At 39.8% G+C, this 115,343-nt stretch carries 97 protein-coding genes, 1 tRNA gene and 1 other annotated feature (2 of these 99 cut by a window edge); of the genes, 86 read left to right on the top strand and 12 right to left on the bottom strand.

What is annotated here, in order from left to right:
* On the top strand, nucleotides 1–1,872 hold the end of the coding sequence (gene cydD, locus EO127_RS03585) for a thiol reductant ABC exporter subunit CydD (protein WP_127448038.1). It extends 1,908 nt beyond the left edge of the window; only the last 1,872 of its 3,780 coding nucleotides appear in the window; its start codon lies off the left edge, out of view; its stop codon occupies nucleotides 1,870–1,872.
* Between the two features lie 243 nt (nucleotides 1,873–2,115).
* Nucleotides 2,116–3,273 carry a hypothetical protein gene (locus tag EO127_RS03580; RefSeq protein ID WP_127448037.1) on the top strand — a complete coding sequence of 386 codons (1,158 nt, stop codon included), beginning with the start codon at nucleotides 2,116–2,118 and terminating at the stop codon, nucleotides 3,271–3,273.
* A gap of 293 nt (nucleotides 3,274–3,566) precedes the next feature.
* On the opposite strand, the gene EO127_RS03575 is transcribed toward EO127_RS03580, so the two are convergent.
* Together EO127_RS03575 and EO127_RS03570 are read right to left on the bottom strand one after the other, a co-directional pair.
* Entirely contained in the window at nucleotides 3,567–3,977 is a 411-nt protein-coding gene (locus EO127_RS03575) for a hypothetical protein (protein ID WP_164742270.1), read from the bottom strand.
* The gene (locus tag EO127_RS03570; RefSeq protein WP_127068584.1) at nucleotides 3,958–4,890 is read right to left on the bottom strand and encodes a LysR family transcriptional regulator; all 933 of its coding nucleotides are present in this window, start codon (nucleotides 4,888–4,890) and stop codon (nucleotides 3,958–3,960) included. The genes EO127_RS03575 and EO127_RS03570 overlap by 20 nt, the downstream gene beginning before the upstream one ends.
* A gap of 424 nt (nucleotides 4,891–5,314) precedes the next feature.
* Here EO127_RS03570 and nifJ point away from each other — a divergent pair, with 424 nt between their 5' ends.
* The 4 genes from nifJ to rplT all read left to right on the top strand — a co-directional run bounded on the left by nifJ (nucleotide 5,315) and on the right by rplT (nucleotide 10,297).
* Nucleotides 5,315–8,863 carry a pyruvate:ferredoxin (flavodoxin) oxidoreductase gene (gene nifJ / locus EO127_RS03565; protein WP_127448035.1) on the top strand — a complete coding sequence of 1,183 codons (3,549 nt, stop codon included), beginning with the start codon at nucleotides 5,315–5,317 and terminating at the stop codon, nucleotides 8,861–8,863.
* Between the two features lie 187 nt (nucleotides 8,864–9,050).
* Nucleotides 9,051–9,160 (top strand) — a sequence feature (ribosomal protein L20 leader region).
* Nucleotides 9,161–9,165: 5 nt separating this feature from the next.
* Complete coding sequence (gene infC, locus EO127_RS03560) at nucleotides 9,166–9,690, top strand: translation initiation factor IF-3 (protein WP_009354125.1); 525 nt, start codon at nucleotides 9,166–9,168, stop codon at nucleotides 9,688–9,690.
* An 11-nt stretch (nucleotides 9,691–9,701) separates the two neighbouring features.
* On the top strand, nucleotides 9,702–9,899 hold the full coding sequence (gene rpmI / locus EO127_RS03555) for a 50S ribosomal protein L35 (RefSeq protein ID WP_009354135.1): 198 nt from the start codon (nucleotides 9,702–9,704) through the stop codon (nucleotides 9,897–9,899).
* Nucleotides 9,900–9,946: 47 nt separating this feature from the next.
* Nucleotides 9,947–10,297, top strand: coding sequence for a 50S ribosomal protein L20 (rplT, locus tag EO127_RS03550; protein ID WP_126939044.1), 351 nt, complete (start codon nucleotides 9,947–9,949; stop codon nucleotides 10,295–10,297).
* 245 nt (nucleotides 10,298–10,542) lie between these two features.
* On the opposite strand, the gene EO127_RS03545 is transcribed toward rplT, so the two are convergent.
* Nucleotides 10,543–12,099, bottom strand: coding sequence for a polysaccharide biosynthesis protein (locus EO127_RS03545; RefSeq protein WP_127448034.1), 1,557 nt, complete (start codon nucleotides 12,097–12,099; stop codon nucleotides 10,543–10,545).
* 199 nt (nucleotides 12,100–12,298) lie between these two features.
* Between EO127_RS03545 and fba the strand changes: the two genes are divergently transcribed.
* A complete protein-coding gene (fba, locus tag EO127_RS03540) occupies nucleotides 12,299–13,228 on the top strand; it encodes a class II fructose-1,6-bisphosphate aldolase (protein ID WP_127448033.1) in 930 nt (309 codons plus the stop codon).
* A 267-nt stretch (nucleotides 13,229–13,495) separates the two neighbouring features.
* Here fba and EO127_RS03535 read toward each other — a convergent pair whose 3' ends face one another.
* Nucleotides 13,496–14,359, bottom strand: coding sequence for an RluA family pseudouridine synthase (locus EO127_RS03535; protein WP_127448032.1), 864 nt, complete (start codon nucleotides 14,357–14,359; stop codon nucleotides 13,496–13,498).
* A gap of 237 nt (nucleotides 14,360–14,596) precedes the next feature.
* Between EO127_RS03535 and EO127_RS03530 the strand changes: the two genes are divergently transcribed.
* From EO127_RS03530 to hydA, 8 genes are all read left to right on the top strand, one after another.
* A complete protein-coding gene (locus EO127_RS03530; RefSeq protein WP_127448031.1) occupies nucleotides 14,597–18,046 on the top strand; it encodes a pyruvate carboxylase in 3,450 nt (1,149 codons plus the stop codon).
* Nucleotides 18,047–18,370: 324 nt separating this feature from the next.
* Nucleotides 18,371–19,564 carry a PLP-dependent aminotransferase family protein gene (locus EO127_RS03525; RefSeq protein ID WP_127448030.1) on the top strand — a complete coding sequence of 398 codons (1,194 nt, stop codon included), beginning with the start codon at nucleotides 18,371–18,373 and terminating at the stop codon, nucleotides 19,562–19,564.
* A 254-nt stretch (nucleotides 19,565–19,818) separates the two neighbouring features.
* Nucleotides 19,819–20,643, top strand: a complete 825-nt coding sequence (locus tag EO127_RS03520; RefSeq protein WP_127448029.1) for an Mrp/NBP35 family ATP-binding protein — start codon at nucleotides 19,819–19,821, stop codon at nucleotides 20,641–20,643.
* Between the two features lie 56 nt (nucleotides 20,644–20,699).
* Nucleotides 20,700–22,013 carry a M18 family aminopeptidase gene (locus EO127_RS03515; protein ID WP_127448028.1) on the top strand — a complete coding sequence of 438 codons (1,314 nt, stop codon included), beginning with the start codon at nucleotides 20,700–20,702 and terminating at the stop codon, nucleotides 22,011–22,013.
* Between the two features lies 1 nt (nucleotide 22,014).
* On the top strand, nucleotides 22,015–22,572 hold the full coding sequence (locus tag EO127_RS03510) for a hypothetical protein (RefSeq protein WP_127448027.1): 558 nt from the start codon (nucleotides 22,015–22,017) through the stop codon (nucleotides 22,570–22,572).
* Nucleotides 22,573–22,696: 124 nt separating this feature from the next.
* Nucleotides 22,697–25,606, top strand: a complete 2,910-nt coding sequence (locus tag EO127_RS03505) for an insulinase family protein (RefSeq protein ID WP_127448026.1) — start codon at nucleotides 22,697–22,699, stop codon at nucleotides 25,604–25,606.
* 370 nt (nucleotides 25,607–25,976) lie between these two features.
* A complete protein-coding gene (locus EO127_RS03500; RefSeq protein WP_127448025.1) occupies nucleotides 25,977–27,434 on the top strand; it encodes an NCS1 family nucleobase:cation symporter-1 in 1,458 nt (485 codons plus the stop codon).
* A gap of 58 nt (nucleotides 27,435–27,492) precedes the next feature.
* Nucleotides 27,493–28,875, top strand: coding sequence for a dihydropyrimidinase (hydA, locus tag EO127_RS03495; protein WP_127448024.1), 1,383 nt, complete (start codon nucleotides 27,493–27,495; stop codon nucleotides 28,873–28,875).
* Nucleotides 28,876–29,392: 517 nt separating this feature from the next.
* Here the strand turns inward: hydA and EO127_RS08705 are convergent.
* The 4 genes from EO127_RS08705 to EO127_RS03475 form a co-directional block, all read right to left on the bottom strand.
* On the bottom strand, nucleotides 29,393–29,563 hold the full coding sequence (locus EO127_RS08705; protein WP_164742269.1) for a hypothetical protein: 171 nt from the start codon (nucleotides 29,561–29,563) through the stop codon (nucleotides 29,393–29,395).
* A 107-nt stretch (nucleotides 29,564–29,670) separates the two neighbouring features.
* Nucleotides 29,671–30,429 carry a TIGR03943 family protein gene (locus tag EO127_RS03485; RefSeq protein ID WP_127448023.1) on the bottom strand — a complete coding sequence of 253 codons (759 nt, stop codon included), beginning with the start codon at nucleotides 30,427–30,429 and terminating at the stop codon, nucleotides 29,671–29,673.
* Entirely contained in the window at nucleotides 30,426–31,913 is a 1,488-nt protein-coding gene (locus EO127_RS03480) for a permease (protein WP_127448022.1), read from the bottom strand. Before EO127_RS03480 ends, EO127_RS03485 begins: the two co-directional genes overlap by 4 nt.
* A 5-nt stretch (nucleotides 31,914–31,918) precedes the next feature.
* The gene (locus tag EO127_RS03475; protein WP_127448021.1) at nucleotides 31,919–32,959 is read right to left on the bottom strand and encodes a GTP-binding protein; all 1,041 of its coding nucleotides are present in this window, start codon (nucleotides 32,957–32,959) and stop codon (nucleotides 31,919–31,921) included.
* 277 nt (nucleotides 32,960–33,236) lie between these two features.
* Here EO127_RS03475 and EO127_RS03470 point away from each other — a divergent pair, with 277 nt between their 5' ends.
* The 15 genes from EO127_RS03470 to eno all read left to right on the top strand — a co-directional run bounded on the left by EO127_RS03470 (nucleotide 33,237) and on the right by eno (nucleotide 49,217).
* Complete coding sequence (locus EO127_RS03470; RefSeq protein ID WP_009372173.1) at nucleotides 33,237–33,722, top strand: ferritin; 486 nt, start codon at nucleotides 33,237–33,239, stop codon at nucleotides 33,720–33,722.
* Nucleotides 33,723–34,237: 515 nt separating this feature from the next.
* Complete coding sequence (locus EO127_RS03465; RefSeq protein ID WP_127448020.1) at nucleotides 34,238–34,714, top strand: CtsR family transcriptional regulator; 477 nt, start codon at nucleotides 34,238–34,240, stop codon at nucleotides 34,712–34,714.
* A gap of 3 nt (nucleotides 34,715–34,717) precedes the next feature.
* Nucleotides 34,718–35,236 carry a UvrB/UvrC motif-containing protein gene (locus EO127_RS03460; RefSeq protein ID WP_127448019.1) on the top strand — a complete coding sequence of 173 codons (519 nt, stop codon included), beginning with the start codon at nucleotides 34,718–34,720 and terminating at the stop codon, nucleotides 35,234–35,236.
* A gap of 9 nt (nucleotides 35,237–35,245) precedes the next feature.
* The gene (locus EO127_RS03455; protein WP_127448018.1) at nucleotides 35,246–36,319 is read left to right on the top strand and encodes a protein arginine kinase; all 1,074 of its coding nucleotides are present in this window, start codon (nucleotides 35,246–35,248) and stop codon (nucleotides 36,317–36,319) included.
* Entirely contained in the window at nucleotides 36,316–38,736 is a 2,421-nt protein-coding gene (locus tag EO127_RS03450; RefSeq protein WP_127448017.1) for an ATP-dependent Clp protease ATP-binding subunit, read from the top strand. The genes EO127_RS03455 and EO127_RS03450 overlap by 4 nt, the downstream gene beginning before the upstream one ends.
* A 142-nt stretch (nucleotides 38,737–38,878) precedes the next feature.
* Nucleotides 38,879–39,703, top strand: a complete 825-nt coding sequence (locus tag EO127_RS03445) for a sirohydrochlorin cobaltochelatase (protein WP_127448016.1) — start codon at nucleotides 38,879–38,881, stop codon at nucleotides 39,701–39,703.
* Nucleotides 39,704–39,868: 165 nt separating this feature from the next.
* Nucleotides 39,869–40,576, top strand: coding sequence for a precorrin-2 C(20)-methyltransferase (gene cobI / locus EO127_RS03440; RefSeq protein ID WP_127448015.1), 708 nt, complete (start codon nucleotides 39,869–39,871; stop codon nucleotides 40,574–40,576).
* Between the two features lie 10 nt (nucleotides 40,577–40,586).
* On the top strand, nucleotides 40,587–41,966 hold the full coding sequence (locus tag EO127_RS03435; protein WP_127448014.1) for a cobyrinate a,c-diamide synthase: 1,380 nt from the start codon (nucleotides 40,587–40,589) through the stop codon (nucleotides 41,964–41,966).
* A 116-nt stretch (nucleotides 41,967–42,082) separates the two neighbouring features.
* Nucleotides 42,083–42,166 (top strand) — tRNA-Leu (locus EO127_RS03430).
* A 411-nt stretch (nucleotides 42,167–42,577) separates the two neighbouring features.
* A complete protein-coding gene (locus tag EO127_RS03425) occupies nucleotides 42,578–43,015 on the top strand; it encodes a hypothetical protein (RefSeq protein WP_127448013.1) in 438 nt (145 codons plus the stop codon).
* 349 nt (nucleotides 43,016–43,364) lie between these two features.
* Nucleotides 43,365–44,372, top strand: a complete 1,008-nt coding sequence (gap, locus tag EO127_RS03420; RefSeq protein ID WP_127448012.1) for a type I glyceraldehyde-3-phosphate dehydrogenase — start codon at nucleotides 43,365–43,367, stop codon at nucleotides 44,370–44,372.
* A gap of 62 nt (nucleotides 44,373–44,434) precedes the next feature.
* Nucleotides 44,435–45,613, top strand: a complete 1,179-nt coding sequence (gene pgk / locus EO127_RS03415; protein WP_127448011.1) for a phosphoglycerate kinase — start codon at nucleotides 44,435–44,437, stop codon at nucleotides 45,611–45,613.
* A 6-nt stretch (nucleotides 45,614–45,619) separates the two neighbouring features.
* Nucleotides 45,620–46,372, top strand: coding sequence for a triose-phosphate isomerase (tpiA, locus tag EO127_RS03410; protein WP_371412852.1), 753 nt, complete (start codon nucleotides 45,620–45,622; stop codon nucleotides 46,370–46,372).
* Between the two features lie 19 nt (nucleotides 46,373–46,391).
* Complete coding sequence (gene gpmI, locus EO127_RS03405) at nucleotides 46,392–47,918, top strand: 2,3-bisphosphoglycerate-independent phosphoglycerate mutase (protein WP_127448009.1); 1,527 nt, start codon at nucleotides 46,392–46,394, stop codon at nucleotides 47,916–47,918.
* Between the two features lie 12 nt (nucleotides 47,919–47,930).
* Entirely contained in the window at nucleotides 47,931–49,217 is a 1,287-nt protein-coding gene (gene eno / locus EO127_RS03400; protein WP_127448008.1) for a phosphopyruvate hydratase, read from the top strand.
* Between the two features lie 81 nt (nucleotides 49,218–49,298).
* Here the strand turns inward: eno and EO127_RS08700 are convergent, their stop codons facing one another.
* Nucleotides 49,299–49,472 (bottom strand): hypothetical protein, encoded by a 174-nt coding sequence (locus EO127_RS08700; RefSeq protein ID WP_164742268.1) that lies wholly within the window; start codon nucleotides 49,470–49,472, stop codon nucleotides 49,299–49,301.
* Between the two features lie 398 nt (nucleotides 49,473–49,870).
* Here EO127_RS08700 and putP point away from each other — a divergent pair, with 398 nt between their 5' ends.
* From putP to EO127_RS03335, 13 genes are all read left to right on the top strand, one after another.
* Complete coding sequence (gene putP / locus EO127_RS03395; RefSeq protein WP_240645991.1) at nucleotides 49,871–51,301, top strand: sodium/proline symporter PutP; 1,431 nt, start codon at nucleotides 49,871–49,873, stop codon at nucleotides 51,299–51,301.
* A gap of 485 nt (nucleotides 51,302–51,786) precedes the next feature.
* Nucleotides 51,787–53,610 (top strand): DNA helicase RecQ, encoded by a 1,824-nt coding sequence (recQ, locus tag EO127_RS03390; protein ID WP_127448006.1) that lies wholly within the window; start codon nucleotides 51,787–51,789, stop codon nucleotides 53,608–53,610.
* A gap of 102 nt (nucleotides 53,611–53,712) precedes the next feature.
* On the top strand, nucleotides 53,713–54,504 hold the full coding sequence (locus tag EO127_RS03385) for a thymidylate synthase (protein WP_127448005.1): 792 nt from the start codon (nucleotides 53,713–53,715) through the stop codon (nucleotides 54,502–54,504).
* A gap of 10 nt (nucleotides 54,505–54,514) precedes the next feature.
* Nucleotides 54,515–55,000: a dihydrofolate reductase gene (locus EO127_RS03380; protein WP_127448004.1), complete on the top strand. Its 486-nt coding sequence runs from the start codon at nucleotides 54,515–54,517 to the stop codon at nucleotides 54,998–55,000.
* A gap of 1 nt (nucleotide 55,001) precedes the next feature.
* Complete coding sequence (locus tag EO127_RS03375) at nucleotides 55,002–57,392, top strand: Tex family protein (protein ID WP_127448003.1); 2,391 nt, start codon at nucleotides 55,002–55,004, stop codon at nucleotides 57,390–57,392.
* Complete coding sequence (lspA, locus tag EO127_RS03370; RefSeq protein ID WP_127448002.1) at nucleotides 57,389–57,829, top strand: signal peptidase II; 441 nt, start codon at nucleotides 57,389–57,391, stop codon at nucleotides 57,827–57,829. Before EO127_RS03375 ends, lspA begins: the two co-directional genes overlap by 4 nt.
* 8 nt (nucleotides 57,830–57,837) lie before the next feature.
* Complete coding sequence (locus EO127_RS03365) at nucleotides 57,838–58,755, top strand: RluA family pseudouridine synthase (RefSeq protein WP_127448001.1); 918 nt, start codon at nucleotides 57,838–57,840, stop codon at nucleotides 58,753–58,755.
* Nucleotides 58,756–58,766: 11 nt separating this feature from the next.
* A complete protein-coding gene (gene pyrR, locus EO127_RS03360) occupies nucleotides 58,767–59,282 on the top strand; it encodes a bifunctional pyr operon transcriptional regulator/uracil phosphoribosyltransferase PyrR (RefSeq protein ID WP_127068619.1) in 516 nt (171 codons plus the stop codon).
* An 18-nt stretch (nucleotides 59,283–59,300) separates the two neighbouring features.
* Nucleotides 59,301–60,026: a DUF554 domain-containing protein gene (locus tag EO127_RS03355; RefSeq protein ID WP_127068620.1), complete on the top strand. Its 726-nt coding sequence runs from the start codon at nucleotides 59,301–59,303 to the stop codon at nucleotides 60,024–60,026.
* Between the two features lie 348 nt (nucleotides 60,027–60,374).
* On the top strand, nucleotides 60,375–60,722 hold the full coding sequence (locus EO127_RS03350; protein WP_256359601.1) for a nitrous oxide-stimulated promoter family protein: 348 nt from the start codon (nucleotides 60,375–60,377) through the stop codon (nucleotides 60,720–60,722).
* A gap of 200 nt (nucleotides 60,723–60,922) precedes the next feature.
* Nucleotides 60,923–61,921: an iron ABC transporter permease gene (locus tag EO127_RS03345; RefSeq protein WP_127447999.1), complete on the top strand. Its 999-nt coding sequence runs from the start codon at nucleotides 60,923–60,925 to the stop codon at nucleotides 61,919–61,921.
* A 15-nt stretch (nucleotides 61,922–61,936) separates the two neighbouring features.
* On the top strand, nucleotides 61,937–62,680 hold the full coding sequence (locus tag EO127_RS03340) for an ABC transporter ATP-binding protein (RefSeq protein WP_127447998.1): 744 nt from the start codon (nucleotides 61,937–61,939) through the stop codon (nucleotides 62,678–62,680).
* Nucleotides 62,681–62,702: 22 nt separating this feature from the next.
* Nucleotides 62,703–63,701 carry an ABC transporter substrate-binding protein gene (locus tag EO127_RS03335; RefSeq protein ID WP_127447997.1) on the top strand — a complete coding sequence of 333 codons (999 nt, stop codon included), beginning with the start codon at nucleotides 62,703–62,705 and terminating at the stop codon, nucleotides 63,699–63,701.
* Between the two features lie 68 nt (nucleotides 63,702–63,769).
* Here EO127_RS03335 and EO127_RS03330 read toward each other — a convergent pair whose 3' ends face one another.
* From EO127_RS03330 to EO127_RS03320, 3 genes are read right to left on the bottom strand one after another with little or no spacing between them, the layout of a single operon-like run.
* Entirely contained in the window at nucleotides 63,770–64,342 is a 573-nt protein-coding gene (locus EO127_RS03330) for a DUF4125 family protein (RefSeq protein WP_127447996.1), read from the bottom strand.
* Nucleotides 64,343–64,352: 10 nt separating this feature from the next.
* Nucleotides 64,353–66,059, bottom strand: a complete 1,707-nt coding sequence (locus EO127_RS03325) for a DUF4037 domain-containing protein (RefSeq protein ID WP_127447995.1) — start codon at nucleotides 66,057–66,059, stop codon at nucleotides 64,353–64,355.
* Nucleotides 66,060–66,067: 8 nt separating this feature from the next.
* On the bottom strand, nucleotides 66,068–66,604 hold the full coding sequence (locus EO127_RS03320; RefSeq protein ID WP_127447994.1) for a hypothetical protein: 537 nt from the start codon (nucleotides 66,602–66,604) through the stop codon (nucleotides 66,068–66,070).
* A 346-nt stretch (nucleotides 66,605–66,950) separates the two neighbouring features.
* Between EO127_RS03320 and EO127_RS03315 the strand changes: the two genes are divergently transcribed.
* From EO127_RS03315 to carB, 43 genes are all read left to right on the top strand, one after another.
* A complete protein-coding gene (locus EO127_RS03315) occupies nucleotides 66,951–69,506 on the top strand; it encodes a glycyl radical protein (protein ID WP_127447993.1) in 2,556 nt (851 codons plus the stop codon).
* Nucleotides 69,507–69,532: 26 nt separating this feature from the next.
* Nucleotides 69,533–70,453, top strand: a complete 921-nt coding sequence (locus EO127_RS03310; RefSeq protein WP_127447992.1) for a glycyl-radical enzyme activating protein — start codon at nucleotides 69,533–69,535, stop codon at nucleotides 70,451–70,453.
* An 8-nt stretch (nucleotides 70,454–70,461) separates the two neighbouring features.
* A complete protein-coding gene (gene pduB / locus EO127_RS03305; RefSeq protein ID WP_127447991.1) occupies nucleotides 70,462–71,232 on the top strand; it encodes a propanediol utilization microcompartment protein PduB in 771 nt (256 codons plus the stop codon).
* A 30-nt stretch (nucleotides 71,233–71,262) separates the two neighbouring features.
* The gene (locus tag EO127_RS03300) at nucleotides 71,263–71,544 is read left to right on the top strand and encodes a BMC domain-containing protein (RefSeq protein WP_009353643.1); all 282 of its coding nucleotides are present in this window, start codon (nucleotides 71,263–71,265) and stop codon (nucleotides 71,542–71,544) included.
* 56 nt (nucleotides 71,545–71,600) lie between these two features.
* On the top strand, nucleotides 71,601–72,134 hold the full coding sequence (locus EO127_RS03295) for a hypothetical protein (RefSeq protein ID WP_127447990.1): 534 nt from the start codon (nucleotides 71,601–71,603) through the stop codon (nucleotides 72,132–72,134).
* Between the two features lie 22 nt (nucleotides 72,135–72,156).
* Nucleotides 72,157–72,420, top strand: coding sequence for a EutN/CcmL family microcompartment protein (locus tag EO127_RS03290; protein WP_126937825.1), 264 nt, complete (start codon nucleotides 72,157–72,159; stop codon nucleotides 72,418–72,420).
* A 13-nt stretch (nucleotides 72,421–72,433) separates the two neighbouring features.
* Nucleotides 72,434–73,756 carry an aldehyde dehydrogenase gene (locus tag EO127_RS03285; protein WP_127447989.1) on the top strand — a complete coding sequence of 441 codons (1,323 nt, stop codon included), beginning with the start codon at nucleotides 72,434–72,436 and terminating at the stop codon, nucleotides 73,754–73,756.
* 118 nt (nucleotides 73,757–73,874) lie between these two features.
* Nucleotides 73,875–75,176: a PocR ligand-binding domain-containing protein gene (locus tag EO127_RS03280; protein WP_127447988.1), complete on the top strand. Its 1,302-nt coding sequence runs from the start codon at nucleotides 73,875–73,877 to the stop codon at nucleotides 75,174–75,176.
* Between the two features lie 19 nt (nucleotides 75,177–75,195).
* Nucleotides 75,196–76,230 (top strand): AraC family transcriptional regulator, encoded by a 1,035-nt coding sequence (locus EO127_RS03275; RefSeq protein WP_240645988.1) that lies wholly within the window; start codon nucleotides 75,196–75,198, stop codon nucleotides 76,228–76,230.
* Nucleotides 76,217–76,852 carry a phosphate propanoyltransferase gene (locus EO127_RS03270; protein ID WP_127447986.1) on the top strand — a complete coding sequence of 212 codons (636 nt, stop codon included), beginning with the start codon at nucleotides 76,217–76,219 and terminating at the stop codon, nucleotides 76,850–76,852. The genes EO127_RS03275 and EO127_RS03270 overlap by 14 nt, the downstream gene beginning before the upstream one ends.
* A gap of 11 nt (nucleotides 76,853–76,863) precedes the next feature.
* Nucleotides 76,864–78,267, top strand: a complete 1,404-nt coding sequence (locus EO127_RS03265; protein WP_127447985.1) for an aldehyde dehydrogenase family protein — start codon at nucleotides 76,864–76,866, stop codon at nucleotides 78,265–78,267.
* 11 nt (nucleotides 78,268–78,278) lie between these two features.
* Nucleotides 78,279–78,878 (top strand): BMC domain-containing protein, encoded by a 600-nt coding sequence (locus EO127_RS08885; RefSeq protein WP_127447984.1) that lies wholly within the window; start codon nucleotides 78,279–78,281, stop codon nucleotides 78,876–78,878.
* A gap of 8 nt (nucleotides 78,879–78,886) precedes the next feature.
* On the top strand, nucleotides 78,887–79,159 hold the full coding sequence (locus tag EO127_RS03255) for a BMC domain-containing protein (RefSeq protein WP_303733696.1): 273 nt from the start codon (nucleotides 78,887–78,889) through the stop codon (nucleotides 79,157–79,159).
* Nucleotides 79,160–79,188: 29 nt separating this feature from the next.
* The gene (locus tag EO127_RS03250; protein WP_127447983.1) at nucleotides 79,189–79,722 is read left to right on the top strand and encodes a heme-binding protein; all 534 of its coding nucleotides are present in this window, start codon (nucleotides 79,189–79,191) and stop codon (nucleotides 79,720–79,722) included.
* Between the two features lie 2 nt (nucleotides 79,723–79,724).
* Nucleotides 79,725–80,873, top strand: a complete 1,149-nt coding sequence (locus EO127_RS03245) for a 1-propanol dehydrogenase PduQ (protein WP_127447982.1) — start codon at nucleotides 79,725–79,727, stop codon at nucleotides 80,871–80,873.
* A 10-nt stretch (nucleotides 80,874–80,883) separates the two neighbouring features.
* Nucleotides 80,884–81,618 carry an MIP/aquaporin family protein gene (locus tag EO127_RS03240; RefSeq protein WP_127447981.1) on the top strand — a complete coding sequence of 245 codons (735 nt, stop codon included), beginning with the start codon at nucleotides 80,884–80,886 and terminating at the stop codon, nucleotides 81,616–81,618.
* A gap of 21 nt (nucleotides 81,619–81,639) precedes the next feature.
* Complete coding sequence (eutS, locus tag EO127_RS03235) at nucleotides 81,640–81,984, top strand: ethanolamine utilization microcompartment protein EutS (RefSeq protein WP_009353658.1); 345 nt, start codon at nucleotides 81,640–81,642, stop codon at nucleotides 81,982–81,984.
* Between the two features lie 2 nt (nucleotides 81,985–81,986).
* Nucleotides 81,987–82,475, top strand: coding sequence for a EutP/PduV family microcompartment system protein (locus EO127_RS03230; RefSeq protein ID WP_127447980.1), 489 nt, complete (start codon nucleotides 81,987–81,989; stop codon nucleotides 82,473–82,475).
* A gap of 357 nt (nucleotides 82,476–82,832) precedes the next feature.
* Nucleotides 82,833–84,803 (top strand): TonB-dependent siderophore receptor, encoded by a 1,971-nt coding sequence (locus EO127_RS03225; protein ID WP_127447979.1) that lies wholly within the window; start codon nucleotides 82,833–82,835, stop codon nucleotides 84,801–84,803.
* A gap of 10 nt (nucleotides 84,804–84,813) precedes the next feature.
* Nucleotides 84,814–88,350: a cobaltochelatase subunit CobN gene (locus EO127_RS03220; protein WP_127447978.1), complete on the top strand. Its 3,537-nt coding sequence runs from the start codon at nucleotides 84,814–84,816 to the stop codon at nucleotides 88,348–88,350.
* Nucleotides 88,337–89,311: an ABC transporter substrate-binding protein gene (locus tag EO127_RS03215; protein ID WP_127447977.1), complete on the top strand. Its 975-nt coding sequence runs from the start codon at nucleotides 88,337–88,339 to the stop codon at nucleotides 89,309–89,311. The genes EO127_RS03220 and EO127_RS03215 overlap by 14 nt, the downstream gene beginning before the upstream one ends.
* A complete protein-coding gene (locus EO127_RS03210) occupies nucleotides 89,304–90,290 on the top strand; it encodes an iron ABC transporter permease (RefSeq protein WP_127447976.1) in 987 nt (328 codons plus the stop codon). The genes EO127_RS03215 and EO127_RS03210 overlap by 8 nt, the downstream gene beginning before the upstream one ends.
* On the top strand, nucleotides 90,287–91,087 hold the full coding sequence (locus tag EO127_RS03205; protein ID WP_127447975.1) for an ABC transporter ATP-binding protein: 801 nt from the start codon (nucleotides 90,287–90,289) through the stop codon (nucleotides 91,085–91,087). Before EO127_RS03210 ends, EO127_RS03205 begins: the two co-directional genes overlap by 4 nt.
* 1 nt (nucleotide 91,088) lies before the next feature.
* Nucleotides 91,089–92,027 (top strand): ATP-binding protein, encoded by a 939-nt coding sequence (locus tag EO127_RS03200; RefSeq protein WP_127447974.1) that lies wholly within the window; start codon nucleotides 91,089–91,091, stop codon nucleotides 92,025–92,027.
* A 38-nt stretch (nucleotides 92,028–92,065) separates the two neighbouring features.
* Complete coding sequence (locus EO127_RS03195; protein WP_127447973.1) at nucleotides 92,066–93,955, top strand: VWA domain-containing protein; 1,890 nt, start codon at nucleotides 92,066–92,068, stop codon at nucleotides 93,953–93,955.
* 92 nt (nucleotides 93,956–94,047) lie between these two features.
* The gene (hemE, locus tag EO127_RS03190) at nucleotides 94,048–95,076 is read left to right on the top strand and encodes a uroporphyrinogen decarboxylase (RefSeq protein ID WP_127447972.1); all 1,029 of its coding nucleotides are present in this window, start codon (nucleotides 94,048–94,050) and stop codon (nucleotides 95,074–95,076) included.
* Nucleotides 95,063–95,983 (top strand): ferrochelatase, encoded by a 921-nt coding sequence (gene hemH, locus EO127_RS03185; protein WP_164742267.1) that lies wholly within the window; start codon nucleotides 95,063–95,065, stop codon nucleotides 95,981–95,983. The genes hemE and hemH overlap by 14 nt, the downstream gene beginning before the upstream one ends.
* A gap of 1 nt (nucleotide 95,984) precedes the next feature.
* A complete protein-coding gene (gene hemG, locus EO127_RS08800; protein ID WP_240645982.1) occupies nucleotides 95,985–98,225 on the top strand; it encodes a protoporphyrinogen oxidase in 2,241 nt (746 codons plus the stop codon).
* A gap of 256 nt (nucleotides 98,226–98,481) precedes the next feature.
* A complete protein-coding gene (locus tag EO127_RS03170) occupies nucleotides 98,482–99,273 on the top strand; it encodes a Cof-type HAD-IIB family hydrolase (protein WP_127447970.1) in 792 nt (263 codons plus the stop codon).
* 19 nt (nucleotides 99,274–99,292) lie between these two features.
* A complete protein-coding gene (gene rapZ, locus EO127_RS03165; protein WP_127447969.1) occupies nucleotides 99,293–100,207 on the top strand; it encodes an RNase adapter RapZ in 915 nt (304 codons plus the stop codon).
* Between the two features lie 37 nt (nucleotides 100,208–100,244).
* Complete coding sequence (yvcK, locus tag EO127_RS03160) at nucleotides 100,245–101,594, top strand: gluconeogenesis factor YvcK family protein (protein ID WP_164742266.1); 1,350 nt, start codon at nucleotides 100,245–100,247, stop codon at nucleotides 101,592–101,594.
* Nucleotides 101,595–101,653: 59 nt separating this feature from the next.
* Complete coding sequence (gene whiA, locus EO127_RS03155) at nucleotides 101,654–102,607, top strand: DNA-binding protein WhiA (protein ID WP_127447968.1); 954 nt, start codon at nucleotides 101,654–101,656, stop codon at nucleotides 102,605–102,607.
* A gap of 7 nt (nucleotides 102,608–102,614) precedes the next feature.
* The gene (locus tag EO127_RS03150; protein WP_127447967.1) at nucleotides 102,615–103,952 is read left to right on the top strand and encodes a hypothetical protein; all 1,338 of its coding nucleotides are present in this window, start codon (nucleotides 102,615–102,617) and stop codon (nucleotides 103,950–103,952) included.
* Nucleotides 103,953–104,242: 290 nt separating this feature from the next.
* On the top strand, nucleotides 104,243–105,244 hold the full coding sequence (locus EO127_RS03145; protein ID WP_127447966.1) for an AraC family transcriptional regulator: 1,002 nt from the start codon (nucleotides 104,243–104,245) through the stop codon (nucleotides 105,242–105,244).
* 90 nt (nucleotides 105,245–105,334) lie between these two features.
* The gene (locus EO127_RS03140; protein WP_127447965.1) at nucleotides 105,335–105,970 is read left to right on the top strand and encodes a MotA/TolQ/ExbB proton channel family protein; all 636 of its coding nucleotides are present in this window, start codon (nucleotides 105,335–105,337) and stop codon (nucleotides 105,968–105,970) included.
* Nucleotides 105,957–106,352 carry a biopolymer transporter ExbD gene (locus EO127_RS03135; RefSeq protein WP_127447964.1) on the top strand — a complete coding sequence of 132 codons (396 nt, stop codon included), beginning with the start codon at nucleotides 105,957–105,959 and terminating at the stop codon, nucleotides 106,350–106,352. Before EO127_RS03140 ends, EO127_RS03135 begins: the two co-directional genes overlap by 14 nt.
* A gap of 12 nt (nucleotides 106,353–106,364) precedes the next feature.
* Complete coding sequence (locus tag EO127_RS03130) at nucleotides 106,365–107,138, top strand: energy transducer TonB (protein ID WP_127447963.1); 774 nt, start codon at nucleotides 106,365–106,367, stop codon at nucleotides 107,136–107,138.
* A 33-nt stretch (nucleotides 107,139–107,171) separates the two neighbouring features.
* A complete protein-coding gene (gene hutW, locus EO127_RS03125; protein ID WP_127447962.1) occupies nucleotides 107,172–108,836 on the top strand; it encodes a heme anaerobic degradation radical SAM methyltransferase ChuW/HutW in 1,665 nt (554 codons plus the stop codon).
* A 317-nt stretch (nucleotides 108,837–109,153) separates the two neighbouring features.
* Complete coding sequence (locus EO127_RS03120) at nucleotides 109,154–109,666, top strand: flavodoxin family protein (RefSeq protein ID WP_127447961.1); 513 nt, start codon at nucleotides 109,154–109,156, stop codon at nucleotides 109,664–109,666.
* A gap of 372 nt (nucleotides 109,667–110,038) precedes the next feature.
* Complete coding sequence (locus tag EO127_RS03115; RefSeq protein WP_127448071.1) at nucleotides 110,039–110,989, top strand: aspartate carbamoyltransferase catalytic subunit; 951 nt, start codon at nucleotides 110,039–110,041, stop codon at nucleotides 110,987–110,989.
* Nucleotides 110,973–112,262, top strand: coding sequence for a dihydroorotase (locus EO127_RS03110; protein WP_127447960.1), 1,290 nt, complete (start codon nucleotides 110,973–110,975; stop codon nucleotides 112,260–112,262). Before EO127_RS03115 ends, EO127_RS03110 begins: the two co-directional genes overlap by 17 nt.
* Nucleotides 112,259–113,326 (top strand): glutamine-hydrolyzing carbamoyl-phosphate synthase small subunit, encoded by a 1,068-nt coding sequence (gene carA / locus EO127_RS03105; protein ID WP_127447959.1) that lies wholly within the window; start codon nucleotides 112,259–112,261, stop codon nucleotides 113,324–113,326. Before EO127_RS03110 ends, carA begins: the two co-directional genes overlap by 4 nt.
* Before the next feature lie 2 nt (nucleotides 113,327–113,328).
* Nucleotides 113,329–115,343 carry the 5' portion of a carbamoyl-phosphate synthase large subunit gene (gene carB / locus EO127_RS03100; protein WP_371412851.1) on the top strand. 1,183 nt of this gene lie beyond the right edge of the window, so only the first 2,015 of its 3,198 coding nucleotides appear in the window; the start codon lies at nucleotides 113,329–113,331; its stop codon lies off the right edge, out of view.

The raw sequence follows: 115,343 nt of genomic DNA, 5'->3' as shown, positions 1-115,343 counted from the left end.
CAAATGAAGTATGGCAATGAGGCTCATAGAGCCATGAAATCGAGCACTCCAAAAGGTGAGGCACTACGAGGTGAAGCGACAGGTTCTGTGATACAACAGGATATACGCCGTGGGCTAGTATCGTTATGGAACTTGCTATCTCAACATAGAGTATTGTTAGTGGGTAGTGTTATGTTTGCCATGGGAACGGTGCTCATGAACATAGGACTTCTGACTACGTCCACATGGCTTATAACGAAAGCTTCTGAGCATCCTATATTGGTAGTTCTTAGTTTGGCTATCGTAGGAGTACGTTTCTTTGGGATTGGCCGTGCCATCTGTCGCTATGGGGAACGATATGTGTCGCATTCGATGGCTTTTCAAGGTTTGTATGAATTACGTATTGCCTTCTTTAAGCGGTTAGAACCATTGGTGCCACGCATCTTTCAATCGATGAAAATGGGTGACCTATTAGGTCGTATTATGGCGGATATTGAGACATTACAGTTCTTTTATTTGCGTACCTTAGTCCCTAGCCTTTCGTTCATCGGTGTTACAGTATTAGGTTGCATGATTGGCTACCAATTGTATCCTATAGTTGCGATAGTGATTGCACTGTACAGTATCATTGTAGGTGTGGTATTGCCAATCATCATTACCTATGCCTTACGACAAGTTCCACCTATGAAGCTCCACACAAGAGGACGGATGAAAGAGGAACTAATTGAATCGATTCATGGTGTAGTGGATATCATTATGAGCCATCAAGAAACAAGATTTGTACAGTCTATGAAAGCATCGTTTAGTGCCTATGATGGTTGGCAAAGTCTATGGAGTCGTGGCGTTCGCTGGAACCAGACTATCCTACTAGGACTAGCTCAATCAGCATTACTAGTGGGGGTGGTCGTTGGAGTGTGGGTCATCAATGAAACTGCCTATGGACCACTATGGGTGGCTGTTATCGCTATTGGATTGCAGGCCTACTTTGAAGTGTTGCAACCTATGACAGAAGCCTCCTTGCATGGATATGAAAGTGCCCTAGCCATGGACCGATTAGAAGGTCTAGCAGGTCAAGAAAGCCAACAGATACAATCAGTAGATTGTGTAAGTAATGATAGTAGTAGAGGCTTGAGTGAATACGTTGATAATGACAGTTCGCATGATGTATCTCCTATGATTCGTGTACAATCACTATCCTTTGCCTACGATGTTCTACCTATTTATGATGGGTTAGACTTGTCGATTCAAAAAGGTGAGAAAGTAGCGATTGTAGGCCCTAGTGGGTCTGGCAAAAGTACCTTATTTGCACTGTTGCAAGGATGGTATACCTACAGTGGTACTATCTCTATTAATGGAGTTGATATAAAGACACTTTCAGAAGAACAATTGCAATCCTATATGGCATATGCTACCCAAGATATCTATGTATTCCATGCGACTATAGGAGATAATATTCGATTGGCTAAGCCGAGTGCAACAGATGAAGACATTTGGCAAGCTTTGGAGGCGGTGCAATTGTCAGACTGGGTACGTAGTCTACCGAAAGGATTGCGTACCATGGTCGGGCAAGGAGGAATGGGACTCAGTGGTGGACAACGGCAACGTCTTGGTATGGCGCGATTATATCTACGCGATGCAGAGATTTTGCTCTTGGATGAGCCACTAGAAGGATTAGATCAAGTCACACGGCACTTGGTGCAAGATCAGCTACATACCTTGTTCCAAGGAAAAACTGTGTTATATATTACACACCATATTGAACAATTACATGAAATGGACCGTATCTTGTTCTTAGAACAGGGCCACATTGTAGAAAGTGGAACTTATGAAAGTTTATTAGCTTTACAAGGACGATTCTATGAATATCATCGATTGAGTATGGAACGAATTTAAGAGATAGACTGAAATTGTATGTACTAGTGGCGTAGATACTATATTGGTGTAGCTCATGCAAATATGTATATATCAGTAGGAGTAAGATATAAGTCCTTGTAGGACCAACGAAGAGCCCTACCTATAGTGAATATACTATAGATAGGGCTTTTCTTTCATTTGTAGGGGGACTATGATATAATTGTGGTAAATTATGAAAGTGTATCACTTAGATTCGAATAACCTACTAGATAGGAGATATATATGGGACAATTAGTTACGAAGCTATTGAAGTTAGCCAATGCTGTAACTACACAAACACATATAGAAGGCCCACGCTTACCTGAGTCATTAGAAGATGGAAATACATTGTACGATCATCGTATGCTATCCATTGAGGAAGAAGCGGTGAACCGCAAGATGCGATCTGTGGTGCGTAATCATTGGTTTTTTCATTCTATTATCTTTGAATTTGAACCCAATAATAAGGTATTTATGAATGTTATTACGAAATTGGGGAATGTCATCAATGTGGAGTTTGATATTGATGATATTTGGTTTGATGATTATACCTCTACAATTCAGCTCAAAGTAGATATGGCTAATGTGGATATGGGTGGTTTATTCTTAAATATAATTACCCACATTTTGGGAAACTGGAGTTTGCATGTATTGGGGATGTTCTTTAATCCTTTCAGTATCGGTAATGATACATCATCTATGCGTTTAGAAAAGAAAGGCATTATTCGATTTGACTTGTCACCGAATAGCCCAGTACGTGAGTTCATTCCTTGGCCGCAACGACCAAAAGAAAGTGTGGGGCCAGTGCTATTAACAGCCATCAAATCAGGACAATCTGTATTGCAAGTAGAGTACTATGCATTCCATCAGAAGTTAGAAACTTATTCAGCTCCGGAAATGCCGGGAAAAACGAACTGGGTTCGGTCCATAGATATGGCAGCAGCGTTGTTAATGCCGATAGGGGTTTGGGTGAGCTTTATTATCTTGAACCACTACTTACCACACGAAGAATTACAGGATTTTTCTTTTTCTACGTATTTCTTTATTTCTTTAAGCATTTTACTATTCAGTTTTGTCGTCATGAATATTCCTCGGTATATTTATATGTATTTTGAAACGAGGAAAAAATGGCAATCTGTATTTGTAAGCAATAATGTTAAGATCCAGATGCGACGACTACAACGACGCATTGCTATGCAAAAGCAGGCTCTAGAGAATGATAAAAATGTTGTGAAACGACAAGAACATATCGTGGAAATGTTGATGCAAATACGGGATAAACGATTCTTAGCACATCGGTTGAAAGTGGCTGATGAAGATCGGGATAGGAAACAGAAAGTGAAGTTTATTATTGCGTATGTGCTGTGTACATTCCTTGAATGGATGCTCCTTATACACTGAGCACTTATACTTGAAAGGGGGAGGGATATGGGAGACATAAAAACATGCTGCCGCAAATTGTTTTTATGTCTCCCATATCCCTCCTTTTCAAATGTAGTAAGTTCTGAGGTAGGCGTCGCATGGAGAAGGGCTAGACAAGAAAATATTGAGTAAACAAAAGGACTGCTTTTTGTACTAGGTACAAGTGGCAGTCCTTTGTGTATTGTTTATTAAGCAAAAAATAGCACTAGCTATTTAGATAGCTAGTGCTAGAAGTTTTTATATAAGTATCCACTATATTTGATTAGAAAGTTTTATTTTTTAACGTCCGGGACGTTGGTTGGATTTGCTTTGAATGGGACTTTGACTGGTGTGGATTTACTTGGTTCTGGAGCCTCGATGTCGGGGTGTTCCCATTCGAGTTGCATGATGCGGAACTGGTGTTGGTTGGCAAAGCGTTTGAGTTGCCAATTGTCTCGCTCTAGTTCTTTCAGTCGATCTCCGTGAGAGTTGCTGATATTTTCTAGGTTAGTTAAGCGATAGTGAAAGGTATCACTATGTTCCATGGTGTGCTCTGTGTCAATGCGTTCTTTCAGCGCATCGATTTCTAGTTGTTGAGACACCATCCAATAGGTTGTGCTTAGCACGTAGAGGATAATCCAGAATAGGGGCTTCCGTAGGAGAGTGCCTACTTTCAAAAGTAGATTACTCAGCTGTTTCATCATGGGTGTCGCCAGGGATCAAAGGCAAGCGCGCCATCACAAAGTCTAACCATAGGCGGGAAGCATGAGATAGGTAATGTCCTTTTTTCCAAATCACGTGTAAAGTATGCATAATTTCAGGGTTTACTAAAGGACGTACTACCACGCTAGATCCTACTTTTGTATTTTCATCTTCTGTAGGGCATAGACGGCTAGGTAATAGTGCGATTGCTAAGTGAGCAGCTACAGTTTGCAACATTAAATCGCGCTGGCTAGTTTCAAACACGATATGCGGTTGGAAGCCAACAGATTTACAAGATTTTACGATTTCATCATGTAAGTTAAAGTCATCTTTGTGCAATACGAAAGATTGGTCGGCCAATTGATCAAGAGAGATAGAGTCTTCTTCTGCTAATGGATTGTCTTTCGGCAAGATAACACTTAGAGGGTCACTTGTTAAGTAGAAGGAATCGAATTCTTTCGCATTAGGTTTAGTACAAATAATCCCCACGTCGATAAGACCTTCTTGGACAGAGATTTCTATTTTTTTAGAACCATGTTCATATAATTCTAATTCGATTTGAGGGTAGGTTTGTTTGAACTCTCCTAATAATTGCGCAAAGATAGGGGCATCTGTCACTGGCGGTAATCCAATTAATACAGAGCCTTGTTCTAGGCGGAATTCGTTTTCGAAATCGATTTTTAAATGCTCAAACATGAATACAACCCGTTTAGCATGCGTTAAAAAGATGGTGCCACCGTCAGTCATTTCAACGGATTTTGCATTACGAATGAATAACACAACACCTAGCTCATCTTCAAGAGCTTTTATAGTACGGCTGATAGCAGATTGTGAAATGTGAAGATTTCTTGCGGCCTTGCTGAAACTTTTTTGATCCGCCACTTCTACGAAGTATTTTAAGTGATGAAAGTCCATAATGCACCTCTTAAATATGGTAATAACAAAAGTCCTCTTTTTTAGTATGCTATTTGAGCAACAATGCATGTATAAATGTAAATTGATAATCGCATAATTAGCAATGCATGATAGTCCATATGGTATTGCGAAGTTATCGTTCTCAATGTATAATGAAACCATAAGGCTATATCAATTTGTTCACGAAGTAGATTAGCTACTTCACGAATTTGCAAAGAGGTACTATATAACTTATATATTATTACATTTTTGCAACATATGCAATCTTTTTAGAAATAAATGATTCATATTTCAAAAAACAATTTGATACTCAAGAGGGGAAGACTTATCCGGCGAGTGCTTGGATATGAGTCTATATACATCCCCTATTTTGTATGTAACTACAAGTGTTAATTTTTATTTGCTTTAAGGAGGCTATTTTAACATGCGTAAAATGAAAACTATGGACGGCAACCAAGCTGCAGCTCACGTAGCGTATGGTTTTTCTGAAGTGGCAGCGATTTATCCAATCACTCCATCTTCTCCAATGCCAGAACATGTGGATGAATGGGCAGGACAAGGTCGTAAAAACTTGTTCGGTCACACTGTACAGGTTGTTGAAATGCAATCCGAAGCCGGCGCTGCAGCAGCAGTTCACGGTTCTTTACAAGCGGGCGCATTGACAACTACTTTCACATCTTCTCAAGGTCTATTATTGATGTTACCTAACTTGTACAAAGTGTCTGGTGAGTTACTTCCAGGTGTATTCCACGTAGCAGCTCGTGCTATCGCAGCGCAAGCATTGTCTATCTTTGGTGACCATCAAGACGTTATGGCAGCTCGTGCTGCTGGTTGTGCTATGTTAGCAGAATCCTCTGTACAAGAAGTTATGGATCTTGCTCCAGTTGCGCATTTAACAGCGTTAAAAACTCGCGTTCCTTTCATCAACTTCTTCGACGGTTTCCGTACTTCTCACGAAATCCAAAAAATCGAAGTATTAGAATATGATGAATTAAAACCTTTAGTAGACCAAGACGCTCTAGAAGCATTCCGTCAACGTGCGTTGAATCCAGATGCTCCTGTAACTCGCGGTACTGCTGAAAACCCTGATATCTACTTCCAACATCGTGAAGCTTCTAACCCATTCTATTTACAAGTTCCTGATGTAGTAGAACATTACATGCATGAAATCAACAAAATCACTGGTCGTGATTACCAATTGTTCAATTACTATGGTGCAGCTGATGCAACTGACGTAATCGTAACAATGGGTTCTTCTGCACAAGTAGCTACTGAAACTGTAGATTACTTAAATGCACAAGGCCGTAAAGTTGGTTTCGTACAAGTACACTTATTCCGTCCATTTGCGACAGATCGTTTTGTAGCGGCTCTTCCTAAAACTGTAGAACGCGTTGCAGTATTAGACCGTACAAAAGAACCAGGTGCTTTAGCTGAACCTTTATTCTTAGATGTTCAAGCAGCACTTGTTCAACACAATATCAATGCTAAAGTATTCGGCGGTCGTTATGGTCTTTCTTCTAAAGACGTAATCCCAGCTGACCTTGTAGCAGTATTCGATAACATGTTAGCAGAAGCTGGCAAACGTTTCTTCACATTGGGTATCAATGACGATGTAACTAACTTGTCCTTGAACCGTGCTGAAGGTGTATCCGTGAAAACTGAAGGTTTAACTGGATGTAAATTCTGGGGCTTCGGTTCTGACGGAACTGTAGGTGCTAACAAATCTGCTATCAAAATCATCGGTGACCATACAGATATGTATGCACAAGCATACTTCGACTATGACTCCAAAAAATCTGGTGGTGTGACAATGTCTCACTTACGTTTTGGTAAAAACCCAATCAACAAACCATACTTGGTAACTGAACCAGAATTCATTGCTTGTCATCGTCAATCTTATGTACATGAATATGATCTTCTTCGTGGTATCAAACATGGCGGTACATTCTTATTGAACTGTACTTGGGGTCCAGAAGAATTGGCAGAAAAATTACCAGCAAAACTTCGCCGTACAATTGCTGAAAAAGAATTGAACTTCTACATCATCAATGCAGCGAAAATTGCAGCTGAAATTGGTTTGGGTGGCCGTATCAACATGGTTACACAAGCTGCATTCTTCAAATTGACTGAAGATACAATTATTCCTATCGATAAAGCAGTAGAGTACTTAAAAGACTCTATCGAAAAAACATATGGTAAAAAAGGTGCAGACGTTGTTGCAATGAACAACCAAGCTGTTGACCAAGGTGTTGGTGCTCTTGTAAAAGTAGACGTTCCAGCAGCATGGAAAGATGCAAAAGATTCTGAAGATACTTTTGAAAAATCTTCTTGCACAACTTGCCCAAGCTATGTGGCTAACATTGCTAAACCTGTTAATGCACAAGCTGGTTACGATTTACCAGTATCTGCTTTCACAGGCTATGAAGATGGTACATTACCTTCTGGTACAGCTGCATTCGAAAAACGTGGTGCCGCTTTATTTGTTCCTCACTGGATCAAAGAAAACTGTATCCAATGTAACCAATGTTCCTTCGTATGTCCGCATGCGACTATCCGTCCTGTATTAGCGACAGCAGAAGAAGCAGCAGCAGGTCCAGAAAACTTTGAAACAATTCCAGAAATGATGACTAAAGGCGAATTGCAATTCCGTATTGCAGTATCTCCATTAGACTGCTTAGGTTGCGGTAACTGCGTAAACATCTGTCCAGCTCCTAAAGGAAAAGCAATCGAAATGCGTCCTATCGATGGCGAATTAGAATTTGCTCCAGCTTGGGATTATGGTGTAGCATTGCCAACTAAATCTCACCCAATGAAACAAGAAACTGTAAAAGGTTCCCAATTCAAAACTCCATTGCTTGAGTTCTCCGGCGCTTGCGCAGGTTGTGGTGAAACTCCATATGCTAAATTGATTACTCAATTGTTCGGTGACCGTATGATGATCGCCAATGCAACAGGTTGTTCCTCCATCTGGGGTGCATCTATGCCAGCATCTCCATACACTAAAAACCAACAAGGCCAAGGTCCTGCATGGGCTAACTCCTTATTCGAGGACAACGCTGAGTTCGGTTATGGTATGTTCATCGGTACTGAAAAAATCCGTACACAATTAGCTGAAACTGTAGCTTCCATCGCTGAAACTGCTGATGAAACAACTAAACAAGTTCTTGACTTGTGGTTAGAAAAACGTCTTCAAGGCGAAGGTACTCGTGACCGCGCTAAAGCAGTAATCGACGCTCTTTCCAAAGTAGAACAAACAGAAGCTGTAAAAGAAGTGTTGGCTAAAAAACAATACCTTGTTAAACGTTCCCAATGGATCTTCGGTGGTGACGGTTGGGCATACGATATCGGTTTCGGTGGTCTTGACCATGTATTGGCTTCCGGCGAAGACGTTAACGTATTCGTATTCGATACAGAAGTATACTCCAACACTGGCGGTCAAGCATCTAAATCTACTCGTGTAGGTGCGGTTGCTCAATTCGCTGCGCAAGGTAAACGTACAAACAAAAAAGACCTTGGCATGATCGCTATGACATATGGCAACATCTATGTGGCTCAAGTTGGTATGGGTGCTGACATGAACCAATTGATGAAAGCATTGGCAGAAGCTGAAGCATATCCAGGTCCATCCCTAATCATCGCTTATGCTCCATGTATCAACCATGGTATCAAAGGTGGTATGGGTAATGCACAAGCTGAAACTAAACAAGCTGTTGCATCTGGTTACTGGGATCTATACCGTTACAACCCAGCATTAAAAGCACAAGGCAAAAATCCATTCAGCCTTGACTCCAAAGAACCTGATTATGAATTATTTGATTCCTTCTTAGGAAAAGAAGTTCGTTATACATCTTTGGGCAAAGCAGTTCCTGCAATGAGCAAAGAATTGTTAGAAATTAACAAACAATTAGCTAAAGAACGCCGTCAATCCTATGTTCGCCTACAAAAAGGTTTTGAAGAAGAATTGCAAGGCTAATCAGTAGCTAAAGTAATACAAAAAGGCTCTCCCTAGGGAGGGCCTTTTTATCAGAGTTGTATACTAGTGTTTTTACTTTATAACATATTAGTAATTCATACAAAGTATATTACTGTAAAGTAATAATACATAAAGTTAAGAGGAGAATCCTTGACAAATAAGGCTTAATAGCGTATACTAATTGAGTATTAACAAGTAGAAGCCATCCGCTTCTCACCTAATGTCATGAAATGTTGGGTACAGATAGTTACAAACTATGCTCGGATGGCCTTGTGCCATCCGATTTTTTTATCCCTTTGGAGGTGACTAGTATTAGCAAAGATACACCGCGTATTAATGAAGAGATCCGTGCTCGCGAAGTTCGTGTCGTAAGTGCAGATAATGATCAGTTAGGTATTATGTCTGTTCGTGATGCTCTAGCTATGGCAGAAGAACAACATTTAGATCTAGTAGAAGTAGCCCCTAATGGTAAACCACCGGTTTGTCGTATTATGAACTATGGTAAATACCGTTATGAGCAACAAAAACGCGAAAAAGAAGCAAAGAAGAAGCAAAAAACTTTTACATTGAAAGAAGTTAAGCTTCGTCCTCACATCGAAGATCATGATTTTTATGTAAAACTTAAAAATGCAGCTAAATTCTTAGGTGATGGTAATAAAGTTAAGGTAACGATCATGTTCCGCGGTCGTGAATTGAGCCACCCAGAATTGGGGCTTAATGTGCTGACTCGTTTTGCTGGTGAATTAACTGACCAAGCGGTTGTTGAAAAAGAAGCGAAACTAGAAGGCCGAAACATGACAATGATTTTAGCTAAAAAAGGTAATTAGGAGGAAGAATAATGCCAAAGATTAAAACTCGTCGCGCAGCGGCTAAACGTTTCCAAGTAACAGGTAGTGGTGAATTCAAACGTGCAAAAGCTTTCAAAAGCCATATCTTAGAGAAAAAATCTCCAGCACGTAAACGTAATCTTCGCAAAGCTACATTGGTTAGCAAATCCGACTACAAACGCGTAGTAAAATGCTTACCATACGCATAAGATTCAAACATTTTAGTAACATATAACGATATTGGAGGAATACAATAATGGCAAGAGTAAAAACAGGCGTAACAGCGCATGCACGTCATAAAAAAATCTTAAAATTAGCTAAAGGTTACCGTGGTACACGTTCTCGCTTATTCAAAAAAGCAAACGAATCCGTAATGAAAGCATTATACTATGCTCGTCGTGACCGTCGTGCTAAAAAACGTGAGTTCCGTAAATTATGGATCGCTCGTATCAATGCAGCAAGCCGTATCAATGGTTTATCCTACAGCCGTTTCATCGCTGGTTTAACAAAAGCTGGTGTGGAAATCAACCGTAAAATGTTGGCTGACTTGGCAGTACATGATGCAGCTGCATTTGCGAAATTAGTTGAAATTGCTAAAAACGCGTAAGACAGATATATACTAACCTATATGATAGGTTGTGCGTAGAAGAACAGTCCTTTGGGGCTGTTCTTTTTTGTTACACTAAAATTGTATCATTATGGCTATAGGACAAAATGAGTTGTTTTTACTATCCATAAAAAATACCCTTGAAAGCTATGTTTCAAGGGTATTCATATGGAATTCTCTAAGAACTATTCTACTAATGGAGATATACAATTATCCCAAAGCTGCCGGTAATAGATAATACTTAATTATCTAAAGAACCGTCCCACCACAGGCAATCGAGCGCCGTCGTTTTTGTTAAGTCCCTTCAATACAATCATGATTGCTACATAGATGAAAGCACCAATGATGGCAGTGATCATAATGTTAAAGAAGGTAGGGATACTTCCTTGCAAGATTGGGTAGAAATAATACATAGCTACGCCCATGATGGAGGCGGAGATAATATTTTTACCCAATAAGATAAGGTCGATAAAGTAGCCTGTATGACGATGAATCCAGATAAGATTTAAGAGCGCTGCAAAGCCAATATCAGCCACAGTGGCATAGGCAGCACCGCCGATGCCTAAAGCGGGGATAGCTGTTAATTGCCAGTTTAAGATGACTTTCACAATGGCAGCAATCCCCATGTTGATCACGGGAATGCGCGGTTTGCCGAGCCCTTGTAGGATCCCTGTTGTTACTTGGTGTAGCCCTAAAAAGAAGATGGCCCACGCTAAGATTTGTGTGGCTTCTGCTGCACGTGGTGCGTTATAAATGGTGGATACAACAGGTTCCGCCAAAATGTATAGCATCACTGTAAAAGGAATGGTAGCCACAAAGGTTAATCGCATGGAACCTGCCGTACGATAGTAGACTTGTTTGATATCCTTAATAGATACGGCGTTGGAAATAGCGGGTACAATACTGGTCGCAATGGCTGCAGTAATGATAGTCGCTAAGTTAATAAGAGGTACCGCCATACCCGATAGATAACCGTACAGTTCGGTAGCTTCGTGTAGTGGATAGCCGATGTCGATTAATCGTCTTGGAATGATTGCTACGTCTAGCATAGCTACGATAGGTAACATCATGCTGGCTAACGCGATGGGAATGGACAAGTTGATTAAACGACGAATGATAGACTTGGAACTTTCAGGTGGTTCTGTAGTTGTCATCGGTTCGTCTAATCGTTTTGGTAGACGATAGTAGTAGTACATAAGCACGACTAACGCACCGACTGCACCGATACCAGCGCCTAGGCTAGCACCACCAGCAGCTACATCTAAACCATAAGGAAGTAAGATGTATGCCGCTCCCAGCATGACTACAACACGTAGTAATTGCTCCACGATTTGGCTGATGGCTGTAGGTGTCATCATTTGCCATCCTTGTAAGTAGCCACGATAACAAGAAATGAGGGTTACAAAGAACACCGCTGGCGATAGGGCGATTAAGGAATAGTACGCCCTTGGGTCTGTAATGAAATTAATATCAATAAGCCATTGGGCAGAACCGTAGACGGCAATACTGAACAATAGGCCGAGGATAAATAGCATTTTAAAGGAAATAGAGAATACTTTTTTAGCTCCTAATAAATCATATTTTGCTAATTTTTCCGCGGTCATAATGGAAATGGCAATAGGGATTCCTGCGCTGGATAGCTGCAACGCTAATAAGTACGCTGGAAATGCCATTTGGTAGATACCGATACCTTCACCACTGAGGACTCGAGATAAGAAAATCCAGTTCAAGCTACCAATAGCTTTCACTACAAATCCCGCAATCGTCAAGATGAGCGTACCCTGTAAAAATCGATTAACCATGATATCTCCTATACTGAAAGATTCGATTGAATCTATGAAAGACTTACTTTTAATTGTACCATAGAATAGGCGTGTTCTCAATCATATTGACAAGCTTTGAGAATATAGATTTTTCTTGAATCGCTCTAGTAGATACGGTATAATAACAATATATAGTCATTAATAATGTATTTAATTATATACTACAAGGAGGCCCATTATGCCATTAGTATCTACGAAAGAGATGTTTGAGAAAGCCTATGCTGGCGGCTATGCCATTGGTGCGTTCAATGTCAACGACATGGAAATTATCCAAGGTATTGTGGATGCGGCGAAAGTGGAGCAAGCTCCATTGATCTTGCAAGTATCTGCAGGGGCTCGTAAATATGCTAAACCTGTGTATTTAACAAAATTGGTAGAAGCAGCTTTAATCGATACAGATCTTCCTATCGCTTTGCATTTGGACCATGGTGATGATTTTGAAATTTGTAAAGACTGCATCGACAGTGGGTTTACTTCCGTTATGATTGATGGTTCTAAACATCCATTTGAAAAAAATGTGGAACTTACAGCTCGTGTAGTGGAATATGCTCATAAACATGGCGTGGTAGTAGAAGGCGAGTTAGGTCGTCTAGCAGGTGTGGAAGATGATGTAAACGTTAGTGAAAAAGATGCTTTGTTCACAGATCCAGAAGAAGCCGCTGAGTTTGTTCGTTTAACTGGGGTTGATTCCTTGGCCATTGCTATTGGTACAAGTCATGGGGCTTATAAATTTAAAGGGACTCCATACTTAGACTTTGACCGTTTACAACGAGTAGGAGAATTGTTACCGAACTTCCCAATCGTATTGCATGGTGCATCTTCTGTACCACAAGCATTCGTAGAAAAATGTAATTCCTTCGGTGGTGCTATCCCTGGTGCACAAGGGGTACCAGAAGAAATGCTTCGTAAAGCAGCTACTATGGCAGTGTGCAAAATTAATATCGATACAGATTTGCGCTTAGCGATGACTGCAAGCATTCGTGAAGTATTAGCAAATAATCCTGCTGAATTTGACCCTCGTAAATACTTGGGACCTGGCCGTGAGGCTATCCAAGCTATGGTGCAACATAAAATTAAAAACGTTTTAGGTTGCAGCAACAAAATTTAATTTGATTTGAGAAAAGCTGGCATGCCCTTAGGGTGTGTCAGTTTTTTTGCACACGAAATGGAAAATATTTGTTTTGTCTTATAGCCTTAATATATAGTATACGAAAAGGACTGTACCACATGCCTAGGCATGTGATACAGTCCTTTAGTTGCGTTAGTTGTATATCGTCGGTGGGAATCACCGCTCTCGTAAGCTTCTCGCTTTTCGATATACCGTGATAATAAGATACTACTGTACATAGTATTTTTCAATAAGGAAAAGGGTGTTTTAAGGGATTTGCTTAAAATACTCTGGTAATGGTGCTTGCAATTTGATCCACTCTTGTGTCATAGGATGGATAAAATGTAGTTCTGTGGCATGGAGACATTGTTTAGTTTGCCACGTTAAGGAGCCTCCATATAAATCATCGCCTGCTAGTGGGTATCCTAGAGCACTGAGGTGGACTCGAATTTGGTGAGTCCGGCCTGTATGCAGATAACAGCGCACATGAGTATGATGTGGATGTCGTTGAACCACGGTTATATCTGTATGGGCAGGTTGCCCCAATAGATGAGCACAACGTTCAATAATGCTACCCTCTAGGCGAGCGATGGGAAAATGAATGGATAATTGATCAACAGGAATGATACCATCGGTGATGGCATCGTACACTTTTTGAATACGTATATGTTGCTTGGTGAAAGCATGTTGAACTAAGGCATTCTTAGCAATGATAACGAGACCTGAGGTATCTTTATCCAATCGATGAATGGGATGAAAGCTAGCATTCATAGAGTGCTCTTCAAAGTATGCCAATACACCGTTGGCAAGTGTGTGGTATCTTTCAGAGGAAGTAGGATGCATAAGCATGCCTGCAGGTTTATTGATGACCAGCAAATGGTCGTCCTCGAAGACAATGGCTAAGTCCATTAGTGTGGGGTCGATGTGGGAAGTTTTGGTAAGGTATACTTTCACAGAATCACCTGGATGTAATAGGCTATCCCAAGAAGCAGGTGTGTCATTCACAAGGAAGGAACCTTCACGACGAAGACGTCGGCGCATAGCTTGAGATACCTTTTGCTCACGGATCGCTTGGTTCATGGAGCAAGGCGAATGATCTAATGAAAGGGTGAAATATAAAATTGGGTGCATAAGACTCCTTGTTATACTTGTAACCAGTTAATAAAAATATCTACATTTCTTTTATCATATCATAAGCTAGGATAGATACGATACGTGTTAATAAACAATTTATAAATAAAAAATATCTTTCTTATAAACCCTGTTTATGTCTAGCTAATTTCAACGTTTAGGAGTATAATGAGGTATACAAATGTCTATTCCATGAGGTGTTAGGTCTGAAATAGACAAAGTTGAGGAGGGTTTATAATGAAACAAATACGTTCGCTATTAGTAGCAAACCGTGGGGAAATTGCCATTCGTGTACTTCGTGCATGTAACGAAATGGGCATTCGCACAGTGGCTATTTATTCTAACGAAGATGCACTTTCATTACATCGTAATCAAGCAGATGAATCCTATTTAGTAGGGGAAGGTAAAAAACCGGTAGATGCATATTTAGATATTGAAGATATTATTCGTATTGCTAAGGAACATGACGTAGATGCGATCCATCCAGGGTATGGATTTTTATCTGAAAATGCACATTTTGCACAACGTTGTGAAGAAGAAGGTATTACTTTTATCGGCCCTAAAGTAGAACATTTAGTGATGTTCGGGGACAAAGTAAATGCTCGTATTCAAGCCAAAAAAGCAGATATACCTATGATTCCTGGTAGTGATGGTCCATTGAAAGACTTTGCAGAGTTAGAAGCATTTGCTGAGAAATATGGCTATCCATTAATGATCAAAGCTGTTAATGGCGGTGGCGGCCGTGGTATGCGTGAAGTGACAAAATATGAAGAACTTCGTGATGCTTATGATCGTGCAAAATCGGAAGCAAAAATGGCTTTTGGTGATGATGATGTGTACGTAGAAAAATTAATTGTAGAGCCGAAACACATTGAAGTACAAATCATCGGTGATGAACATGGTAATATCGTGCATTTACATGAACGGGATTGCTCTATCCAACGTCGTCATCAAAAAGTAGTAGAAGTAGCACCGGCATTTGCCTTGTCTCGTGATTTGCGTGACCGTATTTGTGCAGCCGCTGTGAAAATCATGAAACACGTAAATTATGTCAGCGCTGGTACAGTAGAATTCTTGGTAACTGGAGATGGAAATTTTTATTTTATTGAAGTTAATCCTCGTATCCAAGTAGAACATACAGTAACAGAAATGATTACAGGTATTGACATTGTGCATACGCAAATTCGCATTGCCGAAGGTCACGAATTGCACAGTGAAGCGGTAGCCATTCCTGCACAAGAAAATATTCGTTGTGAAGGGGTAGCTATCCAATGCCGTATTACTACAGAAGATCCAAACAATCACTTTATGCCAGATACAGGTAAATTGATTACGTACCGTAGCTCTGGTGGTTTTGGTATTCGTTTAGATGGCGGGAATGCGTTCACAGGAGCTGTCATTACACCATATTATGATTCCTTACTAGTAAAAGCTACGTCTTGGGCATTGTCTACAGAAGAAGCTATCCGTAAAATGTTGCGTTGCTTGCGAGAGTTCCGTATTCGTGGCGTAAAAACAAATGTTCATTTCTTAGTAAATGTATTAGAACATGAAGTATTCCAATCTGGAGATTACAATGTTCATTTCATCGACGAGCATCCAGAACTATTTAACTTGAAAAAAGATAAAGATAGAGGTACAAAACTTCTTCGTTATATCGCGGATGTCACTGTGAATGGTTACAATGGTCATAAAGAGGAAGTGCCAACATTTGAACCTATCATTATGCCATCTAATGTAGCCGGTGCACCAGCAGCGGGAACAAAACAAAAATTAGATGAATTGGGACCAGAAAAGTTCTCTAAATGGGTGCAAGAACAACCAAAAGTATTGTTCACAGATACAACATGGCGTGATGCGCATCAGTCCTTGTTCGCTACTCGTTTGCGTACGGCTGATATGGCTCGTGTGGCAGGTCGTGTGGCGAAGGGATTGCCTAACTTGTTCTCCTTAGAATGTTGGGGCGGTGCAACCTTTGATGTGGCATATCGTTTCTTACACGAAGATCCATGGGAACGATTACGTATGTTCCGTGAACAAGTGCCAAATATCTTGTTACAAATGTTACTTCGTGGTTCCAATGCTGTTGGATATACAAGCTATGCAGATAATGTAGTGCGTGAATTTATCCGATTGGCGGGCAAAAATGGTATCGATGTATTCCGTATTTTCGACAGCTTAAATAGCTTAGATAATATGAAAGTAGCCATCGATGAAGTGCGAAATCAAGGTAAAGTAGCAGAAGTTGCCTTATGCTATACAGGGGATATTCTAGACCCTCGTCGTGATAAATATAATTTGGCCTATTATGTGAATATGGGTAAAGAATTGGCAGCAGCAGGGGCTAATATTTTGGCTATTAAAGACATGGCTGGTTTATTAAAACCTCAAGCGGCGTATAATTTAGTAAGCGCTTTAAAAGATGCAGTAGATTTACCAATTCATTTACATACTCATGAAGGTTCTGGTAATGCTATTTACTCCTATGGCCGTGCTGTAGATGCAGGGGTAGATATTATCGACTTAGCATACTCCGCTTTTGCCAATGGTACAAGTCAACCAAGCATGAGCTCCATGTATTATGGTTTGACTGGTCACGATCGCCAACCAATTATGAATGTAGACTATATGGAAGAAGCATCCAACTACTTTGGCTCCATTCGTCCATACTACAAAGGGGTAGACCATACATCTTCCTATCCAAATACAACTGTATACCAACATGAAATGCCTGGTGGACAATATTCTAACTTGCAACAACAAGCGAAAAGTGTTGGCCTTGGTGAACGCTGGGAAGATATTAAGCGTGTATATCACGAAGTAAGCATGTTATTTGGGGATATCATCAAAGTAACGCCATCTTCTAAAGTGGTAGGGGATATGACCTTGTTCATGGTGCAAAATAATTTGACAGAACAAGATATCTACGATAAAGGTGATACTTTGGACTTCCCACAATCTGTAGTAGAATTCTTCAAAGGATACATCGGTACTCCATACTTGGGATTCCCTGAACGTTTGCAACACATCATCTTGAAAGGTGAAAAGCCATTAGATGGACGTCCTGGGGCGACTCTTCCTGAAGTTGATTTTGAACTAGTTCGAAGAGAATTAGCGGAAAAAGGTGCCGGTACTACGGATGAAGATGTAATTGCTCATTGCTTATACTCTAAGGTATTTGCTGATTATACTACGTTCAAACATGACTATTCCGACGTGAGTGTATTGGATACACCAACTTTCTTCTTTGGTATGAAACGCGGTGAAAGTGTAGAAGTAACCATCGAAAAAGGTAAGACATTGGTGATTAAATACATCCAAATGAGTGAAGCGGATGAAGATGGTAATCGTTATGTCTTATTTGAATTGAATGGTCAACCTAGAACGATTAAAATTCACGACAAACACATTAAAACAACCGGTGTAGTTCGTCATAAAGTGGACCCAACTAAACCAGGTGAAGTAGGTGCTACATTGTCTGGTTCTGTGGTGAAAATTGTGGCACAAGTAGGTCAAGCTGTGAAAAAAGGTGACGCTCTTGTGGTGACAGAAGCGATGAAGATGGAAACAACGATTACAGCGCCAGTATCTGGTGTGGTTGGTGTCATCCATGTCCGTGAAGGTAGCCGTATTGAAAGTGGCGATTGCTTGTTAACTATCGAAGAACAAGCGCATGTAGCAAACTAATCCATACGACGCATGTTGTATCAGTTTGTTAGAAGATATGGGACTAATAGTATTTATGTATATGGATTATACATAGGTTACTCAGTATTACTAACAAGATATACCATAGATGTACCGCAGATATATGACAGATATATCGCAAGTTATAGTGTACATATGTTGTAGGTTATATCATATGACATACGAAAACAGGAGCAACGCTGTTGCTCCTGTTTATCATATATATGTGAGAATCTGTTATTATATAGTTATGTAGCAGAAATGAATAGAAATACATAGAAATAAATATAAGAAAAAATATAAGATATAAAAGGAGTGATTCTTATGGCATTCAAATTGCCAGAAAGGTCCATCAGTAAGGGCCCTAATTTCATTCGAGATGTATTTGAACGTGGCGCAGGGATTCCTGGATTCATTAGTTTTGGTATAGGAAATCCTGCTGGTGAAGTGGTGCCAGTAAAGGAAATTCAAGCTGCTTTTGACCACATTGTACATACAAATCCATTAGAAATTTTACAATATGGTCCTATGCAAGGAGATGCCAAGTTAGCAGAGCAAACATTGTACCGTTTGGCACATGTTCATCACATGCCTACAGAGAACCAACAGTTGTTATTGTCCATTGGAGCGGGTCAAGACTTAGGGCTAGTGCCACGTACCGTGTGTGATGCGGGCGATGAAGTGTACATGGATGCCTATACTTTCACAAGTGCTATCAACGCAGTGCGCAGTGTAGGAGCCAAAGCTGTGGGGATTCCTACCGATGGGGATGGCATGATTCCAGAAGCGCTAGAAGAGGCGGCAAAATCAGGAAAAGGTAAATATATCTATCTGATTCCTAATTTTCAGAATCCTACAGGTATCACTATGCCATTAGAACGAAGAAAAGCGATTTATGAAATTGCAAAAGCTTATGATTTGTTCATTTATGAAGATGATCCATATGGTGAAATTCGATTCGGTGGTGAACGAGTTCCTACTTTCAAAGAAATGGACGCGGATAATCGTGTGCTCTATGCAGGGTCCTATTCTAAAACGATTTCTGCGGGGTTACGAGTGGGATTCTTATATGGTCCAAGTGAAGTGATCCAAGCCATTCAAGTGATGAAGAATAATTGCGATGGTCAAATGCCACTGGTCACACAACGTGTAGTGAGTCATTTGCTAGAACACATCGATTATGATGAGCAAATCCAAAAGGTGTGCAAGGTGTATCAAGAAAAATGCCAAGTTATGTTGGATACATTCCGAAAATTTGGTAGTTCTAAAGTGCATCTAACGGAGCCTACTGGAGGGATGTTTATATGGATGACCTTACCAGACCATATAGATTGTGATGCCTTTTTTGAAGAGGCCATTGCTCGCAAAGTAGGCATCGTAAAAAGCGGAGCCTTTGCAGCAGATGGAGTTCCTTATGGACAACATTTCCGTTTAAGCTATACTGTGCCATCTTTGGAAGATATCCGTAAAGGCATGCAAATCATTGGAGAATTGACACGTGAGTATTGTGGGGAGTAGTTATTTCCACTGTACATGTATTTGATACAGATGAATTACAAGCGCAACATACGTAGGATAACTGTGTTAGTTATTAGCGATTATGTTGCGCTTATCTTATAGGAGGGTGTTACAAAATACTTGTATCCTATGATATAATATGAATATACCTATAGATATATAGGATATACATGCTTTCGCAGGTGTGAATGGCATTTATTGTTATGGTAGAGAAAGTTCTTAGGACTTTCAGACATATAGAAAGAAGGTTTATTATGGCATGTGGAGATAACGGTGGTTGCAGTGGTTGCGCTTCCTCTAGCGGATGCGGTACGCAACAACCAGTGGATTTAACAGTAAAAACAAATGATAGAAGTCATGTGAAAAAGGTGATCGGCATTGTATCCGGTAAGGGTGGTGTAGGTAAATCCTTAGTCACAAGTTTAATGGCAGTAAGCCAGTCTCGTAAGGGTAAATCTGTAGGGATTCTTGATGGAGATATTACAGGTCCATCCATTCCAAAAGTATTTGGTTTGAAAGACAAAGTACGCAGTGATGATGGCAAGCTAATGTATCCTATCGTGTCTAAAAATGGCGTAAAAGTTATGTCTGTGAATTTGCTATTAGATGATGAATCGGATCCAGTTCTTTGGAGAGGTCCTGTTGTAGGCAATGTAGTTAAACAATTCTTCTCCGATACAGTATGGGGCGATGTAGATTACTTATTTGTAGATATGCCTCCTGGAACGGGTGACGTAGCGATGACAGTGTTCCAATCTTTACCATTGGACGGCATTATTGTGGTCACATCTCCGCAAGATTTAGTGTCTATGATTGTGGAAAAAGCTGTCAAAATGGCGGATATGATGCAAGTGCCTATCATTGGTGTGGTAGAAAACTTTGCGTACTTCCATTGCCCAGATAATGGAAAAGATTATAAAATCTTTGGTGAAAGTCATATCGATGAAGTGTTGAAAAAATACAATTTATTGTTACTAGGTCGATTACCAATCGATCCAAAAATAGCGGAATTGTGCGACGCTGGTGAAATTGAAACCATAACAACAACAAATTTAGAATCAGTAGGCTTACCAGAGTAAGTGTGGACAATACCATAGTGTACGTTGTACCTATGGTATTTTTCATAGGAGGAATTATGTGTGAACAAAACGAAGTAACAGCTATGTATGCGGACTTTTTTGAGTATATTGAAAGCTCCACCTCACCGTATCATACGGTGGAGGAGTCTTATCGGCGACTCGAAGAGCAAGGCTTTACGCCTTTATCCATGGATGAAGAATGGAATTTAGTTTCAGGGGATTATGTCATTGACGTATATGGTACTACTTTAGTGGCATTCCATATTGGAGAGAACCCTAGAGAAACATTGCGTATTGCTTCTGCCCATACCGATTTTCCAGGGTTCCGGGTGAAGCCAAATCCGATGATTACGGACAAAGGCTATGGTAAGCTCAATGTGGAAAGTTATGGCGGATTAATTCAATATACTTGGTTTGACCGCCCGTTGTCCTTAGCTGGTGTAGTAGTGACAAAAGGCGAAGGTCTAAACCTAGAAACGCACTATGTAGATATGGCAAAACCGGTGGCTACTATCCCTAGTTTAGCAATCCATATGAATCGTACAGTCAATGAAAAGGCTACATTTAACAAGCAAAAAGAAATGTTACCACTCATTTTAATGCGTGGCCTTGGAACGGAGTATGAAGATGACAAGACCTTATTAAAAGCTTTATTAGCGGAAGAAATTGGCTGTGAACCAACAGATATTCTATCCTATGAGTTGACCGTGTATAACACAGATACAGTGGAAACAGTTGGCTTTGATGCGGAATATATTAGTGCACCACGATTAGATAATCTTACGTCTTGTTATGCTTGTTTACAAGGCATTATCAGTGCGAAAGAACAACAGGCTACAGGGATTCGTATGGCATTCCTATTTGACCACGAAGAGGTGGGTAGTCGTACCAAGCAAGGAGGAGCCTCCTTGTTGTTACCAAATGTAGTGCGCCGTGTGTACCGTGCCTTGGGGATCTCAGAAGAAGCCTGTGAAGCGGATATTGCCAAAGGGTTCATGATTTCTTCTGATGTGGCTCATGGATATCATCCTAATTATGGTGAGAAAAATGATATTACGAATTACCCAACTTTGAATGGTGGTGTAGTGTTAAAAATCGCTAGTTCTCAGTCCTATGCAGGAGATGCGGTTGCACAAGCGATTGTAACAGATTTGTGTGAGACCCATAATATTAAGCATCAAATTTATGTGAATCGTTCTGATATTCCAGGTGGTTCTACAGTAGGATCCATTTCTTCCGCACAACTGGTGATGCGGACTATGGATGTAGGATTACCGCTGTTAGCTATGCATTCTGCACGTGAGTTGATGGGTACCTATGACCAAATTGAGTTAAATCGGTTATTAACAGTATTTTTAGGGGAGGCATAATATGATTTCCATGATGGCAATTTTTGTGGCATTAGTATTGAATCGGATTTCTACACCCTTTCAACGTATGTTCTATGCAGGAACCACAGTGAAAGAACAGCAAAAAGAAGAAGTTACAAAGGCATTACAATTATTGGGTATGATTGTGGTGGCTGTATATGGGGTGACAGGAAATATTTCCTTATTAGGTATTGATGGGGTCACCATTGTACAAACTGTTCTTGCCATAGCCTTAGGTATAGGGGTTGTGCAAGTATTTGAAATCGTATCAGTATCTCATTTACGTCCTGTATTAGAAGGACAAGAAGCACCTAAGACCGTATATGATCGCTGGATTTGGGATACTATATTCATCGTAGGGTTACTATCTGCGCATGTACGGTATGGCTTAGAGTTTTATTACATGGTCCTTGCATGGGTATTGTATATTCTTATCCCTTATGTAGTAACGCGATATAATATGAGTCGTGGCATAGAGTTTAGCATTGGAAAAAAGGCCTATAAATGGGGCGCTCTAATCTGGATTTTTGCAGGTCTTATTCACTTGTTTGTATTATGATTCTCAATGAGAACGTGATATAATAAGTTAGCATTATGACAAAATGTTATACATATATAACAACGGTTTGAACTAGTGCGCTAGGGAGAGCCGTTGTATGTTTAGTAGATAGAAAAGAGGTATTATGAAGTTAAATACAGTCTATGCAGGCTTTCGTGTAGAGCGAATTGAACCTGTTCAAGAGGTGAATGGCACAGCCTATATGTTACACCATGAGCAATCTGGTGCGCGTTTGTTATATATTGATACAGAAGATACAAATAAAGTATTTCATGTAGCATTCCGCACGCCCCCTCATGATAGTACAGGAGTAGCACATATTTTAGAGCATTCTGTGTTGTGTGGATCCCGTAAATTTCCTTTGAAAGAGCCTTTTGTTGAACTAGTAAAAGGTTCTTTGAACACATTCTTAAACGCTATGACCTACTCTGATAAAACAGTGTATCCAGTGGCGAGTAAAAATGATGCAGACTTTCATAATTTGATGGATGTCTATTTAGATGCCGTATTCTATCCTCGTGTAGCTAAGGATCCAATGATTGTTATGCAAGAGGGATGGCATTATGAATTGGAATCTCCAGAAGATCCATTGACTTATAAAGGTGTTGTATATAACGAGATGAAAGGGGTTTACTCATCACCGGACTCTCAATTAGATCATCATAAAATGGCGCTGTTATATCCTGACACTACTTATGGACATGATTCTGGTGGATATCCTGATAATATTACAGATTTGACCTATGAAAACTTTAAAGCATTCTACGAGTCTTATTACCATCCATCTAATAGCTATATCTATTTATATGGAGATATGAATATTGAAGAAACCTTAGCATTTATCGATGAGGAATATTTATCAAACTTCCACGCCATTGACGTAGATTCTAGTATTGCTATGCAAGAGCCTTTATCTGAACCAGTGGTAGCATCGTTCCCATATGGTATTGGCAATGATGAAAGTGATAAAGGTAAAGCGATTCATTCTTTAACCTATGTATTCCCAGAAATGACATTTACCCGAAGCTTAGCCTTTGAAGTGTTGAATCATGCTTTATTTACATCTGGTTCAGCACCGTTGAAAGAAGCTCTAGTGAAAGCAAATATTGGTAGTGATGTAAGCGGCTCCTACATGGATGGTATTCGTCAGCCATTGTTTGAAATTAGTGTCACAGGTTCTGAAATCGAAAAGCAAGCACAGTTGCAAGAAGTGGTGGAAAGTACGTTACGCCAATTAGTAGATACAGGCTTAGATAAGGAATTATTAGAAGCCTCCTTGAATCGTATTGAGTTCATTTTACGGGAAGCTGATTTTGGAGGACGACCAATTGGTCTTGCTTACGGCTTACGAGTGATGGATAACTGGCTATATGACAAAGATCCTATTGAGCTGTTACAATATGAATCAGTATTGAAAGCACTTCGTGAAGGATTATCTACTGATTTTTATGAAAACTTGTTGCGTACCTATATTTTAGATAATACGCATAAAGGGTTAGTTTCCTTGTATCCTGAAAAAGGATTGCAGGAGAAAAAAGACAAAGAAGATGCGGCAAAATTAGCGACTATTAAAGCGGATATGAGTAAAGAAGAAATTGCCCATATTATCGAGCAAACAGCGAAATTAAAAGAAATGCAACAGGCTGTGGACTCTGAAGAAGCGTTAGCAACCATTCCTTTATTAGAATTGTCTGATATTTCCCCAGTCGTAGAGGTAACGCTACGTCGTGAAATTGACCATAAAGGTATTCGTGTTCATCATATCGATGTACCTGCACGGGGAATTAATTACGTTAGCTTGTACTTCAATATGGAATCTTTGCAAGAGGATGAAGTATTCTATGCAGAATTATTGTCAGATGTATTAGGCCGACTAGATACAGAGCGTTTTACTTATGCAGAAATAGCAAAAGAAATTAATCTTCATTTAGGTGGTTATACGATGGATGTATTGCCAGTGTCTATCCATAATGAACGTGATGCATTTGTACCATTAGCAGTCGTTCGTAGTAAGGCTTTAGCATCTAATATTAGTCATTTAACATCTCTACTTGGAGAAATTGTAGGGCGCACAAAATTTGATAGCCAAGAACGTCTTGTAGAATTATTAAAAGAAGGAAAAGCCATCTGGGATACAGAAGCCTTCCGCCGTGGTAATACGATTGTTACTAATTTACTCATGGCGAAAGTATCGAAAGTTGGTAAATTTAGAGACCAAGATACATTAGGCTATTTCCGCCGTTTAGTAGAAATCTTAGAGAATGAAACATTATTAGCTGGTGTGACAGAACAATTGGTGAAAGTACAACAACGTTTATTCCGTAAAGATAATTTGGAAGTATCTTTTGTAGGTACTACGGAAGAACTTGAAACTTTCTTAGCACACTTAGATGATATCACTAATGTTTTGAGCGATGATAGTTGGGAAGCACAGCTAACAATGACTCAATCCTATGTGAATGAAGGCTTAGCTACATCTGGTAAGGTACAATATGTGGCAAAAGGTGGTAACTTCCGTGATCATGGCGGTACACATACAGGTACTATGAGTGTTCTAGAAACTATGTTGCGCTACGATTATTTATGGAATTTGATTCGTGTACAAGGTGGAGCCTATGGAGCCTTTGCTAATTTCCATAATAATGGGAATATGGTGTTCTGTTCCTACCGTGATCCAAACTTGGAAAATACATTACAAGTGTACGATGGATTGCCAACCTATTTACGTGAATTAGATTTATCTCCACGAGAAATGCGTAAATATATTATTGGTACCATGAGTGGGCTAGATGTATCTAATACGCCATTCTTACAAGGTGCTCGTGCTATGAGTCTATACTTTGGCAAGACTAATGAAGAAAATATGACAGCTTTCCGTCAACAAGTGTTGGAAACAACAGTAGAAGACTTACGAGGATTAGCAGATGTCATAGAAAAAGTATTACAAGATAACCACATCGTTGTCATGGGTAGCGAACAACGTATCAAAGAGGCAGAACAACTCTTTGACAAAGTTAGCAACCTAGTACAATAAGTTCATAAATTGATTGTATGTAAAAAGCCATACCCCATCTGGGAAACCAGGGGGGTATGGCTTTTATGATAGGAATTAGGTGCTATTAGAATGAAATTTATTTTAGATGTGAAATATCGTTGAAATATCTAAAGTTAGTTCTATAAGACATATATGATATGAGTAAAAGAGATAGGTGCTCTAAAATATTAATTTTACCAATTCAAAACTTAATTTTAACGATATGAATATATTTAAAATGAAAAATTGAATAGCATATACACAATATATTACAAATAAGTAACTTAATTAGGGCTGTTTTTAGGGTAAAAAGATTGATTTAGAAAGTTGGTAGATATATTATTAAGTTAAGTAGAAAGGGGGCGTTCTTATGAAAGAACTATTTCAGAAAAGAGTAGGAGACATTTATGATCTAACTCCTAAAGGAGTACAAGTAATTAATGAAGGTCCAAATGCGTACAGTAAAGCAACAGCACCAATATCATCTAAAGATAGAGACTGGTCGACTAAAGATATTGCAAACTTATGGGTTGGTTTAATTGTTTCTATAGCGGTTTATCAGGTGGCGAGCGGATTATTAGTTGCAGGCATGAATTGGTATGAAGCATTATTTACAATTATATTGGGTCATACTATTGTTATGGGAGTTGCAATAATTATTGGGCACTATGGTACAAGGTATGGGATGACATATCCATTGTTGGGAAAAATTATTTTTGGACCAAAAGGTTTAATATTCCCATCAATAGTAAGAGGAATATTAGGTGTATTTTGGTTTGGTGTCCAAGCTTGGATTGGAGGGCAAGCAACGTTTATAATTATTTCAACATTATTTCCCTCATTTTCAGAATTAGAATTTATAGGATATTTTATTTCATTTATTATTTTTTGGATTATCAATGTATATATTGCAGCATCTGGCAATAAAGCTGTAAAATATCTTGAAGGTTTTTCAGCCCCCGTGTTAATTCTTCTTAGTTTTGTTGTAATAATATGGGGATTTAGTACAGCAAATTGGAGTTTAGATACATTATTATCTGCGAAAGTGCTTGATTCAAAAGAAGGGGTAGGTTTTTGGGAGTTATTTTGGCCTGCTTTATCTGCTATGATTGCATTTGATGGAGGTATTGCTTTATCAATGCCAGACTTTACAAGGAACTGCTTCAAACAACGGAATCAAATAGTAGGACAATTAATAAGTGCCCCTTTAATGACTGGATATATTTCTTTTGTAGGGATTTGTGGTACAGCAGGAGCATATCTAGCTTTTAATAAAGAAATTTGGGAGCCAGCAATTATTGTAGGTAATTTTGAAAGCTCATTTATTAGAATATTATTTTCATTATTTATTATTTTTGCTGTATTAACAACTAATGTGGCAGGTAATCTTATTCCGCCGATTAATATTGTAGCAACTTATGTTCGTGGAAGGTTATCTTATAAAGCAGTATCGATAATAACAGCATCATTAGCTTTACTAGCTCGTCCATGGGACTCTTTATCTAGCGCTTATCACTTAATTTTTGATGTTACACAGCTATTGGGGGCGTTATTAGGACCATTAACAGGCATATATATTGTTTCATATTTATTTGAACTGAATAAAGAGATTGATATGGTAGATGCTTTTAAGACTACTGAAGGTAAATATTATTATAATAATGGCTGGAATATAAAAGCTTGTATATTATTTATAATTTTTACCGCTATTATTTTTGTAAGTAAAGAAATGCCATCATTGCATTTTATATTTGATAATTCATATGTATATGGAGTAATAGTCACAGGAGTTATTTATTGGTTAATGCTTAAATTAGACAATAAATAAAAATAGATATTATTAATAATAAGTTAGATGTTTAATTGCCTATTTATAGGAGTTTCTTATGAGAATTTTATTAAAGGGTGGAATAATTGTGACAGACACCCAAATATCCCGTGGTGATATTCTTATTGAAGAAGAAAAGATTTTGGCGATTGGAGATATTAAGGACTCTGATGTTGATAAAATTTATGATGTTTCTGGTTGTTATGTTATGCCAGGTGGTATAGATCCTCATACTCATATGGAGTTGCAACAAAGTCCTGACTATCGCTCTGTTGACGATTTTTATACAGGAACTGTGGCTGCTGCAGTTGGTGGGACGACAACTATTTTGGATCATATTGCTTTTGGCCCTAAAGGGTGTAACTTGCATTATTCAATTGATATTTATCATGAATTAGCCAAGAAGTCAGTTATAGATTATGGATTTCATGGAGTTATTCAAAAAGTTAATTCTAATATATTAAATGAATTAAATGATATCATTACTAATGAAGGTATTCCATCGTTCAAAGCGTATTCAACTTATGGCTATGCTATGACAGAAGTAGACTTTGCGTTACTTTTGAGACAAATGAAAATTTCAAAAGGAATTTTGACTATACATTGTGAAAATGATGCTATGACAAGGTATTATCGGTCTGAATGTATAAAAAATGAACAACTAGAACCCATTTATCATGCTAAATCTAGGCCTAATATGACTGAGGCTGAAACCGTGGATACATTGTTATCTATTGCCAAAATGGAGGGGGATGCACCGGTGTATATTGTCCATACATCTGCAAGAGAATCAGTAAAACGAATTGAACTGGCAAGAATGATAGGACAAAAAAATGTTTATAGTGAAACTTGTCCACAATATTTACTTTTAGATGAGTCTAAATATTATAAAGATGGACCTATTGAAGGGACTAAATATTTGATGGCCCCACCATTAAGGACAAAAGAAGATCAAAATTATTTATGGAAAGCTATTACTAAAGGTAGTATACAGACCATTGGAACCGATCATTGTCCTTTTATGTTTGAACGGGATAAAAGAAAAGCTGCATATAACTTTACATTAGCCCCGGGTGGGATACCAGGTGTAGAGGAACGTATGATTATTTTGTTTTCAGAAGGGGTATTAAAAAATCGTATTTCGTTAAATGATTATGTTAGTATTACTAGTACAAATGCTGCTAAAATATTTGGAATGTATCCGCAAAAAGGCTCTTTAGCTCCGCAATCTGATGCCGATATTGTTGTTATTGACCCAAATAAAACAGGAGTAATTAGTGTCAAAAACCAGTATAGTGTTTGTGATTATAATACATATGAAGGATTAACAGTAAATGGAGAAGTACATTTAGTATTTTCACGTGGAAAATTGATAGCAAAGGATCGGCAATTCTGTGGGGCTAAAGGAGATGGAAAATTTATTTATAGAATGTTAAGTTGATATTAAATGCAAATATAGAAAAACTAAGACCACATTTATTATCGAACTAATAAATGTGGTCTTAGCTAATTAGAATATTTAAATTATAAGAGTTTTTTTGTTGTTTGTAAAAATTTTTTAGAACAATTAATAGTACCATAAATTATCTCGAATAGTATATGTCCAACCTATTCTATGCATCATATATTCAAATATTTTATGGCGTGGTATTACAACTGTAGTATGATGTGCCCTCATTGTGTTGGTATAGTATCTCCACATATCTGTGGTATATTTTGAAAAGTTCCATGTTACTGTTTCTACAACTCTGTTGTGTTTAACGATTTTTACAGATACAGTAATCCACTTTCCATGGGGAGATATTCCATAGGAAATGGTATCATCCATTATATAAAGACTAGTGTTTTCTGAACTACTAATCCAGATATCAGTTGCTTTAACAGTGGTTGTAAAAGATAAGAACATAAGAAAAATGAAACAATAGGATATAAGTTGCATCATAATACGGTTCATAGACCTATCCCTCCTCGATTTCATGTTCAAGACCTAATCCTGCATCAAGTGCAGCAATTCCATCCCTAATGTGTTGAAGGTTTTCTTTAGAGTAAAACGGGTCTGTGATTACATCAACGGAATGATGAGGTTTACTTTTTAAGACGATGTTGTTTTTTGAGTTTGAGTGTTCCATAATAGCCCCCCTTATGGGTGTATTATATAACTACAAATAGATAATGTATAGGTAGTATTATAAGAAACGCACATCAGAATGTACTGATGTGCGAATTTTATTGGTATTTAGTTAGGGAAGATATATCCATCGATAGCATCAGCTTGTGTAATTTTGCTGTTTATGATGTATGGTTGTTCTACGCCGTGGAAGTTACGAGTACCGATAGTTCCTTCCATTGTGTACCAACTATGTTCTAATAATGGAGTAGTGGAAGAATATTCTGTAGGTAATCCAAATGGAGCCATATCTGCTACGCAACAAATCATTAAATCACGAGCTAATACAAAATCGTTTCCTTGCAATGCTTTGTCATGATAAGAAATATAGCCTGTAGCTGTTACCGTATAGCCTTTGTATTTATCGATGTGATTAGATACTTTCAAAATCGTATCGTAATAATTTTTAGATGTTAATGTAATGTGTCGATGAGTGTCATCGATGCCATCGCCAATGTTTTTATAATCGTTCGTTGGAACTGGTTCTTTGGTAATGGAAATGACTTGGTCCGCAGGTTCTTCCGCTGGTAATGCAAAGGCTTGAGCATGGAAGATGGATGGACTTAATAATAAGGTACATAATCCGTACAGGATGGCATTTCGATACGATGATCCATAGGACTTACGGAATATGTTTTTACTTGCTTTAATCGTGCTCCATAATAATAGTAAAGTTAATGCCCATAGCAAAGCGATGATATAGGAATTAGGAGCAATTAAACGATAGATGGAACCTGTTGTTAATAAGTACAACAAGGATAAGCTACAACTAGCAGAGGCCACGATTTCTACGGCGGCGTGAATGTTGATAGTAGGAATATATTTCATAGTGCATAACCTCCTATGAGTGAAAATAGGATACAGATAATCGTTGTTCCTAGAATAATGGAAAGACTATATACTTTCACAAAGGAATTAGGGAACAGATTACGTAATAAAACATAGTTTTTGATATCTAATAATGGTCCAAAAATTAGAAATGCTAAAATTCCAGGGAGAGGAATGACGTTCATAAAGGACCGGGCGATAATGGCATCTGCAGTAGAGCAGATAGATACGCAAAAGGCGAGTGCCATCATACCAAAGATAACTAAAATGGAGCCAGATAAGGATATATCTTGCAACCATTGTTTAGGTAAAAATAATTGTAACCCACTACTTAGTATAGACCCAATTATGATAAAGGGCAATAGGCGTAAGGTTTCTTCTTGCAATCTACCGAAAAATCCTACGTCTTTTGACAGCGATTTTACCAGGGTTAACTGTTTCCATGGTGGGAAGGCATCGGTACGACCGTAAATACGGGGCCCACAATACTGGCTCACTATGAATGCTAGTACTATTCCTAGTAAAGGTCTTCCCCAGAGTATCAGAGGCTCTTTTGGAAAGGCATAATAGGTGGAGAGTAGTACAATGGGGTTTAACAAAGGACTAATCATAGTGAAAAATAGGCTAACCTTAGGGGCTAGACCTTGACGAGTAAGACTTCGTAAGATAGGAATGACGGCACAGTCGCAGAGGGGCATTGTACAGGCCATGATAATCGCTAGTATATAGGCAAACATAGGAGAACGATGTAAATATTTTTCTATGCGATAGGGAGAGGCATATTGTTCCACTATGACAGAAATACCTGTTCCTAAAAGTAAGAATGGTATCATCTGTAATAAAATCGCTGTCGTCATGGTCACCCAATTTGGCTGTGCATAAAACATGTATGCCAAAGCTAAGAAGATAGGGACGATAGCATATTGTTTCCATTTAGGCTTAGCAATTTGTATAGGTTTTGTAATAGGCCATTGTTTCACATCTCCGCAGGCAATCCAAGTGCTACTAGGCGCTAACTCAATATACTCTTTAGCATTTTCTTGTGTAGTGTTACCAAGTATGATGGTATCGCTATAACGAATTTGTGAAAGTGGAATTTCTCCTAAATAAGGTAGTTGAGCCTTAATCCATTGTGGATGGGTTACATAATAGATATGTTTAATATCTAACATATCTCCTAAGGGAGAGCGAAGGAAAAGTTCTTCAAAACTTTCTAAGGAGCCCATGCCATTCCATTCAATCCAAAGTTCACGATATTGGTGATCTTGTAATACTTGCTGACAAACGGAGATGGTGTTCTTGGGATCATCGTCGATGGAGAAAGTATGCACTCTCTCGTTGGAAAGAGCAGGACTTTGTAAGCCCTGCTCAAACTGAAAGAGAAGAACATTTGAAATTTTATGACTTTCAATACCAGCAGTGATGGCGCTTGTCTTTCCTGAGCCAAGAAAGCCCATCACCACATAGGTGGGGATAGTTTTCATAGGTGTTACATTGTTCCATTAATAAAAGACTGCAACGCATCATTGTTCAAAGAAGGACCAATGATGGTTAAATATGAATCATGTAATGTGGTAGGAGTAATCTCTAAACCAGTTCCATTGTATTGTACCAAAGCTTGCCCACCTGTGGAAAGAGGGATACATCCTTTCAAGCGTAAGATATGACCAGTTGTATTCGTTTCGATGAGGGCTTTCAAATGATCTTGCCATTCATCGATGGTGCGAGGAAAGGTGCATTCTACGGTGCATGTCAAGAAAGCATCTTTGGCCTGTGCATGATGAGCGATGTGGTCATGGTGAGGAATCTCAGGATGATTCCGAGCTGTATGATGACCTTTGTGGTTTTCAATATTCTTGCTAGCTGACAAAGAAGAGACAGCTTGCTCTCGAGGATACATAGAAATATATTTTGAAAGCTGAATTTCTTTCCATGCCGCGATATAAACAGGTGCAGATGGATTTAGGTGACGAATAATTTCTAAGGTGTTTTGCAATAGATGCTCATCCTCTTGATGGCTAATGAAGACTTGACTTGAATAAGCAATTTGATCTTTAAAGAAGACACCAAAGTTTTTGTAATACATGGGTGCTCGCATGGCATCCACAATGGATACACAACCAGTGAGTTCAATGCGTTTTGCAATCGATGAATCTTTGCAAATGGCTAGAATATCTGACAATTGACTGACCCCTGATGGTTCAATGATAATATAGTCCACATCTTGGGTGTCTAAAATATCTACTAAAGCTCGACGGAAATCTCCTGCTAAACTACAACAAATGCAGCCAGATGTAAGTTCACGAACAGTATATCCTTTTTCTCGAAGAATGGCTCCATCCAAGTTCACTTGGCCAAAATCATTCTCTAATACTAAAATTCTTGTTGGATCTGGCAATTCTTGTATGAGTTGCTGAATGAATGTTGTCTTTCCAGCACCTAAAAAACCAGAGACGATATACACTTTTACCTTATGGGAACTTAGATTTTGTTTTGCTCGGATAAAAGCACGACTGATTAGATTCATCATACATCTCACCTCCAATGTGTATAATGGTATATATAATAAAATGAAAGTTCTTGCATAGATAGTATACTCTCTTTTAGTAAGCTATGCATGAATGATTGAGCATTTCAGTCTGTATAACTTATGGTCGTTATCAAAATTAAAAGCAAATGATAAAAAATCGAAAAAAATAGAAAAAGAAGATTGATTTATTTCGATTTGTCTGCTATAATGATGTCAAGATATGAGAACATATCGATTTTAATTTTAGTTTATATAAGTATATATGAGGTATAAAAAGATGAATCAAAAAGTAGCACAAGCTCTTAATGAGCAAGTAATTTTCGAATTTAACGCAGCATCCACATATTTAGCTCTTTCCTTAGCTATGGCTGATGCTAACTTCAAAGGTTTCTCTGCATGGTTACGTGCACAATACCAAGAAGAAGTAACTCACGCTTTCAAATTCATTGATTACTTACAAAGCAACAATGAAAAAGTAACATTAGGTGATGTAAAAAATACGGCATCTACTTTGACTAATCCATTAGAAGTAGCAAAAGCTGTATTGGCTCACGAGCAAATGATTACTGGCAAAATCCACAACTTATATGCATTAGCATTAGAAGAAAAAGATTATGCAACAGTATCTTTCTTGAACTGGTTCGTAGAAGAACAAGTAGAAGAAGAAGCGAATGCAACTGACTTAGTAGATCAATTTACATTTGCACAAGATAGCCGTTCTGCACAATTATTCTTGGACTCCAAATTAGGTAGCCGTCAATAATTGCTATATTCACTCTTACAGTAAAGTGAGAATTTTATATCAAGTTTAACAAAAAACCTAACACACATATAAAACATAAAACACACAAAACACACAAAACACACAAAACCTAAAACACACAAAACACATAAAACCTAACACACATATAAAACACACAAAACAAAAACCTAACACAAGAAATATAACTAGATATAAAGTTGATGTTTGTAAGAGTGATGTTGTTTGCTAACATAAGAATATGGGTAGCCTTTCCTATGGAAAGGCTACTTTTTTTGTCAACGTATAGAGAGATGACGAATGGTAAATGTCATTTAGTTTTATTTTTTTTAACTAAATAGTCAAAAAGTCAAAAAAAAGTATTTGACAAAGGTCAAAAAGTCAGATATACTCTAACCATAGAAAAGAGCAAAAAGTCAAATCTAGATGTTCTATGTATATAATGACTGATGATGTGTATGTATAGGAACGCATTATAGTAGATAGTACATCATAGATGGAAGAAATGAGGTTATATTATGAGTATTTTAGCAGATAAGATTGAACAGTTTATACTGACGAAATTATTGGAAGAACAGGAAGGTATTACGCTGAGAAGAAATGAACTAGCCGAAGCGTTGGATTGTGCGCCATCACAAATTAGTTATGTGTTGAGTACGCGGTTTTCTAATGATAGAGGATTCATAGTTCAGTCTAGACGGGGATTAGGTGGCTCAATCACAATTACTAGAGTTATGGAACCAGTAAGAACGCAAGTCTTGATTCCCTTAGAACAAACTCCACAACGTAATGAAGAAGAACCTGTCATTACAATTGGTCACATTGACCAGGTGCTGTTTCAACATATGAAAGAAGCGCGCATTACAAAGCGTGAAGCAGCTATGTTGCATGAAGCATTTGTTAGAATTTTACAAGATGTTCCAGTAGAAGGTAGAAAGGAAGCAGCAGAGCATTTCTATCAAGCTATTATGAATATCGTAAATGAGGAGGTGTAGGCTATGAAATGCGATTCTTGTGGAAAAGAAAATGCTAATGTTCATATGACATCGATTGTGAATGGAGTGAAAGAGGAGCATCATTATTGCCAACAATGTGCAAATCAAAAAGAGCAGGGAACGGGATCTATGTTTTCTTCCATGTTTGATGATACCTTTTTCAATAATCAGTTTTTTGCCAATGTGATGTATCCTCAAAGTACGCTAGGTAACAGTAAATTGAGTGCTTGCCCACAATGTGGAATGACTATATCGGCATTTAATCATCAAGGTCGATTAGGTTGTGATAAGTGCTATGAGGCGTTTCAACAACATTTAGTACCACTCATTAAGCGTATTCAAGGATCCACATCGTATGAAGGTCGACTTCCTCAACGAGGGGCAGAAGATTTAAAAGTAGAGCAAACCATTAAGCAACTACGAAATGATTTAATTCAGGCTGTAAAGCAAGAACAATTTGAAAGAGCTGCACAGATTCGTGATGAGATTAAGTCTTTGGAACAGTCTAAAGTATCAAATTAAGGAGGGTCTATGTTACATACAATTTTAGATGAGGCGCTGTCGCCTTGGATGAAAGATACAAGCTTAGATCATCGTATTGTGTTATCTAGTCGTATTCGATTAGCAAGAAACTTTAAGGGGATACCGTTTACCAATCGAGGAGATATCAATGATTTAGCTAAAGTTGATGGGTATATGCGTTCTATGATTACCCCTTTACAAACAGTTTATGGTAAAAGTTTTTCAAAAATTAACCTGGAATCTTTGAGTGCTATTGAACGAGACGTATTAGTAGAAAAACATTTAATTTCTCCAAACTTAGCTAATCAAATTCAAGAACGTAGTGTTATTATTTCTGAAGATTCCCGTATTTCTATTATGGTAAATGAAGAAGATCATTTACGGATTCAGTCGATGGAATTAGGATTGCAGCTAGAGAAAGCGTATGAAAAAGCTATAGCTGTAGATGACGCCATTGAAAGTAAATACGATTATGCATTTTCAAAAGACTTTGGATACTTAACCGCCTGTCCTACCAATGTAGGAACGGGGATGAGAGCATCTGTGATGGTCCATGTCCCAGCGTTGTCTATGACGGGTAAATTACAACGTATCATCCGTAGTATAATCCGCATGGGGTATTCTGTACGAGGTCTTTATGGCGAAGGGTCTGAGGGCTTAGGGCACGTATATCAAATCTCTAATCAGCAAACCATGGGAATTAGTGAACAAGCAACAATTGAACAACTTTCACAGATTGTACAAGGCGTTGTAAAAGAAGAAGAAAAAGCTAGAGCTGAATTGTGGACTACTGATAAAGAAGGTATAGAAGATAAGGTGTGGAGGTCTTATGGTATCTTGACCCATGCACGCCGTATTTCAGGAGAAGAAGCCTTGGCTTTATTGAGTGATGTGCAATTAGGCATAGATATGAAATTAATCGATGTGACCATGAATTTTCATGAAATGTTAGTCATTACAAGACCAAATTTCCTAGCTAAATTGGTGGGGAAAGAGTCAATGGGTACGCAGGAACGTGATAGTCAACGAGCACAAGTAATACGAGATACCTTATTACGAGGTACAAAAGGAGGAACAATATGATAGAAAGATATACAGAAGGGGCAAAACGTGCGTTAGCGATTGCTCAAGAAAAAGCGATTGAATTTAAACATAATTATGTGGGAACTGAGCATTTGTTGTTAGGCCTTGTAGAAGAAGAAAAGTCCGTGTCTGCTCGTGCGTTGACAACGCTAGGAGTACAAGGGAAATCTTTGGAGCAAGAAGTGATTCGTGCAGTTGGTAAAGGTACGCATAGTGGTGGGCAATTGCAAATGACCCCGCGTACGAAACATGTATTGGACTTAGCGCAACAAGCGGCCAATAGTCGTGGTCATAACTACATCGGTACAGAGCACATTTTATTGGGCCTATTGTACGATGGTGGTGGCGTAGCCATGCAATTATTGGCATCGAAAGGAATTCGTCCAGAAGATGTAGTAGAAAAAGTAAATGCTATTGTAGGCGGTGAAGAACAAAGCTCTAATCCAACACCAGCCAGTGATTTAGGTGAAATTTCTGACTATGCTACAGATCTTAATGAAAGTGCAAAACAAGGTAAGATCGATCCTGTCATTGGTCGTGATACAGAAATTCAACGGGTAATTCAGATTTTAAGCCGTCGTACAAAAAATAATCCAGTCCTTATCGGGGAACCTGGGGTTGGTAAAACGGCTATTGCTGAGGGCTTAGCACAACGCATTGTCAGTGGTGATGTGCCGGATGTATTACGAGATAAGCGCATTATTTCGGTAAGCTTAAGTTCCATGTTAGCTGGAGCAAAATATCGCGGTGAATTTGAAGAGCGCTTGAAAAAAGTGATGGATGAAGTACAAGCACATGATGATATGATTGTATTTATTGATGAAATTCATACTTTGATTGGAGCAGGCGCTACAGACGGAGCTATGGATGCAGCGAATATTCTAAAACCAGCGTTAGCTCGTGGTAATTTCCAAGTGATCGGTGCCACTACATTAGATGAATATAAGAAACATATTGAGAAGGATGCTGCCTTAGAACGTCGTTTCCAACCAGTACAAGTAGGAGAACCAAGTGAAGAAGATGCTTTATCTATTTTGAAGGGCTTACGTGATCGCTATGAAGCATTCCACAAGGTACAAATTACAGATGAAGCATTGGCAGCGGCTGTACACTTATCAAGTCGTTATATTGCAGATCGATTCTTGCCAGATAAAGCAATCGATGTAATGGATGAAGCAGCATCTAAAGTACGTATGGCTGTATTTACGGCAACTCCAGATGTGAAAGCATTAGAAGATGAGTTAGTACAAGTACAAAAAGAAAAAGAGGCAGCTGTAACAGCCCAAGACTTTGAACGAGCAGCCACACTTCGTGATAAAGAAAAAGAATTAGAGTTTGACATTGCATCAAAACAAGAAGATAGCAAAAAAGATAGCGAAGCCAAGTTAGTGGTTACAGAATCTGAAATTGCTGCAGTAGTGTCTGAGTGGAGTGGAATTCCTGTTTCACGTGTGGCAGAGGAAGAATCAGAACGATTGTTGCGTTTGGAAGAAGAATTACATCAACGTGTGATTGGTCAAGATGAAGCTGTGGTAGCTGTATCAAAAGCCGTTCGTCGTGCTAGAGCTGGATTAAAAGATCCTAAACGCCCTATTGGATCCTTCTTATTCTTAGGTCCTACTGGGGTTGGTAAAACAGAACTAGCTAGATCCTTGGCATCTAATTTATTTGGTGATGAAAATGCTATGATTCGCATCGACATGTCAGAGTATATGGAAAAACATGCGGTGAGTCGTTTAGTGGGAGCGCCTCCGGGCTATGTTGGATATGATGAAGGAGGTCAATTGACTGAGGCTGTTCGTCGCCGCCCATATAGCGTAGTTCTCTTCGATGAAGTAGAAAAAGCGCATCCAGATTTCTTTAATATGTTATTGCAAGTGTTGGATGATGGACGATTAACAGATAACCAAGGTCGTACTGTTGATTTCAGAAATACAGTCATTATTATGACAAGTAACTTAGGAGCGAAATATCTCAAAGAAGATGCGGCAGCTATGGGATTCTTAGCGGCTAAAGGAGAACATGAAAGTGGAAAAGATAAAGAGTCCATGAAAAAAGATGTGCTCCAAGCTGTGAAATCTCACTTCCGTCCAGAGTTTTTAAATCGTATTGATGAAATGATTGTGTTCCATGCTCTAGAAACAGAACAATTGCAAAAAATTGTTCGTATCCTATTGCAATCTGTAACAACACGATTACATGAACAAGGTATGGAATTAGAAGTGTCCGATGAAGCTATGGAGAAAATTGTAGCAGAAGGAACTGACTTTGCTATGGGTGCAAGACCATTAAAACGAGCTATCCAACGGTTAGTAGAAGACCCAATTTCTGACGCTATCTTAGAAGGAAAAGCTGGAGAAGGTAAAACAATTCATGTAGTAGTAGAAGATAATGACATTGCGATTACTGTGAAGTAATATAAGTAACGAGCTATACTCAGTTGTTGCGTAAGCGACTGGGTATAGCTTTTTTATAATGACTTATATTTATTTTACAGAACTCTATTTTTCTTATACACTATAGATTAGGTATATTCTTAATTTAAGTATGAGGTATAACATGAAAGAGATTATATTAGTCACATCCTTTGGCTCTACTGTAGATAGTGCTAGAGAAAAACAAATCTTTCCAGTAGTAGAGGCCATTCGTAAGGCTAACCCGGAACATGAAGTTCGAGTGGCTTTCACATCACGTATTGTCATTAAACGTTTGAAAGATAGAAATATTGTATTCCAAAATGAAATTGAGGCCATGGAGTCGATTGTGGCGGAAGGATATGAACGTGTCATTGTACAGCCTACACATCTAGTAGGTGGTGCAGAGTTTGATAAGCTTCGCAAAAATATTATGGCTTTCAATGGACAGGGTTCTGTACAAGAAATCGTATTTGGTAGACCTCTTTTGTATTTCATGGGACAAGAAGAGGAAGTACCAGATGATTATCAAATCTTGATTGATCGATTTATTAAAGCCTTACAGGTTCCTACAACAGAAGATTTACTTTTAGTAGGCCATGGGGGATTTAATGTAGGAAATGCATCTTACGCAGTACTACAATTAAAATTGCAATATGAAGGCTTTGGAAATACTTTTATAGGTGCATTGGAAAACTTTCCTACTCCAGAAAATGTGTTAGAACGATGGATTCAAGAAAGCCGTGGACACAGGAAAGTGCACGTACACCCATTATTATTAGTCTGTGGTGACCATGCATTGAATGATTTGTTCGGAGAGGAAGAAGACAGTTTGCTTTCTGAATTAACAACAGCAGGCTATGAAGTAGTATCCTATGAAAAGGGTCTTGGAGAATACAAAGAAATTCAAGATATTTATATGGATCATTTGGCAGATGCTATGCAAGGGTTATATCAAAAACGATTATAATGTTATGATTCATGATAATTTGATGGTTAAGGGATTTTCCAGTAGTGTATAGAAGAGTATTTCGTGTACATTCATGGGTAATCATGATATACTAAACAAGTTATAGTAGATTAAAAATAGTAAATCTTACTAAGTTCCATGTTGATAGATAAAAGAGGTGTCCTAATGAAAGGTAAATTATATGGTATTGGTGTAGGTCCTGGGGATTCTGAGTTGATGACTGTAAAAGCTGCTCGTATTGTGGGAGAAGCAGATGTCATCATTACACCGAAAACAGAAAAGAAAGATGGTTCTGTAGCATTGCACATTGCAGAACCATATATTCAAGCACATACAGAAATTGTACCTGTTGTATTCCCAATGGTATTGGATGATAATGAACAATCTAAAGGCTGGGAAGAAGCGCGTAAAATCATTACTGGGTTACTCGAAGAAGGTAAAAAAGTTGTATTCTTAACATTGGGAGATCCTATGTTTTACAGTACATATATGTATGTGTATCGCTTGGTGGAATCTGCTGGATTTGAGATTGAAACAATTCCTGGCGTTACGGCATTCTGTGCTATTGGATCCCACTTGGGGTACCCAATTGTAGAAAAAGAAGAAGTGTTAGCGATTATTCCAGCCACAGCACCAAAAGAAAAAATTGATGCTGTACTTGCCGTAGCTGATGATGCGGTTATTATGAAAGTGTATAGAAACTTTGCGGAAGTGCAAGAAACACTACGCAAACATGATATGGCAGATGAAGCGGTAATGATTTCTCGTGTTGGACTGCCAGAGGAAGAAGTCTATCGCAATGTAGATGCTTTGCCATCTGATACAAAACTAAATTATTTATCTACAATTTTGGCGAAACGTAAAGATCGCTAAGAGGTATGTTATGAACACTGTACAACGACCAAGAATTGTCATAGCAGGCACCAACTCAGGTGTCGGTAAAACAACCATTGTAGCAGGGCTTTTGGCGGCTTTGACAGAGCAAGGCAAAGCAGTACAGGCATTTAAAGTAGGCCCGGATTATATTGATCCGGGCTTTCATAAAATTGCTAGCCAACGAGAATGTTACAACTTAGATACATGGCTTGTGCCACCACATAAATTAATACCTTTTTTTGCGGGACAAGCAGAAACGGCAGATATTTCCATTATAGAAGGAGTAATGGGGCTTTATGATGGGGGACGTGAAGGTGTTAGTTCCACGGCGCAAGTAGCCAAAGATTTAAATGCACCAGTGGTGTTAGTAATCGATTGTAAGGCGATGGGAGAAAGTGCGGCAGCCATTGCTAAAGGCTTTCGAGATTATGATCCAGAGGTACAATTTGGTGGGGTTATTTTGAATCGATTAGGGTCGGATAATCATGAACATATGATACGATCGGCGATGAAGAAACTAAGTGTTCCCGTACTAGGTGCCATTCGTCGTGACGAACGAATGCAATCACCAGAACGTCACTTAGGATTGACACCAGTGACAGAAATTGATCCTACGGATGCTATTGCTACCATTCGAGAAGCTGTGAAAGTCATGGTGAATTTGGAAGCCTTAGTAGAGTTGGCTCAAAGTGCTCCTGATTTAGCAGTTGAGGAAGTAGAAACGGTAGCGATGATTAATAAACGAGCGCGTATCGGCATCGCCATGGATGAAGCTTTTTCTTTTTATTATCCAGCTAGTTTAGCAGCACTAGAAGCAGAAGGTGCTGAGCTGCATTATTTTAGTCCTTTAAAAGATCAAGTTTTACCAGATGTAGATGGAATCTTTTTTGGCGGTGGTTTTCCAGAGATGTTTTTGTCTCAATTAGGATACAATACATCTATGAAAGATAGTATACGTAAGGCCAGTGAGAAAGGAATGCCAATCTATGCGGAATGCGGCGGTCTCATGTATATGACAGAAGCAGTGACAGATTTTGAAGGGAATACCTACCCGATGGTAGGGATTGTACCAGCTACCTGTGAAATGCAACAAAGCTTACAACGTGTAGGTTATGTAAGTGCCACTATGCTGGAGCCAAGCATTTTAGGATCTGTAAAAGATACTTTGCGTGGACATGAGTTTCATTTTTCCACAATGACGCCGACTCAAAGTCCATTTCCGTGGGCCTTTGAATTAGTAGGTGGACGTAAACCTAAAGCCTATCAAGGTGGATATGCACATAAGAATGTGTTAGCCTCTTATTTGCATATTAATTTTTCAGGTAGTGAAGCTGCGGCGAAAGCTTTTATAGATTCCTGTGAAGTATATAGTCAACGGAAACAGTAGTAAGAGTACAGATTGATGTTAAATTAATAATTCTACTTTGCGTTTTAGGTATACTATAAAAGGTAGAAAAAGATTGACATTTTTTTTGTCTCTGTGTATACTAATATCGTTGACGAGCCGGAGTGGCGGAATGGCAGACGCACTTGACTCAAAATCAAGCGGGTAACACCGTGTGGGTTCAAGTCCCACCTCCGGCACCAACGATTAGCAGGTACTGTGTAAACAGTATCTGCTTTTTATTTTGTGCTGAAATATGGTAATTAATCTTGCAAAAGGGGTATTGTTAGTAATAGGGTCTATAGGAATATAGAAAGCATAATCTAGGGAGAAACATCATCAGGATAGTTTGAAATAAGATTTATTATGATTATTTTATATAGCTTTCATGATGAAAAATAATTGACGTTTTGTAGAAATTTATATATGATAGTCACAAATTAAGATGATAATAATTTGCAAAAAGTTATATAAAAATAGAGAAGGCTAGGAGGTCCTAGTTAAAAATGATGCATATACACTATAAGAAAGGAGGGACCCTATGTCGGGCGAGCGCAAAAGACTATGTATAAGAACGTATGAAATTAATAGGAAATCGAATGAGGGAAAAAGCTATGGATGGATACGAATATACATTGGATAAAACGGGTTTTTATAAAATCCTTTTTAGTACGTCTTTGACAGTAGCCAAGGAACAATTGCATACGGTATTAACACCAAAGAAGCTAGAAGGGGCCGTGGAATATATGTGTATGCTTTGTACTTGTATGAATTTGGCCATTGATCAAAATCAACTAGAATGTGCTAAGTTTAATGATGGAATTGTAGAAGAGTATGTAAGATTGGTAGATGTCATCATTAGTAATGAAGGATGCATTAACTATGTAAAAGCAGCTAAGATTGACGAATTATTTATAAAGTCTGCTGAGTTGGTACGGGCATTGTTGCAAGGGGGCGCATTAACTGAACAGTTGGGAGAGTTACAACGGACTTATCATTATTGGAGTCTGAAACAGCGCATGTATGGTTCGCGAAAAAGATTACTTCATTAGTGTGCAAGAACGGGTGACATACAGCAATACATAGACTGATGTATTGATGTAAATATGTAAATACAAAGGGTTGTCATAAAATTGCTCTACCTGGAAGAGAGGAAAGTTGACCATGGAGGGTCAGGTTTCCTCTCTTTTTCATATTATAAAATTTATAAGTTTAATCTATGGTGTATGGCGAAAAAATAGGGATAGTATTGTGGTATACATCTTCTTAGTCTAACTATGAAGTGTATGAAAGTAAGCCCTTGTATTCCACGGTACAAAAAACTTGCACCAACCCCAATAGTCTTGTAAAATAGAGGTATAACAACTAATATAATACAAGATTTTTTAGGAGGAATTGATTATGGCAGTGAAGATTGGTATTAATGGCTTTGGTCGTATTGGTAAATGCGTCATGCGCGCGGCTCTTAACCATCCAGAGGTGGAAGTAGTAGCCATTAATGATACTGGTGATATTGAAGGTTCCGCTTTACTGTTTAAACATGACTCAATTCATGGCAACTTAAGCTGTGACGTGTCTGTAGAAGGTGAATATTTAGTGGTAGACGGTAAAAAAACACGTGTATTCTGTGACCGTGATCCAGCAAACTTAGACTGGTCCTCCGAAGGGGTAGAAGTGGTTATCGAATGTACGGGTGTGTTCCGTTCTCGTGAAAAAGCAGCAGCTCATCTAGGTGGCACTGTTAAAAAAGTAATCATTTCTGCACCGGGTAAAGATGAAGATAAAACAATCGTTATGGGTGTAAATGAAAGTGAATATGATCCAGCTACGCATCATGTAGTATCTAATGCAAGCTGCACTACAAACTGCTTAGCTCCATTTGCAAAAGTATTGCATCAAGAATTTGGTATTAAACGTGGTATGATGACAACAGTACATTCTTACACTAATGACCAACGTGTATTGGATGCACCACATAAAGACTTACGTCGTGCTCGTGCAGCAGCGATGTCCATTATTCCTACTACCACAGGTGCAGCAAAAGCAGTGGCGTTAGTATTGCCTGAATTAAAAGGTAAATTGAACGGCTTTGCACTTCGTGTACCTACTCCAAATGTGTCTGTTACAGACTTAGTAGTAGAACTTGAAAAAGAAGCAACTAAAGAAAGCATCAATGCGGCATTCCGCAAAGCAGCTGAAGGTGAGTTAAAAGGTATTCTTGGCGTATCTGATTTGCCATTAGTATCCAAAGACTTCAATGGTGATGCTCGTAGTTCTATCGTAGATGCTGACTTGACAATGGTGATGGAAGGCAATATGGCAAAAGTAGTAGCTTGGTATGACAATGAGTGGGGCTATTCCTCTCGTATTGTTGACCTAGCTGTGTACATGAGCAAACGAGGCTTATAATCTGCGAGGGACTACGAGAGTAGTCCCTTTTTGGCATATGTATTGTGTATATAGGAGACAGTATGAAACTTTCACTAGCAAATATGAATGTAGCAAATAAAACTGTATTTGTTCGAGTTGATTTTAATGTGCCCTTAAAAGATGGCGTTATCACTGATGATACACGGATTCGTGCGACTTTACCTACCTTGCGTCATTTAATTGGGGAAGGGGCAAAAGTTGTTATCGCATCTCATTTAGGCCGCCCTAAAGGAGAGCGTAAACCTGAGTTTACCTTAGCGCCTTGTGCCAAACGATTGAGTGAACTCTTAGAACAACCAGTTCGTTTTGTAGAAGATTGCATTGGCGACATCCCTGCACAAGCAGTCAGTGAAATGAAGTCTGGTGATGTGGTAGTATTGGAAAATCTTCGTTTCTACAAAGAAGAAGAAAAAAATGATCCTACCTTTGCCAAAGCCTTAGCGGATTTAGCGGAAGTGGGCGTTAATGATGCCTTTGGTGTATCTCACCGTGCTCATGCCTCAGTGGAAGGGATTACGAAATACTTGCCAATGGGAGCGGGTTTCTTATTAGAAAAAGAAATTCGCTATGTAGGTGGTGCGGTAGAGCATCCAGAACACCCATTTGCAGCCATCATTGGTGGTGCAAAGGTAAGTGACAAAATTGAAGTTATCTCTAATTTGCTACCAAAAGTAGAAGTGCTAATTATTGGTGGCGGTATGGCGAATACCTTCGTAGCAGCCCAAGGCCATAATGTAGGTACTTCCTTGGTAGAAGCTGACAAATTTGACTTAGCTCGTGAATTAATTGCTCGTGCGAAAGAGACAAACACTAATTTATTGTTACCAATAGATTTCGTGGTAGCTGATGCTTTCAGTGAAACAGCTAATCACAAGGTGGTGGATGCGACGGCTATTGAAGAGGGCTGGATGGCATTAGATATTGGACCGAAGAGCCGGGAGGTATTCGCAGAGGCTTTGGCACCGATGAAAATGATTGTTTGGAATGGTCCTATGGGCGTATTCGAAATGGAAGCTTTCGCAGGTGGTACGAATGCGGTAGCAAAAGCGGTGGCAGAGGCGAATGCTACTACCATTGTAGGCGGTGGCGATTCTGTAGCAGCTATTGAAAAAAGTGGATTAAGCCATAAAATTTCTCATATTTCCACTGGTGGCGGTGCATCTTTAGAATACTTAGAAGGCAAAGTGTTACCAGGTATTGCAGCCTTACAAGAGGCGTAGGAGGTTATCATGCGACAACCGATCATTGCAGGAAACTGGAAAATGCATATGACGAATACGGAAGCAACGGTATTCGTAGAACAATTGAAAACACTAGTAGCGAATACTAGCTGTGAAGTGGTGGTGTGTCCTCCGTTTACCGCCATCAGCACCGTAGCTGATTTAGTGGAAGATACGAAGGTTCGTGTGGGTGCTCAAAATGTGTTTCACGAAGAATCTGGTGCCTATACAGGGGAAGTATCTCCTTCGATGTTGACAGATTTAGGCGTGTCTTACGTGATTGTGGGCCATTCTGAACGTCGTTCTATCTTCAAAGAAGCGGATCGTTGTGTGAATAAACGTGTGCGCATTGTCTTACAACATGGTATGAGCCCTATTCTTTGCGTAGGTGAAAGCTTAAACCAACGTGAAAGTGGAGAAACGGTAGCGTTCATTCATTCTCAGTTAGAAATGGGATTGCATGGAGTACCTGCAGAAGAAATGACGGAAGTGGTGATTGCCTATGAACCGATTTGGGCCATTGGTACAGGGCGTACTGCTACAGCGGAACAAGCTGGTGAAGTATGTCAAAGTATTAGAGAGAAAATCGCCACAATGTATACTCCTGAGATTGCAGAACAAGTACGTATTCTCTATGGTGGTAGTGTAAAACCAGAGAATGCGAAAGATATTTTAGCCCAAACCCATGTAGATGGGGCGTTAGTGGGCGGTGCTTCCTTGGAAGCAGAATCTTTTACAGGTATTATTGAGGCCTGTTAAGATAGGTTTGAGGTAGAGTATGGCAAAATTAAAAGGACCAGTGATGCTGACCATCCTTGATGGATTCGGCATCGGGGACGGTCAAGACCCAACGAATGCGGTGGTGCAAGCGAACCCCCGAACATTTTTAGATCTGTGGGACACGTGTCCTCATACCTTACTAGAAGCATCTGGTATGGCGGTGGGTTTGCCGGATGGACAAATGGGAAACTCTGAAGTAGGACATTTGAACATCGGTGCAGGGCGTATTGTGTACCAAGAATTGACGCGCATTACAAAAGAAGCAGAAGAAAGGACTTTATTCACTCGTCCCACCTTGGTGAAAGCCTACGAAGAAGGAAAACAGCAAGCCTTGCATTTAGTGGGTTTGTTATCTGACGGTGGCGTTCATTCCCACATTGATCATTTGAAGGCCTTGCTTCGTGGTGCTAAGGATGCCGGTGTAGGAACAGTATATATCCATGCGTTCTTAGATGGTCGTGATGTACCGCCACAAAGTGCATTGGCTTATATTGATGACATTGCTCACTATTGTAAAGAATTGGGCTTAGGGTCCATTGCTACCGTGGGTGGACGTTATTATGGTATGGACCGTGACCAACGTTGGGAGCGGGTGCAATTAGCGTATAATGCCATGGTCTGTGGTAGTGGTATTCCAGTGGCTTGCGCTCATGAAGCGGTGGAACGCAGTTATGCAGAGGAAACGACAGATGAATTTGTCATTCCATCAGTGGTAGAAGGGTACGAAGGTATGCAAGATGGCGATGCAATCTTATTCTTTAACTTCCGTCCTGACCGAGCTCGCCAATTGGTGCGTGCTGTGGTGGATCCGAAGTTCACTGGATTTGAACGGAAACGAGTATTGCAAGGTTCCTATGTGGCGAGCATGACTCGATACGAAGCAGACTTGCCAGTACCTGTGGTATATGATAAAGAACTCCTCACAGATACCTTAGGAGAAGTGTTATCCAAAGGGGGCTATCGTCAACTGCGCATTGCAGAAACAGAGAAATATGCTCATGTAACATACTTTTTCAATGGTGGTAAGGAAGATGTATTCTCTGGAGAAGATAGAATCTTAGTGCCATCTCCAAAGGTGGCGACCTATGATTTGCAACCAGAAATGAGTGCCCCAGAGGTAACGAAAAAGGTAGTAGCCGCTATTCGTAGCGGTGAGTATGATATGATTATCTTGAATTATGCAAACCCAGATATGGTAGGCCATACGGGTGATTTTGAGGCCGCAAAACAAGCGATTTTAGCCGTCGATGAGGGACTTTCAGAGATTGTGAAAGCCATTCAAGATATGAATGGACAATTATTAATTACAGCAGACCATGGTAATTCTGAGGTTATGGTGGACCATACCACAGAAATTCCACACACGGCGCATACTACGAATCCGGTGCCGCTCATTTTAGTGGGTGCCCCAGAGGGTGTGACCTTGCGACCAGGTCGGCTATGTGATTTAGCACCAACCATGTTGGCATTAGGTGGCATCGAGCAGCCTGAAGCCATGAGTGGTGAAAGTTTGTTAGTACAATAAGGAGAAGTAACAATGGCAGTAATTACTGATGTATACGCAAGAGAGATTATGGATTCCCGTGGCAATCCAACAGTAGAAGTAGAAGTATATTTAGAAGACGGTACGATTGGTCGTGCAGCGGTTCCATCTGGAGCATCCACTGGTCAATTTGAAGCGGTGGAATTGCGTGATAGTGAGTCTCCTCGTTACTTAGGTAAAGGCGTATTGCAAGCGGTAGCAAACGTGAACGACATTATTGGACCCGCTATTTTAGGATTTGATGCGTCTGAGCAAGTGGCGATTGACCGCATTATGATCGAATTAGATGGTACTCCTAATAAGGCAAAATTAGGTGCCAATGCAATTTTAGGTGTATCTATGGCGGTAGCTCGTGCAGCGGCTGAATCCTATGATTTACCATTGTTCCAATATCTTGGTGGTACAAATGCAAAAGAATTGCCAGTACCAATGATGAACATTTTAAATGGTGGGGCTCATGCAGATAACAACGTGGATATTCAAGAGTTCATGATTATGCCAATCGGTGCTACTAGCTTTATGGAAGCATTACGCTATTGTGCAGAAGTATACCATACATTGAAATCTGTATTGAAAGCAAAAGGCTTGGCAACTGGTGTAGGTGACGAAGGTGGTTTTGCTCCTAACTTAGGCTCCAACGAAGAAGCATTACAAGTCATTACAGAAGCTATTGAAAAAGCAGGTCTTGTAGTAGGTAAAGATATTGTTTTTGCTATTGATGCGGCATCTTCTGAGTTCTACAAAGATGGTAAGTATCACTTAGCTGGTGAAGGCAAAGTAAAAACAGCTGCTGAAATGGTAGAATACTATGCAGAACTTTGCGAAAAATATCCAATCTACTCTATCGAAGATGGCTTAGCAGAAGAAGATTGGGAAGGCTGGAGATTATTAACAGATCGCCTAGGTAAAACTGTTCAATTAGTAGGTGACGATTTATTCGTAACGAACACAGAACGCTTGTCCCGTGGTATCAAAGAAGATACAGCGAATGCGATCTTAATCAAAGTGAACCAAATTGGCACATTAACAGAAACGTTCGATGCTATTGAAATGGCAAAACGTGCAGGCTATACAGCTGTTATCTCTCACCGTTCTGGTGAAACAGAAGATTCCACAATTGCTGATATCGCAGTAGCAGTGAACGCTGGTCAAATTAAAACTGGTGCTCCAGCTCGTTCCGAACGCGTAGCGAAATACAATCAACTACTTCGCATTGAAGACATGTTGGCAGAAACGGCGCAATACCGTGGTAGCGATGTGTTCTATAACATCAAACGATAAAAGATATGAAAATGCAAAAAGGACCCTGTGGGGTCCTTTTGTGAAGAGTATTTATTGAATTATCTAGTTAAAACTGTTAGCTTACAGTTCACCTAATAAACTAGCAAAAAACTCCTCTGCAGATTGCACTTTTCCATTTTCTGCTTCTTGTAGCCCTTGTAAGAGAATTTTTTCTAGTTCATCTGGTGTGAAGTCAGTTGTAGAAAGTGGAGAACATGTGAGTTGTAGTTGTTCATAGAAGTTGATATCTTTCATAGGTAATTGCTCCTTTGGGTATGTAAAATACATGGAATATAAATTGACTAGATACTAGTTTGTGATATAATGTAGTTAAGAAAAGGAGAGCCATCAACGTGTGTTCGGCGTTAGGCTCATCTGAGGAATGAAAAAAGATGATACCTAACGTGTTGAGGAGTGGTAGTCCTCATGCGTTAGGTATTTATATTATAGCACTCGCTTTGTTTTATACAAAGCGTTTATTTTTTTCAAAAAATCCGTGAAAGACGATATATATAATCTGTGATATAATAGAAAAGATTAATGCTGAATGCATTCTATAGAATTTTAAGTAAAGGTGAAAGGATTAGGAAAGGAGGAGTAGGGTGTACAATAATTTTGAAGTGATTGGGGCATTTGCATTGTATTTAGGCCTCATGATGTACATCGGGGTATATTATTACCGCAAGTCTAATAGCTTAGACGACTATATTTTAGGAGGTCGCCAGCTAGGCCCCTGGATCACGTCCATGAGTGCGGAAGCCTCTGATATGAGCGGATGGATGTTGATGGGTTTACCTGGATTTGCCTACTCAACAGGGATATCGGCGTTATGGATTGCCATTGGTTTGGCATTAGGGACTTGGCTGAACTGGATATTCGTATCGAAACGATTACGCAATTATACAGAGGTAGCGAATAATAGTTTAACTATACCGGATTATTTGAAAAACCGTTTTCATGATACATCAAGAATTGTACCGGTTGTATCTGCTATCTTCATCGTTATTTTCTTTTTAATTTATACGTCTTCCGGATTCGTGGCAGGTGGTAAGTTATTTAATACTATCTTTGGCTTAGATTATATGACATCTCTCTTTATTACAGCAGGGGTAGTTATTTTCTACACCTTCTTAGGTGGTTTCCTAGCTGTAAGTTGGACGGACTGTATCCAAGGTATGATGATGTTCTTCGCCATCTTATTGGTACCGGTGACGGCAGCCATGTATTTAGGTGGTCCTGTGGAAACGGCGCAATTAATTGCTACGGAGTTCCCTGCAGGATTGTCCATTTGGGGACCAGAACAAGATACGTTCACTTTAGTGGTGGGTATCATTTCTAGTTTAGGCTGGGGTCTTGGTTACTTCGGTCAACCGCACATCTTAGTGCGTTTTATGGCGATTTCCGATGCGAAAGAATTGAAAAAAGCAACAAATATTGCCATGATTTGGGTAGTTATCTCCTTGTTGGCTGCGGTGGCGGTAGGTCTTGTTGGTAAAGTATATTTAACAACACCATTAGTAGATGCTGATGCAGAAACAGTATTCCTTGTGATGAGCGAGCATTTATTTAATCCATTTGTGGCAGGTTTGATTTGGTCCGCTGTATTGGCAGCAATCATGAGTACAGCGTCTGCGCAATTATTGGTAACAGCCTCTTCTGTGTCGCAAGATTTATATCGGAATGTATTTGCTCGTGATGCGGGAGACCGTGAATTGGTTATGGTTAGCCGCGCTACTGTATTGATCGTATCTGCCATTGCTATTGTGATGGCGGTGAATCCACAAAGCTATATCTTAACGATGGTAGCCTATGCATGGGCTGGATTCGGCGCTGCATTCGGTCCTGCTATCTTAATCTCTTTGATTTGGAAACGTATGACTCTGAAAGGTTGTATCGCAGGCATCTTAGTGGGTGGTATCACCGTTCTTGTATGGAAACAATTTGGTTGGTTCGGCTTGTATGAAATCGTACCGGGCTTCATCTTGTCTACCATTGCTATCTTTGTAGTTAGCTTATTAGACCATGAGCCAAGCAAAGAAATCCAAGCGGAGTTCGATGCATCAGAACAAATGCATATTTTATAATTACATACACATAGTAAACGAAATGTTGGGGCTACTCCGTTGAGAGTGGTGCCAACATTTTTTGTAAACGTATTGGACTATGTATCAATACGTATTGTATAAAGAGCGTAATGGTATGGTAATAGTAATTTAGGTAGATAGGTTTACGCCGTAGGCCATTACATCAAGTGAAGAGTAAAATAGCGTCGTAACAGTAGTGTAAGTGAATGCGGTAATAGTATGTTTATTCTAACTATTTGATGGTGATGATGATACAATAAAGAAATATGTAAACGAAATATCTATGAATCGGAAGTGCTCCTATATAAGGTGAATAATTAGTATGGAAGGCATTTAGTAGAAGTGGACTATCATGACAAATGACTGAGGGAAAGAAAGGATAGTTCTAGTTCAAACAGTTTATACTAACCCATAAAAATGGTATAATAAATAGATACGATTCGATTCGATTCGATGAATGTACTGTTAGAAAGGAGGAAAGACATATGGATGCTAGAGCATTACGAGCATTGCAACATTTTTATGGATATTCCAGTTTTCGTCCTGCTCAAGAGGTTCCGGTAACAGCTTTGTTAGAGAACCAAGATGTGCTAGGAATTATGCCTACGGGGGCAGGTAAATCAATTTGCTTTCAGATTCCTGCTATGTTAAAGGCGGGCATTACCATTGTTTTTTCTCCATTGATTTCCTTGATGCAAGATCAAGTGGATACGTTGAAAGAGCAAGGTATGCCAGCAGCTTATATGAACAGTACCCTCAGTCGAGAGGAACAAAATAAAATTCTCTACTACCTAAGGGAAGGTCGGATTAAATTATTATACTTGGCGCCAGAAAAATTAGAATCCGAAGGGTTTTGTGAGTTTCTAAGAGGACTACCGATTAGCCAAGTGATTATTGATGAAGCCCATTGTGTGTCACAATGGGGGCATGATTTTAGACCCTCTTTCACGGCTATAGGACCTTTTATTAAGAGCTTGCCACATAGGCCTGTGGTAGGGGCTTTTACCGCCAGTGCTACGGAAGAAGTAGAACGTGATATGAAACAGCTCTTAGGATTGGAGAATGCTCGTGTGCATATTACGGGATTTGATCGTCCTAATTTGGCCTTCTCTGTTATCCATGAAAGCAAGCGTATGGAATATGTACGGGATTATGTATTACACAATCCGAATGATGTAGGGATTGTCTATTGTGCTACTAGGGCGAATGTAGAAAAAGTATATCGTGAGCTGTTGCTATACGGCGTGAAAGCAGGCTATTACCATGGTGGCTTATCTGATGAAGAGCGTAAGTACCAACAGAACCGGTACGCCTTTGACGAAGTGCAGGTTATGGTAGCCACCAATGCATTTGGCATGGGTATTGATAAAAGTAATGTACGGTATGTGATTCATTACCAAATGCCACGAAATATGGAAAGTTATTACCAAGAGGCAGGCCGTGCTGGACGGGATGGAGCTCCTGCAGATTGTATTTTGCTTTACAATGGGCAAGATGTGGCAGTGCATCAATATATTTTGAGCCAAAGTGATTTACCACCAGAACGACAACGAATTGAGCGGAACATGCTCCAAGCTATGATCGATTATTGTCATACACCTATGTGTTTGCGCAAGTTTATGTTGTCCTATTTTGGTGAACAAGTGCCATGGGATCAATGCCATCATTGTAGTACTTGTGATGAACCGCGAGTGGCTGTGGATGTGACTGCCGAGGCGACTGCCGTATTACAGACGATTTGGAATACAGAAGAACGATATGGAGTGACCATGATTGCGGATATCTTGTGTGGGAATCGGACAGAGCGTATTGAGAAGTTTCGTTTACACCGTTTATCCGTATTTGGACAATTAAATCGCTGGACAGATAAAGATGTAAAAGGCTTTATTAAGCGTTTAATGGCGATGGGCTATGTCACCTCTTCGGGAGGGCAATATCCGATTCTGTCCGTTACGGAACAGGGCCATGAAGTATTGGTTGGACGTGTAACGGTAAAAGATGTGCCCATAGAAGTCGGAGAGCATCGACCATTACAAAAGCGTGGAAAGTCTAGTGTAGCCGGCGTGGCGAAAGCTACTAAAGAAAACTCTTTATTTGAGGCCTTACGTGTGCATCGATTGGAACTTTCAAAAACAGAAGGGGTAAAACCGTTTATGATTTTTTCAGATGCTACCTTATTGGATATGGTAGCAAAAGAACCATTGACATTAGGAGATATGGCGAATGTGAAAGGTGTAGGAGATATGAAATTGCGCAAATACGGCAATGAATTTTTGAAGGTCATAGCTAGGTTTAAAGGTAATATATAGCTATAGATACACATGTTGATAGATGTAAATGTAGATATACATTTAGAGGTAGATAGTAATATAAATAGAGTTTAGAGTATTTCCACATACAAGGAGGCATAGATGAGTTTAGCAGATACGCAATATTTACAGATTATAGAGAATATATTAGACCATGGATATTATGCTAACAATCGTACAGGTATTGCGACCTATAAATTACCGCATCAAGTGATGCAGTTTAATTTAGCAGAAGAATTTCCGATTTTAACTACGAAATTCGTGGCTTTCAAAACGGCCATTAAAGAATTGCTTTGGATTTGGCAATTACAATCTAATGATGTGCGCCAATTACAGGCCATGAATGTAAAAGTTTGGGATGAATGGATGCGTGAAGATGGTACGATCGGTAAGGCCTATGGGTACCAAATTGCCAAATATAAGCAGTTGGACAATTTATTGGATATGCTACAAAAGGATCCTCAAAGCCGTCGTATGATTGTGACCTTGTGGAATATTGAAGACTTGCCAGATATGGCCTTGCAACCATGCGCCTATGAAACGTTATGGGATGTCACTGATGGTCGCTTAAATTGTATGCTTGTACAACGCAGTGGGGATATGGGATTAGGTGTGCCTTTTAATACGGCTCAATATGCTGCATTAGTGCATATGATTGCTCAAGTTTCTGGATTAGAGCCAGGACAATTCACGCATGTCATCAATAATGCGCATGTGTATGAGAATCATGTAGAAGCCTTGCGTACTCAATTAGAGCGTAAGCACGAAGCCCTAGAGGCGCCGGTGTTACGATTAAACCCGGATGTTAAGAATTTCTATGATTTCAAACCAGAAGATATCACCTTAAAAGGTTATGAGCATTTAGGGAAGCTATCTATGACAGTGGCTGTGTAAGGAGTTTTATATGTTAGCAATGATTGTAGCAGTGGCTGCGAATGGCGTTATAGGTAAGGACAATCAACTGATTTGGCGCATTCCAGAAGATTTAGCATATTTTAAAAAACGCACTACTGGGCATGTTATCATAATGGGACGGAAGACATTAGAGTCTTTGCCATTTTTGTTGCCTAATCGTGAACATTGGGTCATTACGTCGCAATTAGATTACATACCACCCTATGAAGGTGTAAAAGTATTTCATAGTCCAACGGATGCGGTGCAGGCGGCGAAGGACTTAGACTTGGCGTACTGCATCGGAGGCGCTCAAGTGTATGCTAGCTTAGCGCCCTATGCAGATCGTTTGTATGTGACGGAATTACACCGAGCTTTCACAGGAGATGTGATATTTACGGAGCATACCAAGCCAGAATGGATAGAAGTAGAGCGTATACAAGGCGCAGGGCATGAGGGATTGTCCTATGATTTCGTAACGTATGAAAGGCGGAAATAGAATGGAAATACATGTAGTGATAGCCCAAGAATTAGGGGTAAAACCGCATCAAGTAGAAGCGGCTATTACTTTATTAGATGAGGGCAATACAGTACCCTTTATTGCACGGTATCGAAAAGAAGTGACTGGTGAGTTAAAAGATGAACAATTACGTGAAATCGAAGAGTATACGAAATATTTGCGCAATTTGTTGCAACGTAAAGAAGAAGTGACAAAATCTATCGAGGAACAGGGCAAATTGACGGAAGAATTGTCCTTAGCCATTACGAAAGCTATGAAATTACAGGAGTTAGAGGACTTGTATTTGCCGTTCCGTCCGAAAAAAAGAACTCGTGCTTCTATGGCGAGAGATAGAGGTTTAGAACCATTGGCACAGGCACTGTTCACAACGGCTACAGAAGAAGCGTTACGTCAACTAGGGGCAGAGTATCTTACTGAAGAAGTGCCGACTGTGGAAGATGCCTTACAAGGAGCGATGGATATTGTCGCAGAAGAAGCCAGTGAACGAGCAGATATTCGCCAATATTTGCGTAAAGTTATGTGGGAAACGGGACATATGAAAACAGAGCTTGTGGGCGAAGAAGAAGTAAACCAAGGATTCTTACAGTATAATGAAGAATATAAGGAACCAATTCGTCAAGTTCCATCCCATCGTGTATTGGCCATGAACCGAGGGGAAAGCTTGGGAGCCCTAAAAGTTAGCTTTGTGGTACCGGATGAAACGTTTATCCAATATATGGTAGACACCGTACAAGGCGACACTAGGGTAGAGCATTCGTATATCGCTGAAGCTATTGCTGATGGATATAAGCGTCTATTATATCCATCCTTAGAGCGTGAAACTCGAAATGCTATGACAGAGCAAGCAGAAGAGCAGGCTATCAAAGTATTTGGGACGAACTTGCGCAATCTATTACTGCAAGCACCTTTATCTGGACATGTCATCATGGGGTTAGATCCTGGATATCGTACAGGTTGTAAAATGGCTATTATCGATAGGGAAGGTAATGTCCTAGATTATGGAGCTTATTATCTTACGATGAGTGATAAACAAGCAGAGCGGGCCAAACAAGAATTAGCTAAGAAAATTCGCCAATATGGTGTTACCTTGATTTCTATCGGCAATGGCACGGCGTCTTATGAAACAGAGCAATTTACATCTGCCATGATTGCGGAAGAAGGATTAGATTGTCATTATATTATCACCAATGAAGCTGGTGCCTCTGTATACTCCGCTTCTAAGTTGGCTATTGAAGAATTGCCAGATTTAGATGTATCTATTCGTGGTGCTGTATCGATTGCGCGCCGTGTACAAGACCCATTGGCGGAATCCGTGAAAATTGACCCAAAATCAATTGGTGTAGGTCAGTACCAACACGATGTGAATCAAAAACAATTGGGTGCAACCTTGGATCAGGTGGTAGAAACGGTAGTTAACCATGTAGGGGTAGAGCTTAATACAGCCTCTCCAGCCATATTAAAACATGTGTCTGGTATTTCTAGTACAGTGGCGAATAATATCATTGCTTATCGCAAGGAACATGGAGCGTTTACAAGTCGTAAGCAATTGTTGAAAGTAGCTCGTTTAGGTCCTGCGGCCTTTACACAATGTGCAGGTTTCTTACGCATCGGTAAAGGGGAGAACCCTCTAGATGCGACGCCAGTTCATCCAGAGTCCTATGAGATTGCCCAAGGCGTGCTCACACAATTGGGCATGTCCTTAGAAGATTTGCGAGATAAAGCGACACTGGAAACGGCAAAGGCAAAACTGCAGGCGGTGGATGTAGAAGAGTTAGCGAAACAGCTAGATGCAGGTGTACCTACGGTGCGAGATATTGTAGAAGCCTTACAAAAACCAGGTCGTGATCCACGGGAAGATTTACCAGCACCGATGACTCGTAAACAAATTATGAGTTTGGAAGATATTCAGGTGGGCACCGTGGTAAAAGGAACCGTCCATAATGTGGTAGACTTTGGTGCCTTTGTAGACTTTGGTGTAAAAATCAATGGCCTTTTGCATAAAAGTGAGTTTTGCGCCTACCATGAACACCCATCTGATGTATTGGCAGTAGGAGATATTATCGAAGTGGAAATCATCTCTGTCGATGCGAAACGCAATCGTATTGGTTTATCTATGAAACGAGAAAAGCCAAAAGATCCAAACCGCCAAGGTCATAAACGTAATGGCGCTGGAAACGCTCGTCGAGATACACAACATAAAAATGGTGAACAACAAAAAGGCGAAAGACATCAGGCTCGAAATTCTAAAAACTCAAAAGGGAATCCTATGCGTGATAGAAATAAAGGCAATGGTGGAAGCCGTCGAGAAAAAGAGCAGGACCTAGGCGCTTTATTACAACAATGGGCTGACCGTGGAGGGCGTAAACGATGATATACATCATAAGTATGTTGACTTTCATGTTGGATCAAGTAGCAAAATGGTATGTACGCAGCCACTTTCGATTAGGTGAATCTGTACCAGTTGTACCTGATGTATTTCATTGGACCTATATTGTGAATCATGGGGCAGCTTTTGGCGTGTTGATGCACCAACGATGGATATTGTTATTAGTCGTGGTACTGTTGTTAGGCGCTATGTACGTAGGTCGTAAGAAATTAGCTACCGCTCCGTTATATGCGCGAATTGGTACAGGGACGCTCTTAGGTGGTGCCTTGGGGAATGCCTGGGACCGTGTGTACTTAGGTGGTGTGGTAGATTTCTTTGATTTCCGAGTATGGCCTATCTTTAATATTGCAGATATTGGTATTTGCATTGGTGTGCCTTTGTTGATTCTATATTTTTGGTCCTATGAAAGCCAGAAACAGTGAGGTAAATAATGGAAACAAAACAATATATAGTAGAGGCTCAAGATGAGGGTACACGATTAGATGTGTACCTCACGAAAGAGCTTGGTCAGTCACGTAGCTATGTACAATCTTTAGTGAAAGAGGGTCATGTACAAGTGAATGGCAAAATAGGGAAATCGAATTTGAAACTATCATCATCTAGCGAAGTTCTTGTGACCATCCCAGCGGTGCAGGAAGTAGAGGTAGAAGCAGAGAACATTCCACTGGATATTCTATTTGAAGATTCCCATATGATTGTCATCAATAAAGCGCGTGGTATGGTGGTACATCCAGCGGTGGGTAACCATTCGGGAACCTTGGTCAATGCACTTCTCTTTCATTGTAAAGATTTATCTGGCATTAATGGAGAAATTCGTCCTGGTATTGTGCATCGCTTAGATAAGGACACATCGGGTGTGATGATGGCAGCAAAGCATGATGAATCCCATTTGGGGTTAGCAGAGCAAGTGAAAGAACATAGTGCTACAAGAACCTATTATGCATTAGTACAAGGGAATATTGCAGAAGAAAAAGGGACCATCAAAGCACCTATCGGTCGTCATCCTAAAGATCGTATGAAAATGGCGGTGGTTTTTGAAAATAGTAAAGAAGCAGTGACCCATTTCCGTGTACTAGAACGATATGGCAAGCATACATTAATAGAATGCCAATTAGAAACGGGTAAAACGCACCAAATTCGTGTACATTTAGCGTATATTGGACATCCTGTGGTGAATGATCCATTCTACGGGTTCCGGAAAATGGACTTCCCTATTGTAGGGCAGGCTTTGCATTCTAAAACTTTATCTGTGAAGCATCCTATGACAGGAGAAGCATTACACTTTGAAGCGCCATTGCCGGAAGATTTTCTGGCATGTATTGAGTATGCGAAAGAGCATAATCGATAAGGAGTGATACTATGGAAGAACGTATCTTAATTGATGAAGCGGGTATGATGCGTGCCATTCGTCGGATTGGGCACGAAATTTTGGAGCGCAATAAAGGATTATCCAACGCCTTAATCATTGGCATTGAGCGCCGTGGTGTATACTTAGCAAAACGATTACAAGCTCAAATTGAGGCCATCGAAGGGATTCAAGTCGATGTAGCAACCATGGATGTTTCTTTGTATCGAGATGATCGTGGAGAGACTGCAAAGGAAGGAGTTCCTTTCACCATGGATACGACCGGGAAAGTCGTGATTCTTGTAGATGATGTGTTGTTCACAGGTCGTACGATTCGTTCTGCTTTGAATGCCCTTATGGATGCGGGTAGACCGAGTGCGATCCAATTAGCTGTATTAGTGGATCGAGGCCATCGAGAACTACCTATACGAGCTGACTATGTAGGGAAAAATATTCCTACGTCTCACTTGGAAACGGTGCAAGTTCGTGTGCACGAGGTGGATGGGGACGACAGTGTAGTGATTTTTTAGAAAGATGAGGAACAACCAATGCATGGTATGGGAACCATCCTTAATGTGGTGTTGATTATTTGTGGTAGCTTATTAGGGCTCTTTATTCGACACCGTATGAAAGATAATTTAAAAGAAACGCTCATGATGGTGTGTGGCATCATTATCCTTTTGTTAGGTATGAGTGGCACTATGCAATATATGCTAGTTATTGTTAGCGATAGTTTGCATACAACGGGCCCCATGATGATGATTATCTCAATGGTACTAGGGGCTATCATAGGAGAGCTTATCGACTTTGATCGTCGCATTACTGCCATTGGAGAATGGTTAAAGTTGAAAACAGGTAATAGCCGAGATCCACAATTTACGAATGCGTTTATTACGGCATCTATGACATTTACCGTAGGAGCTATGGGAGTTATTGGCTCTATTCAAGATGGTTTGACTGGTGACTACAGTACGATGGTTGTTAAAAGTATTCTAGATGGTATTATTGTGATGGTTATGGCATCCTCCATGGGAAAAGGGGCATTGTTCTCCTTTTTACCAGTGGGGATTACGCAAGGGATCATTACGGGGTTAGCACATTTGGCGGCACCTCTTATGACTCCAGAGGCGATTGATAATTTATCCTACGTAGGCTCTATCTTAATTTTCTGTGTAGGTATCAATGTATTGTGGCCTAATAAAATTCGAGTGGCGAACTTGTTACCGGCTATTTTTATTGCTATGCTGTTAACATTTTTGCCGATTACACTGTAAACGATAAGGGGACTACGAATAGACCTTATAGCATAGAGAAAAAAATGAGCGTAATATTCTATAAGGAATATTATAGATGTATTGCATGATAGAGGAAGGTTGAGTATGTGGTACTCACTTTCCTTTATTTTTTTATGAAAGTGAATTGAGCCTACTTAATCTATATCTAGCATTGCTAGAGATATCGGATTTTTGTGATGAATTATAAAGACTCTCAGCCAGTGACTATGGTAAAATGAGTATACATCTAGATGAATGATTTATAAGATACAGTGAAATGAGTATGAATTATATGTATACGTAGTTGATAGGGGCATAGATTAAAAGATGATAGCTGAGGTGTTAGTAGTGAATCAAGGGATACAAAAACAAAGAACTGTGGAAGATAAGCGCATGAAGGAATTAAAAACTGTGCGCAAGATGATAGAAATCTATTGCAAAGGGCAGCATGGATGTAAGTCCGGTGCTCTCTGTGAAAGCTGTGCAGAATTGATGCGCTATGCAGAATCAAGGGTAGAGCGATGCCCGCATATGGAAGAAAAAACATTTTGTGCTATGTGCAAAACACATTGTTACGCACCGACCTATCGGGAACGAATTAAAGAAGTCATGCGCTACAGTGGTCCTCGCATGTTGTGGATACATCCGATTATGACGATACGACACATATTATTAGGAAAAGGTCTGTTGAAATAATATGTGACAATAATATGTCATGAGAATTGTGACGTGTTAAAAATCAAGAGAAAACCTTTACACTATATCGAAAATTATAGTATACTATAGATAGACAAAAGAGCGCCCACAATAGGTTGCTCTTTTTTTACTGTAGGAGGCACGACATTCGTGAGGGAAACTCCTAAGCGTATATTGGGTATAGTTAAAGGGCGTATAACATGAAATTAAAAATTGTAGGATTACTAATCTTACTGGTCATTTCACTCGTAGTAGCTCCTCAATTTGGGGCTTCTTTTATACCGGTGTGGGATATGTACCAGGCATTTACCAGTCCGGTGCCAACAGATGAGATGAATATGTTGAGCACCATTGTGCAAGATATTCGATTGCCAAGGTTGTTGTATTCCGTGCTAACAGGGATTGGATTATCTTTAGTAGGGGTTCTAATGCAAACGGTAACACGAAATGCACTAGCCGATCCCTATGTACTAGGTGTCTCGTCAGGGGCTAGTACAGGGGCAGTCTTTGCTATCATTATGGGGGGCTTACCATTTTTGGCATCCTATAATGTGCCATTCTTTGCGGCTTTGGGAGCGGGTATTTCCATCTTGTTGGTGTTACTCTGTGTGGGACGTAGCCAAAGTCCAGTGAAATTAATTTTAATCGGCATGGGCATGACAGGTATTTTTTCATCCATTACGATGATGATCATTTATGGAGCGAAGCATGAAGCACAAGTACGAAGTGCTATGTTCTGGTTGCTCGGTAGTTTTGCAGGCATTCAGTGGAGAGACTTACCATTAACAGCCATTATCATTGGTTTGTTGATGCTCTATATGTACATGTATAAACAGGATTTTGATGTCCTCTTATTAGGGCAACAAGAAGCGAAGCAAATGGGCTTATCTGTGAAATCCTTGCAATTATCTATGGTCATCGTATCATCTGTGGCTATCGCTACCTTAGTAGCAAAAGTAGGGGTAGTAGGCTTTATGGGCCTTATTATTCCGCACTTGGCGCGCATGGTTGGGGGCCCTAAACATGGACGATTACTGATTTTTGCGCCACTCATTGGTAGTATTGTGATGATCTGGGCGGATGTACTTTCACGAGCTATGTATAGCCCCGAAGAAATTCCTATCGGAGTATTGACATCCTTACTAGGGGCACCGCTATTTATTTGGATTATTATGACGAGATACCGTCATCAAGGTTAGACAATAGGAGGGACTATGTACGAGGTAAATTCTTTGTCCTTTTCCTATGGAAAACGACAAATTTTAGATGATGTGAAGCTCAGCTTTCCTAAACATAAAATGACGGCTATCATTGGACCTAATGGTTGTGGTAAATCGACACTCCTTGGACATTTAAGTCAATTGCACCCCACCGATGCGATTACATTAGATGGTGTGCCTTTACAAACTATTGATGGCCCCACCTTTTCACGGAAAGTGGCAGTGCTAGCACAAATGCATGATGCTATGATTGATGATTTTTTAGTGAAAGATATTGTGCTTATGGGGCGATATCCTTATAAAAGTCATTTTGGAAATTATACATCAGAAGATGTTGCCATTGCCCAATCCTATATGGATCAAGTGGGGGTATCTCACTTGGCAGAAGAAGAAATGGGACATTTGTCGGGCGGTGAACGGCAACGGGTGTTCATTGCAAAAGCATTGACACAACAAACAGAGGTATTACTGTTAGATGAACCAACAAATCATCTAGACATGAAATACAAGGTAGCGCTTATGAAAGAATTGCAAAACTTTTCGGGTACAAGTATTGTAGTTCTCCATGACCTAAATCTAGCGGCGCGCTATTGTGATCACATCGTATTGATGAAAGATGGCAAAGTGTTAAAAACGGGGGCCCCACAAGAGGTGTTAACCCCAGAGTTGCTAGAGCCTATTTTTGAAGTGCCTTTCCATGTGTCTATGGAAGAGGGCGTGTATCATTTATATTACTAATTAAGGTAAGAAAGGGAAGATTATGTTAAGTAATTGGAAACAATCTAAAGGCTTTGTATTAACAGCTTTAGTATGTGGTGCTTTGGCAGTAGCAGGCTGTGGTTCTGAAAAAGAACAAGCGAAAACTGGCACAGAAGTGACTTGGAATCAAACATTTGAAGGCAAACAAACAGAATTTGTTGTGAAAGAATCTCCTAAACATGCCGTATCCATGTCTCAATTTACAACAGAAATGATGTTACAATTAGGCTTGGAGGATAAAATGGCTGGAACAGCTTTCCAAGAAGAAGAAATCTATCCACCATTACAAGAAGCCTATGGCAAAGTAAAAGTATTGTCTGAAAAATGGCCTTCTTATGAAGTGTTTATGTCTGTAAAACCTGACTTCGCTACAGGTTGGGAAGATTCTTTTAGTAAAGAAGGTATCCCTGCAGATAAAATGATTGCTCAAAAAGTAAACATTTGGATTCCAGAGTCTGCTTTATCTACACAAGCTGACTTAGAAACTAATTTCAAAGATATGATTAAATTAGGTGAAATCTTCGGCGTGAAAGCAAAAGCAGAAGAATGGGTAAAAGGTCAACGTGCTTTGTTAGAAAAAGTACAAGCTAAATTGAAAGACCTTCCACATAAACGTGTATTCGTATATGATTCCCAAGATGGACAACCTTTCACAGTATTTGAAGGTTACACAACTAACGTATTACGTTTAATCGGTGCTGATAATGTAATGAGTGGTTTAGGTGTAGATAAAACTTGGGCGAAAGGTTCTTGGGAAACTGTAGTACAGCAAAACCCTGATTATATCATCATTCCTGACTATGGTAATTCCATCCGCAACGATGATGATTTCCAAGAAAAAGTAGCTAAAATTAAAGCTGACCCTCAATTACAAACAATTAAAGCGGTACAAGAAAATCATTTCGTTCGTGTAAAATTATCTGAAATTACACCAGGCGTTCGTACAGTAGAAGCATTAAAACGTTTAGCTGAAGAAATCCATGGTATCCATATTGACTAATTATCTAGTCTGACACATAGTGAAAGCCGTCACAGTAGTGACGGCTTTTTTTGCGTTTATTATATGTATCACTTTGCTCCAGCTTGTAGGGCTTTTAGATATTCTTGTACAGGGTTTAGATCATTTTTACTACACTGTAAAAAATGAGCTAATATACATTCTAAAGTGTTTTCTGAATATGACTGTAATTCTCCAGTCATATAAGTTTCCACAGATGTATGAGTCAGGGAATTATCTTTTGCTTGGATAGGACGATGGTGTGTGTCATATCCAGGTATTTCTACTTGGATATCTAATTCCCACTTCATATACAGGGCCATAATGGCAGTCACTAAAGACAATTTTGCGTTAGAAATAGATGGTAATTTATCTTTTATGGCTGAAAATTCATCGGGATGAGTGCTTTCCATCATATATCCATATTTGAAAGTTACTAAGTTATGGCCTTTCATGCGTGCCACTTCTAAATCGTGCAAATAGGATTGTAAAACCGGTGTAGAGTACATAGACCAATAGGCATGGCGTGATACAATGAAGTTAGCCATTTGATCTTGGCAAGGTGAGCGATGGTCTACATTTTGCGTACTGGTGAAGAGAGGCCATTCTTGTTGAATGATAGAAATAATTAAATCGTCTTTCATAATAAAACTCCTATTCTACCCAAGAATCTTCTTTACGGAGAAGTGGATCTTGAATGCATTGAATGACTTCTTTAGCTTGATAGGTTAAGAAATCAATAGGACTTGTGCTTAAGCCGTTGCGTTGTAACTCTTGAATAATAGCATTACATAAGCGATCAATGTGAGATTTTGTATCTGTAATAGGGGCATTTAGTAATTCTACAATCCCATGTTTGACCGTATTTCCTAAGACAGGAAGGGCACAACTATGGCGATAAAGCCATTTGTAGAATGGCGCATAGGATTTGTTGAATAAATGCACGAGTAGCATGTAATGATGGACAAATTGATGCAATGCTAAACTTGCGGCAATGGTGTCGCCTCGTTGTAACATACGAGGTAAGTTGTACTGCCCAGATTGAGCCAATTGGTTTAATTCATAGGCAATTTTACGAAGGCGAATATCTTCTGGATAGTAGGCCAATAATCTCTGACGAATATGTGTAAAAGATCCAAAGTTATCTAGGAAAACTTCACCATTTGTGGCGGTGCACAACAAGTCTTGTGGGACACGGCGAAACTCTTTTTCACACTGAGGCCCTTCAGGATATAGTGTATAGTGCTGGTAAAATTCAGATATACATTCAATTTGTACTGTGCCATAGGCATAGTTCTTAAAGTAGGACTGAAGGCTTTCTTTATTAGCTGCATAGATATCAGCTGGTAAGAAGAGCTGACATCGCTTGGTAAAGTCGTGGTCTTCAGAGATGGCATCATCAAAGCCTAAACATTCCGATCCTGTACCGACCAAAGCTAAGCACATATAGGGAGCTAGGTCAGGTAGATTGAGCTCTATGTCTTGTGCTACTTGGTGAGCGAGTTCTCTGCCTAGTTCTAAGCCAGTTTGGCGATGACAGGGCACTTCTTGTTGCAGTGTTTTAATAAGGTCTTTTACATATTCAAGATTGTGCAATACAGATTGATAGGCTTGACTTTCTACACCGTAATTATGTTTCACAATGGGAAGGGCTTCTCGATATAAATTCAGTGCCACATCGTAGCGATGTTGTTCCATTTCAAAGTCGGCTCGATTATTTAACACCGCCGCATACATAGGGTGTTCTGTACCTACCTCACGACGTAAAATGTAGGCAGCCTTATCTAGATAGACTTGAGGAGACAGATCTCGCTTTTCTTTGATATACTTGCTGATTTCATATAAATTATTGTAGCTAATAGCTAGGGGAACTTGGTATTCAGTAGGCTCTAATAGGCGGACTGCCTCTAATTGCAATTCATGAGCTGTTTCGTAATTGTTTGTATCACGATAGAGAAGTGATAAATTATTGAGCAATCCGATATAAGCATAGGATGAATCACCAACGGATTGAAAGATATCCTTTGCTTTCAATAGATGCGTTTCCGCTTCATAATAGGATTTCTTTTCACGGTATGTATTGCCTAGATTAATTAAAATAGTAGCATATATTTGTGGTGTATAAGTATCGCTTTTTTCGTAGAGCCGTAGGGACTCATCAATAGCGGCGATAGCATCATCATAGCGCCCTACATTACGTAGAGAACCACTATATTCATTTAATATTTCAATCAGTTTTTTGTCATTCTTTTGGATCCGGCACAGATGGATGGCTTTTTCTAAATAGTCGATCATGCCTTGTTCATTGCCTTGACGCCAGAGTGTATGGGCTTGTTTTAGTAAAGACTGAATGGATTCCATAGAACCTCCTATAATAAGGTAAGTAATTCTGTTGACGGTTCTGAAATATTGGCAAAGCTCACAATGTCTTTAGGATAACGTTCTGATAATTTCATTTCAATGGTTTTTAAATCACTATAGGAACCAGCGATAGTAAGAATGCTTTTACCACAGAGACCAATTCCAATTTGTAGACTTAATAAATGAACTTGGTGATGCCAAGCTAGATGGTTAGCTAAATGAAATACAGCTACTGTAGTGGAACATTCATAGATACCTAGGTGTGAGACAGTAGGTATTTTTTGTTTTTGTTGAAATACTGAAAGTACATCGGGATGTACGCCAGTAATTATTTTGTATTGAATCTGCTTTGTGCCTCTCAAGATTTGTTCAATTTGCTGTACTACATCTGTGTCTGCAATGAGTATGAAGAACGCTTTGCCAGGACATATGCGGTAATGTTTGACAAAAGAGATTGGGTAGTCTTTTAATAACTGATCTAAAAGAGCAAATCCAGATGCGATACGATTGGTTTCCCAAAGGCATATAGCCGTATTTGATGCCATCGTAATTACCTCCTGCGTATAATTACTTTCAGTATAAAGAGAAATATAATGTAGAGCAATAGAGAAGAAAGAAGAGGTGTATTTACTACCGTAGTTAAGTTTGAATATTACCAAAGTATACTAAAAACACATATAACTTATGCTTATTTTGAAAGATAAAATGATAACTAATATAATTTTTCAAATAAATAAAGGTTTGTATTTTACAAAAATTTGGATTGTAAATTTTTATCAGTTCTACGCTGAAATGTGATACCATTTCCTTAACAAGCATGCATAGTATTCTGTTTTTGCATGAATAGAACAGAGGCATGAATTATTTTTAGACGTTGTAAGGAGGTTAAACATGCTAGAACGAGGATTTAGTAAACCAACAGAACGAATTGAAAAGTTGAGAAAAGTAATTATTGATGCTGTACCACAGGTCGAATCAGAACGTGCAGTCTTAATTACAGAATCCTACAAGGAAACCGAAGGTCAACCTACGATTATCCGTCGTGCGAAAGCTGTTGAAAAAATCTTTAACGAATTGCCAGTGACCATCCGTGATAATGAACTAGTAGTAGGTTCTATCACAATCAACCCACGCTCAACAGAAATTTGCCCAGAATTCTCCTATGATTGGGTAGAAAAAGAATTCCATACTATGCATAAACGTATGGCCGATCCATTTGAAATTTCTGAAAAAGTACAACATGAATTGCATGAAGCTTTCAAATATTGGGAAGGCAAAACAACTCACTCCTTAGCAGATTCCTATATGGAACCAGATACAAAAGACTGTATCGCTAATGGTGTATTCACAGTAGGTAACTACTTCTTCGGAGGTGTAGGCCACGTAAACGTAGACTACGGCAAAATCTTAGCAAAAGGTTTCCGTGGTGTATTAGAAGAAACTATTACAGCGCTACATGCATTAGATGAAGATGATCCTAGCAGCATTAAGAAAAAACAATTCTACAATGCAGTTATTATCTCTTACAATGCAGCTATCCGATTCGCACATCGCTATGCTGAAAAAGCTCGTGAATTAGCAAGTCAAACATCTTGCCCAACTCGTAAAGCAGAATTACAACAAATCGCTGCTAACTGTGATCGCGTACCTGAATTTGGTGCTCGTAACTTCTGGGAAGCATGTCAATCTTTCTGGTTCTTACAAATCATGGTACAAATTGAGTCCAATGGTCACTCCATCTCTCCAGGCCGTTTCGACCAATATATGTATCCATACTTAAAAGATGACCCAATTGATCGCGTAAAAGCACAAGAATTAGTAGACTGCATCTGGGTTAAATTGAACGATATCAACAAAACTCGTGACGAAATCTCTGCACAAGCTTTCGCTGGTTATGCAGTATTCCAAAACCTTTGCGTAGGTGGTCAAGATTCTGAAGGTAAAGATGCAACAAACGAAGTATCATATATGTGTATGGAAGCAGTAGCTCATGTTCGCTTACCAGCTCCATCCTTCTCTGTACGTGTACATCAAAATGCTCCAATGGAATTCTTATATCGTGCTTGCGAAGTATCCCGTTTAGGCTATGGTGTTCCAGCATTCTACAATGACGAAGTAATCATCTTAGCGCTTGTATCTCGTGGCGTAGCATTAAAAGATGCTCGTGACTACTGTATCATCGGTTGTGTTGAACCACAAGCGGGCCATCGTACTGAAGGCTGGCATGATGCAGCGTTCTTCAATATCGCAAAAGTTCTTGAAATTACTCTTAACAATGGACGTTGTAAAGGTAAACAATTGGGACCTAAAACTGGCGAGTTAGAAGAATTAGATACTATGGATAAATTGTTGGCAGCGTACCAACAACAAATGGAATACTTTGTTCGTCACTTAGCGAAAGCTGATAACGCAGTTGACTACGCTCATATGGAACGGGCTCCATTGCCATTCATGTCTGCTATGGTTGATGATTGTATCAAACGCGGTAAATCTTGCCAAGAAGGTGGCGCAATCTACAACTTTACAGGCCCTCAAGCATTCGGTGTTGCTGATGCAGGTGACTCCTTATATGCTATTCAAAAAAATATTTTTGAAGACAAACGCTTTACATTAGCTGAATTACGTGAAGCTTTAGAAGCTAACTTCGGTTACAGCGATAGCGCAGCTCCAATTTGCACTCCATCTATCCCAGAATCTACATTAGATGAAGCTCAAATCTATGAAGCAGTTAAGAAAATCTTATCCTCCACAGGATCTATCGATATTGCTACATTAGAATCTCATTTGAAACAAGGTACTGGCACAGGCACAAGCTGTGGATGCAAATCACAAGCAGATCCTAGCAAATATGCTACCATTCGCAATATCTTGAAAAACACTGATTCCTTCGGTAATGATATTGAAGAAGTAGACCAATTTGCATATCGTTGCGGTAAAATCTACTGTAATGAAGTGGATAAATATATGAACCCTCGTGGTGGTCAATTCCAAGCTGGTATCTACCCGGTATCCGCTAACGTATTATTTGGTAAAGACGTAGCTGCATTACCAGATGGACGTTTAGCAACTGAACCATTGGCTGACGGTGTATCCCCTCGCCAAGGTAACGACGTAAACGGTCCTACAGCGGCTTCCAACTCCGTAGCAAAATTAGACCATGCGCAAGCATCGAATGGTACATTGTATAACCAAAAATTCACACCAGCTGCGGTAGGTGGGGAACAAGGTTTGAAAAACTTCGTATCTATCATTAAGAGCTTCTTTGATAAAAAAGGTAGCCATGTTCAATTTAACGTTGTTGATAAACAAACATTGTTAGATGCTCAAGAACATCCAGAAGATAATCAAGACTTGATCGTTCGTGTAGCAGGTTACAGTGCTCACTTCGTAACATTGGCGAAAGAAGTACAAGACGATATTATTAATCGTACAGAACATGAAATGTAGGTACATAAATTAAAGGATAAGTTCGTATGGAATCAGTAGATTATAGTGTACAAGGCACTGTATTTGATATTCAACGCTTTTCCATTCACGATGGACCAGGAATCCGGACAATCGTATTTTTGAAAGGCTGTCCATTACGATGTAAATGGTGTTCTAATCCAGAATCACAACAATATTATCCTGAAGTAGTGTATCGAAAACAACTCTGTATTGGTTGTAAAGCTTGTCAGGCAGTTTGCCCTAAACAGGCCATTGCCGATAGCAACCCGTACTGGATTGACCGTACACTCTGTGACAACTGTTCAGAGTGTACCATGGTCTGTCCTACCAGTGCACTTTCCATGAAAGGTAAGTTGATGAGTGTTGAGCAGGTAGTACGGGAGCTCAAAAAAGATGCTACCCAGTATTTCCGCTCCAATGGTGGCATTACCGTATCTGGTGGAGAAGCATTGACACAACCAAAGTTTGCCAAAGAAATCTTTAAAGCTTGTAAAGCCCAAGGATGGCATACCGCAATAGAAACAGAAGGGTATTATGACACAAAGATTGTAGAAGAGATTATGCCGTACATCGACTTAGTTCTACTAGATATCAAAAGCGTTAATCCTGAGCAACATAAAAAGTTCACTGGTGTCGATAACGCAAGGATCAAAGAGTCGGCTAAAGTCATACAGTCTATCACAAATACAACAGTGCGTGTTCCTACGATTCCTGGGTTTAATGCGAGCGAAGAAGATATTCGTGGCATAGCAGAGTTTGTGAAGGAAAATATGCCTAATGTTCATGACATACACTTGTTGCCATATCACAATTATGGGCAGGGGAAATATGAACTATTGGGACGTGAATATGAATTAGAAAATACACCAAAGATTCCAGAAGAAGAAATGGAAACGTATAAAAAAATAGTAGAATCATATGGTTTAAACTGTATTATTGGTGGTTAGGAGGTACTATGGATACAGCATTATTAGAAAAAGTGATGGGTCAAGTATCAGAAGAACTTGGCATTAAAAAGCCGCAAGGCACAACTGGAGGATCCATCGGAGTTACTGAATTTGTAGGTACTGCAATGGGCGATACAATTGGTCTTGTCATTGCCAGTGTGGATCCATTATTAACAGAAACAATGGGATTAGGAAAATTCAAATCCATCGGTATTATCGGCGGTCGTGTAGGAGCAGGCCCACAAATTATGGCTGTGGATGATGCTATCAAAGCAACGAATACTGAAATTATTACGGTAGAGTTACCTCGCGATACTAAAGGTGGCGCAGGTCATGGTTCCTTGATCTATATCGGTGCTCATGATGTATCCGATGCTCGTCGAGCTGTTGAAATTGCATTAGAAGCTGTTCCAAAATACTTTGGAGATGTATACGCTAATGATGCAGGTCATTTGGAATTCCAATACACAGCACGTGCAAGCTATTGTTTAGAAGCCGTATTCAATACTCCATTAGGTAGATCTTTTGGTATGGTATGTGCAGGCCCAGCAGCGATTGGTGCAGTACTTGCGGATACAGCAGTGAAATCTGCCAATGTAGAAGTTGTTTCCTACGCATCCCCTAAATCTGGTACAAGTTTCTCTAACGAAGTGATCTTAACATTCTCTGGAGATTCTGGTGCTGTTCGTCAAGCTGTGAAAGCAGCTCGTGAAGTGGGTATTAAATTGCTTGGTGCTTTAGGTGACACACCTACATCGAGTACAACACCATACATTTAATAGGTTAGTATAGAAACATAGGAGGATATTATGGTTTCAGATGCATTAGGAATGGTAGAAACAAAAGGTTTAGTAAGTGCAATTGAGGCAGCAGATGCTATGGTAAAAGCTGCTAATGTAAACTTAGTAGGCTATGAAAAAATTGGTTCTGGATTAGTAACAGTTATGGTTCGTGGTGATGTTGGTGCAGTAAAAGCAGCTGTAGAAGCTGGCGCAGTAGCAGCTCGTGCAGTAGGCGAAGTTGTATCCTTACACGTTATCCCTCGTCCTCACATCGATACAGAACGTATTATTCCAACTCTTAAAGCGTAATGTAGCGTGGCATATGAGGCATTGTCCTTATATGCCACTACTTTAGAGGAGGCACTATGAAAGATAGAGACCTATCTAGGCTCCTAGAAGACATGGTGGCACGTATTTTAGCAGAACAATCTCATGAACAAAGTGTAAGAAAATTATATGTTGTCTTTGATGAACAGTGGCATCATGAAAATTATGCGTTGGCGAATCAATTGACTACATGTGACTTCACACAAGTTCATGCCATTGTTCCCAAAAACGGTGATCCAGAAATGGAACGTCGAGTGAAAGAAATTCATCCTTTTCTTATGCAATATCCCTATGGAGAGGAACCCACTTTTACAGAACACGATTGTATAGTATTACCTTATATAGGAAGAAATGATGTCATTCATATTGCGTTAGGCTATAGTCAATCGGATCTGTCGGAAGTGGTAAAGAAAGCTTTTACAGCAGGTGCTAGTATCTATGTACTGCCAACATCCATAGAGCCTTTATCAGGAAAAGAACCAGGTCCCTACCAACAGATGGTGCAAGGGTACTATCAAACAATATTTGAGTTAGGGATACGATACATAGACCATATTCGTCATATGAATTGAGTCCTATGAGATAGGAGTAAGCATGTATTTAGCAAAAGTGATTGGTAATGTTGTAGCAACAAAAAAAAGTGATACCCTATTAGGATATAAGTTGATGATTGTACAGCCTGTCGATGCATCGCTTTCGCCAGCTCATAGAGAACAAGTAGCAGCTGATTTTGTAGGCGCTGGTGTAGGTGAATATGTGCTAGTTGGAACGGGGTCTTCAGTACGAGTGGAAGAGAATCGAAAAGGGGCTACCATAGATTTAGCAATCATTGGTATTGTAGACTCTGTTGTTATTTAGTAAGGAGGCAAATATGGGAACCCAAGGTGGGATATTTTCCTCAGTAACACAGATTGTGCATGCATCAAAACAAGCATTTCACATCTATCAGAAGTTGAGTCTACGGGAACGGAAGCAATTAATTCAAGCTATCCGTGAAGGATTGCGAAGCTATAGTTTAGAATTTGCCACATTAGCTTGTGAAGAAACTGGTATGGGTAAAGCCGAAGATAAGGCTGTTAAGATTAAACTTGCTTTAGAAGAAACGCCGGGACCAGAAGACTTGATTACAGGAACTACGCAAGGGGAGAACGGAATTGTTTTAACAGAACCATTTCCATACGGTGTGGTATGTGCTATACATCCAAGTACCAATCCTTGTGAAACGTTGATCAATAATACAATTAGTTTGTTGTCAGCAGGAAATGTAGTGATTCACTGTCCACATCCAAGAGCCATGGAAGTATCTAAATATATTACGAAAGTGATGAACAAAATTATCCTAGATAAATTTGGCATATGTAACTTAATTACCACACCAGATACTTGTTCCTTAACATATCTTAATGAAATAATGAATCACCCTGATGTAGAATTGATTTTATCTACTGGTGGGTCAGATGCAGCTAGGAGCGCATTAGCCTGCGGTAAGAAGGTTATTTCAGCAGGGCCAGCGAACCCTACATTTGTAGTAGATGAAACGGCTGATATCGATCGAGCAGCGTATTGCATTCACAAAGGCGCATCCTTCGATCATAACATTACCTGTACATCGGAGAAAAATGTCATTATTGTAGAATCTGTAGTACCTGCATTTCGATCGGCTTTAGAAAGACTCAATGTGTATTATGTGGATTCAGTGGGAGAAATGTTGAAATTATCGAAAATTCTCTTGACTGAAGATATGGAAGTGAATCGTCAATATGGCGGTAAATCGGCAGATGAGATTTTAAAAGATGCAGGAATTCATACGAATCGTTCCTATGATTTGATTGCTGTAGAAACAGTTAAAATCCATCCATTTGTGACACAGGAAATATTAGCTCCATTGATTACAGTGGTGAAAGCTAGTAATTTTGAAAGTGCCCTACAAATTGCTGTTGATGCAGAACAAGGTTATCACCATACAGCAGGCATTCATTCTCGCGACACGGAGCGTTTACGGCAAGCAGCAAAAGCTTTTCGAACTACAATCTTTGTCAAAAATGGATGTTCCTTAGATGGAATTGGTATCTGTGGCGTAGGAGCTACATCTTTCACGATTGCCAATGTCACTGGTGAAGGGGCCATAACGGCGAAAGATTTAGTCCGTCGCAGAAGATGTGTATATGTAGAAACGCTATGTTCGTATACATAATAACTATGATTAAATTTCATGACAAAAATCATATTTTTTGACATGGTTTTTGCAATTACTGTCGTATACTATAAGTAGAGTTATTTTACGTATTGTATAAGAAAGGTAATAAAAAGGAATGCCACGAAATACTTTAAAAGACAATCGAAACGAAGAATCACGACTGGATATTATGACTGTCATAGGTCATGATTTATTGGAAGGGATCCAAGAAGCGGTTGCCAACGTGACAGGAATAGCTTTTGTGACAGTAGATTATAAAGGTGATGTATTAACAGAAGCAACACGGTTTTGCGACTATTGTAAGAAAATAAGAGATAATCCTACATCGTCATTATTGTGTAAGTTATCTGATGCATCAGGTGCGATTATTGCTGCTACTAATAAAGAGGTGAGTATTTATATTTGTCCTTGCGGACTTTTAGAAATTGCTATACCGATTATCGTGGATGGTCATTATTTAGGCGGATTTATTGGAGGACAGATTCTATGTGATGATGTACCAGATACAATAGTCCGGTTGAGTAAAAATATGGTACCTGGTGGAGCACAATTAGTGAACCAAGATATCGAAACTACGAGCCCGGAAGAGTTAGCAGATATTAAGCGGTATAGCTATAATGAAGTGCTTTCCATTGCAAAACTAGTGGAGTTTATTATTAATCAACTTACGAATCATGAAATTGTATCGAATAGAAATAAACAAAAGAATTTAAATCGTATAGAGGCCTTAGAAAAAGAAGTATTAGAAGCAGAAGATAAGATTTGCTGCTTACAAAGTGAGCTAGAAAAGTATAAGCGCTATGTAGATATGGTACGTAACTGTAAATTACTTAGCGTAGTAGATAGCTTATCTGTAGTAGAAGAAGCAGAAAAAACGGAAGCAGCAATTCTCGATTATATTCATGTATTAGCACTTCATCATGATAGCCTATTTGAAACAAGTATCAAAGAGGAATGTTCGCGCATCGAATCTACAGTATCTCTCTTAAACTATCGTGAAGATTGCCACATAGGCTGGAATATAGATATAGATGAGAGTCTGTGGCATTACATGTTACCGTCCTATAGCGTATGGCAATATGTATATCAAGTGGCAGAAAGGGCACAACAAGAGGGGTATGCAGAGATTTCCATGAAACTACATGCAGAGCTCCAAGGTGATCAAGTCTGTATTGTTATAGAAGATGATACATTGCAAATTCACTCTGATGAAGTACTTGTACTACACAAATTACTACAAGATGTGACGAGGTTAATACATGGAGATACCATAGAGTCAACCTTATCTCCGACGAGTCAAGCTATTTTAAAATTACACCAAACGTTTATGGAATACCATGGCACTTCTGCTAAAGTACATTGTTATCCATTGCCAAAGGGTGGGATACAGGTGATGTTATCCTATCCAGTAGAATAAGATAAGGAGATATTTTGTGATGAAGATACTTTTGGTAGATACCGATAAGTTGCATATGAAAGCACTACAAAAACGAATTGCACTCCATATGCAAGCAGAGGTCATCTGCATTAGTACATATCAAGAAGTACTTTCTTTACCAAAGGAAGAAATTATTTCTGTCGCTTATATAGCAATGGATATTAGTCATCAAAAAGCAGGTGATATTATTCGACATATATATTACACGTATCCAGTATGCCGAATTGTGATGATGCTGAATAAAGAAACGCAAGCTGTTAACCAAATGACTATGAAATATTCTGGAATTGGATATTTATATAAACCGTTTAGCTGGGAAAATTTTCAAAAATGGATTCCAGAAAAAGGAGTAAGCCAAAAAAAAGAGGTTACAGGGGAATCCCTAGATCTTTTGGATGGAATTGTACAAGGATTTCAGCAAGGTGATTTTGAGGTAGCCTATGACAGATTATACCAAGTATGTCAGTATATATATGAACATAGTGATAGCCAGTCGACCGTTAGTGAATTATATGCATTAGTAGACCAGGTACAACAAAAGGTCTTAGACACGCACACATCGATGATTCATACGATAGAGTCAAAGATACCGTTGGACCCTGTTCATACAAAATATGCAGAAGGACTGGGTATATGGACATTTAAAATTGTTGATTTCTTGTTTATGAAACTATATCAAGGAAAACAAGATATTTTGCACAATGTTCTCTACTTTATTCATAAGCATATACAAGAAGACATTTCCTTAAAAGATATAGTTATCTCTTGTAATGTAAGCCAAGGCTACATTAGTCGTATATTCAAACATAAGTTAAACATGACGATTATGCAGTATATACATAAGAAAAAAATAAATTTAGCGAAGGAATATATACTTGGTACGGAAAAGAGCGGATCCTATATTGCTAACGTCTTAGGGTATAGCGATGTGAGCTATTTCTGTAAAATTTTCAAAAAACATGAACATAAAACAATCTCACAATATCGAGATCAAGTCATTAATGGATTGGTGGAAACCTATGAAACAATCTGAGTATTTACATTTAGTAACGGAGCGCGTCATAGCAAAGTTACAAGAACTGAATAGATGTAGCGTACCAATTGGTGTTTCAAATCGTCATGTTCATGTATCAAAAGAAGCATATACCGTTTTATTTGGACAAGATGAACTGACAAAAAAAGTAGACTTGAAACAACCGGGACAATATGCTGCAAATGAAACAGTAACTCTAGTAGGACCGAAAGGAAGTATTGAAAAAGTACGTATTTTGGGACCTTTTAGAAATGATACACAAGTGGAGATCTCTCTAACAGATTCATTTACGTTGGGAGTACCAGGCGTGATACGTGAATCTGGTGATTTGCAGGAAACTCCAGGTATAACGTTACTAGGACCAAAAGGAAAATTAACGATTTCTCAAGGTGTGATCGTAGCACATCGACATATCCATATGCATCCTAATGATGCAAGACGCATGGGCGTAGTCGATAAGGAACGAGTAACAGTGACTGTACATGGAGAACGAGAACTGACATTTTCCAATGTGATTATTCGAGTATCGCCGAAATTTGCGTTAGAAATGCATATCGATGTAGATGAAGCAAATGCAGGTCGCATAAAAAACAATGATATTGGAATTGTATCGAAGTCATAGAGGAGATACATATGAACTTAGAAATGATTGAAAGTATAGTGAAACAAGTAGTGAAAGATTTACAACAAGAAGGCGTAGGTATGGAAACATGTCGTTATGAATATGGCGTATTCGATACCATGGAGGCTGCAATTGATGCTAGTGAAGTAGCACAAAAAGAATTGTTAGCTTTTTCATTACAAGAACGCAATGCCTTTGTGGATGCCATTCGTGAAACTGTGTTACAAAAAGATCATTTAGAAATGATTTCACTTATGGCGGTAGAAGAAACAGGCATTGGTAGATATAGTGATAAATTGATTAAAAATCGAGTAGCTGCAGTGAAAACACCAGGTAAAGAAGTGTTGGAAACACGAGCTATGACAGGCCATGATGGACTGACAATTGAAGAATTTTGTCCATTTGGTGTAATTGGTGCCATAACACCAACAACGAACCCAACTGAAACAATTATCAACAATTCTATCTCCATGATCGTTGGCGGTAATACAGTGGTATTCAGTCCACATCCAAGAGCTAAAAAAGTATCCACTATTTTAGTGCAAATGATTAATAAAGCACTAGAAGCGGCAGGTGCTCCTAACAACTTGGTAACAATGGTGCGTGAACCATCCATTGAAAGCACACAATGTATGATGAGCCATCCAAAAGTAAGGTTGTTAGTGGCTACAGGTGGTCCTGGCATTGTAAACCAAGTCTTATCATCCGGTAAAAAAGCAATTGGTGCTGGTGCGGGTAATCCTCCAGTAGTAGTAGATGAAACAGCACATATTGAACAAGCAGCAAAAGATATCGTCAGTGGAGCAAGTTTTGATAACAATGTTCCATGTATTGCTGAAAAAGAAGTATTTGTTGTGGAATCTGTAGCAGATCAATTGGTATACCATATGAAAAAGAATGGTGCTTATGAAATTACCGACATGTCTGTATTAGATACATTGGTAGAAAAAGTTACTAAAAAGGATGGTAAACCAAATCCAGATTTTGTAGGTAAACCTGCCAAGGATTTATTAGCACTAATAGGCATTGTGGTAGATGACAGTATTCGATTAATCATTGCTCGTACATCAGAGCATCATCACCTAGTCACAGAAGAAATGATGATGCCAATTTTACCAATCGTATCAGTTCCAAATGTAGATATTGCGATTGAATGTGCTTACCGTGCAGAATTGGGAAATCGTCATACAGCGATGATGCACTCTCAAAACTTAGAAAAATTATCTAAAATGGCGAGATTGCTAGAAACTACAATTTTCGTAAAAAATGCACCATCCTATGCAGGCATTGGTGTAGGCGGCGAAGGTCATACTACATTTACTATTGCAGGCCCAACAGGAGAAGGTATTACATGTGCAAGATCGTTCTGTCGCATTCGTCGGTGTGTATTAAGTGAAGCATTTAGTTTGAGATAAGTGAGGCTTATATGAATCAATCGTTAGGACTATTAGAAGTGAAAGGCTTGTTAGGCGCCATTACTATGTCAGATGTGATGGTAAAAGCATCTAACGTGCACGTAGTAAATATTGATAGAGCTAATGGTTTTGGTTGGTTTACTGTGAAAGTAGTAGGCGATGTGGGAGCTGTGCAATCAGCTATTGAAGCAGGCGCTATGGTGGCAAAAGAGATGGGCTGTTTAGTAAGCTCTAAAGTGATTCCTAGAGTATCACAAACCGTTATCGATGTGTTCTTACAAGAAGAAATAGCACCGGTGAAAGAAGAAACTACAGCAGAACCTGCAGTCGAAACGAAGAAAGAAAGGCCATCTGTTCCAACCAAAGAAGTGGAAACACCAGTGGTAGATACAGTGGTAGCAGAATCTGTAGTTGAAACTGTCGTAGAAGTTTCAACAAAAGCAGCAAAAGAACCAGCTCCAGCCATAGTAGAAGCTATTTCTGAGCTCACAAGTATTGTGATTGGTGAAGAGACTACACCATCTACAATAGAAGTAGAACCCAAAGTTACAGGATCTAAAAAATCAGCTAAAACAACTAAAGCTAAAAAGAAAAGTAGTTCTAATAAATAAGGAGGTTTATCATGAATAACGCATTAGGTATGGTAGAAACAAAAGGTTTAGTAGCAGCTATTGAAGCAGCAGATGCAATGGTAAAAGCATCCAATGTAGAATTAACTGGTTATGAAAAAATTGGTTCTGGTTTAGTAACTGTGATGGTTCGTGGTGATGTTGGTGCTGTTAAAGCAGCCGTAGAGGCGGGTGCAGTAGCAGCTGGTAATGTAGGTCAAGTTGTATCTACTCACGTAATTCCTCGCCCACATCACGATGTAGAAACATTGTTGACTAAATAATAGGATAGCCTTTAGTAAGGAGGATGGACATGGATATTTATGATTCAGTCCGAGATATTATTGCAAATATAGAGCGCGTACCATCCACGACACAAGAGAGGATCGCCCCCATTGGACGAGCAGTACAGTGGTTTAGACATACAGGAATTACCGTTGAATCTGTGGTGGATGCTGTCGTTGAAGCCTGCGAACAAGAGGCGAAACGATTGGGAATTAATGTGGTGATAGCCATTGTGGATGCGAGTGGATCGTTAGTGTATCAACGGCGTATGGAACGAGCTTTAGGTGTGAGCATAGAATTAGCCCCTAATAAGGCCTATACAGCAGTAGCTTTTCGGTGCGGAACAGAAAAGTTAGGAGCCATAGTGCAACCAGGGACTCCTCTTTATGGTATTGAGACGATGGTGAAAAGACCCATAGTCTTATTTGGCGGTGGTGAGCCACTAATGCTTGAGGACCATCTAATCGGTGGACTGGGTATTAGTGGTGGCACTGTAGAAGAAGATATGCTCATAGTAAATGCAGGGCTACGAGCTTTTCAATCATATATACAAGGGGCGTAATCATGGAATCATGGTCATTTAAAACGCAAATTTTTACAGGACAAACAGAACACTTTGCCAATGGTACTAAAACAGATGCCTTAGAAAGACTTCGTCTATTAGAAGGAGAACGTATTTTTATCATCTGTGACCCATTTTTAGAAGGTACACCAGCATTACAGACGGTGATTGACTTGGTGAATACAAACAATACCTATGTCGTGTATTCCGATGTAGTACCAGATCCACCTATTGACTCCATTGTCAAAGGGGTAGAGGTATTGCAGAAAGAAAAAGCCACAGTGCTGATTGTCATCGGTGGAGGATCTGCAATTGATACAGCCAAAGGTATTAACTATTTCTGTAACAAAATTTATGGCATTGGCGTAAAAAAATTTATTGCCATACCAACAACGAGCGGCACTGGATCTGAAGTGACATCATTTGCTGTTATTACAGATACTAAAACAGGTATAAAATATCCGTTGGTAGATGACAGCTTATTGCCAGATGAAGCGATTTTAACAACATTTTTTGTTAAGTCGGCACCTCCAAAAGTAACTGCCTATAGTGGCATGGATGTGCTCGTACATGCTATGGAAGCCTTGGTGGCTATAGAGGCCAATCATTTTACAGATGCATTAGCTGAAAAAGCAATAGAATTAGTGATTAAGAATTTACCAACATGTGTAGAGAATGGAACTGATGAAGTAGCTCGAGCGGCGATGCACGAAGCATCCTGTATGGCAGGGTTAGCTTTCAATCAAGCTGGTCTAGGTATTACTCATGCTTTAGCACATCAATTAGGTGGGCAATTTCATATACCGCATGGACTAGCTAATGCTATGCTATTGCCATATGTCATTATGTATAATGCAGCCAACTCCAATACGGCTAAATTAAAATACATTTCGATTGCACAAAAACTCTCCTTAACCACCGAATTTGATGATGAAAGTGCACAAATTGCTGCCTTAGTACGATGTGCACAATCTTTAGCACGTCGAGTGGGTTGCATTATAACAATGAAAGAGTTTGGTGTTGATGAGGTTTCCTTTGAAGAATCCTTTCCTACATTAGTGCAACAGGCCATGATGGATCGTACCTACCCAGGTAATCCATACGCAGCTGCAAAAGAAGATTTAACACGTATATTAACATGTATTATATGAGGTAACACATATGGATGCTACACAAGTGTATGTTAGTGAATTTATCGGAACCGCTATTCTAATGGCTTTCGGTAGTAGTTGTAATGCAGGATTATTGCTTAAAAATACAATTACAAGCGCAATTAAAACAAATTGGATAGGATTGATGTTTGGTTGGGGGTTTGCAGTTACATTTGCAGTGTATGTGGCTGTTCACTTAGGCGGTGTAGGACACTTGAACCCAGCTTTGACAATTGCTTTTGCAGCAGGTGGATTATTTCCGTCTGACTTGGTAATAGGAGCAGTGATTGCTCAATTATTAGGCGGTTTTGTAGGAGCGGGAATTACTATGCTACACTATTATCCTCACTTTAAAATCACTGGTCCAGATGAAGGCAACTGTGTATGTATTTTTGCCACAGGTCCAGCTTGTGATGAACGCACGTGGAACTTACTATCTGAAGTGATTGCTACCTTCTTATTCATCTTTTGTGTACTTTTCTTGGGACCTATGGCAGATGGCTTAGCACCACTTATTATAGGCTTCCTTGTAGCAAGTATCGGTTTTTCTTTCGGTGGAACTACAGGGTTTGCATTGAATCCGGCTCGTGACTTTACACCACGTTTGGCTTATGCTATTTTACCGTTACCTAATAAAGGAACAGCGAACATGAAGTATGCATGGGTACCAATTGTGGGACCAACGATTGGTGCGTTGTTAGCAGTGGGCGCATTTAACTGGCTACATGCAGCGTTACATTTGTAACTGGAAAGGAGGTTGTATCTTATGCTAGATAAGCAACGTATCATTCAAGAGTCAGTACCAGGGAAACAAGTTACATTAGCTCATGTATTGGCAAATCCTAAACGGGACTTATACAGTAAATTAGGTTTGGATAGTGAAGGTCGTAGTGCTGTAGGTATTTTGACGATTACCCCAGGGGAAGCGGCAATTATTGCAGGAGATATGGCCTCTAAAGCAGCCAATGTGCATATCGAATTTATCGATCGATTTTCAGGGGCTGTGTTAATATCAGGAGATGTTTCTAGTGTAGAGGTATCACTCTCTAGTGTATTACAGGGATTCTCGGAATTGCTACAGTTTAGCGTAGTTCCTCTTACAAGGAGTTAACCGTGGATACCTTGCGTAGTACTCTGTGGGTTGGTAGCACTTATAGTCATGTGGAAACTGTGGTACAACGTCTTTTAGGCGGAAAGAAGACATTGCCATGGCCAATGGCTGTGTATCGTGAAGGCAATTGTGTGCTAACTCCCGGAGAGTACATTGAAAATCCTTGGTATTTTTCTGCTCTGCTAGTGTCATCCTACGATGTGGATACAGTGGTATTGGTGTACCGTATAGGGGAACCATTTAATCCTTATCCACCAGCTACGGCAGGAGCCTTTAATCGCAATTTGGTAGGCGTTGTGATTACGAATGATGTATTAGAAACCTCTCAGATTGGTGAAAGTATTCGCCTACTACGACTAGCGGGTGCTAATGACATCTGTATCGTCGCGGATACGGCACAAGACATAGTAGATACAAACTTCATAGAAGATATTCCCATGGTGACCTATGGATACGAAGCTCTTAAAGAGATGTTATCTGTAAAGGTATGAATCTTTTGTAGTTGCACTTAGATTATAAATTCAAGGCATAAAAAAATATACTTTGGGGGGATGGCTTTTGCTGTCCCCCTAAGATATATTATAGAACCTCATTAAAGCAAACGATAGACAGGAAAGCATTAGTTACATAACTGGTGCTTATCTTTTTGTATATAACTAAATCTTATTTTACTTAACGCTTATAGATGTAGTATGATGAAATAGAAAAGCTTATTTCAAATAATGGAAATGGGTTGGAAGTAATACATATTTTAGACTCCTTATAAGATATAAGGTGACAATTTGTGTTCTACAATGGGCATGTAGGCACGGTATGTTAAGTAGCAAGTAGCTACAGTTAGGAGAGTAATGATGAAAGGGAAGGCGTTACGATTAGCAATTTTTGCTGGATTAGTAGGTTCTACAGTCAGTGTATTGAGTGCACACGCTATGACTGAAAAAGAGTCAGTAACAGTTTTAAACCCAGTAGTTGTGACAGCACAACGGTTTGAGACAAAAGATTTAGACACTCCAGCATCGGTGACTGTATTAGATCAAGAAGATTTAAAAAATTCTGGTGCCAAAAGTATCTTTGATGCTGTAGGACAAGCCACAGGGATTACTACATTTAGCTATGGACCTTTGGGGTTAGAATTTGGTGGCATGGAAAGTCGCACGAACATCCGTGGCTTAGATAGAAGCTCTCTAGTGTTGGTCAATGGTGCGCCCATCAATTTAGATGGAAAAAATAGCTTAAATGGCTTGATGATGGATAATGTGGAACGTATTGAAATCGTTCGTGGAGCCGCGTCTGCACAATATGGGTCGGAGGCGCTAGGTGGAGTGGTGAATGTAATCACTAAAACCCCTACTAAAAGTCACGGTAGCATCGAAACCCGTATCGGAAATGAAGGGTACAAAAAATATGCAACCACAGTAGGAACTGACAAAATTGAGATTTCTACATCGAAAGAATACTATGGTGCACAAGCTAAAACATCTCCTGACAGAATAGGACGTAATTATTATAATACACGCAATAAAGGGTATGCTCATAATATAGCAGTGAATGTAAAACCACATGACTATGTGACTATTAATTATATGCGTCAACAAAGTGATTCTACGTATGGACAAATTAGTACTATACCAAAGGCGAAATGGACAACTAAAAAATCGGCATTAACAGAGACTAAATATTGGCATTATCGAGATATAAAAAATAATGGTTCTATTGTTTATGATGATACCACAACAAAAGCTACACTATTTTTTAATACTCGTCGACTAGTAGGTGAAAGTAACAGCTTGGCAAACCCTAAGTATGTACAAAGTCCATATAATTATGGGGCCTATAAAATAGGAACAGAAGCACAACATACATGGAAATTGTATGGTGATACACATAAAGCAGTTTTAGGTGTAATGGGTGTACATGAGGCATACCAAGGATTATCAGATGCGAATAAGAAGGTAAAGGCTGATCGTAATATTATGGCTCTCTATGGCAATTACGAATTTCAAATTACACCATCTTTCAGTACTACTATTGGTGGACGTTATCAAGTAATCAATGATCCTATTAATAATCAAAATGTATTTACTCCGCAATGGCAAACACTGTATAAAATTGATAAGTCTAGATCGATATATACCAATGTGGGAAAAGCATTTACCATGCCGAATATTCATGATGCTTTTAAATGGGTTACAGATCTAAAAGATAAAAAAGTTTCGGAATACATTAAAATTCCTGGTGGCGACTTGAAGCCTGAAGAAGGTTGGAACTATGAAATCGGCTTCAAGCAAGCGAATAAACGTGATTCTTGGCGTGTTAGTCTGTATCATATGAGATTTAAAAACTTCTTTGATTGGGCAGAGAACCCTCTTGATGGAAATCGTAAAACTATTCGTATCAATGGCGGAGAGTTCCGTAATACTGGCATTGAAGCAGAATATAAATCCTATGTTACTAGTGATTTAATAATGACTTTAGGTGCATCCTACTCCAATCCTCAGAAACAAGAGATAAAAGCGACAAACTGGGTACAAACAGCACCTAAATTAGAATTGAATGCAGCATTTGATTATGAAAAAGATAAATGGCAAGCAGGCCTGTCGGCATCGTACTGGGGAATTCGGGCTTTCAATCGTGATGGAAAACGAAATCCGGCATTTATCAATGTGAATGCTCATGTGAATTACAGTCCTAATGAATCACAAACTATTGGACTCTATGTCAATAATGTATTGAATCGCCAAAATGTAATCTCACAAGGCGATTGGGAATATTGGGACTTACCACGTAATTACTATGTGAACTATTCCTATCGTTTCTAGTAGGTAAGATATGAAGTATTCAATCTTAGTCATTACGTCTATGACGAAACATTGGCAATGGGCGAAAGAACTAAAGCAGAAGTGTACAGATGAGACTATGTCTTTGGGCATAGTCTTTCTGTCATGCGATGATATGGAGTTAGTAGATATTCAACATGCTATTGACGGGGCGGATATAGTTCTATTTACTCATGTAGGGAGTACCTTAGATACTACTTTGGTAAAAGGGATTCACAAATATATTACACAGAAACAAGTTCCTTATGTATTACTATTCCATGACTCTTCGTCCGATGTGCAAAGATATGGTGTTGCAGATAGTGACATCGATCAAATTCAGGCTTATTTGCACCAAGGTGGAGTAGATAATTTTCTAGGGCTGTGCCAATATATGCTGTCTTTACGGGGCTATATGGGACCGGTGCAACCAGTAAAAGAATTGCCATATCAAGGTATTTTAGGTAGACAAGGGGAAGTGTATCAATCCTATGAGGCGTATCGTAAGGATTACAACCATGATGGTCCCGTGGTGGGCATCTTTTTCTATCGTGATGAGTGGGTACAAGGCCAATTAGACTATCCCTATGAATTGTATGATCGTGCATTAGAACAGGGGCTATCTCCTGTATTAGTATTTGGACAATATAGCAGCAAGGCTGGTGGACAATTACGGTGGTATGATTGTTGGCACACATTGTTTGATCATCAAGTGAAAGAGACCATATCTCTCATCATTAATACATGCAAGTTCTCCATCATTGGCTTGCAGGGGGCGAGTCGTGATGAAATGACGGATTTAGGAATCCCTATCTTGCAGGGCTTTGTTACCTATACTACTCTTGAAAGCTGGCAAACACGTTCACAAGGGTTAGAGCCTATGGATATATCCTTTTCCTTGTCATTGCCGGAAATAGATGGTATTTTAAACGGTCATATTGTAGGGACCAGAACGTACTCAGAGGAAAGAGTCTACTATTTCAAACCATATCCTGAGGGGATTCAAAAGTTAGTAGACCAAGCCAAACGATGGATTGCATTGCAACAGAAACATAGGTCAGAAGTAAAGATTGCTCTGTTCCTTCATAACTATCCTCCGAAAAACTCCCACATTGGTAATGCCTGTGGACTAGATACTCCAGAATCTGTATTGCGATTGTTACAAGAATTGCAAAATACAGGATATACAGTGGAAAATCTCCCTCGAACGAGTGAAGAACTCATGACCATTCTCACTAAACATGCTACTAATGACGTAGATTGCTTGACTGATTCAGCAGTAAAGAAAGCTCCAAAACTACCGAAACGAGTATATACGGCGTGGTTTTTAAAGCTGGATAGTGCTACCCAAGAAGCATTACTTCAACATTGGGGGGAGCCTATAGGTGAGATATTTGTAGAAGAGGATGAACTCATCATTCCTGGTGTGCCCTTTGGCAACGTATGGGTATTAGTACAACCGCCACGTGGATTCAGTGATAACCCAGATGCATTGTACCATTCACCAGATATTCCACCAACTCATCACTATGAAGGTGTGTACCATTGGGTGCGGACTGTCTTTCAAGCTGATGTAGCCATTCACATGGGAACTCATGGCAATTTAGAATGGCTCCCAGGTAAGGGTACCGCCTTAAGTGAATATTGTTATCCTCAATTAGGCATTGAAGATATGCCCAATCTATATCCATATTGGACAACTATCGTCGGTGAAGGTATCCAAGCTAAACGGCGTAGTCATGCTGTCTTGCTTAGCTATTTATCGCCGCCTATGAAGCGGTCTGGTTTATATGGTGACTACGAAACATTGGAACGATACCTTGATGAGTATGACCATATGAAAGCACAGGAAACAAACCAAGAGCAAGTAGTGCTAGGATATATTTTGTCTTCTATAAAAGATTGCCATTTGGAGCACTTGTGTGGCCGCTTCGACTGGTATCGAGAGGATGGTCAGGCACACTTTGCAGCAGATAGAATGGTGACAGATGAGGAGTGGCGCCACCTAGCAGAGTCGATTAGCAGTGACGAAGCAGAAGAACTGTTAGGAGATATTCATAATTATTTGATGGATATTCAAAACCGTCATATTCGTTGTGGATTGCATATTTTGGGGCAAAATCCAACTAGTGAAGAAGAAGAAGGATATGTAGATGCGTTCCTGGATATGCATGGAGTACCTGAAGGAACGGATCAAGAGACTCTGTGTACACAGTATGTAGAAGGGCTGCGCCAAACAACAGAGGAAATGGACCAACTATTAAGAGGTTTGGAAGGAAAGTATATTCCTCCTAATATTGGTGGTGCTGTTACGAATGGTGGTATCGATGTACTACCTATGGGACGCAATTTTTATGGCATCGACGAACGGACCTTGCCAACAGTGCCTGCCTATGCCATAGGCTGTGAACTAGGCGATGCATTACTCAATGAATATATTCGAGAAGAACAGCGATACCCAGAGGAAATCGGCATAGTGTTGTGGGCTGACAATACGCAACGTACCCATGGTCAATGTATTGGTGAAGTACTATATTTACTTGGTGTACGACCAGTATACATAGGGAGTCGTGTGTCCGGTTTAGAAGTCATACCTCTGGAAGAGTTAGGTCGACCACGGATTGACGTAACAAGCCGTATTAGCGGATTATTCCGAGACATGATACCTTCTGGTGTTATGTGGATTGCAAAAGCCGTGCAAATGGTGGGCGCTCTTGCTGAAGACCATAGTGTGAATTATGTAAAAAAACATATAGAGCTAGATACAGCTGCGTTAGTAGAAGAAGGTATGAATTATGAAGAAGCTATCAAAGCAGCCTCCATTCGTGTATTTGGTGATGCACCAGGAGCTTATGGGGCAGGGGTGAACCAAATTTTAGAACAAAGTAATTGGTCTACCCGTGAAGACTTAGCCAATGCTTATGTTACATGGGGCGGCTATGGATATGATGAGCAAGGGGAAATTATTCCGAGTCATCAGCAGTTTCGCAAGCGCCTAGGCTCCATTGAATTGACGGTGAAGAATGAAGATAATCGAGAGGTTAGTTTGTTGAGTACCGATGATTTCAACGCCTATCATGGTGGGATGATTGCTGCTGTAGAATCGATCAAAGGCGTACAACCGAAATCTTTTATAGGCGATACAACATATCGGAAAGACATATTGGTGCGTTCCTTAGAAGATGAAATTCAGCGTCAATTTCGCAGTGAACCAATGAACCCTATTTTTATAGAGGGTATGATGAAACATGGTTATAAGGGAGCAGCTGATATGGCTTCTTATGTACAGCATACGTATGAATGGGATGCTACTAGCGACATGGTGCAAGATTGGATGTATGATGCGTACACAGACGAATATGTCATGAATCAGGACGTACAGGACTGGATGCGCCAAGTGAACCCATGGGCTTTAGGTGCTATTTGTAGTACTTTGTTGGAAGCAGAACAAAGAGGACTTTGGAAAGCTACTGAGGAGCGAAGAGAAGGACTACGAGATGTAGCGATGTCTTTGGAAGATGATCTAGAGGGGTATTATGATGAACCGTAGAGTGTTGTGTTTGCTAATCAGTGTGCTCCTGTTAGGCGCCATTCTAATAGGTCTTACTAGCTGGATTTCTGCAATTACCCATAGTGAACCACCTAATCTTATACAAGGAGAACAACGAACAATCATCGATGATTGGGGACGAACGGTTACTATTCCTGTGGAAGCGAAGAGAATTGTCTCGTTGACCTCTGCCTACGAACCTATATTATTAGAGATGGTGGGGCCTAGTCGATTAGGGGCTGTTAGCTTTCTATCAAAAACAAAAGGATATGGGCCGAACTATGAACTGGCGAAATCTGTGAAAGTCTCTTTATACTCATATGCAGTGGAAAAAATTGTATATTTACATCCTGATTTGGTGATTGCTCCAGAGTATACAAGTCGAGATGTACTAGATGGATTAGAGCATATGGGAATTCCTGTGGTCATCATCAGCAGTCCTAAAACAGTACAAGAAACCATAGAGTTAGTGGAACGATTAGGATATGCTGTAGGTGCAGAGGATAAAGTTCACAGCATGACTGCTAAGATGAAGCAAGACATAGAAGAGGTGAAAGCTCTTTCGGCAGACACAAAAGGACAAGTAGTGATTTCGATGTCATCTATGGAGGGCTTTTCAGGGACAGGGAGTCTGTTTGATGATATGACTCGTGTCATGGGCCTTGTAAATGGGCCGAGCCATATGGGATATGCACCTAGAACGGCTTTCACAGAAGAACGTATTATTGAAATGGATCCTAATGTAATCCTCATACCAGTATACGACAAAAGTGAAATGGCCTGGCAAACACTATACCGAGATAATCCAGGATTGCAAACGGTAAAAGCCGTACATGACCATCGTGTATTGCCTATGAATGCGTCCAATTTATATGCAGGAAATCAATTTATTGGTGAATCTATGAAAGATATTTTGCGCATCGTTCGAGAGAGCGAGAAAGGAGAAGGCAACCATGAATAGACCGTGGTTCTATATGGTTGGCATGATGATACTGCTATTGGTGCTTATTGTCGTGTCCTTGTGTATGGGTATTATTCCCATCAGTGCTAATGATTTCTTGCATCTAACAGAGGAGCAAGAACGAATTTTATATTTTATACGTTTGCCTAGAATTTTAGTGGCTATTTCTATTGGAATGGCGCTAGCCATTGCAGGGGCTGTCATACAAGGTGTATTTGGTAACCCATTGGCAGATCCTGGTATTATGGGCGTTGTATCAGGGGCCTCCACAGGGGCTGTGATTGCAGTCGCCTTGGGTTTATCGTCAGTGAGTGCCTATTACATGCCGTCCTTTGCATTTATCGGAGCTTTGACAGCGCTAGGCATTACGATGTCACTCAGTTGGTATAAAGGGCGTATGGATCCTAGAATTTTATTGTTAGCGGGTGTTGCTATTAGTATGCTATTGGGCGCCTTAACATCTGGTATTTTAACGTTGATGAATGAATATCGTTTGAAAGAGTTTTTATTCTGGATGGTTGGCAGTTTAGAATATCGTCGGTGGGACCATGTACTTATTGCATTGCCTAGTATTGCTGTAGGAACAGCGATTATCATAGCCTTGAGCAAGCATTTAAATATTTTAGTAATGGGAGAAGTGGAAGCTAGAGCTGTAGGTATGAATACCAATCGGTATCGTATGATCTTCCTCGTATTATCGGCTATGATGACGGCTATTTCTGTATGTGTAGGTGGTAGCATTGGCTTTGTAGGTCTTGTGGTACCACATATGGTGCGCCTCTTGGTGGGGCCTGACCATCGCATAGTGATACCTGCTTCTGCCTTAGGTGGAGCTTGCTTTGTGCTATTATGTGATACATTAGGCAGAACTTTATTTCATCCAGTGGACGTACGTGTAGGTATTATGACAGCCGTATTGGGGACACCCTACTTTTTATTCTTGTTGCATCGTCTGAAAGTGAAAGGAGGTTCTCTATGAGTGATGTAGTATTGTGCTTAGAACAGGTATCTGTATATCGTGATGGACAACCTATCGTTCAAGAAGTAACCAAAGACTTTTACAAAGGTGAGTGCATTGGTATCATTGGAGCTAATGGGAATGGCAAAACCACATTACTGAAAGCAATTCGCCAGTTGTTACCTTATGAAGGGCGTATTTATGGTAATGGTCAAGATTTGGCGAAACAGTCGGATACCTTTATTGCAAAAACGATGAGTTATATGCAACAACAAGTGGAGATTCCTTACGCATTTAGTGCTGAAGAAATTGTTATGACCGGTCGCTATGCGTACCAGTCTTGGTGGGATAGTGAAAGTGACGAGGATCGCCGTATTGTGGAAGAGGTGATGGCCTATACAGGGGTATCGCATTTAAAAAATTACCATTTGGAACAGGTTAGCGGTGGAGAAAAACAACGTATCTTATTAGCAAAGGCATTAGCTCAGGAAACAGATATTATGCTCTTAGATGAGCCGACCTCTGCCCTCGATAAAGGTCATAGTGATGATATGTTTCGATTCTTTCAACATTTGTGCAAAGAGGGGAAAACCATCATTACTGTCGTGCACGATTTAGAATTAGCCGCTAAATACTGTAGTCGTCTACTTCTCATAGGGGAACATCGGGTTATCGCTGATGGTACGCCAAAAGAAGTGCTACGTCCTGAATATATTAAACGAGCCTTTGATATGGATACAGATGTATTTAGAGACGAACGGTATGGTCAGTTACGTATAGAAATAATTCCTAATAAAGGAAGATGGCAAGGAGATTAAGATGAGTGATCTATATCCTTTTACAGCATTAGTTGGACAAGATCAAATGAAGTTGGCATTATTGTTAAATGCCGTAGATCCACGGGTAGGTGGTGTGTTGATACAAGGTGATAAAGGAACGGCAAAATCGACAGCCGTACGGGGATTAGCGAAGGTCTTACCTAAGCATCGTGATGGAACGCCTATGAAAGTAGTGGACCTTCCTTTGCATTGTACAGAAGATAGATTGGTAGGTACCTTGGATATTGAGCAGATGTTGCAAGAGGGAAAGCAAGAATTTTCTCCAGGTATTTTATTTGAGGCCCACGAAAACATTCTCTATGTGGATGAAGTCAATTTATTAGAGGACTACTTAGTGGATACATTGCTAGATGTAGCGGCCATGGGGGTGAATCGTGTGGAGCGTGAAGGTATTAGCCATAGTCATCCATCACGATTTATTTTAGTTGGTACTATGAACCCAGAGGAGGGCGCTATCCGTCCGCAATTGTTGGATCGCTTTGGTTTATCGGTGACTGTGAAAGCAGAAACAGATGTGGCATTACGGATGGAAGTATTGCGTCGCCGATTGGCTTTTGAAGATAATCCACAAGCATTTATTGAATCCTACCGCAAGGATGATGAAGCCTTGCGCAAATCGATTGAAATAGCTCGTAAGGTGTTACCTACCATTGAGGTAGATTCAAATCTGTTAGAATTGATTGCCAATATATCGATTACCCTAGGGGTAGAGGGACATCGTTCAGATATTACTTTGCTCAATGCTAGTCGTGCCTTAGCGGCGTTACAAGGGGAGAACCATGTGACCATCGATCATCTGAAACAGTTGACACCTCTTGTAGTGGCTCATCGGATGAAGAGAAAACCTTTTGAGCAACGTGAATTTGATGAAACTATGTTAGAGAATCTATGGGCTACCTATGAAGAGGTACAGAAGTAGTAGAATCATCAAAGATTTTGTTAAAGGAGGTGAATGGTATGAGTTTACAACTGAATACAGGCATTCACCTCTTTTTGCAAGAACCTTTGTTGCGGACATTACTGATTTCAGGTGAAGTGGGAACGGGAAAAACTTATGCTCTGTTACAAGCATTGCATGATAGGGGCCGAACCTATACGACGATTACATCTCATACAGATGTGAGTGCTATGCAGGAAGCGGTGGATATACAAAGGACCTTAGAAACAGCTCAAATTGTAAAACAAGCACATCCTTGGGATGTGTATGACTTGCTCATCTGCGAAGGATTGGATCACTTTGACTGGTCCATGTGGTTACGGATTCTTTACGAGCAAAATCGGCGATACGAAGCGGGGAGACCATTACAAATCATTGGGACTTATACGGGAACAGAAGGGTTATCAGAGTGGGTCTATGATATGGATTTGTGGATACCCATAGAATCACCGGATGTGGACACTAGAGTGCGGGTCCTAGCAGATAGGGACGATGCGGAAACCTATGAGATAGGCGTGGCTCGTGAAAGTCACCACAGAGAGGGGACTCTTCACGAGAGAACAGTTATGGATGCACCTAGAACCCCCACCGTGCATGATAGTATATATACATATATTTCCAGTCTGGTAGAGAGATGTAACATTTCCTTTATGGGTATGGAATATATTTTACTAAAAGCGGCCATAGGTTTAGCTAGAGAAAAAGGCCATCTGTTTGTGGAGCCTACTGATGTAGAAACAGTACTCCCGTGGACATTACCACAAAAGATGAAGAAGCCAGTGAACCCTGGGATACAGCAAGATGGAAAAGGGCAGAATCCATCTGACCATATGCCATCTGATGAGACAAGAACTGGACAAGAGGAAACGGATGAGGCCAGTGCAAACGGAGGGGAAGAGAACAGTTCTTTGCAGAAGGCTGGCAATGGCCAGTTGCTGGATGGGCAAGGAGAAAGAAGTCCTCAGGGAATCGGATCAGATGGTGATGGATCTTATGAGATGCAAAAAGAAGTAAAAGAGGACATTAACCAAGATACAAATCAGGCAGAGAAAGAAAATGGTTCTGTCTATACGGAGTTAGATGGACCACTAGGAAATGATACAGATAGAGAAGGGCGCAGTACATCCCATAGAGGTAAGGTAGAGGAGTCCTTTGCACTTTCAGAAGCAGTGGAAACGCAGGTGTTACATTTATATGGGATGTTGCAATCTGGGCCGGCAAAGAAACACATAGACATCAGTGATGACGGTCGAGGCCCTAAGGTACATCGTCAAGGAACTACGGGGAGAACCATTGCATGGATACCAACGATAGTACAAGGGATTGTACGCAGTCGGCAAGTACCGATTCGGCTAACTATAGAAGATATCAGATATGCTATGTATCAGGAAATGCCAAAAGAAGCCATTTATTTAGTAGTTGATACAAGTGGATCTATGGGGCAGAGACAACGATTACAGGGGACAGAGAAGTTACTTTCACAATTGGTACAGATGATGTATGTAAAACGACAGTATGTATCGCTCATCACCTTTCAAAAGCAAGGGGCGCAATGTGTGGTGCCGCTGACACAGCGAATTGAGACCATCCCCAAAGCATTGGGAGAAGCTCGTATTGGGGGCAGAACGCCCTTTGTAAAAGGCATTGAGGAAGCGGTCAAACAGATAGGCAACGATATGTCTCAAATGGGGCATGTACAGGCAAAGGTCGTAATTATTACAGATGGGAAGGTCACCTCACAAGCACTGCAGGGAATAGACAATATCGGTAGATGGCTTGCGAATCAGGGAATACAAACGACGGTCATCGATACAGACACCAGTTTTGTTCGCATGAACCGCGCCAAAGAAATTGCTCATATGTTAGGGGCAGAACTTATAAATATTTCTCAATATAGATCGTACAACTAGTGATAGAATATATAGGTAATTACACGCTGTATATGCTACAATAGAATGTAGAATCCAAGTTTGGTTTGGTAAAAGGTAAGGTGTAATTATATATGAAACAACGACAAGATTATTTGCAAATGATTGCAGGTGAGTCAGTGTCCCGTAGACCAGTCTGGTTTATGCGTCAAGCGGGGCGTAGTCAAGAGGCGTATCGCAAGATAAAAGAGCGATATAGCCTATTTGAGATTACTCATCAACCAGAATTATGTGCAAAAGTAACGGCTCTGCCTGTTCATGAATATGATGTAGATGCGGCTATTTTATACAAAGATATCATGACTCCTTTGGTACCTATGGGTGTAGATGTAACCATTAAACCTGGCGTAGGACCTGTCATTGCAAATCCTATACGTTCACATGAAGAGGTAGCAAATTTACGTGATATTGTAGTAGAAGAATCGTTGGATTTTATGGTGAAAACGATTCAAATGTTAACGCAGGAAATGCTTACAGTACCGTTGATTGGCTTTGCAGGGGCTCCTTTCACATTGGCTAGTTATATGATTGAAGGGGGCCCTTCTAAAAGTTATCAAAAAACACGCCAATGTTTAGTAGCAACTCCAGAGATTTGGCATGCTTTGATGGAGCGCTTGACGACCATGTCCATTACCTATATGGAGGGGCAAATTAAGGCAGGTGTACAGGCCATTCAGATTTTTGATTCTTGGATTGGCGCACTTTCAATGGAGCAATATGAAACTGGCGTATTCCCGTATATGAAACAAATCATCGGAACCATCAAAGAGCGGTATCCTCATATCCCTATCACTATGTTTGGGGTAGGTACAAAGCATTTATTCCCAGTGTGGAAAGAATTGCCTTTAGATGTCATCGGTTGTGATTGGAGATGTTCTATTGCAGAAGCTAGCGCGATGGGCATTACACAGACATTACAGGGGAATTTAGATCCTGCCTATTTATTCGCAGATTGGAAAACAATTCAACATGAAATTGACCGTATTTTAGAAGAAGGTGCTGCCCATGGGAAGCATATATTCAATTTAGGTCATGGTGTTGTGCCAGATGCAAATCCTAAAGTATTGCGAAAGATCGTGGAGTATGTACATGACAGAGGATAAAGAGATACAACAAGTTTGTGTATTTGTGTTAGATTATGGTTCTCCTCGCTTTTTAGATGATATAGAAGGGTATTATACTCGTATACGAAGAGGTCATAGACCAAGTGAGGAAGAATTACAGCTTTTACGTCATAAGTATGAACGCATCGGTGGACAATCCCGATTAATGGAATCCACTGCATGGCAAGTAGAGAGATTACAAGAAGAATTACAGCAGGAACTGCATGGTGCAAAGGTAACTGTGGTACAAGCACATAAATATATAGAACCGCTCATTGCGGATGTAGCCAAAGAATTGGGCCACTATGATGCGGTAGTGGTACTCATGATGAATCCTTATGGGACAGATGTTTTAAATGGTTCTTATTTAGAACAAATACAATCATTTAGGGACACAACGTGGAAGGTGGTACAGAATTGGTGGGATGCACCGACATTAGTGAAATCTTGGGCAGACCGAATACAGAAGACGATGCGTACATTGCCTGCGACTGCGAAACCAATGTATGTCTTTACTGCCCATAGTGTGCCATTAATGAAAGGCATTTCCTATGATGGATATGTGCATAGTCTGCAGCAAGTGATGCAGTCCATAGCAGATCAATTGATGTTGCCAAATGCTACCTTAGCTTGGCAAAGTGCAGGTACTCGTGGAGAATGGTTAACGCCTACCGTGGAAGCTGTTACAGAACAAGCTAGCACAGAGGGATATACACATGTAGTATATATTCCCATCGGCTTTACTTGTACCCATATGGAAGTGTCCTATGATTTAGATATAGAACGGCGTGAACAATGTGATCATTTAGGTATGACCTATGTGCGTGTGCCTATGCCAGATGAGGATAATCTTTTTGTAAAAGCAATGGCGCATGGTGTCACACAAGCTCTATTACGGGAGGTGTAATGTGAAAGCAGCAATTATTGGCGGTGGGTTAACGGGACTATCATCTGCCTATTATATGAGTAAGGCATTTCCTCACTGGGAGATTCATGTTTTAGAATCCTCAAATCGTTGGGGTGGTAAAGTGCAAACAAAACGCCGTGATGGCTATGTAGTGGAAGTAGGACCTGATTCGTATTTAGCAAGAAAAACAGCTATGACAGATTTGGTGAAGGAATTGGGATTAGGTAATACCTTAGTGCGTAATGCCACTGGCGAATCCTATATTTACCATCAAGGTCAAATGAAACCCATCCCTGGAGGTTCGATTATTGGGATTCCTACGGAGTTTCTTCCCTTTGCTAAGTCTAGCTTATTGAGTTGGTCTGGTAAATTACGAGCTGGATTAGATATTTTTAAGAAGCCATATCCAGGAAACGAGGATATGAGTATCGATGCCTTTTTCCGCTATCATTTAGGAGATGAACTAGTCAATTTGTTAATTGAGCCCCTCTTATCCGGTATCTACGGCGGAGACTTAAAGCGCTTAAGTTTACTGGGAACCTTTCCAGAATTTCGTCAATTAGAACAAAAGCATGGAAACTTGGTGAAAGGTATGATGGCTATGCAGAGTATGCGCAAACAATCTGGAGCGGCTACAGAAGGTCAATTTGCCCAATTAACGGGAGGGTTAGAATCTTTAGTAGATGCTCTAGTGGAGCAAATGCCGAAGAATGTTTCTTTGCATCTATCTACTGAGGTACTAAGCGCATCCTACACAGATGAGCGCTATCTAGTGCAAACACAAGCAGGTACTGATGCTTATGAGAGACTTGTAATCACCACGCCACCGAAATCCTATGAACATTTTTTTGTAGGAGATGCAAATTTTGAAGAATTGCGCCATATGGAACAATCCTCTTGTGCCATTGTTATAATGAGCTTACCAAAATCAGCGTTTACAAAACCATTGCAAGGTACAGGTTTTGTCATCACCCGCAGTACAGAGACACCATTGACGGCATGTACGTATATTTCTAGCAAATGGCCACAAACAACACCGCAAGATAAAGTTGTACTGCGTGTCTTTTTAGGAAAGCCTACAGACTCTACGGTAGATACGCACAGTGAAGAAGAACTGTGTGAATTGGCGCTTTCAGAAATACGAAATATATTGAAGTTTACAGGAAATCCAGAGTGGATGGAAGTAGTACGTTTACAAAAAAGTATGCCTCAATATGAAGTAGGTCATAAAGAACGAGTGGCCACACTCGTGAAGCATGTGGCAGAACATTATCCAGGACTAGCATTGATTGGAACGCCATTTAAAGGGGTAGGCATGCCAGATGGCATCAAACAAGCATATGAATTAGTAGAAGCATGGAAAGAAGAAACTAAGGAGGTAGTTCCTATGGACACACATACAGAATCTAACCACGGACACCATGGAGTAGGTCCAGTGGAGGGGCGTCAAGAACCTAAGCACGGTCATCATGGAGCAGTGTCTATGGAAGGAAGTCCAGAAATAACAGGACTAGAAAAAGTGCCTGAAACATACGAAGGTTGGTTTAGCTTACACGCTAATTATTCCATCAATTTTGAAAAATGGAGAACTTGGTCTCCTGAGCAACAAAGTGAAGCATTACAATCTTTTAAGGAATTTATTGGCAATTTAGAAAGAGGCCATGAAGCTCACGAAAGTAGCTATACTATGTACCAAATCAATGGTCATAAAGGTGATATTATGTTTTGGTTCTTGCAACCAACTTTGCAAGAGTTGAATGAAGTAGAGCTGACACTAAAAAAATTGCCAATCTTTAGCGTATTACAACCGGAATCTTCTTTTGTATCTGTTATTGAAGTAAGCAATTATGTAAAATCTCCAAAGGATCATCCAAAAGTGCAAGCCCGGTTATACCCTAAAATTCCTAGATTGGCTTGCATGTGCTTTTACCCTATGGCTAAGCAACGTAATTTGACAGATAATTGGTATATGCTAGATCGTCAAAGTCGTGGTAGTATGATGCGTTCTCATGGTCAAATTGGCAAAAAATATGAAGACACTATCAAAGAGTTTACCACAGGCGCCTTTGGTATGGACGATTGGGAATGGGGAATTACTTTGATGAGTGATGATCCAATTCAGTTCAAAAAAATCGTCAATGAAATGCGCTTTGATGAAGTAAGTGCTCGTTTTGGTATCTTTGGACCATTTACGATTGGTACTATTCTAGATATGGATGGTATAGATCATCTATTTTCCTAATGCATCAATAGGCATTACACTATAAAGAAATAGAATTGCGACAGGTTTGCATACTAGTACCATACTGGATTGTATAATCTGTCGTGTTTTTATTTTCCCCAATGTGGTGACGTTCACTAAGAGTTGTGGCTAACATCTATGATTGAGTCATTTTTTATATCATTTCGGATAGAACTATTTGTATCTTAGTGATACTTATGCAGTGGTTATATGTTGTTATATGGTATAATAAAAGATATGATGAAGGAGTGATGTTATGAAATTGTTAGCCATAGATTTAGATGATACGCTGTTACGTGATGATAACACCGTGTCTGACTATACAAAAACAGTGCTTAAACAAGCACAGGAGAAGGGAATTGAGGTACTTATTGCCACAGGCCGTATGTACCAAACGGCATATCCTGTAGCACATCGTTTAGGCTTAGGCGATGTACCGATGGTACTGTATTCTGGCGGTATCATTCAACGTGTGGAAAGTAAGGAACTTATTTGGGAACGAGCGATTCCACCAGAGGTAGCCCGTAAAGTATTAGCCATAGCAAAAGAGCATAATATCTATATTCAGTCCTATATTGATGATGAATTGTTAGTACACAGTGAAACAGAGTTTTCTCGTCTCTATGAAGAGATTACAGGAGCCAAAGCTGTGTATGTAGGGGACGCTATCTATGAACCTCAAAAAGGGACGAATAAACTATTAGTGGTGGAAGAGCCTGAACGTATGACAGAGGTCATTGCTATTCTTTCCGAAGAAGTAGGCGATATGGTTGATTTAGTTCGGTCCAAGGTGAACTTCTTAGAAATTGTGGCACCTCGCGTATCTAAAGGGGAAGCTTTGGCTTTCATGGGCGAACGATTGGGCATCGGTTTAGAAGATATGGTATCCTTTGGTAATTCAGAAAATGATATTTCTATGTTACAAGCGACGGGCCATTCTGTGGCAGTAGGAAATGCTGAGGACCATGTGAAGACGATTGCCAAAGAAGTATGCGATACAAATGAAAATGATGGTGTCGCTAAATGGATCGAAGTGAATGTGTTATAAAATTTTGTAGGAGGGCCTCATGGAAGGGTTTCGTTTAATCATCGTGACCGGTATGTCCGGAGCAGGTAAAACACAAGTGATGCAAGTCTTGGAAGATATGGGATATTTCTGTATCGACAATATTCCTCCTGTGTTGATTCCTAAGTTTAGTGAAATTTGTCGTCAAAGTGCAGGCACTAAAGTGAGTCAAGTGGCCTTAGTGGTAGATATCCGTAGTCGTGAATTTTTTGATGATTTAAACAGTGCTTTAGATGATTTGACGGCAATGAATGTGCCTTATGAAATTGTATTTATGGAAGCTAGCGATGACACTTTGATTCGTCGTTATAAAGAAACACGTCGCAGTCACCCATTGGCACCATCAGGTCGCATTAGTACAGGGCTTTCACAAGAACGAGCACTCTTGGCGGATGTGCGTAGTAAAGCGGATCATATTATCGATACCACAAACATGAAAACATCGGCGTTGAAATCATTTATGCGCCGTACCTTTAGCCACGTGAAAGAACAAACCGATGGGATGGCGATTACGGTGGTAAGTTTTGGGTTTAAATTTGGCATGCCGAATGATGCGGATATGGTATGGGATGTACGATTCTTACCTAACCCGTACTACATTCCTGAATATCGTCATAAATCGGGGCGTGTACCGGTGGTGAAAGATTACATCCATTCCTTTGAAGTGACTGATGAATTTAAAAAGCATTTCTTTAGTACACTGGATTTTCTTGTGCCAAATTATGAACAAGAGGGAAAAAGTCAATTTGTGGTAGCTGTAGGTTGTACAGGTGGTATGCATCGTAGCGTGGCCATGGCGGAAGCACTGTATACACATTTGAAAGAAAAAGGCTGTAATGTTTCAGTGGAACATCGTGATATGATGCGTAATCATGTAGAAGAAGATGTGAATCCACGTTCTCGATTAGACCTATAAAGAAAGGAGTGGGACGATTCTTTCGTCTCTCAAGCCTATGAAACATAATAATTGGATGCGCTGGTTTGCGCCAGGCATTAATATTAAGCGGTGGCTATTCCTATTTTCTTTAGGCACGATTTGGCTGGTAGTGGGTGTTCTTATGATGATGAACTACCAGTGGATTAGCAACTTTGAAGATATTTTCTTGGAATTTTTATTTCATCTCACAGGATCCTATAACTATACTGTTATTGCTAGTCTTGGTTTGGCTGGCATTGTAGCGGGGATAGTAGCTATGTTGTGGGGCATACGTAAGCTCATTCAGACCATAGTGAATGCGATTTTACCGAATACAGAAGATGGCGTGAGCGATTATATTTTTGAAAAAATTCGTTTAGGGCAGGGGCCTAAAGTTGTTGTCATCGGTGGTGGTACTGGTTTATCCATGCTATTGCGAGGGTTAAAAAGTAAAACCACAAATTTAACGGCCATCGTGACGGTAGCAGATGATGGAGGTTCTTCTGGTCGCTTGCGGGAAGATTTTCAAATGATTGCCCCTGGAGATTTGCGTAACTGCTTAGTAGCATTAGCGGAAAAAGAAGGACTCATGGAAGAACTATTCCAGTATCGATTTACTAAAGGGGCAGAATTGTCAGGCCATAGTTTTGGGAACTTATTCTTAACAGCTATGACTCAAGTGCTGAAAGATGATGTGGAAAAAGCCTTAGAAGCATCTAGTAAAATCTTACGAGTTCGGGGACGTGTTATTCCCTCGTCTACGGAAGAAATCAAATTGATTGCGAAATTGACAGATGGCACTATCGTAGAAGGGGAAAGTAATATCCCTAATGCGGGTAAGCCCATTGTGAAGGTCTATACGGAACCACATAGACCATCTCCTGTAGGAGCGGCCTTACAAGCCATTGATGAGGCGGATGCCATCATTTTAGGACCCGGTAGTTTATATACTTCAGTCATGCCAAACCTACTGATTGATAAAGTAGCAGATCACATTGCTAATTCTAAAGCAGCTAAGATTTATATCTGCAATGTGATGACACAGCCTGGTGAAACAGATGGGTATACTGTGTCTGACCATGTGAAAGCCATTGAAGCCCATAGTGAAAGAGGGATAATCGATACGGTGTTAGTGAATGACAATCGAATCCAAGATGCTACATTAGAACATTACAAACAAGCTGGTCAAGAACCAGTAAAAGTAGATATGGATGTATTACAATCGATGGGGATTCGGACCGTTCGTGCAAATTTAGTAGATAGCCAAGATAAAGCAGTTCACAATTCTGAGCGGTTAGCGAAGGTGGTCATGGATGTGGTCTATGCTTTGCAGACCGATATTGAACCGCATATTTTAGAATATTACTTACAACGAGAAGATCATTAAGTATGAAAGTAGAGCCTCTAGAGGCTCTATTTTCTAGTAGAAGTAGAAAAGGAGAGGCTATGTCATTTGCAGAAGATGTAAAAAATGAATTGTGCCAATTTAAAACAGAAGATGCGTGGGCATCCAAGGTAGAGGCCTCTTGTTTATTACGGATGGGTGGATCTATCTTATTAGGAATGCAAGGACGTGTAGGGGTGCGTTTGGTGACGGCCAATAATGCTGTAGCTAGACGAGTACTGGGAATCATCAAAGAACAGTATGATTTACCTACTTCTGTACTGGTGCGTAAAGGATTAAATCTACGCAAAAAAAATATGTATACCTTAACGGTAGAACCAACAGAACCGAGTCGTCTTGCTTTAGAGGATTTACAATTATGGCCCGTAGATGCTATGATTCCTGATGCATGGTTGAAAGATATGGAGTCCCGGCGTGCCTTTTTGCGCGGTGCCTTTCTTGGCTGTGGTTCTGTAAATAAACCGCAAAGTGATTACCATTTAGAGTTTATGACGACCAAAGAAGATTTTGCGGATCAAATTATTCGTGTTTTAAAAATGTTTCGTCTCAATGCACGGAAGGTAGAGCGTAAAGAAGAGTTTGTAGTCTATTTAAAGGAAGGCGATGCAGTGACGTCGTGCTTACAAATTATGGGAGCTCAATCGGCGCTGATGGACTTTGAAAATGTGCGTATTATGAAAGATGTTCGTAACACTATCAATCGACAAGTCAATTGTGAAACAGCAAATCTACAAAAAACAGTGAATGCAGCAGTACGCCAACTCGATGCGATCCGTATCATTGATAAGCATCAAGGTCTTGATTCGCTGCCAATTCGTCTTTATGAGGCAGCTATATTACGTCAAGAGTTTCCTGATGGAAGTTTGCAAGAATTGGTAGATGCCTATGAAACAAAATACAAACGAGAATTGACGAAATCTGGCATTGGACATCGTTTGCGTAAATTAGAGGCCATTGCCTTACAATGGGAGCCAGATGGGCTTACGATAGAATAGAGGTAGTATGAAATTAATGAATAAAACACAATGGAAACGGTGGTTGCTAGGTAGCGTATTAGCCTTATTGGGCTTGGGTACTACCTATGGACAAGCGCCAAAAATTGTTAATATTGATGACTATACATTTACTCCTTTAGCGGTGAGAACTGTAAAAGAAATGGATACATTGTTGTTGTCAGATAGTCCCGAATATGTCAAAGAGCCTGGGATTGTAGCAGGTGGTACACTTCACGGGAAAAGTCGTATTTACTTTTATCATGTCAATGAAGGAACAGAACCGATGAAAGTAGGTATATTATTGGAAAATAAAGGGAATGTACCAGCATTCGTAGAGATTGAGCGAGCTATCTATGCGAAACCGAGTCCAGACTATTTTAAAGTAGGGCGAGAGCTTTCAAAAAAAGAAATGGCTACAACAGAATTAGATTTGGGAACTTGGGCGCAAGAAGAAGTTAATATCCCTGTTCGATCTAAAGTGACAAAAAAAGAAATTAACCAACAAAAAGAAAATCTCGAAAAATCTCGAAAAGCAAAGGTAAAGAGAGTGGAAGAAGAAATTAAAAAGGATGCCACATCACGAACTATCTCTTTAGTCTCACATGATACTAGTGGTACAGAGTTTGTATTGCGTCCAGGAGAAGTACGTCCTATTTTCACTGAGTTGGAAAAAGTTTTGATGAAGCAAGATGATTTATTTAGCGGTATCATCGATTTTTCAACTTCGGAACCTGTCTATGCCTCTGTGGCGGTGATGGAACCTAAATCAACAGTTACCTATGGGTTACCGTTGCTACCAATTCATCCTATGGATGATGTAGAGTTGCGTGGTACTTATGAAGGGATGCGTAGATTCCATGTGGTAGAACCAAAGTTTAATAGCGACGCAGGTCCTGCAAGTTTTGAAATTGCCAATGACCGAGAAGATGCCTTTATTAGTGGTGTTGATGAGACTAGTAACAATAAGCTGGTGAAAAACAAAGGTAATTATGGTATTTCCAATGTATACGTGTTGCATACAGAAGGGAAAACACCATACGCCTTGTATTTTAACCCATTAGGAGGGGCGTTCAGTGGTACATTTAGGATTACATCTTCTAAAGGTGCATATACCTATGATGTGCCTGTAAAAGGTCCCTACTTAGGGCATCAAACGATTTATGACACACAATTGCTAGATGTATTTGATAGACCAGAAGATTTGATACTAGAATACATGTCACCAGGGGCGTCGAATTTACCAGTTAGATTTTTGTTGATTCCTCAAGTTGAAAAGGAATTGAAAAATGATGGTAAAGCATCGGAGTATGTGACGAACTTAGTCAATAAAATTTTGGGAAAATAATCAAGTTTTTATATAAATAATCTAAAAAGATATCTTGAATTAACATAAATATAATTTAATGTATATGAGAAAATAATCCTGTTGATATCAGAAACTATGCAAATTGAAATTTTATGATATATTTTAAAATAATCTAGATAGACAAATTTTATATTGACAATCATTGCCAACTATACATATAATGGGTATTAGAAATGATACTCAGATTAAAGTAGGCGATGTATTTCGGCAAAGAGGCCCATTTGTTAGTCGTATGAGACAACAAGTGGGCTTTTTTTGAAAGGAGGAACATGAGTCAAAATAGAATGAATGCTGTCGAAAAGTTTAAACCGAAAGTGATGGATTTAGATATGTTGTCTACCACAGAGGTGGAACACGGCACTATTTATGAGATGAATACTCCCCAAGGCAAGGCGAAGATGCATAGTTATCCGGTGTTTGGTGGGGTAGAATTAACTTTCCAAGAGGTGACTATGAAAGAAATTCGTCATCGGGCGAAACCTTTAGAAGGTATGTTTGAAATCCATTATTGTAAAGAAGGGCGTATTGAGTGCGCCTTTGATAATGGAAAAGTGTTATATATGGATGAAAATGATATTTCTGTGGGGTGGAAAGAGTCACCTAGTTATGTACACTCTACGAAGTTTCCGACTGCTTTTTACAAAGGAATTAATTTGTCTATTTATATTCCAAAATCTCAAGAAATGGTCAATAAATTTGTAGGTAATGATAGTATCGATCTGCGAGAAATATGCAATCGGTTCTGTAATGATTTTGAATTTGGCTTTGTATGTCGTAGAGAATCAAGGTTGAGTGATATTTTCAAAAGTTTATATGATGTGCCAATGGAAGTGATGCCAAATTTGTTTCAATTAAAATGCATGGAAATCATCCTGTTGTTAAGTACATTAACGGCTGATTACGATTGTTGTATGCCATATTTTGAACGCAAACATGTAGAAAGTGTGAAACGTATGCACGAATTTTTGATGAAAAATTTAAATCAAAAACCGACTATTGAAGAGTTGGCAAAAACATATGGGTTAGCACCAACGGCATTAAAGAAATGTTTTAAAGGGATTTATGGCAGTAGTATTCATCAGTATGTAAAGCATATGCGAATCAAAAAAGCAGCCAAAGATCTAGTAAATACAAATGATAGTATTCTCAGCATAGCTAATCGATATGGCTATGAAAATGCCAGTAAGTTTGCAGAAGCATTTCGGGTCATTATGGGACATAAGCCAAGTGAATACAGGAAGAAAAATAAAATGTCTGAATGGATTGAATAGAAGCTTTTTAGAGTAGATTTGAAAATATTAAATTTGCTATTATATACATAAGCTGATAAAAATTATCATATTTTTAATGGAGGTAACAATATGGACAGCCTTTTATACATTGTACATTTATTTAACAGCGGTGGATTAGTAATGTATCCATTGGTAATTTTATCAATCATTGTAATTGCGATTGGCATTGAGCGTTATACGTATTTCAAAGCTAATACTGCATTGCTAAAAGAATTTAGTCATGATGTGTATTTTGCAGTAAAAGAAAATGATTGGGCAAAAGCAAAAGAATTATGTGCGGCTAACCAAACTGCGACAGGTCGGATTTTAAATGCAGGATTAAGGTACTCCAAAAATGAAGCAAGCATGAAAAATGCGTTTTCTGAGCAAATGATGATTGAAGCATCTCATTTGAAAATTCATTTGGACTACTTAAGCGCTATCGTAACCATTTCTCCATTGTTAGGTTTATTAGGAACAGTATCTGGCATGATTGGTACATTTAGTATCCTTGACAGTGGTTCTGGTGCCTCTGCTATCTCTGGCGGCGTTGGGGAAGCCTTGATTGCTACAGCAACAGGTTTGTTAGTTGCCATTTTATCTTTCTGTGTGTATACATATTTCAGTCATCGTATGGATGCCATCATCAATGATACAGAAACATTATCTGTAGTGTTATTAAATGGTATGAAAGAGCAATGGAGTGATTCTCATGTTTCAAAATAGTCGATTAAAAATGAAACCTGAGTTCATGATTGTGCCAATGATTGATATCATATTCTTCTTGTTGGTGTTCTTTATGATGAATAGTATCGAAACAGTGGCACAAAAGTCCTTGGGTGTACAGTTACCACAAGCACAATCAGCAACACAAGTCAAACAAAGTCCTGTGATTCTCACCTTAGATAAAGAAGGTCATATTTTGATTGACTCTAAACCATATAGTATCGATGAAGCTCGTAATTACATTACTAGCAAAGTAGTAGAAAATCCAAACACAGCGGTACTACTACAAGCAGACAAAAATACGCAACATGGATTCGTGGTTGCCATTATGGATATGCTAAAAACGATTGGGGTTAAGAAGTTCTCAATTGCTGCTAGCTAGAAAGGATGACACATGGAACAATATATTTCCTGGAAAAAATCCTATATAATCTCCGTTGTAATCCACATTATTCTAGCAGTTGTATTAGGCCTTGCTTTAGTCTCAGTAGTTGAGCATAAGGAGACAGAAAATGCTTTTGAAATTGACATGTCTATCTCTGACGATTTAAAAGCATCCGCTGGCGGAGGTGGCGGAGGTGGCGGAGTGTCCTTCCCACAACCTCTTTCCCAAGAAGTTGTACAAGCAAAAGTACAGGCTGCACAGCAAAGCATTTCTTCTCCAGTGCCAGTAGAGGATGCCGTCAATGTACCAACTTCTACGAATGCTACGACAGGTACTAGTGATGGAACCTCCAGCAACCAAGGTACTGGTGGCGGATCTGGTGGCGGTAATGGCACTGGTAACGGTACTGGCGATGGTAGTGGCAATGGATCTGGTAGCGGTGGTGGATCTGGCACTGGTAGCGGTGGAGGTAATGGTGATGGTGTAGGTACTACAACCGGTAATGCCCCATTTGACTGGGCAGGTTTCGTAGCTACTGTACAAGCCAATGCACAAGGAACATACCCTCCGATGGCAGTAAAACGTAACTTACAAGGTAGTGTTAGCGTAAGCGTAACTATCGATGCAGGTGGTAACATCGTATCTGTATCTGCTGGCGGTGGTCCAGGCATCTTAAATAGCCACACCCAAGATGTTGTCTATGGAATAGGCAATTATCCAAATGGTAGTGGTTCAACAGTATCAAATACATTCACAGTGTATTACACATTGAATGGCGACTAGTGCAAATGCACGAGAAATAATTCAGGAGGAATTATGGATTTAAAAGCTTTATTTGACTCCATGTCGGAGGAACAACGTAATATTCAACTTGGTTTCGACACAGCCACACCATTAACACACGCTTTCACAAGCAAGCGTGCGGTACATGCTGGTCTAAGTGGTCGTCCTTTAGAGAAGGATGAGGCGCAACGAGTATGGAATGAATTAATGCAACAACCGCCTGTTCCAGGGCAAATGCAAACGGCATATATTCATATCCCATTCTGTCAAACTAAATGTACTTATTGTGGATTCTATCAACATGCTACGAATCAAGATGCAGAAGATAAATATGTAGATATGTTATTGAAAGAAATGCAAATGGCAGCCGACCAACCACGGTTCCGTGATGGCTTGATTCATACTATTTTTATCGGTGGTGGTACGCCGACATCGTTATCAGCTAATAATGCAAAACGCATGTTATCTGCTATTCAAGAATATTTTCCGTTGGCCAATGACTATGAGTTGACATTAGAAGGTCGTATTCACGACTTGGTGCCTGAAAAAATGGATGTATGGATGAGCCATGGTGTAAACCGTATGTCCTTAGGGGTACAGTCTTTCCATACTCACGTACGTCGTCAATTAGGTCGTTTAGATGATCAAGATACTGTATTGTCTCGATTAGAGCAATTAAAGGCATATCAACAATGTTCTGTGATTGTAGATTTAATCTACGGTTTGCCAGATCAAACGATGGATGTGTGGATGGAAGATTTAAAACTTCTTGAACAATCTGCAGCAGATGGTATGGATTTGTATCAATTAAATGTTTTTGAAAATAGTGATTTACAAAGCTTGATTGAGCGCGGTAAAGTAAGCCCAGCAGCTACTACTAAAGAGCAAGCTTTGATGTATGAAGCGGCTGTCAAATATTTGATGAAACGTGATTTCACACGTTTAAGCGCAGCTCATTGGAGTCGTGCACCACGTGAACGTTCTATGTACAACACTATGGCGAAAGCTGGATATCCAATGTATCCATTTGGCTGTGGTGCCGGTGGTAATTTAGGTGGCTATATGACAATGTTACACCGCGTATTACCTCCATATGAAGCCCTTGTAGAAGAAGGTAAAAAACCATTTATGGTTCTTATGAAACAATCTGAGCTACAAGAGTTCTCTAATTATGTAATCAGTTCCTTGGAACGAGGCGTTTTAAATCTAGATGCTTTGATCGAAATGGATGCAAAATTAGAAGATTTACGTTGGCTGCTTGATACTTGGGTAACTCGTGGTTTGATGGAATATAATGGCGTATTATATCTCTTAACAACAGCTGGTGGATTCTGGCATGTAAATATTACACAAACAGTTATTGAATGTGTTCAATACATCTTAACTGGTGAAAGTACATTGTTACATGAAAACATTGCTGCACAAAACCACGGTGGTAAGCCCAAAGATCATCCACATGTAGGGGGTCATCCTGAAGGAGTGGCGAAACACCCTCATGGCGCAGGCGGACACCCAGCAGGTATTCCAAAAGGTCATCCAGAAGGAGTACCAATGGGAGGACATCCAGCAGGTGTGCCTAAGCATCCACATGGGGCAGGCGGACACCCAGCAGGTATCCCAATAGGGCATCCAGGAGATGTTGAGACAACTCGTGCTCATGGCACAGTAGGACATAGTCCATTTAAGAAAAATATTTAGGTAGTATCTATTACAGGCGAACTCCTACACACCTTACCAAACCAAATATATAGTTTCCTGTAATAGTTCTATAGCCACTCATCGAGTGGAATCAGGTATACCAGGTCAAAGTTGGTAGGCTGCATCATACTATAGTACGTTTAAAATCACTTCTGTAATGAGAGTGCAGTATCCGCAGGCTAAGCCTGCGGATGTATATCTGATATATGAACATTGTGCCTTAGGCTACAATGTTACATAGAAAATAATGATATACTAAGTATAGTATTTATATGTTATGTAAAAGGAGCGCACTTCCTAGAAGTGTGAAAAAATGAATGAAAGCAATCGTAGTTTACTCAAGCCGTACAGGCAATACAAAATTAGTAGCAGAAGCTATGGCAAGTGCTTTGCCTGCTGGTACGCCATGTGTATCTGTGAAAGAAGTTCCAACTGATTTAGCATCTTATGATGTAGTATTTATGGGTTTCTGGGCAGACCAAGGTAATGCTGATAAAGCAGCACAAGCGGTACTTAAAGAAATCACAAATGAGAAAGTAGCTTTATTCTGTACATTAGGGGTTCCACCTGTATCTCCTCATGCACAAGAAACTGTGGAAGCCGCTGCGAAATTGTTGCCAAATGGTCAAACACCAGTAGGTTATTTCAAATGCCAAGGTAAAGTAGATCCAAAAATAATCGAAATGATGTACAAAATGTTCCCAGAAGGACATGCCCATGGTAAAAGTCCTGAACGTGATGCACGCCATGCACAAGCAGCATCTCACCCAGATGAAAACGACTTGGCTAATGCAAAAGCATTCGTTGAAGAAGTTGTTGCTAAACTATAAGTTTTTTACCTATGTAATAGGTTGCAATATAATAACACTCCGAAAAAGACTGTCAAAAATGGCGGTCTTTTTCAGTTGAAATAAAACAATTGATAGAACTTAGCAGATGGTATAAAATGGGTGGAAATCTCTTGACGTTTAACCGTCCTTGCTTTATAATACTTATAAGCTTAATGAATCGGTACGAGAGACCGAAGAGCGCACATGTAAACCTTTTAAATTAGTCCTGTGAGGCTAGTAAGGGAACGTAGTAGGCGAGTTTACCTATAATCTATAGGTGTACTCTAATAGAATCACTATAACTATGCGACCTCTTGCCTTAGGGCAAGAGGTCTTTTTGTGTGTAATAGAAGTACTATAAAGGAGGCTATGATGGGAGAAATCAGCTTAAAAGGTAAGCACCTATTAGGACTGCAAGGTCGGACAAAGGAAGAAATTGAACTCATTTTGCGGGTAGCAAAAAAGATGAAGAAAATCGTCTTGTCGGATAATAAAAAACATCCTTTATTAAAAGGGAAATCAATTATCAATTTGTTCATGGAAAATAGTACAAGAACGAGAAGCTCCTTTGAATTAGCAGGGAAATATTTAGGAGCCGATGTAATCAATATTTCCAAAAGCGGTAGTTCAATGGCAAAAGGGGAAAGCTTCCGTGATACATTGCTAACTATGTCCTATATGGGAACCGATGCCATCGTAATGCGCTCTAGTGAAGAAGGCGCTCCTTTATATGCTACAAAATGTGTAGATCCAATTATCATCAATGCTGGAGATGGTGCTCATGAGCATCCAACACAAGCGTTATTAGATATGTATTCTATTTTAGAACATAAACCTACCTTAGAAGGTTTGAAAGTAGTTATCGTAGGCGATATCATGCATAGCCGTGTAGCACGCTCCAATATCTACGGTTTAAAAACAATGGGGGCTGACGTGCATTTAGCCGGCCCACGTACCTTAGTATATCCAGAATTAGAGAAACTGGGCGTTACCGTTCATCACGATGTACGTGAAGCTGTGAAAGATGCCGATGTGGTAAATGTATTGCGTATCCAATTAGAACGGATTCACTCCGCTTTATATCCAAGTAATCGCGAATATGCGCGTATCTTTGGTATTAATAAATCTGTCTTAGAAAATGCCAAAGATGATGTATTAGTATTGCATCCGGGACCTATGAATAGAGGGCTTGAAATTGCGCCAGATGTTGCATATGGTGACGCATCAGTCATCCAAGAACAAGTACGTAATGGTGTAGCCATCCGCATGGCGATTTTATACTTAACAATTATCGGAGGTGACGGTAGTGAGCTTGTTGATTAAAAATGGTACGGTGGTTAACCCGGCAAAAGGACAACATGAAGTAGCAGATATTCTTGTAGAAAATGGTGTAATTGCAGCGATTGGACAAAACTTACAAGCTGATCAAGCAGAAGTATATGATGCAACAGGCTTAATTGTAGCACCAGGTTTGATTGACATTCACACGCATTTACGTGAACCAGGACAAGAAGCGAAAGAAGACTTTCATAGTGGTACACAAGCGGCTGCTGCAGGTGGATTCACACGCATCGCGACTATGGCGAATACAAATCCAGTAGTAGACAATGCGGCATTAGTACGTGGCTTACGTAAACAAGCAGAATTGACTGGTGTGGTGAAAGTTGAATTCATGGGCGCTATCTCGAAAGGTTTGCAAGGTAAAGAGTTAACAGAAATGGGTGACTTAGCAGAAGCAGGTGTAGTAGGTTTTTCTGATGATGGACATTATGTGGAAAATGCTGCATTTATGCGTCGCGCTTTAGAGTACTCATCCATGTTTGGCAAAATGGTGATCGACCATGCCGAAGAATGCAGTTTAACTTGCGAAGGTCATATGCATGAAGGCATCGTATCCTACGAAATGGGGGTAAAAGGTCGTCCAGCCGTAGCAGAAGATTTAGCGGTAGCCCGTGATATTATGCTAGCGGAAATGACTGGTGGACATATTCATATTGCTCACGTAAGTACAAAAAGTGCAGTAGACCAAGTACGCCGTGCAAAAGCACAAGGTGTAAAAGTAACTTGTGAAGTAACAAGTCAACATTTGGCTTTTACAGACGAATATTTACGAGATTATAATACAGATTTCAAAATGGCTCCGCCAATTCGTTCTGAAGATCATCGCCAAGCGTTGTTAGAAGCCTTACAAGATGGCACAATTGATGCCATAATTACGGACCATGCACCGCATGCGTACGAAGAAAAAGACGTGGAATTCTGCTGTGCAGCGAATGGTTTCACAGGATTGGAAACATCTTTTGCGGCAGTAGTTACCCATGTATTAAAAACAGGTATCCTCACAATTGATGAAATCATCAATTTAATGAGTACAAAACCAGCTCAACTCATTGGAGTAGACGGTGGTGTACTAGAAGTGGGTAAACCTGCAGATATTTCAGTGCTTTCCTTAGATGAAACATGGACTGTAGATAGAAATACATTCTACACTCGTGGTAAATCATGCCCATTTGATGGTATGACAGTCACTGGCAAAGCAAAATTAACAGTAGTAGATGGACAAATTGTAATGAAAGACGGGGTTGTAATCGGGTGACAGGAAAATTAGTATTAGAAAATGGAACTATCTTTGAGGGCACATTGCTGGGGGGCATGCCAATTGTTGGGGAAGTAGTGTTTAATACAGGCATGACTGGATATCAAGAGATTTTAACAGATCCATCATATGCAGATCAAATTATTACTTTAACATATCCTCTAGTAGGTAATTATGGTGTCACACGTGAGGTAGATCAATCTTCTAAACCCTATTGCAAAGCCATGATTGTAGGAGAGTTGTGCACATTCCCAAGTAATTGGCAAAATGAAGGCACTTTTGAAGAATATATGCGTACCCATGGTATACCATGCTTGTACAATGTGGATACACGTGCTATTACACGTGCGATTCGCAGCCATGGTGTGATGAAAGGCGTGATTTGCCCAACTGATACACCGCAAGAGAAAATTGATGCCCTATTGGCACAACCATTGGCGACGGATCATATTATGCGAGTGACAACAAAATGGGAAGGCCATCGAGGCAGTGATAGTGCAGAATTCCATGTAGCAGTATTTGACTTCGGCGTGAAAGAGAATATCTTACAATCTTTGGAAAATGAAGGATGTCGTTTAACTATTTTCCCAGCTAATACAAAGGCTGAAACAGTAATGGCTTGCAATCCTGATGGTATCTTCTTGTCCAATGGACCGGGAGACCCGAAAGACGTACCTGAAATTGTAGAAGAAATAAAAAAACTAGTAGGTAAAAAACCAATCTTTGGTATTTGCATGGGGCATCAATTGATTGCCCGTGCCTTTGGTGGCGAAACGTATAAGTTACGTTTTGGACATCGTGGTTCTAACCATCCAGTAAAAGACCTAGATACAAATCGTGTTCATATTACCTCTCAAAATCATGGTTATGCAGTTGATGAAGCAAGCCTAGAGGGTTCTGGATTGCGCGTATCCCATCGCAGTGTGAATGATGGTACTGTAGAAGGATTAGTGCATAATGACTTGCCGATTATGTCGGTACAATATCACCCAGAAGCATCTCCGGGGCCGACTGATAATGTGTATTTATTTGAACGTTTTAAAACATTGATGAGAAGAGGTTAATGATGGAAAAGAAAAAAGTTCTTGTAATTGGTTCTGGTCCAATTATTATCGGACAGGCAGCTGAGTTCGATTATGCAGGCACACAGGCTTGTCAATCTCTTCGTGAAGAAGGTTATGAAGTTGTATTGGTAAACTCCAATCCGGCAACGATTATGACAGACCGTGATATTGCAGACCGTGTCTATATTGAGCCTATTTCCTTGGAGTTTGTGACAGAAATTATTCGTAAAGAACGCCCATATGGTGTACTAGCTACGTTAGGTGGACAAGTAGGCCTTAATATGGCGGTGGAGCTTTCAGAGGCAGGCGTTTTAAAAGAGTATGATGTGAAACTCTTAGGAACTATATTAGAGGCTATCAAGCAAGCGGAAGACCGTGAACTGTTTAAAGAGGCGATGAAACGTATCAATCAGCCTGTGCCAGAATCTGATATTTTTAGCGATGTAGCAGAGGCTGTGGACTTTGCCAATCGTATTGGATACCCAATTATTATTCGTCCTGCCTATACACTAGGTGGTACGGGTGGCGGTATTGCTCATAATGAAGAAGAAATGTACATGATTGCCCTTCGAGGTATCAAGCTTAGTCCGATCCATCAAATTCTTGTAGAACGATCTGTAGCTGGTTGGAAAGAAGTCGAGTACGAAGTGATGCGTGACCGTGCAGATAACTGTATCATTGTATGTAATATGGAAAACATTGACCCAGTAGGGGTACATACAGGTGATTCTGTGGTAGTAGCACCGTCTCAAACATTGAACGATACACAATACCAAATGTTGCGGACAGCCTCTGTAGATATTATTCGCTATCTTGAAATTGAAGGCGGTTGTAATGTGCAATATGCCTTGGATCCGTACAGCAATCAATACTATGTAATCGAAGTAAATCCGCGTGTATCTCGCTCCTCTGCATTGGCTTCCAAAGCGACAGGCTATCCAATTGCCAAAGTAGCAGCTAAAGTAGCTATCGGTATGACATTGGATGAAATTACCAATGCCGTAACAGGTGAAACAAAAGCTTGCTTTGAACCATCCTTGGATTATGTAGTAACAAAATTCCCACGTTGGCCATTCGAAAAATTCAACTTAGCAGACCGTACATTGGGAACACAAATGAAAGCCACTGGCGAAGTTATGGCTATCGACAGAACCTTGGAAGGGTCTCTGTTAAAAGCTATCCGTTCTCTAGAAATCGGTTTAGACCATATTGAGTTGAAAAAGATTGCTCATGAAACACCAGAGCAACTTATTGAACGATTACAATTAGTGGATGATGAACGCTTGTATGTCATTGCTCAAGCTCTTCGTGTGGGCATTAGCGTAGAAAAGATTTGCTACATTACAAAAATTAACTCTTTCTTTATTAATAAAATCAAAAACATCGTGATGGTGGAAAAAGATTTAGCAGCCAATGGTGTGACTGAAAGTAACCTTCGATTGGCTAAAAAATACTCCTTCCCAGATAAAGTAATTGCTCGCTATGCGAATTGCTCCCCTGAGGACGTATTGGCAAAACGCAATGTACTAAACATTCATCCGACCTATAAATATGTAGATACTTGTGCCGCAGAATTTGAAGCACATACACCATATTATTACAGTGCTTATGCCACTGAAGATGAAGTTGTGCCACGTGGTGAAAACAGTGTTATCGTTCTTGGTTCTGGTCCAATTCGTATCGGCCAAGGCGTAGAGTTCGACTATTGCTCTGTACATTCCTCTTGGGCATTGCGTAAAGTAGGTATGAAATCCATCATTATCAATAACAACCCAGAGACGGTAAGTACAGACTTTGATACATCTGATAGCTTGTACTTTGAACCGTTGACAGTAGATGATGTGATGGAAATTATTCGCAAGGAGAATCCTGTAGGGGTTATCGCTCAGTTCGGTGGACAAACAGCTATCAACTTGGCTGGTCCGTTGGCTGAACGAGGTGTAAACATTCTAGGCACATCTGTAGACCGCATCGACATGGCCGAAGACCGTGAACGTTTTGATGAATTGTTGGCAAA

The organism is Veillonella sp. 3310, from assembly GCF_003999875.1.
Taxonomy (GTDB): Bacteria; Bacillota; Negativicutes; order Veillonellales; family Veillonellaceae; genus F0422.
Note: the sequence above shows the minus strand (reverse complement) of the source record. Positions and strands in the feature narration are given on the sequence as shown.

What these genes read in the sequence shown, in the direction of transcription:
- EO127_RS03435 (WP_127448014.1), top strand. Translation starts at nt 40,587, where the DNA reads ATGAACACTGTACAACGACCAAGAATTGTCATAGCAGGCACCAACTCA.
- EO127_RS03485 (WP_127448023.1), bottom strand. Translation starts at nt 30,429, where the DNA reads ATGAAATATATTCCTACTATCAACATTCACGCCGCCGTAGAAATCGTG.
- EO127_RS03150 (WP_127447967.1), top strand. Translation starts at nt 102,615, where the DNA reads ATGAAATTAATGAATAAAACACAATGGAAACGGTGGTTGCTAGGTAGC.
- eno (WP_127448008.1), top strand. Translation starts at nt 47,931, where the DNA reads ATGGCAGTAATTACTGATGTATACGCAAGAGAGATTATGGATTCCCGT.
- EO127_RS03535 (WP_127448032.1), bottom strand. Translation starts at nt 14,359, where the DNA reads ATGCACCCAATTTTATATTTCACCCTTTCATTAGATCATTCGCCTTGC.
- pduB (WP_127447991.1), top strand. Translation starts at nt 70,462, where the DNA reads ATGGATACAGCATTATTAGAAAAAGTGATGGGTCAAGTATCAGAAGAA.
- EO127_RS03475 (WP_127448021.1), bottom strand. Translation starts at nt 32,959, where the DNA reads ATGATGAATCTAATCAGTCGTGCTTTTATCCGAGCAAAACAAAATCTA.
- EO127_RS03115 (WP_127448071.1), top strand. Translation starts at nt 110,039, where the DNA reads ATGGGAGAAATCAGCTTAAAAGGTAAGCACCTATTAGGACTGCAAGGT.
- EO127_RS03340 (WP_127447998.1), top strand. Translation starts at nt 61,937, where the DNA reads ATGTACGAGGTAAATTCTTTGTCCTTTTCCTATGGAAAACGACAAATT.
- EO127_RS03570 (WP_127068584.1), bottom strand. Translation starts at nt 4,890, where the DNA reads ATGGACTTTCATCACTTAAAATACTTCGTAGAAGTGGCGGATCAAAAA.
- EO127_RS03530 (WP_127448031.1), top strand. Translation starts at nt 14,597, where the DNA reads ATGAAACAAATACGTTCGCTATTAGTAGCAAACCGTGGGGAAATTGCC.
- pyrR (WP_127068619.1), top strand. Translation starts at nt 58,767, where the DNA reads ATGGAAGAACGTATCTTAATTGATGAAGCGGGTATGATGCGTGCCATT.
- gpmI (WP_127448009.1), top strand. Translation starts at nt 46,392, where the DNA reads ATGGCAAAATTAAAAGGACCAGTGATGCTGACCATCCTTGATGGATTC.
- EO127_RS03270 (WP_127447986.1), top strand. Translation starts at nt 76,217, where the DNA reads ATGAAACAATCTGAGTATTTACATTTAGTAACGGAGCGCGTCATAGCA.
- EO127_RS03580 (WP_127448037.1), top strand. Translation starts at nt 2,116, where the DNA reads ATGGGACAATTAGTTACGAAGCTATTGAAGTTAGCCAATGCTGTAACT.
- EO127_RS03455 (WP_127448018.1), top strand. Translation starts at nt 35,246, where the DNA reads ATGTTACATACAATTTTAGATGAGGCGCTGTCGCCTTGGATGAAAGAT.
- EO127_RS03375 (WP_127448003.1), top strand. Translation starts at nt 55,002, where the DNA reads ATGGAAATACATGTAGTGATAGCCCAAGAATTAGGGGTAAAACCGCAT.
- EO127_RS03515 (WP_127448028.1), top strand. Translation starts at nt 20,700, where the DNA reads ATGTGTGAACAAAACGAAGTAACAGCTATGTATGCGGACTTTTTTGAG.
- EO127_RS03135 (WP_127447964.1), top strand. Translation starts at nt 105,957, where the DNA reads ATGTTTCAAAATAGTCGATTAAAAATGAAACCTGAGTTCATGATTGTG.
- EO127_RS03285 (WP_127447989.1), top strand. Translation starts at nt 72,434, where the DNA reads ATGGGAACCCAAGGTGGGATATTTTCCTCAGTAACACAGATTGTGCAT.
- rpmI (WP_009354135.1), top strand. Translation starts at nt 9,702, where the DNA reads ATGCCAAAGATTAAAACTCGTCGCGCAGCGGCTAAACGTTTCCAAGTA.
- EO127_RS03365 (WP_127448001.1), top strand. Translation starts at nt 57,838, where the DNA reads ATGGAAACAAAACAATATATAGTAGAGGCTCAAGATGAGGGTACACGA.
- EO127_RS03120 (WP_127447961.1), top strand. Translation starts at nt 109,154, where the DNA reads ATGAAAGCAATCGTAGTTTACTCAAGCCGTACAGGCAATACAAAATTA.
- EO127_RS03225 (WP_127447979.1), top strand. Translation starts at nt 82,833, where the DNA reads ATGATGAAAGGGAAGGCGTTACGATTAGCAATTTTTGCTGGATTAGTA.
- EO127_RS03245 (WP_127447982.1), top strand. Translation starts at nt 79,725, where the DNA reads ATGGAATCATGGTCATTTAAAACGCAAATTTTTACAGGACAAACAGAA.
- hemH (WP_164742267.1), top strand. Translation starts at nt 95,063, where the DNA reads ATGACAGAGGATAAAGAGATACAACAAGTTTGTGTATTTGTGTTAGAT.
- EO127_RS03335 (WP_127447997.1), top strand. Translation starts at nt 62,703, where the DNA reads ATGTTAAGTAATTGGAAACAATCTAAAGGCTTTGTATTAACAGCTTTA.
- EO127_RS03355 (WP_127068620.1), top strand. Translation starts at nt 59,301, where the DNA reads ATGCATGGTATGGGAACCATCCTTAATGTGGTGTTGATTATTTGTGGT.
- EO127_RS08700 (WP_164742268.1), bottom strand. Translation starts at nt 49,472, where the DNA reads ATGAAAGATATCAACTTCTATGAACAACTACAACTCACATGTTCTCCA.
- EO127_RS03450 (WP_127448017.1), top strand. Translation starts at nt 36,316, where the DNA reads ATGATAGAAAGATATACAGAAGGGGCAAAACGTGCGTTAGCGATTGCT.
- hemE (WP_127447972.1), top strand. Translation starts at nt 94,048, where the DNA reads ATGAAACAACGACAAGATTATTTGCAAATGATTGCAGGTGAGTCAGTG.
- cobI (WP_127448015.1), top strand. Translation starts at nt 39,869, where the DNA reads ATGAAAGGTAAATTATATGGTATTGGTGTAGGTCCTGGGGATTCTGAG.
- EO127_RS03205 (WP_127447975.1), top strand. Translation starts at nt 90,287, where the DNA reads ATGAGTGATGTAGTATTGTGCTTAGAACAGGTATCTGTATATCGTGAT.
- EO127_RS03465 (WP_127448020.1), top strand. Translation starts at nt 34,238, where the DNA reads ATGAGTATTTTAGCAGATAAGATTGAACAGTTTATACTGACGAAATTA.
- EO127_RS03445 (WP_127448016.1), top strand. Translation starts at nt 38,879, where the DNA reads ATGAAAGAGATTATATTAGTCACATCCTTTGGCTCTACTGTAGATAGT.
- EO127_RS03510 (WP_127448027.1), top strand. Translation starts at nt 22,015, where the DNA reads ATGATTTCCATGATGGCAATTTTTGTGGCATTAGTATTGAATCGGATT.
- recQ (WP_127448006.1), top strand. Translation starts at nt 51,787, where the DNA reads ATGGATGCTAGAGCATTACGAGCATTGCAACATTTTTATGGATATTCC.
- EO127_RS03470 (WP_009372173.1), top strand. Translation starts at nt 33,237, where the DNA reads ATGAATCAAAAAGTAGCACAAGCTCTTAATGAGCAAGTAATTTTCGAA.
- EO127_RS03325 (WP_127447995.1), bottom strand. Translation starts at nt 66,059, where the DNA reads ATGGAATCCATTCAGTCTTTACTAAAACAAGCCCATACACTCTGGCGT.
- nifJ (WP_127448035.1), top strand. Translation starts at nt 5,315, where the DNA reads ATGCGTAAAATGAAAACTATGGACGGCAACCAAGCTGCAGCTCACGTA.
- EO127_RS03275 (WP_240645988.1), top strand. Translation starts at nt 75,196, where the DNA reads ATGAAGATACTTTTGGTAGATACCGATAAGTTGCATATGAAAGCACTA.
- EO127_RS03380 (WP_127448004.1), top strand. Translation starts at nt 54,515, where the DNA reads ATGTTAGCAATGATTGTAGCAGTGGCTGCGAATGGCGTTATAGGTAAG.
- eutS (WP_009353658.1), top strand. Translation starts at nt 81,640, where the DNA reads ATGCTAGATAAGCAACGTATCATTCAAGAGTCAGTACCAGGGAAACAA.
- whiA (WP_127447968.1), top strand. Translation starts at nt 101,654, where the DNA reads ATGTCATTTGCAGAAGATGTAAAAAATGAATTGTGCCAATTTAAAACA.
- hutW (WP_127447962.1), top strand. Translation starts at nt 107,172, where the DNA reads ATGGATTTAAAAGCTTTATTTGACTCCATGTCGGAGGAACAACGTAAT.
- EO127_RS03385 (WP_127448005.1), top strand. Translation starts at nt 53,713, where the DNA reads ATGAGTTTAGCAGATACGCAATATTTACAGATTATAGAGAATATATTA.
- EO127_RS03505 (WP_127448026.1), top strand. Translation starts at nt 22,697, where the DNA reads ATGAAGTTAAATACAGTCTATGCAGGCTTTCGTGTAGAGCGAATTGAA.
- EO127_RS03280 (WP_127447988.1), top strand. Translation starts at nt 73,875, where the DNA reads ATGCCACGAAATACTTTAAAAGACAATCGAAACGAAGAATCACGACTG.
- EO127_RS03250 (WP_127447983.1), top strand. Translation starts at nt 79,189, where the DNA reads ATGGATATTTATGATTCAGTCCGAGATATTATTGCAAATATAGAGCGC.
- EO127_RS03300 (WP_009353643.1), top strand. Translation starts at nt 71,263, where the DNA reads ATGGTTTCAGATGCATTAGGAATGGTAGAAACAAAAGGTTTAGTAAGT.
- EO127_RS03200 (WP_127447974.1), top strand. Translation starts at nt 91,089, where the DNA reads ATGAGTGATCTATATCCTTTTACAGCATTAGTTGGACAAGATCAAATG.
- EO127_RS03170 (WP_127447970.1), top strand. Translation starts at nt 98,482, where the DNA reads ATGAAATTGTTAGCCATAGATTTAGATGATACGCTGTTACGTGATGAT.
- EO127_RS03240 (WP_127447981.1), top strand. Translation starts at nt 80,884, where the DNA reads ATGGATGCTACACAAGTGTATGTTAGTGAATTTATCGGAACCGCTATT.
- EO127_RS03545 (WP_127448034.1), bottom strand. Translation starts at nt 12,099, where the DNA reads ATGGTTAATCGATTTTTACAGGGTACGCTCATCTTGACGATTGCGGGA.
- EO127_RS03315 (WP_127447993.1), top strand. Translation starts at nt 66,951, where the DNA reads ATGCTAGAACGAGGATTTAGTAAACCAACAGAACGAATTGAAAAGTTG.
- lspA (WP_127448002.1), top strand. Translation starts at nt 57,389, where the DNA reads ATGATATACATCATAAGTATGTTGACTTTCATGTTGGATCAAGTAGCA.
- EO127_RS03480 (WP_127448022.1), bottom strand. Translation starts at nt 31,913, where the DNA reads ATGAAAACTATCCCCACCTATGTGGTGATGGGCTTTCTTGGCTCAGGA.
- EO127_RS03140 (WP_127447965.1), top strand. Translation starts at nt 105,335, where the DNA reads ATGGACAGCCTTTTATACATTGTACATTTATTTAACAGCGGTGGATTA.
- EO127_RS03265 (WP_127447985.1), top strand. Translation starts at nt 76,864, where the DNA reads ATGAACTTAGAAATGATTGAAAGTATAGTGAAACAAGTAGTGAAAGAT.
- EO127_RS03195 (WP_127447973.1), top strand. Translation starts at nt 92,066, where the DNA reads ATGAGTTTACAACTGAATACAGGCATTCACCTCTTTTTGCAAGAACCT.
- pgk (WP_127448011.1), top strand. Translation starts at nt 44,435, where the DNA reads ATGAAACTTTCACTAGCAAATATGAATGTAGCAAATAAAACTGTATTT.
- rplT (WP_126939044.1), top strand. Translation starts at nt 9,947, where the DNA reads ATGGCAAGAGTAAAAACAGGCGTAACAGCGCATGCACGTCATAAAAAA.
- gap (WP_127448012.1), top strand. Translation starts at nt 43,365, where the DNA reads ATGGCAGTGAAGATTGGTATTAATGGCTTTGGTCGTATTGGTAAATGC.
- EO127_RS03425 (WP_127448013.1), top strand. Translation starts at nt 42,578, where the DNA reads ATGGATGGATACGAATATACATTGGATAAAACGGGTTTTTATAAAATC.
- EO127_RS03460 (WP_127448019.1), top strand. Translation starts at nt 34,718, where the DNA reads ATGAAATGCGATTCTTGTGGAAAAGAAAATGCTAATGTTCATATGACA.
- EO127_RS03210 (WP_127447976.1), top strand. Translation starts at nt 89,304, where the DNA reads ATGAATAGACCGTGGTTCTATATGGTTGGCATGATGATACTGCTATTG.
- EO127_RS03500 (WP_127448025.1), top strand. Translation starts at nt 25,977, where the DNA reads ATGAAAGAACTATTTCAGAAAAGAGTAGGAGACATTTATGATCTAACT.
- EO127_RS08885 (WP_127447984.1), top strand. Translation starts at nt 78,279, where the DNA reads ATGAATCAATCGTTAGGACTATTAGAAGTGAAAGGCTTGTTAGGCGCC.
- EO127_RS03130 (WP_127447963.1), top strand. Translation starts at nt 106,365, where the DNA reads ATGGAACAATATATTTCCTGGAAAAAATCCTATATAATCTCCGTTGTA.
- EO127_RS03345 (WP_127447999.1), top strand. Translation starts at nt 60,923, where the DNA reads ATGAAATTAAAAATTGTAGGATTACTAATCTTACTGGTCATTTCACTC.
- fba (WP_127448033.1), top strand. Translation starts at nt 12,299, where the DNA reads ATGCCATTAGTATCTACGAAAGAGATGTTTGAGAAAGCCTATGCTGGC.
- EO127_RS03320 (WP_127447994.1), bottom strand. Translation starts at nt 66,604, where the DNA reads ATGGCATCAAATACGGCTATATGCCTTTGGGAAACCAATCGTATCGCA.
- EO127_RS03575 (WP_164742270.1), bottom strand. Translation starts at nt 3,977, where the DNA reads ATGATGAAACAGCTGAGTAATCTACTTTTGAAAGTAGGCACTCTCCTA.
- putP (WP_240645991.1), top strand. Translation starts at nt 49,871, where the DNA reads ATGATGTACATCGGGGTATATTATTACCGCAAGTCTAATAGCTTAGAC.
- EO127_RS03310 (WP_127447992.1), top strand. Translation starts at nt 69,533, where the DNA reads ATGGAATCAGTAGATTATAGTGTACAAGGCACTGTATTTGATATTCAA.
- EO127_RS03525 (WP_127448030.1), top strand. Translation starts at nt 18,371, where the DNA reads ATGGCATTCAAATTGCCAGAAAGGTCCATCAGTAAGGGCCCTAATTTC.
- EO127_RS03295 (WP_127447990.1), top strand. Translation starts at nt 71,601, where the DNA reads ATGAAAGATAGAGACCTATCTAGGCTCCTAGAAGACATGGTGGCACGT.
- EO127_RS03220 (WP_127447978.1), top strand. Translation starts at nt 84,814, where the DNA reads ATGAAGTATTCAATCTTAGTCATTACGTCTATGACGAAACATTGGCAA.
- rapZ (WP_127447969.1), top strand. Translation starts at nt 99,293, where the DNA reads ATGGAAGGGTTTCGTTTAATCATCGTGACCGGTATGTCCGGAGCAGGT.
- EO127_RS03520 (WP_127448029.1), top strand. Translation starts at nt 19,819, where the DNA reads ATGGCATGTGGAGATAACGGTGGTTGCAGTGGTTGCGCTTCCTCTAGC.
- EO127_RS08705 (WP_164742269.1), bottom strand. Translation starts at nt 29,563, where the DNA reads ATGGAACACTCAAACTCAAAAAACAACATCGTCTTAAAAAGTAAACCT.
- hydA (WP_127448024.1), top strand. Translation starts at nt 27,493, where the DNA reads ATGAGAATTTTATTAAAGGGTGGAATAATTGTGACAGACACCCAAATA.
- EO127_RS03145 (WP_127447966.1), top strand. Translation starts at nt 104,243, where the DNA reads ATGAGTCAAAATAGAATGAATGCTGTCGAAAAGTTTAAACCGAAAGTG.
- EO127_RS03330 (WP_127447996.1), bottom strand. Translation starts at nt 64,342, where the DNA reads ATGAAAGACGATTTAATTATTTCTATCATTCAACAAGAATGGCCTCTC.
- EO127_RS03290 (WP_126937825.1), top strand. Translation starts at nt 72,157, where the DNA reads ATGTATTTAGCAAAAGTGATTGGTAATGTTGTAGCAACAAAAAAAAGT.
- yvcK (WP_164742266.1), top strand. Translation starts at nt 100,245, where the DNA reads ATGAAACATAATAATTGGATGCGCTGGTTTGCGCCAGGCATTAATATT.
- EO127_RS03215 (WP_127447977.1), top strand. Translation starts at nt 88,337, where the DNA reads ATGATGAACCGTAGAGTGTTGTGTTTGCTAATCAGTGTGCTCCTGTTA.